This is a genomic window from Streptomyces sp. NPDC087845, assembly GCF_044742755.1.
GTDB lineage: Bacteria > Actinomycetota > Actinomycetes > Streptomycetales > Streptomycetaceae > Streptomyces.
In genome coordinates, this window is sequence record NZ_JBIUVC010000003.1 from 212,667 (window position 1) to 321,431 (window position 108,765).

Sequence of the window (108,765 nt, forward strand, 5' to 3'; positions counted from 1 at the left end):
AGCGGTGAAGGTCAGGCGCGGTCCTCGACCGGAGCGGTGAAGGTCAGGCGCGGTCCTCGACCGGAGCGGTGAAGGTCAGGCGCGGTCCTCGACCGGAGCGGTGAAGGTCAGGCGCGGTCCTCGACCGGGCCCGCACATAGGGGACGCCGTCCCCGACCGGACGGTGGACCTCAGGTGCGGTCCTCGACCGGGTCACCCGGCTTCCAGCCGGCGGCGCTCCACTCCGGAGTCGGCGTCGGGCGGGGCGGTGCGGGCGGCGGGTGGGGGCCCCGGGTGGGGTTCTGCGGAACGGCGGGGGGCTTGTCACGCGATCCGCCGCTGTCCCGTCGCGGAGGTGCGATCGGGGACTTCGGCGGGGCGGCCTTCCGTATCGGCGGCACCGGTACGGAGACGGTGCGCGAAGCGGTCGGGGTCGGGGTCGGGGTCGGGGTCGGCCTCGCCGGTGCGGAAGGCGTCACGGCAGGCGCACCCGCCGAGGTCCGCGACGGCGTCGCGGACGGCTGTGCGGTCGTGGACACCGGGCCCCCGTCCGGGACGGCCGCACCCCGGCCGGTCTCCTGCGCACAACCGGCCGCTCCCAGCGCCAGCGCCGCCATCAGCAGCCCGGCAACCGACAGTGACGCCCGGCCTCCCGCCATTCCCGCCCCCAAGAACGATCATGTGATCAGGGGCGTAGCCTAACCCGCTCCGGATGCGGGGCGGACGGACCGTCCCGGTTCAGTTCTCGGCACCGGCGAAGTGCTCCCGTACGAGCGACCGCACGACGGCCAGGTCCTGGGCGATGAGCGCGTCGAGCAGGGCGGTGTGCTCGGCGGCGTCGGCGAGCAGGTCGGCGCGGCGGGTGACGGGGTTGTTGCCCGGGGGCCACTGCGAGCGGCGGTGCAGGTCGTCGGCGACCATCACCAACTGCTCGTTGCCGCAGAGCGCGAGGACCCCGCCGTGGAAGGCCCGGTCGGACTCGGCGTAGCTCGCCCGGTCGCCCATCGCGGCGGCCGCCACCGTCGCGTCGGCCAGCGGACGCAGGGCGCACCAGCGGGCCGGCGGGACGGTGCGGGCCAGCCGCAGTATGACGGGGACCTCGACCAGGGCCCGTACCTCGGCCAGCTCGGCCAGCTCGCGCGGGCCCCGTTGGGAAACCCGGAATCCGCGGTTCGGTACGACTTCGACGGCGCCCTCGACGGCCAGCTGCTGCATCGCCTCGCGCACCGGCGTCGCGGAGACCCCGAAGCGGGCGCCGAGGGCGGGGGCGGAGTAGACCTGGCCCGGGACCAGTTGACCGTCGACCAGGGCGGCACGGAGGGCGTCGAGGATCTGGCCGCGTACGGAGTACCGCTGCACCCCCGCGCGCGGGGACAGCTGCTCGCCGTGGGTGTGTTCGCCACGCGCCTGTTCCCTGCGTGCCTCTTCGCCACGTGCCTGCTCGCCACGCGCCTGTTCGGGCACCCGTACGGACGTCGAGGGGGGCGCGGACGCGGCGGGCGCGCACGACGGTCGCGCCTGCTCCGGCGCTCTGCCCTGCTCCACTCGGACCTCCTCGGCCTGCCGTGGGCTCGGCTCGCGTGCGCCATGCCCCTCTGCACGATAGGCGGAGCAGGCCCCAGTTCAAACATCGATCTGTTCGGGTAAGGTAAGGCTTACCTGCAAACGATCGCGATTTGGTGGTCCCTGCATGACACTCCCCGCCCTGCTTCCCGACACCACCGCGTCCGCGACGACGGGCGCGTACGCGCGTCTGGCCGAGGTCTTCCCCGGGCTGCGCGTCGAGGTGCTGACGGACGATGACGCCGCTCCGCGCGGCGCCGGCTGGGTGGGCGCGGACGAGCTCGCGGCCGGAGGCGCCGCTCTCGACGCCTTCCTCGCCTGGGACCACGCGCAGGTGCTGCGGGACTACGGGCAGCAGCCCCGGCCCGACGTGGTCGCCAGCTTCGGGCTGCACCGGTACGCCTGGCCGGCCTGCCTGCTGGTGACGGTGCCGTGGTTCCTGCACCGGCGCGTTCCCCGGATCCCCGTCGAGGACGTGGCGTTCCAGCGGGCACTGGGCCATCTGACCGTCCGTATACGGGAATTCGCCTGCCTCCCGGACGATCCGGCGGCGGGACTGCCCGGCGCCCGGGTGGTCCCCGACGAGGCCGCGCTGCGCGCCGAGGTGCTCGCCTCGGTCGCCGACCACATCGGCCCGGTGCTGGACGGCTTCGGACCGCGGATGCGGCGCGGCAGGCGGGCCCTGTGGGGCATGGCGACGGACGAAATCGTCGAGGGGCTCTGGTACATCGCCCATCTGCTGGGCGAGGAGCGGCGGGCGATGACCGAGCTGGAGTCACTCCTGCCCGGGACCACGAAGCCGTACGTCGGCTCGGCCGGGTTCCGTGAACTGACCGGGCCGGACGGCGAGCCGCTGCCCACCCGCGACCGGGCGAGCTGCTGCCTCTTCTACACGCTCCGCCCCGACGACACCTGCGTCACCTGCCCCCGCACCTGCGACGCGGACCGGGTACGGAAACTGACGCTCGCTCACTGAATCCACACCACCCGCACGGGTAGTACTATTCGAACGCAGATCATTGGCCGCGTACGAATATTCGATCAGATCCCGGCTATCCGTATGCGCTGCCAACCCAATGGCGTTCTCTTGCCCCGAAACCCCCTGTGCATGATGGGGTTTCGGCAATCATGGCGCCCGAAATGCCCTACGCGACGCAAGGGACCGCGCATGAGACTGACCGACATATCGCTGAATTGGCTGCTTCCGGGCGCCGTGCTGCTCGTGGGGGTCCTGGCGGCGGTGGCGGTGGTCGCACGCGGCAAGCGCGCCGCTGACGATTCCGCTGCCGACGACAGCTGGGAACGCAGCGAGGAGCGTCGCAGACGCAAGGAGGCGCTGTACGCCACCGCCTCGTACATCCTGCTGTTCTGCTGTGCGGCGGTCGCCGCCGCTCTCTCCTTCCACGGGCTCGTCGGCTTCGGCGAGCAGAACCTCGGCCTCTCCGGGGGCTGGGAATACCTCGTTCCGTTCGGCCTCGACGGGGCCGCGATGTTCTGTTCCGTACTCGCGGTGCGCGAGGCCAGCCACGGTGACGCGGCGCTGGGCTCACGGCTGCTCGTATGGACGTTCGCCGGCGCCGCGGCCTGGTTCAACTGGGTGCACGCGCCGCGCGGAGTGGACCACGCGGGCGCCCCGCAGTTCTTCGCGGGGATGTCGCTCTCGGCGGCCGTGCTCTTCGACCGGGCACTGAAGCAGACCCGCCGGGCCGCGCTGCGCGAACAGGGCCTGGTGCCCCGTCCGCTGCCGCAGATCCGGATCGTACGGTGGCTGCGTGCCCCCCGGGAGACCTTCGGCGCCTGGTCGCTGATGCTGCTGGAGGGCGTGCGCACCCTGGACGAAGCCGTCGAGGAAGTACGTGAGGACCGGCGGGAGAAGGAGCAGAACCGTCTCCGCAGGAAGGACCAGGAGAAGCTGGACCGGGCCCACATCAAGGCGCTGAACCGGCAGAACCGGGCCTGGCGCCGGGTCGGCCGGGGCGGCACCCAGGTGGACATCCAGGCGATCGCCCCGACATCGGCGTCCGCCGTGGAGCCCGCCATATCCGAGCCGGGGCAACTGCCCTTGCGTCCCCGGCCATCCCTGCAAGCCGTGACGGGGCCGAACCCCGGCGCCCCGGAGCGGAACGCGAATGATCCGATCACCGTCGACCTCACCGCCGAGGACGACACCCAGGCACTGCCCCGGCTCGACTCGCTGGAGCGGAAACTGAAGGACCTGGAGCAGCAGTTCGGCTGATCCACTGGTCCACACAGATCCGCGGGCGTTCCGCCGGTCTGCCGCAAGAGGCCCTGATGGCCCGGTCCACTCCGGGTTCTCAGGGCCTTTCGCCGTCCAGTTCGAACCAGACGACCTTGCCCAGCGGGTGGGTGCCGATCCCCCAGGCGTCCGCGAGACTCCGCACCAGGAACAGCCCCCGGCCGTGCGTACCGTCGTCGGCGTCCGGTACGCACGACGGGGGCATCCCGGACGCGAAGTCCCGTACCTCCACCCGTAATTTGGCGGGCGCCACACTCACCGTGACGACCGCGCCGTGCCTCGTGTGGATCAGTGCGTTGGTCACCAGCTCGCTGAGCAGGAGCTCCGCCACCTCGGCCGGCTCGGTCCGCCACCGGTAGCGCAGGAACTCCCGTAACGCGCCCCGCACTTCGCTCACGGCCGCGAGGTCGGTACGGGCCAGTCTGCGATGCAGCCGGACTGGCTGCTGCCCCTGCGCGCCCGGCTCGTGAGCCGTCCCGTCCGCCATGGAATCGGCATCTCCCTGACACTCCATCGTTTCCCCCGCCCGCACAGTGAATCGCCCCCTGCTCGCCGTCTCGTCGAACGCCTTCGAGGAACATCTCCACGGGGATGCATGCCCCGCAGCCCGGCCGTCACGCTTGTCGACACATCAATAAGTGAACAGGCGGGCGGAACGGCCCACGGGTCCTCGGACACATCGGCGACACATTTCCGTCCCCCCGGTTAACTTCCAAAAAATTCACATCGGTTGGCGTTGACGGCACCGTGTCTACGCGCGTCATCATGGTGGTCATGCGAATCCCCCCACGGATCACCACGCTCGGCGGCGCTGCCGCCCTCCTGTCCGTTCTCCTCGTCGGCGGCCCGGTCACCGCGACCGCCACCGCCGCGACCGACCCGGTCGCCACCACCGGTGCCGGCATCACCTCGGTCGGCAGCATCTGCTACTCGGCGCTGCCCGCCCAGGCGCACGACACCCTCGATCTGATCGAGGCAGGCGGCCCGTTCCCGTACTCGCAGGACGGCTCCGTCTTCCAGAACCGTGAAGGCGTCCTGCCCAGCCAGAGCACCGGCTACTACCACGAGTACACGGTCGTCACCCCCGGCTCCCCGACCCGCGGCGCGCGTCGCGTCATCACGGGCGAAGAGGCGCAGGAGGACTACTACACCAGCGACCACTACGCCACCTTCGACCTGATCGACCAGGGCTGCTGAAGCCCGGCCCCTCCGAGCCGATCCGCGCCGTAGACCCCCACCTGCGGCGCGGATCACGGACCGGTGGAGGCAACCGGACTTGTACCCTCCACCCATGACCGTGACCTATGTGATCGACGGCTCCCGGGTCACCGGCCTGGAGCAGTTCTGGAACGTGATCGGCGAGGCGGTGAACGGCCCCGGCGGATACTTCGGACGCAACTTCGACGCCCTCGCGGACTGCCTCAGCGGCGGGATGGGCGGGCCGGACGACGACTTCGTCTTCGAGTGGCGGGACCACGCGCTCTCCGCGCAGGCCCTGGGACATGCGGAGACGGCGCGCTATCTGCGGCAGAGTCTGGACCGGGTGCACCCCACCAACAGACCTGCGGTCCGGCGGCGGCTCGACAACGCCCTGGCGGGGCGGGGGCCGACCCTGTTCGACCTGCTCGTGGAGACCCTGACGGACGGAACGCCGCCCGGCGGGCTGCGGCTGCTGTGAGCCGGTGAGGTTCGGCAGGGCCGGCCCGCGGAGGGAAACCCCCTGCGCGGGCCGGCCGTTGTCATGTGTCCGAAGGCTCTCAGTACTGGTCAGTACTGGGTGGAGACGGTCACACCGTCGAATTTCTCAACGCCGTGCAGGCTGATGTAGCGGTATCCGGGTGCCGGGTTGTCGATGGTCAGCGTGTGCTCGTTCCCGGCGCCGACGGCCCGGCTGGTGTAGCTGTCGGTGGTCGCCCAGCTGTCCGCGCTGTAGTAGAGGTCGGCGTCGCCCGTTCCGCCCGACGCGGTGATCTTCAGCTGAGCGGTGCCCGCCGGAATCAACACGTACAGATAGGCGTAGTCGCCCTTGACGGCCGTCAGCCCGCTGCGCTTGCAGTCCTTGCCCAGCTCCCTGGTGTCGGTCCCGGCGCACTCGGCCCCGGGCTCGGTGGGCGGGTTGGTGCCGGTGCCGCAGCTGCCGGCCGCACAGGCGGTCAGCCAGGTGTTCCAGTCGGCGTCGTAGCGGCTGCCGATGGTCGATGTGAGCAGGGTGCGGGCACCGTCCCAGTCGCCCTTCCGGTAGAGGCCGAGGAGCGTGTCGACGTCCGCGCGGTGGGACTCCAGCATGTAACGGACGGCCAGATAGCCCCAGTTGTAGATACGGGTCTGGTCGGCGTTGTCGTAGGTGGTGTCGAACAGGGTCCGCAGGGTGTAGGTGTGGTTCGCGGCCTGGGCGGCGGCGTCGTCGTAGGTGACCTTGCGGTACGAGTAGGAGACGTACTCCGCGAAGCCCTCGACCCACCAGACGGTCGGAGTGGTCATTCCGGCGCCGAAGTCGCCGTACATGTCGAAGCGGCCGTCGAGGTAGTGCGTGTACTCGTGGTTGAGGTTCCAGATCTGGAACTCGGGGCGGACCCACTCCGCCTCGTACGCGATGAACCGGGGCTGGTTGCCTGCCGCCGCGGGGTCGCCCTCCAGGTACATGCCACCGTTGTTCGTGTCGATGCCGTAGATCGCGCCGGCGTAGGTCTGGTAGTCCTTGCTGGAGTCGAAGACCACGACCTCGATGGTGGTGTTGCGGTCGCCGTCGACCGGACCACTGTCCCGGACGACGTCATGGAAGTAGGCGTCCTGGTTGCGCAGACTGGTGCAGCTCGCGTCGAGGTCCGCGGTGGACATCTGCTGCGCCAGGATGCGGATGCTGTCGCTACAGGTGTAGCTGACGGGGAGAACCGCACTCTTCAGGCGTTGGGCGAGGTCGCAGGTGCCGTAGTACGAGCAGTTCGCCTTGTCGTAGGCCTCGACCATCTGCGCCACGCCGACCCAGAGCGGGGCGGTGGGGCCGGTGATGGAGCTCTGGCCGAGCAGTCCGGCGGCCAACGGGCTTGCCTTGGGGCGCAGGGAGGCCTCCTGAAGGAAGCGGCCGAGCTCAAGTCCCGCGTTGGAGGTCAGGTACGACCGGTCCGTGCCCAGCAGGTCCAGATGGCGCGACGCGAAGTCATGGAGGGCGTCCAGCAGGCTTGGATCAGCCTCCACGGCGGCGACGAACTCCGGCACCTGGTGACCGCGAAATGTCACCGTGTACACGTTGTTCACGGCGTTGAGCATGTACCAGGAGCTGTTGTACGAGGAGTCGTAGTTGGCCAGCAACCGCTTGACGACAGACAGGTAGCGGGCGTTCTCCACGGCACTGTCGATCAATATGACGGCCTCGGACAGGGTCTCCCCGTTGGCGTCGGTGACGTCAAAGGCGTGCGAGGAGGCGAAGAACGCGTCGAGCCCGCCCTGGATCGCCGTACGCAGCTCCGGCCCGTAGCTGCCCACGGTGTCGGGGTCGTAGTACTGCACGTAGTACCCGGCTCGGAGATAGAGGACCAGCTGGGGCATGCCGGTACTGCTGTCGCCGGGGTAGGCGGCGGATCCATCGCGCAGGGCGTTGGCGACGGTGACCATCTGCGCCTCCCGGAAGGCCAGATTGCCGTCGTTGCCCTTGACACGGAACAGCGTGTTGACGCAGTCGGTCGTCGATGACTTGATCTGCTGGACGAGGTCGCTTCCGGTGCGGCTGGTGAAGTCGCTGACATTGCACTCGGCCGCGGTCCGGGCCTTGGAGCCGGCCTTGGCCTTGGCGTCGGCCTTCATCGAAGGCGCCAGGTGGCTCGGGAGCGCGGCGCCGGGGTCGTCGTAGTCCCGCCGCAGTGCGTCCTTGGATGCGGACAACGGCGGGCGGTCGGCGGCCTTGAGGGACTTGCGGCCGACGTGGGTGGCGTCGTCCACAGGTGCGGTCGGGGCCTCGGCGGTGGGGCCGCCCGGCTCTGCGGCGGGCCCACCGCCCGTACGGACCGGACCGGCGTCGCCGGTCCGGCTGTGACCGGTCGCTGTCGATGCGGTGGGGGGTCGCTCGACGGCCTGGCCCGGTGCGGAGAGCAGGCCCACGCCCAGGCATGCCGCCAGGACCGCAGTGGACAGTCCGGTAAATCTTTGTCGAACCGTTCGGTTCTTCACGTGCCGCCTCCCAGCGGAGTGGTGACCGCGCAACAGTGCGCGGCTGTGGGGGATCGCGCGAGGTGGGGCCGGACCGGATCCATCTGAGCTCTATGGCATGGACACGACCTCATCCCGGCTGCGCGCTGTACAATGGCACATGTCACATGTTCTTTGGAAGTCCTCTCGCGCACATTCATCTCCGCGCCAACTCGGCGCCGCAGCAATGGATTTCGGCTGCGCACCGGCAAAGCACCAAGGAGCCATGCCCGTGCCCCATTCCCTCTCCACCCCCCGTACCAGCAGTCATGACCTGCCGGTGTCGCCCGCGCTGGACGCCTTCATGGGCATGGCATGGGCGGACACCCCGCTACCGGCTGACATCCGCGTCCCCCCGTACGACGTCACACCCGCCCGCCGCGCCCGGCTCGCCGCCCGCTTCCCCGGCGAACGCCTGATCATCCCGGCGGGCGTGCTCGCGGTCCGGTCCAACGACACCGACCACCGGTTCCGTCCGCACACCGGCTACGCCTGGCTCACCGGCCTCACCGGCGAGGACCAGGCCGGCCATGTCCTCGTTCTGGAACCCGACGGCGACGAGCGGCACGAAGCGGTGCTGTACCTGCGCCCCCGGTCACCGCGCACCGGCCACGAGTTCTACCGCGACCGCAGATACGGGGAGTTCTGGGTCGGACGCCGGCCCGACCTGGCGGAGGCCACCCGGGTGACCGGCATCCGCTGCGCACACCTGGACGCCTGGGAGAAGCTGCTGACCGGACCGCAGCCGCCCGTACGGGTGCTGGACGGCGTGGACCCCACCGTCGACGAACTGCTGTGCGGCCGAGGTCCGTTCGCACCCGGACGGTCGGCTCCGGCCGGACTGACGGAGGTGCTCAGCGAACTCCGCCTCGTCAAGGACCCGTGGGAGACCGATCAGTTGCAGCATGCCGTCGATGCCACGGTGGCAGGGTTCGAGGATGTCGTGCGAAGCCTCCCGCAGGCGCTGCGGCACCGTCGCGGCGAGCGCTGGATCGAGGGCGTCTTCGATCTGCGGGCCCGGCTCGAGGGCAACGGTCCTGGCTACTCCACGATCGCCGCAGCCGGGGCGCACGCCTGTGTCCTGCACTGGATCCGCAACGACGGTGCACTGGACCGCGACCGGTTGCTGCTCCTGGACGCCGGGGTGGAGACCGATTCGCTGTACACGGCAGACATCACCCGTACCCTGCCGCTGTCCGGCCGCTTCTCCCCCGTCCAGCGCAGCGTGTACGAGTTGGTGCTGGCCGCGCAGGAGGCGGGTATCGCCGCCCTGCGCCCCGGTGCGCGATTCCGTGACTTCCATCTGGCGGCCATGCGGGTCATCGCCGAAGGACTGCACGAATGGGGCGTGTTGCGGATGTCCGCCGATGAGGCGCTCGACGCCGACAACGGCTTCTACCGCCGGTACACACTCTGCAGCAGCGGCCACATGCTCGGAATGGACGTCCACGACTGCGCCCAGGCACGCGCTGACGCCTACCTGGACGGGCGGCTGGAGGTCGGCCAGGTGCTGACCGTGGAGCCGGGGCTCTATCTCCAGCCCGACGACGAGACACTGCCCCCGTCGCTGCGCGGAATCGGGGTGCGGATCGAGGACGACCTCGTGATCACGGCCGACGGCGCCCGCCTCATGTCGTCCGCGCTGCCGCGCACCGCCGACGGAATCGAGGAGTGGATGGCCGCCCTGCTGGACGGCTGAGCAGGAAGCCGGTCCGAACGGCCCACTTCAACGACCTCCCCGGCCCTGCCAGGGCGGCCGGCAGGGGCAAGTGCACCGCGGGGCGGCCGACTGGGGGCAGTGCGCCGCAGGGCGACCGACGGCGGCAGTGCGCCGCGGGGCGGCCGGAATCGGCTGGCGGAAGACGAGACACCCCAGGCGCACCGGGAGCGCCTCTCGGGCGCCGCGGCGCGCCCGGTGGTTCAGGCGTCCCCGACCGGCAGTGTCACCCTTCTGATCCGGAAGCCTCCCGAACCCGTGTCGTCGGCGTCCTCCTCGGCCCAGAGCGACCTGACATGTGACATATGAGCCAGCATGCACCTCTCGGCGCGCTGCGCGTCCCCCGCGATCATGAGGTCGAGCAGCTGGACATGCTCCTCGGCCGATGTGGTCAACTGACCTGTCGAGTCGAGCCGGTTGAGTCCGAAGAGCCGTGAACGCTTGCGCAGGTTGCCAACCTCCTCGACCAGTCTGCGATTGCCCGCCAGTCCGAGCAGTTCCAGATGGAAGCGACGGTCCGCCTCCAGGTAGCCGATGATGTCGTGCTCGGTGGCGGCGGCGACGATCGCCAGAGCGAGCGGCCGTAGCGCCTTCAGCTCCCTCGTCTTGCCCATCCGGGCAATGCGACCGACCGTGGGCACCTCGATCATGGCGCGGAGTTCGGTGAAGTCGTCGAGGTCCTGTTCGGTCAGCTCCGTGACCCGGAAGCCCTTGTTGCGAACCGCTTCGACCAGGCCCTCGCGGGCGAGGTCGAGCATGGCCTCGCGGACCGGGGTGGCGGACACCCCGAACTCTGCGGCCAGCGTGGGAGCGGAGTAGATCACGCCCGGACGGAGGTCCCCGGCGATCAGGGCCGCTCTGAGGGCGTTCGCCACCCGGTCGCGCAAGTGCTCTTGCGCCGAGATGGCGTTGAGCGTCGTCAGGCGGGCCATATGTGTTCCTCCAGCGCCGTACGGGCCCTCAGAATACAATGTCACGTTTCCCGCTCGGGTCCGTCGTTCTGGACCTGTGGACAACTCGCTCAGGGCGCCGAATTCCCGTGCACCGCGGCGGCGACCGCGAGGTCTTCCCAGCCCGCTCCGACGCTCTTGAAGAACTTGGGGCGCTCCTCGGCAACCGGCTTCCCGCCGAGAGCCCGGCCCGCCACCAGGTCGGCGAGGGTGCCGGTGATGTCCTCGGCGCTGAAGGCCCCTTCTGCCATCGGGATCAGCAGGTCCCCCGCTTCCGACAGGGCTGCCGACCTCGATTCGACGAACACGGCGGAGCGCGACACCAGAGCGGTGTCGACCTCCCGGGCATCCGGTGTGTGCGAGCCGACCGCGACGACCGTCGCCCCGTCCGGTACGAGGGTGCCGTCGAACAGCGGGGTCGCGGACGTGGTGCAGCAGAGCACCAGATCGGCCGTGGCGACCGCCTCGGCCCCCTGCTCCTCGGCCGCACGGGCGTCCACGCCGAGCCGGCGGGCGTGCTCCACCAGTGCGTCGACCCGGCGCGGAGTCCGGCCGATCACGGTGACCTGTTCCACGTGCCGTTCCGCGAGCACCGCGGCGAGGTGCCCGTACGCCTGCGGGCCCGTTCCGAAGAGCACCATGTGACGCAGCACGGGTCCGGTGAGGTGCCGGATCGCGAGCGCGGACACGGCCGGTGTGCGCAGCGTGGTGAGCGCGGCTCCGTCGAGCAGGGCGAGCGGCAGCAGGGTGGGACCGTCGAGCAGCAGATAGCTTCCGGTGATCCGGGGCAGGTCGTGCGCCGGATTGCCGGGGGCGACTCCGGCGATCTTCACCCCGGTCACCCGTCGGGTGGTGGCAGGCATGATCAGCAGCTCTCCGCCCGGAACTGTGACATGGTGCCGGGCCGGCGACGTCTCCGGATCGAGTCCCCCGCTCAGCGCCGCCTCCAGGGCGTCCACGGCTCCGGTCGGTCCCAGGGCCTCGATGTCGTCGGCGCCGAGCAGGGGCAGGTTCACAGCAGGAATCCTTCGGGGAAGGGGTCGGACGGGTTCAGGAAGAATTGTGCGGTACCGGTGATCCAGGCGCGGCCCGTGACCGTCGGGACGACGGCGGGCAGCCCGCCCACCGTGGTCTTCTCGATGAGACGCCCGGTGAACGAGGTTCCGAGGAAGGACTCGTTCACGAAGTCGGAATCCAGGGGCAGTTCGCCGCGTGCGTGCAGTTGGGCCATGCGCGCCGAGGTGCCGGTTCCGCAGGGCGACCGGTCGAACCAGCCGGGATGGATCGCCATCGCGTGCCGGGAGTGGCGGGCATCGGAACCGGGCGCAATGAACTGTACGTGTTTGAGGCCGTGAATGTCCGGGTCCTCCGGATGAACGGGCCGGTCGGCCGCGTTGACCGCGTCCATCAGTCCGAGTCCGGCCGCCAGGATGTCACCCTTGCGCTCCCGGTCGAAGGGCAGCCCGAGGTCGGACAGACGCACCATCGCGTAGAAGTTGCCGCCGTAGGCGAGGTCATAGCGGACCGGTCCGTGGCCGGGCACGTCCACCGTCCGGTCGAGCGCGACGCTGAACGCGGGAACGTTGGTCAGCGTGACGGCGGTGGCCGCGCCGTCACGCACCTGTACGTCGACGCTGACGAGTCCGGCCGGGGTGTCCAGCCGCACGGTGGTGACGGGTTCGGTGACCTCGACCATGCCGGTCTCCACCAGAACGGTCGCGACGCCGATGGTGCCGTGCCCGCACATCGGCAGGAACCCGGAGACCTCTATGTAGAGGACGCCGAAGTCCGCGTCGGGCCGGGTGGGCGGTTGAAGGATCGCGCCGCTCATGGCGGCATGGCCGCGCGGTTCGTACATGAGGAGGGTGCGCACGGCGTCCCGGTGCTCCTGGAAGTAGCTGCGCCGTTCGGCCATCGTGGCGCCGGGGATGGTTCCGATGCCGCCGGTGATGACGCGGGTGGGCATGCCCTCGGTATGTGAGTCGACTGCATGGAAAATGTGACGTGTCTGCAAGGCTCCCCCTGGGTTCGTCATGAAGAGGACGAAGAGCGCGAGGCATGGGCTGGATCGGACACCGACCGGACGTACGGTGCCGGAACGGCGCTCAGCCGAGGCCCTCGGCCAGCGCCTTCTCGGTCGCGGCGCGTACGGCGGCCGCGTCGTCGTCGGGCAGGGGAAGCCGCGGCGGGCGAGTACGGCCGCCGTGGCGTCCGGCGACGTCCATGGAAGCCTTGATGGCCTGGACGAACTCCGGTTTCGAGTCCCACCGCAGCAGGGGATGCAGCTCCCGGTACAGAGGCAGCGCGGTTGCCATGTCACCCGTCACAGCCGCCCGGTAGAGCTCGACGCAGCAGGAGGGCAGCATGTTCGGGCAGCCGGCGATCCAGCCGACGGCCCCGGCCAGCGCCAGTTCCAGCAGTACGTCGTCGGCACCCACGAGCAGGTCGAGGCCGGGGGCCTGTTCAGCGATCTCGTAGGCCCTTCGGACATCACCGCTGAACTCCTTGACCGCCACGATGCTGCCCTCCTGATGGAGTGCGGCGAGCAGGCCCGGTGTCAGGTCCACCTTGGTGTCGTACGGGTTGTTGTACGCGACCACCGGAACCCCGACTCGGGCCACATCGGCGTAGTGGGCGCGGACCGCCTCGTCCTCGCAGCGGTAGCCGTTCGGCGGCAGGAGCAGTACGGAGCCGGCGCCCGCCTCCGCGGCCCGTTCCGCCCAGCGCCGTGACTCCGCGCTGCCGTAGGCGGAGACGCCGGGCATGACGCGGCTGCCGTCGCCCGCCGCGTCGACGGCGACCTTGACCACCTGCTCGCGCTCGCTGTCGGTCAGGGTCTGGTACTCCCCCAGCGATCCATTGGGCACCACCCCGTCGCAACCGGCCGCGATGAGCTGTTGGACGTGTGCGCCATAGGCGTCGTAGTCGATCGTGCAGTCGTCGCGCAGGGTGATCGGGGTGGCGACCATGACACCGTGCCAGGGGTGTGTGCGCGGGAGGGTGTTCGTCTGCATCGTGGCTCCTTGAGAGGTGTGACATGTCACAGTGAGGCGAGAGGGAAGCGCGGACAGCGGTGGACGGCACGCGATACCGAAGCGTGTCGGGGCATGGCTGTGGTGGTACCCAGGCAGGTTCTACCCAGGTGATCGTGCCCAGGCGGTTCTGTCCGGGCGGTTGTGTCCGGGGGACTTCTGTCCGAGCGGTTGTGTCCGGGCGGTTGCGCCCGGGGGCTTCTGTCCGAGCGGTTGTGTCCGGGCGGTTGCGCCCGGGGGCTTCTGTCCGAGCGGTTCCGTCCGGGCGGTTGTGTCCGGGGGACTTCTGTCCGAGCGGTTCTGTCCTGGTGGCTCTATCCGGGTGGTCTATCCGGGATCGGCCAGGTCGGCGAGCGTGGACAGCGTCACGGGGCAGGCCAGCGGGCGCCGGTCGGGGCCCTCCGGTGCACCGCCGACTCCGGTGCCGTGTCCGGTGCCGTGTCCGGTGCCATGTCCGTCGCTGTGTCCGGTGCCGTGCGCGCCGGCCAGTTCGCGGACGGCGAATCCGCACGTCCGGCCCTGGCACCAGCCCATGCCCGCCCGGGTGAGAAGTTTGACAGTCCTGGTGTCGGCGGCACCGAGCTCCTCGCACGCGGTACGGATCCGGCCCGCAGTGACCTCTTCGCAACGGCAGACCTCCGTGTCGCTCGTCAGCCAGGCGTTCCACCCCTCCCCCGGCCGGTGCACGGCACCCATCAGCGCGGCAAAGGCCCGCATACGTCGACGAGACCGACGCAGAGCGACCGTTCTGCGCGCCTCTCCCCTCCGCTCCCCGCCCCGCAACTCCCGGATGACCGACAGCGCGGCCAGCTCGCCTTCGCAGAGGGCGAGTTCAACGCCGCCGACGCCGCCGGTCTCCCCCGCGGCCCACACACCCTGCGTGGTGGTCCTCAGCTGCTCGTCCAGGACGACCGCGTGCGTACCGTCGGCGGACACGCACGTAGCGCAGCCCGCGGCCACGGCGAGTTCCAGCTGAGGAACGAGCCCGTGCCCCACGGCGAGCGCGTCGCAGGCGATCTCGCGGCCGGATCCCGGCACGGGACGCCAACGGCGGTCCAACCGGCTGACGGTCACCCCTTCCACCCGGTTGTCCCCGTGTACGTCGGTGACCGCCCGGTGGGTCAGCACGCGGACTCCGGAGCGGGCCAGCGCCGCCGCGTACCGGGCCCCTTCCACCACTTTGCCGGGGTTGGCGGCCAGCACCCGTGGGGCGCGCGCGTAGCCCCCGTATCCGGACGCTTCGACCAGTGCCGGAACGCTCGCACCGGCACGCGCCAGCGACAGCGCGACAGCCTGCAGGAGCGGCCCGCTCCCCGCGACGACCATTCGCCGGCCGGGCAGCACCAGGCCGGACTTGAGCATGGCCTGGGCGCCGGCAGCGCTCACCACGCCCGGAAGTGTCCAGCCGGGGAAAGGCAGTTGGCGTTCGTGGGCACCTGACGCCAGCAGCAGTCGGCCGGCCCGGACCGCGGAGCGGCGTTCCCCCTCGGCTCCGGTGACGGCATGCAGGATCCAGTCGCCGCCGACGCCTCGTTCGACCGTCCACACGTGGTGGTCGGGGAGATGACGGATCGCGCCGGAGTCACGGTGCGCCGCGAGCCGGGAGGAGAGTTCGGCGAAGACGGGCCAGCGGTGGTGGAGGGCGGCGGGCCGGGTGGCGCCGAGCCCGTCGGCCGGGCTGCGGTAGTACTGACCACCGGGCGCGACGGCCGCGTCCAGCAGGACGACGCCGAGCCCGTGGTCGGCCGCTTTCACGGCCGCCGCCAGACCGGCGGGGCCCGCACCCACCACGGCGAGTTCGGCGCGATCCGGGTCCCGTGGCCGGTGATCAGCCGTCGAGTGGGGCATGGCCGTTGCCCTCCTGCGTGGTGATGGCGTCGCCGGGACGCGCGGGCAGCAGGCAGGCGCGCTGGTTGGGACGTCCGTTGACGGTGGCCAGGCAGTCGTAGCAGGCGCCGATGCCGCAGAAGGCTCCCCGTGGCCGGCCGTGGACCCGCGTGGTACGCCAGGTCAGGATGCCCGCCGACCAGAGTACGGCGGCGATGGTCTGGCCCGGCAGCCCGCGGATCGGGTGCCCGTCGAAGGTCAGCCGGAACTCCGGTTCGGGCCGGGCCCGGACGAGTTCGGCGGGGGTACGTGCACGGGTGCGTCTCACAGGTTCCTCTCCTGGGGCACGGGGGTCGCGTCGAACCGGTCGGGCGCGAAGGGGCCGAGATCGAGTACCGGCTGCCGACCGCCGATCGCATCGGCGATCAACCGACCGGTCGCGGGGGCCAGTCCGATCCCGGCTCCTTCATGGCCGCAGGCGTGGAAGAGGCCCGGTACCCGGGGGTCCGGGCCGATCGCGGGCAGATGGTCGGGCAGATAGGGGCGGAACCCGTGGTAGGCGCGCAGCACCCGTACATCCGCCAGTACGGGGAACAGTGCGGCGGCCTGAGTGGCCAGCCGGGCGATCACCGGTACGGACAACGTCCGGTCGAAACCGACCCGTTCGCGGCTGGCCCCGATCAGCACCGGCCCCGCGGGGGTTCCCTCCACCACGGGCGAGGTCTGCAGCGCCGCGGATCCGCTCGACACATCGGCCACGTACTCCGCCGCATAGACCTTGTGCCTGATCAGCCGCGGCAGCGGCTCGGTGACGAGTACGAACCCCCGGCGCGGCAGGACCGGCAGGTCGACCCCGGCCAGCGCGGCCAGCGCGCCGCCCCAGGTGCCGGCCGCGTTGACGACCACGGGGGCACGCAGTTCGCCCCGTGCGGTGCGCACCCCGCGTACCGCACCCTTCGCATCCCTGAGTATCGCGACAACCTCCTCGCCGGAGTGCAGTACCGCTCCCGCGTGCCCGGCTGCCCGCAACAACCCGGCTGCTGCCAGTGCCGGTTGGACCTGGGCATCCTGCGGGTAGTGGCAGCCCCCGGCAAGGCTCGGTGCCAAGTGGGGCTCGACGTCGCGGAGTCGGTCCGATGTGACGTGGTACACCTCGACGCCGGCCTCCCGCTGGCCGGCGGCCGTCGTGGACAGGGTGGCCAAGGACTCCTCGGACGCCGCCACGACCAGGCCGCCCTTGAGCTCGTACTCGATGTCGGCGGGCAGTTCTTCGGACAGTTGGCGCCACAAGTCGGCGGAGTGCAGGGCCAGTTCCAGTTCCGGTCCCGGCACTTTGTCGGAGACCAGGAGGTTGCCCTCCCCGGCTCCAGTGGTGCCTCCGGCGACCGGTCCGCGGTCGACGACGGCGACGGACAGTCCGGACCGGGAGGCGTAGTAGGCGCAGGCGGCACCGACCACTCCGGCCCCGACGATGACGACATCCAGGGGCTGTCTCGTGAGCACGGCAGTAATATGTCACATTGCTTCAGAGGCGCCAAGGGTGTGTGCAGGGCCAGTTGATCAGCCGTCACCCCGCCGACCCGTCACCCCGCCGACCCGTCGCCCCGTCGCCGCGTCACCCCGCCGACCCGTCACCCCGCCGACCCGTCACCCCGTCGTCCCGTCGCCACGTCACCCCGTCGCGCCGTTCGCAGGGGTGCAGGTGGCGTCGCCGGGGAAGTGGAGCCATGGACACCGCCCAGGCGCCGACCCCGAGGAACTGTGATGCACGACGACCGCACCCTGGTGGAGGACCGCCTCGAACGGGCCCTTCACCAGTTCATCCGCCCGGCCCAGTACTCGGCCCGGACCCCGCTCACCCTCTCGGTCCAGCACCTCCCCGGCGAACCCGTGCCGGTGGATCGGGCGCTGGAGGGAACGTACGAACCGTTCAGAGCGGGTACGGAGTGGGGGAGGCCGTGGTCCACCAGCTGGTTCCGGCTGGAGGGAACCGTGCCGGAGGAATGGGCGGGGCGCCGGGTCGAGGTGGTCGTCGACCCCGGGTTCTCCGGTCAGGGGCCCGGTTTCCAGGCCGAGGGAATGCTGTACGACGCGGCGGGCATCCCGCTCAAGGGCATCCATCCGCGCAATCGGCATCTGACGGTCGCCTCTCCGGCGGCGGGCGGCGAACCGGTCTCGCTGCTGCTGGAGGCGGCAGCCAATCCGGCGGTGCTGGAGCACGGCTTCGCCCCGACATCGCTTGGGGACGTGCTGACGGCCGGCGACCGGCCCCTCTACCGGTTCGCCTCCGCCGACCTCGCTGTGCTGGACGAGGCGGTCTGGCACCTCGTCCTGGACATCGAGGTGCTCTCCGAACTGATGCGGGAGCTGCCCGTCGACCGTTCCCGGCGGCACGAGATCCTGCGGGCGCTCGAGCGCATGCTCGACGCGCTGGACCTGCACGATGTGGCACGTACGGCGCGAGCCGGCCGGGACGAACTGGCCGAGGCACTGTCCCGCCCGGCGTCGGCGAGCGCGCACCGGATCTCGGCCACCGGGCACGCACACATCGACTCGGCCTGGCTGTGGCCGCTGCGCGAGACGGTGCGCAAGGCGTCACGCACCTTCGCCAATGTCACCGCGCTGTCCCGGGACTATCCGGAGCTGGTGTTCGCCGCGTCGCAGGCCCAGCAGTACGCCTGGGTGCAGGAGCATCAACCGCACGTCTGGGAGCGGATCAAGCGGGCCGTGGCGGACGGACAGTGGGTGCCCGTGGGATCGATGTGGGTGGAGTCCGACGCCAACATGCCGGGCGGCGAAGCGCTGGCCCGGCAGCTCGTGCACGGCAAGCGGTTCTTCGAGCGGGAGCTGGGAGTGGAGACCGAGGAGATCTGGCTGCCGGACTCCTTCGGCTACACCGCCGCCTTCCCCCAGCTGGCGCGGCTGGCGGGGGTGAAGTGGTTCCTGACCCAGAAGCTCTCCTGGAACCAGAGCAATAAAATGCCACATCACACCTTCTGGTGGGAGGGTATCGACGGGACCAGGGTCTTCACCCACTTCCCGCCCGTGGACACCTACAACGCGCAGTTCCACGGACTCGAACTCGCCCATGCGGAAAGGAACTTCGCGGAGAAGGGGGTGGCGACACGCTCCCTCGTCCCGTTCGGCTGGGGTGACGGCGGAGGTGGCCCCACCCGCGAGATGATGGAGAAGGCACGCAGGCTCCAGGATCTGGAGGGGTCACCACGGGTCGGGATCGAGAGCCCGTCGGCGTTCTTCGCGGCGGCCGAGGAGGAGTACGGCGCACTGGCGCCGGTCTGGTCCGGCGAGCTCTACCTGGAGCTGCACCGGGCCACGTACACCACCCAGGCCAAGACCAAGCAGGGCAACCGGCGCAGCGAACACCTCCTCCGTGAAGCCGAGTTGTGGGCGACCGCGGCGGCCCTGCGAACCTCCGGTCACCCCTACCCGTACGAGCGGCTGGACCGGCTGTGGAAGACGGTGCTGCTGCATCAGTTCCATGACATCCTGCCTGGTTCGTCGATCGCCTGGGTGCACCGGGAGGCACGCGACGCCTACGACCGGGTGCGGGAGGAGCTGGCCGACGTGGTCGCGGACTCGGTGTCCGCGCTGGGCGGACCGGAGGGGCTGGTGGCGCTCAACTCCTCGCCGTACCAGCGCAGTCAGGTCGTCGAGCTGGACGCGGAGGCGAGCGCGGTGCTGCCCTCCGGCGCGCGGGTGCAGTCGCTGGGCGAGGGGCGTACAGCGGTGCTGGCCGAGGCACCCGGGCTGGGCGCGGGCCTGCTGGACGGCTCGGCGGTACCGGAGCACATGGTCACGGCGTTCGGGTACTCGGCGGTACCGGAGCACGCGGTCACGGCGTCCGGGCACTCGGGCGAGCCGCCGACCGGATCCGTGGGTGAATCGACGGGTGACTCTGCAGGCGAATCGGCGAGCGGCTCGGCGGAGGGGCCGGCAGCCGGTTCGGCTCACCAAGGCTTCGTCCTCGACAACGGGCTGTTGCGGGTCGTCATCGACAGCGACGGACTGATCGCCGCCGTCCGTGATCTCGACGCCGGGCGGGACGTCCTCGCCCCCGGCCACCGGGCCAACCTGCTCCAACTGCACCCGGATCACCCCAATCGCTGGGACGCCTGGGACATCGACCGACACTACCGCCGCACCCGTACCGATCTCACCGACGCCGACTCCGTCGAACTGGTCGAGGAGGGGCCGTTGCGGGCCGCCGTCCGTGTCACGCGGTCGTTCGGGGCCTCGCGCGTCGTGCAGAAGATCCGTCTGGCCGCGAACAGCCGGCGGATCGACATCGAGACGGAGGTGGACTGGCAGGAGTCGGAGAAGGTCCTCAAGGCATCGTTTCCACTCGACGTGCACGCCGAACGGTCGACGGCCGAGATCCAGTTCGGGCACATCCACCGTCCCACGCACGACAACACCGGCTGGGACGCCGCCCGTTTCGAGATCTGCGCCCATCGCTGGCTGCGGGTCGCCGAACCGGGGTACGGCGTCGCCCTGCTCAACGACTCGACGTACGGGCACGAGGTGACCCGTACCCCGCACGGCGCGGGCCTCGGCACGACCGTACGGCTGACGCTGCTGCGCGCCCCGCGCAGCCCGGACCCGGAGACCGACCTCGGTACGCACCGGTTCAGGTACGCGCTGGCACCGGGCAGCGAGATCACGGACGCGGTACGGGAAGGGCTGGCGCTCAATCTGCCGCTGCGGGCGGCCGTGGCCCCGGCCCTGCCGTCACTGCTCAGCACCGGCCATCCGGCGGTCACGGTGGAGTCGGTGAAGCTCGCCGAGGACCGCAGCGGCGATGTGATCGTGCGGCTGTACGAGTCCGCGGGCGGGCGTGCCAACACGACACTGCGTGTTGGATTCCCCGTCGTACAGGCCCGGATCACCGACCTCCTGGAACGGCCGCTGCACGAAGCGGACACCGATGAGCACGGTCTCGTACTGTCGCTGCGGCCCTTCCAGATCGTGACGGTTCGGCTGACCCCGGCGTGAGATGACCCCGGCGTGAGGTGGCCCCCGCATGAGGTGACCCCGGCACGACACCTCGCCCGTGCCCCGCCCGTGCCCCGTCCCCCGGGTCCCGTTCAGGGGCGGGGTACGTTCCGCAGATTGGAGCGGGCCATCTGGACCATCCGGCCGACTCCCCCGTCCAGCACGATCTTGCTGGCGGAGAGGGCGAAGCCGGTCACCATCTCCGCGCTGATCTTCGGCGGGATGGAGAGCGCGTTGGGGTCGGTGACGACATCGACGAGCGCCGGGCCCTTGTGCTTGAAGGCATCCTTGAGAGCGCTTTCGAGTTGCTTGGGCTTCTCCACCCGGACGCCGTACGCCCCGGCGGCCCGCGCGATCGCCGCGAAGTCCGGATTCTTGTTGGTCGTACCGAACGATGGCAGACCGGCGACGAGCATCTCCAACTCCACCATGCCGAGCGAGGAGTTGTTGAACACGACGACCTTCACCGGCAGGTCGTACTGCACCAGGGTGAGGAAGTCGCCCATCAGCATGGTGAATCCGCCGTCGCCGGACATCGACACCACCTGCCGGTTCCGGTCGATGAACTGGGCGCCGATGGCCTGCGGCAATGCGTTCGCCATCGAGCCGTGGCTGAACGAACCGATGACGCGGCGCTTGCCGTTGGGGGAGAGGTAGCGGGCCGCCCAGACGTTGCACATGCCGGTGTCGACGGTGAACACGGCGTCGTCGTCGGCCAGTTCGTCCAGCACCGAGGCAACGTACTCGGGGTGGATCGGAATGTGCTTCTCGACCTTGCGGGTGTACGCCTTGACCACGCCCTCCAGCGCGTCGGCGTGCTTCTTCAGCATCCGGTCGAGGAACTTGCGGTCGGTCTTGGGTTTCACCCGCGGCGTCAGGCAGCGAAGCGTCTCGCGGACATCACCCCAGACCGCGAGATCCAGCTTGGAGCGGCGGCCGAGGTGCTCGGGCCGCACATCGACCTGGACGATCTTCACGTCGTCGGGGAGGAAGGCGTTGTACGGGAAGTCGGTGCCGAGCAGGACGAGGAGATCGCACTCGTTGGTCGCCTCGTAGGCGGCGCCGTAGCCGAGCAGCCCGCTCATGCCGACGTCGTACGGGTTGTCGTACTGGATCCATTCCTTGCCGCGCAGCGCGTGCCCGACCGGGGACTTCACCCGCTCGGCGAACTCCATCACCTCGGCGTGGGCGCCGGCCGTGCCGCTGCCGCAGAACAATGTCACACGTTTCGCCGCGTCCACCATCCGGCAGAGCTTCTCGATCTCCTCGTCACCGGGCCGTACCGTCGGCCGCGAGGTGACCAGGGCGTGCTCGATCGACTTCTCCGGAGCGGGCTGCGAGGCAATGTCACCCGGCATCGAGACGACGCTGACCCCGCCTCGGCCGATCGCGTGCTGAATGGCCGTCTGGAGGAGCCGCGGCATCTGCTGCGGGTTGGAGATCATCTCGTTGTAGTGGCTGCACTCCTGGAAGAGCAGCTCCGGATGGGTCTCCTGGAAATAGCCGAGACCGATCTCACTCGACGGGATGTGCGAGGCGAGGGCGAGAACGGGTGCCATGGAGCGGTGGGCGTCGTAGAGGCCGTTGATGAGGTGCAGATTGCCGGGTCCGCAGGATCCGGCGCAGGCCGCCAGGGACCCGGTGATCTGGGCCTCGGCTCCGGCGGCGAACGCGGCGGTCTCCTCGTGCCTGACCTGGATCCAGTCGATGCCCGGATTCCGGCGGATGGCGTCGACGACCGGGTTGAGGCTGTCGCCGACGACCCCGTACATACGCTTGACCCCCGCCCGGACGAGGATGTCGACGAACTGCTCCGACACGTTCTGCTTCGCCATGGGTGCGTACCCTTTCCGCGCTTCGGCCTCCGGACTCCGCATCCATCAACCCATGCCGCGCGCGGTTACGCCTCCCAGACAGCGGCACTCGTGCGGTCGTCGGAGTACCCCTTCACCCTGAGCTGGGAGTCCGTGAGGAAGGCCGCGAGTCCGGGTGCCCGGTCGGGTGTCCAGCGTTCGGCGAGCTCCCGGGCGAGGGCGGGCTCGCCGCGCAGCGGTTCGGCCAGGCCGGTGCTGCACAGCAGCAGCGTGTCCCCCGGCCGGGCCACCGAGGCCCGGAACCGGAACGGCTGAGCCGGCCGGGCGGGCGGGCCCGACGGGCTCCCGGCGGTTGGCGACGGCGATGGCGACAGAGACAGCGACAAGGACGGGGAACGGGAGCCGAATCCGACCACGGCTGCTCCGTCGGCGTCGGCGTCGGCGACACCGGCTTCCGGAGCCTCTGGTTCGAGGTCCTGCCAGACGCCGTCGCGCAGCCGGAAGAGTCCTCCGGGGCCGACGCCGAAGAAGATCCGGGTACGGCAGTCGGGGTCCGCGGGCAGCAGGAGGCAGCGCAGCCCCGCCGTGTACTGCTCCGGTTCGAGACCCAGTTCGGCGGCGCGGGCACGCAGCTTGCCGTAGCTGCGGTCGGTGAGACGGTGCAGTCCTGACTTGAGGTCGCCCCGGCGGCCGGCCCTTATGTCCTCGGAGAGCCTGACATGGCTGCGGCCCACGGCGGCGCCGATCGAGCGGCAGGCGTCGGCCGCCGCCAGATGCGCCCGCTCCGTGGCGCGGGCCCCGGTGGCTACGGCGACCAGGACGAGCGCGCTCCTGTCGGTCCCGAACCGTACGGTGAGCAGCGCATCGCGGCGTGGCTCGCCCCGGAACCGCGCGGAGTCCCCGCGCACGGAAGCGGCGCGCAGGGTGTACGTGCCGTACCGGGCGCCGTCGAGCACGGTGTCGGCGACGAGGCCGTCGAGCTCCTGGGGGACGGTGGCGGGCAGTGCGGTGGGCTCGGCGTCGTAGGTGGGCGGCCGGTCACCCACGTGGCCGATCACGGGGCGCGGGGCGGGGACGGATGCGGGCTCCGGCCCGGGTGCTCGTGCGGCGGCCTCGGCGACGGGGGCTTGCGGGGCGACGGTTCTCCCGGCCACCGGCCGCCTGGGCAGAGGCGGCACCGGCGCGGACGCTCCGGCGGCGACGGACGGCTCCGGCGGCTGCGGCGGCTGCGCTGGCTGCGGCGGCAGGGGCGGTTGATCCGGTGCCGACGGCAGGTCAGCGGCGGCCGGGGGTTCGGCCGGAACCGGTGGCGTGGCGAAGGTGCGCGGCTGCGGCGGTCCGGCCGGGGCCGCCCCCGGGGCGCGTACGCTCACGGCGGGCGGCTCCCACGGGGCCCGCTCCCGCAGCGGCCGGGGCACCACAGGCACAGGCGCGGGCGCCGGAGGCGAAGACGGAGACCCGGCCACTTCGGACGGCGCGACCTCAGAGGGCTGGGGCGGAGGCTCGACCCGCGCACCCGGCGCATCCGACGAAGGCGAAACCGGAGACGTAACCGAAGTCGGAATCGGAGACGGAACCAAAGGCGGAACCCGAGACGGAACCGGAGACGGAACCGCGACCGGTTCCCCAGCCCTCTCCCCCGCCCGGTCGATCCCCCCGCGCCCGTCCGGGCTCACCGCGTCCGATACCGAGTCGAAGCGGTCGTCGAGGCTGTCGGCCGCGTTGGTCGCCCCGGTGTCTCTGGCGGTCTCGTCGTACAGCCTGCGCCACCAGTCGTCCTCGTGGGCGGCGGGCCTCTCCCCCTGCTGACTCATGCCCTTATTTTCGACCGCACGGGCCGTGCGAAAACGGGCCGTACGAAAACGGGTCGTCCGGAGAACGGGCCGTCCGGAGAACGGGTCGTCCGGAAACAACGGCCGTGGAAACAAAGCGTCCGGAAACAGCGGCTGTGGAAAAGATCGCCCGGAAGCAGCGTCCGTGGAAAAGATCCGCCGGGCGGCCCCACCCCCCACGGGAAGGACGCCCGGCGGACCGGTCAGGACGTGATCAGCGCACGGCGTACGCGTCGTTCACGGTCTGGATGACGGAGTTGCCGTTGGCGTCCGTCAGTTCGGTCTTCAGGGTGACCGGCTTGCCGGCCGCGCCCGCGTGGTTCACGGTCGCGGTCCAGTGGCCGCCCTGCTGCGCGGTGGTGGCCCGGGTCCAGGTCTCGCCGCCGTCGTACGAGTACGAGACCTTCGCGGCGGTCAGCTTTCCGGGCGTGTAGCCGGCGTGGCCGGTGACGCTCAGGCCGATCGTCTGACCGTCCTTCGCCGGAAGGGTCTTGAGCCCGTCGGTCATCAGGTCGTAGCCGGGGAAGAGGAGCGGGATCCCCTGCGAGTAGACGTTCTCGTCCCGCTTCGACCGGAACTTCCAGGTGGTCTCCGTGTGGGTGGACCGCTTCCACACGGCGGCGGGCTGGCCGGTCTTGAAGGTTTCCATGGTCAGCTCGTACGCGGCGTCCCCGGCCGGGACGGTGAACACCCCGGACGGCCAGCCGGACTCGCCGAGCACTTCGCCGCCGCTGGTCAGCCGCATGTTGCCCATGTCTCCGAAGGAGCCCTGGAGGCCGGCGTGCTCGGTGTCGCTCCAGAAGCCCGGGGCGACGCCGATCAGGTTGTCCTGTCGCTCCGCGGCGATCAGGGCCTTGCCCTGGGTGTCACGCGGGGCGGCCGGTGCCGGGATGCCCCGGTACCAGTTCTCCGTGCGCTTCGCGCCCGCCTTGTACGTACGGGGCTGGTCGACCATGTACTCGCCCCAGGGGAAGCTGGAGGAGAGGTAGCGCTCCCAGCCGGTGTCGCCCGCCGAGTAGTACTCGGTGCGCGTGCCGGGGACGGCGACGGTGTCGAAGGAGGCGGAGAAGGCCCCGCCGTACGGACGGTTGATGATCATCGTGTCGACGTAGTCGGCCGCGACGCCCATCGCCTCGTAATTGGCGGTGACCTTGCCGAGTTTGCCGTCGCGGACCTTGTAGGTGCGGTCCGAGGTGACCGGGCCGGTCTCGGGGAAGGCGAGGTTGTAGACGAACGGGCTGGCGGCGGTGGCCTTCCAGCGCAGCTTGACCGGGCCGTCGGCCAGGGCGGCCTTCAGGGCGTCGGCCTCACCCGACTCGATGCCGAGTGCGGGCAGCGGTGCCGCGCCGTATCCGACCGACGGCTGCCACGGGCCCGCGGACGGCCGGTGGGCGATGACCGCCTTCGCGCCGGCGGCCTTGGCGTTCCGTGCCTGGGTCACCAGGGAACCGTCGTCGTCGACCGCGACCAGGGCGATCCTGCCCGAGACGCCGGCGGCCTTCAGCTCGTCGGGGGTGCCGGTGCCCGCGTCCACGAGAGCGGCTTCGCCCGTACCGTCGAGGTTGACGGACCCGGTGCTCGCCGCGGTGGCGTGCAGGTCGGCGCCGCCGACGACCGAGAGCTTCTCGATCTGCGGGGCGTACGCGCGCCAGAAGCTGGCGAACTCGAAGTCACCGTCGTGCGCCGTGCCCTGCACGTCGGCCAGGTAGTTCTTGACGGCGCCGGTACCGGTGATGGAGCCCGAGTGCAGCCAGGTGCCGTCCCAGCTGCGACCGAAGGACAGCGTCGTGGAGCGGTTCTCGGACGCCCGGTCCTCCGTCTTCACCTGCACCCGATGGGCCTTGCGGGCGTCCAGCACCAGGGTGGTGTCCTTGGTGACGTTCAGTTGCGGCCTGGCGAGGTAGCCGACGGAGTCGGCCATCCTGCCGGTGGCGTCCTTCGGGTCCGGCGAGGTGATGAAGCTGGAGACGAAGTACGCGCCGGGGCGCACCTGGTACACCTGGTCGGTGGCGCCTTCGTTGAAGCGCCGCTCACCGCTCGCGGTGTCCGTGCCGATGACGTCCAGCGAGGAGGAGCCCGCGGCGGGCTTGCCGGCGCGGTCGACGAGCTTGACGCGCAGGGTGACGGTCTCCGGTCCGACGTACATCGAGAACGGAGTCGAGACCTTCACTCCGCCGGGCCCGGTGGCCAGGACGCGTCCGGTGACGTCGCCGTACTGGGCGGCCTTCAGCTTCGCGGTCGGGTCGATCGTCAGCGGGACCTCGACGGTGGCTCCGGCGGGAACGGTGACGGTGCTCGCGCCGAGCTTCGCGACCGGGGAACGGAGGTCCGAGCCGTCGTTCCCGGTGACGCCCTGGACCTTCAGGGACAGTTTCACCGGCTTGGAGCCGGAGTTGGTGTACGGGACGTCCACCGTGGTGCGGTCGGACTTGTCCTGCGGCCAGTTGAAGGTGCCGGCCTGGACGGCGGGGGCGCCGACGACGGTGGTGTCGATGGCGGCCTTCACATCGAGGCGGCCGCCACCGGTCTCGCGTACGTCACCGGGGATGTCGCTCTTCGCGGACGACACGAGAGCCGCCTTGATCTGCTGGGCGGTCCAGTCCGGGTGACGCTGCTTCACGATGGCTGCGGCGCCCGCGACATGCGGGGTGGCCATCGACGTACCGGACATCGTCTGGTACGCGTACACACCGCGGCCGCCCGCCGCGGCCGCCGAGATGGCGACGCCGGGCGCGGCGATCTCGGGCTTGAGGGTGTGCGAGCCGATCGCGGGTCCGCGGCTGGAGAAGGAGGCCGTGGAGTCGTCGCGGTCGACGGCGCCGACCGTCAGCACGCTGGGGGCGCAGCCGGGCGAGGAGACGGTGTTGAGCGCGGGACCGGAGTTTCCGGCCGCGATCACGAACAACGTGTTCTTGCTCTGGGCCAGTTCCTCGGCTGCGACGCTCATCGGGTCGGTGCAGTCGGTCGGCGTCGGGCTGCCGAGGCTCATGGAGACGACGTCGGCCTTCTGGTCGACGGCCCACTGCATACCGGCGATGATCCAGGACTCGGCGCCGGAGCCGCTGTCGTTGAGGACCTTCCCCGCGAGCAGGTCGGCGCCGGGGGCGACGCCCTTCTTCTTGCCGTCGCTGGCCGCGCCGGAGCCGCCCACGGTGGAGATGGTGTGGGTGCCGTGGCCCTGCCGGTCGTCGGTGGTGTCGGAGTCGGTGAAGTTCTTGGAGGCCGCGATCCGACCCTTGAGGTCGGGGTGTTCGGCGTCGACTCCGGTGTCGAGGACGGCGACCTTGGTGCCCTTGCCGTCGTATCCGGCGGCCCAGGCGAGATCGGCGCCGATCTGCTTGGTGGACCGGTCGAGGGTGGCCTGGACCTTGCGGTCGAGCCAGAGCTTCTTCAGTCCGGAGGCCGAGCGGGATCGGGTGTTGGTGACGTCCGACCAGAAGTCGGCGGCCTTCGCCTTGTCCGCCTTGAGCGCGACGCCGTCGATGGCGTCGAGTGCGAGTCCGCGCTCGGCGCCGCGCGGGGTGGCGGGCGCGGAGCGGGCCACGTCCTTGCCGTAGACGGCGATCAGCGGCAGCGACTTGGTGCTCGCGTCGTCGTAGCCCTGGCGGACGAGTCCGGTGACGTTGAAGAGTTCCTCGTCGACCGTGCCGGCGGCCAGCGCGTCGGTGGCGGTGTCGGGGTAGACGTAGAGGTCCTTGCCGGACTGCCTGGTCTGCACGAGTGGGACGGTTCCGTCCTCGCGCGGCAGTGCGGTGACCGACGCGGCCCCCGAACTGTCCGTGCTCACCAGGACCTTGTCGCCGGTGACCAGGGTGACGGTGACCGGTTTGCCCGCCTTGGCGCCGGCGGCCGCACTCCCGGTGAGTGGTCTCTTCGCGGTCGTGTCGTCCTGCGGCGCTGCCGCGGACGGTGCGATCGCGGTGACGGCCAGGACGGCGGCGGTGGCCGCTCCCAGCGCCGTACGCGATATCGGACGCATCGCTCTCCCCAAGTAAAACCGGAACACCTTTGAACAAAGCGCTGTATTCCGGAGGTTGTCGGTACTGCGGTGGCGCCACATTGGCAGAGCGACGGGCGATAAAGGGATGATGTACACGGCGGGTTTACGCCGTGGCCGCTTTCCGCCACGACCGGGCGCCCGAAGACAGCGGCATCGTGCGGAATCAGTGCGTCCGGGAGGGGTCCGGGGATGTTGGGAGCCATAGGTCTCGATGAGATACAGGAGTCGGCGTACCGCGCGCTCGTGGCGGTGGGAGCCGCGGAGGTCTCCGATCTCGCGCACCGGCTGGCACTTCCCGAGTCGGACACGGAGCGCGCGTTGCGCCGGCTGGAACAGCACGGACTGGCCGCGCAGTCGTCGTCCCGCACGGGCCGTTGGGTTGCGGCGCCGCCCGGGGTGGCGCTGGGGGCGCTGCTGACCCAGCAGCGCCATGAGCTGGAGCAGGCGGAGCTGGCTGCGGCGCTGCTCGCCGAGGAGTACCGGGCGGAGGCCGCCGAGCCGGCCGTGCACGATCTGGTCGAGGTGGTGACGGGCGCGAGCGCGGTGGCGCACCGTTTCCATCAGTTGCAGTTGGGTGCGACGAGCGAGGTGTGCGCCCTGGTCACCGGGAAGCCGATCGCGGTGAGCGGAATGGAGAACGAGTCCGAGGAGCAGGCCGCCACGCGCGGGGTGGTGTTCCGGGTGGTGGTCGAGCGCGAGGTGCTCTCGCTGCCGTCCGGGATTCTGGAGCTGTCGGCCGCGCTGAGCCGCGACGAGCAGTGCCGGGTCGTCGACCGGGTGCCCACCAAGCTGGTCGTCGCCGACGGCGCCCTGGCGATGGTGCCGCTGACCGGTCGGGGCGCCGAGCCCGCGGCCCTGGTGGTTCACGCCTCCGGGCTGCTGGAGTCGCTGATGGGCCTCTTCGAGGCGGTGTGGCGCGACGCGATGCCGCTCAGGCTCGGCGAGAGCGGCCGCATGGAGGAGGAGTCCGCCGGGCCCGATCCGACGGACCTGGAGATCCTGTCCCTGCTGCTGGCCGGGCTGACGGACGCGAGCGTGGCGAAGCAGCTGGAGCTGGGGCTGCGGACCGTGCAGCGGCGGGTGAAGGGCCTGATGGAGCTGACCGGGGTGTCGACCCGGCTGCAGTTGGGCTGGCACGCGTACGAGCGGGGCTGGGTGTCCCGGGCGACGCGGGGCTGAGCGGGCCGGACGACGCGGGGCCGAGCGGGGCCGGAGGCATACCCCGGCACGGTGTTCCAGTCGTGCCGCTACGGCCCTGAGCTGCGTCGACGGCCCCTGCCCGGCGCCGCGCTGACGGGCGGGACCGGCCGGACTCCGGCAGGCTGGTCAGATGGGTGTGTGGCAACTCGTTGCCGTCGGCCTGGTCATGCTCCTCGGCCTGGTCGGCGTGCTGGTGCCGGGGGTGCCGGGGCAGGCGATCGTCTGGGCCGCCGTGCTGTGGTGGGCGCTGGCCGACGTGACTCCGGCCGCCTGGGGCGTACTCATCGGGGCCACCGCCCTTCTCCTGCTGAACCAGGCGCTGAAACCGCTGCTGCCACCTCGCCGCCCCCAAGAGTCGGGGGCGCCGCGCAAGACACTGATGCTCGGTGGGATCGGCGGGATCGTGGGCTTCTTCGTCGTACCGGTGGTGGGCGGGATCGCCGGATACGTGGGGGCGATCTACGGGGCGGAGCGGCTGCGGCTCGGCAGCCGCGGGGCGGGCTGGGCGTCGGTGCGCTCGGTGATGCGGGCGACCGGCTACTCGGTGCTCGTCGAGCTCTTCGCGTGTCTGCTGGTGACGGGGGCCTGGCTGGGCGCGGTGATCTGGAGCTGACCCCGCGCTTCCTGGACAACAAGATGGATGCCATCCAGATATACGGAAACACATCGGATCTCTCTCGCTCCATTGACGCAAGGATGACCCGCGCCTACCTTCCCTGAAGGAATAGCTCGGATGAATCGATGTGTTTGCGTACGAGCCGCCAGGAGACGCCTTGCCCCCAGCATCGGACCCCTCCCGCCTGCCCCGGAACGAAGCCCCGGCCCCTTCCCGGAGAAGCGTTCTCGCCACCGGCACCGCGATGGGCGGCGCACTCGTGGTGGGCGGCGCGGCGGCCCCCGCACAGGCGGCCGCCCCCGCCACCCCCGCCGCCCCGGCACCGGTCACCGTGCACTCCCCCGACGACGCCTGGCGCACGGTCCTGGACGACGCCGACCTGCTCTGGCAGAAGCTGCCGACGACCTGGTACGAGGGGCCGTATCTGGGCAACGGCCGCCTCGGCTCCGGCATCTACGCCGAGCCGGGCGCCACCACCACGGCCATCCGCTTCAACGTCCAGCACTCCGAGGTCCAGGACCACCGCCCCGAGTTCGGCTCCCTCTTCGGTCTCGCCCGCCTCTCGATCGGCCATTTCACCCTGGAACCGGTCGGCACCATCACGGACATCGAGTGGTGGATGCGGCTGCACTCCGCCGAACTCGAAGGCACGGTCACCACCACCGCGGGCACCCTGAAGCTCCGGGCCTTCGTCCACTCCACCAGCGATCTGCTGGCCGTGGAGGTCACCCCGAGCGCGGGCGAGCGGGGCTTTCGCTGGGTCTTCCACCCGGCCGACGCGATCAGCCCGAGGGCCGCTTTCAAGCCTCTCCCGGACGGCTACGCCGGCAACCCGCCCGCGGTGACCGAACAGCACGGCGGGACCACCACCGCCGTCCAGCCGCTGCTCGCGGGCGGCCACCACGTCACCGCCTGGCGGGAGCGCACCAGGGGCGCGGCCCGCACCCTGTACGCCACGGTCGCGCACTCCCATCCGGCGACGACGGCCCGCGCCCGTGCGCTGCGTACCGTCAAGACCGCTTCCGCGCTTCCCTACGGTCTGCTGGCCGCGCCCCATCGCGCCTGGTGGGACCGGTTCTACCGGAAGAGCTTCCTGTCCCTGCCCGATGCCCGGCTGCAGCGCTTCTACTGGATCCAGCTGTACAAGACGGCGTCGGCGGCGCGCAAGGACGCGCCCGTGATGGCCACCTCCGGCCCCTGGCTGGAGCCCACCCCCTGGCCGAACACCTGGTGGAACCTCAACGTCCAGCTGGAGTACTGGCTGATCCACGGCTCCAACCACCTTGAGCTGGACGCCGTCACCCGGGCCCTGAGCGAATTCCGGGACCAGCTCTCCCGCGAGGTCGCCGCCCCCTACCGGGCCGACTCGGCCGGCATCCCCCGCACCACCGACCCCCAGCTGGTCAACGGCGCAGCGGTCACCGACGGCGGCTACGGCGTCGGCATCCCGGGCCAGGACCCGCCCACCCCCGAAGTCGGCAATCTGACCTGGGCACTGCACAACGTATGGCTCTCCTACCGCCACACGATGGACGAGTCGATCCTGCGCGACACGCTCTTCCCGCTGCTGCGCAAGGCCGTCAACTACTACCTGCACTTCCTGGCGCCGGGATCGGACGGCAGGCTGCACCTCCCGGCCACGTTCTCGCCCGAGTACGGGGTCGACGCGCCCGACTGCAACTACGACCTGATGCTGCTGCGCTGGGGCTGCCGCACCCTCGTCGACTCGGCGGAACGGCTCGGCGTCCGGGACCCGCTGACCGCCCGCTGGCAGGAGGTCCTGGCCAGGCTCGCGCCGTACCCGGTCGACGCGAACGGCTTCATGATCGGCGCCGGGGTGCCCTTCGCGAAATCACACCGCCACTACTCGCACATGCTCGCGGTGTACCCGCTGTACGAGCTGACCGGCGCGACGCCCGGCGAACGCGCGCTGATCGAGAGGTCCCTCGCCCACTGGGTGGGCTTCGAAGGCGCCCTGCAGGGCTACACCTTCACCGGCGCCGCGTCGATGTCCGCGCTGCTCGGCAAGGGCGAGGACGCGCTGAAGTACCTCGGGCAGCTGATGAGCCGCTTCATCCAGGCGAACACCATGTACAAGGAGTCGGGCCCGGTCATCGAGACCCCGCTCTCGGCGGCCCAGTCGCTGCACGACATGGTGTGCCAGTCGTGGGGCGGCACCATCAGGGTCTTCCCGGCGTTGCCCGCCGCCTGGCGGGAGACGACCGTCCATGACTTCCGTACGCAGGGCGCTTTCCTGCTCAGCGCGGTACGCGAAGAGGGCCGGACCCGCTGGGTACGGGTGACCAGTGAGGCGGGCGCCCCCTGCGTCGTACGCCACGGCATCGACGGGCCCGTCGAGATCCGCGACCGGCACGGACGACCGCTGAGGCACGAGGAGCAGGCCGACGGCACGGTGCGCATCCACCTCCGCAAGGGCGACTCGGCGCTGATCACGGCCGCGGGCGACCGCCCGGACCTGACCATCCGTCCGGTCGCGGCGAACGGGCCCGCACCACGCTGGGGCCTGCCCGCCTGAACACCGGCCCGAAGTCCTGGGACCATGGTCCGAGCCGTCGGACGGTACGGGTGACGGGTGACGGGTGCGCTGGTGAGGCCGAATCCATGACCGGATCGCCCACTCCGGCGAGGAACTCATCCGCATCCACCCGAAGAAGATCCGCAACTGGGTCCCCGACGAAGGTTCCTAGAGGCTCAGATGGCGTACGGCATACGAACGCCAGGGCCGCCACCGCTCTGCCTCGGGCCTCTTCTCCGGATCCACATCGGGGTCGCCCAGCGCCCGCGTCCGGATGAGCGCTGCGGCTGCCGGGCCGATCCCCGGCAGCCGCAGCAGCGTCTGCTCGGCCTCGTCGCGGTCGGCCCCGGCGTCGAGCCGTACGCCTCCGTCGGCGAGCGCGGCCGCCAGCGCGCGCAGCGCCGGGTCCTCCACCGCACCGGCCAGCACCCCCGGCTCGGGGAACACGTGCGTGAGCCCCCCGCAGGGCACGTCCAGGACCTTCCCGTACATCTCGACGAGCCGCTCGGCCCCGGCCCCGCCCACCAGCGTCCGTACGGCGAACTCCTCCGGGTCCGCGGCACCCGGCGAGCGCAGCCCGGGACGGGCGGCGACGCCCGGTGCCAGGCGCGGGTCGGCGCCGAGCCGCTCGTCGACGGCGTACGGATCGGCGTCCAGGTCGAAGAGGCGCCGCAGCCGCTGTACGGCCGTCGTCAGATCCCGCAGGTCGGTGAGGTGGATCCGGGCGTCCAGCCAGGACCCGGCGGACCGCTCGTCGACGGCGACGATGCCCGTGCCGTACGGCAGCCTCAGGGTGCGCCGGTAGGTGCGGCCACCGGGCTCGCCGGCGACCTCCTCGATCCGGGCGACCGTCTCGCCGGCCAGGAGGTCGAAGGTCTCACGGGCGGCGTACGGCCCCCGGTGGGCGAGCCGCAGCGGGATCCCGGTGGTGCGCGCCTCCCGTACCGCCGCCCCCGACCCCGTCCCGGCCTCGGCCCGCAGAGCGCTGGGTGTACGGGCGTAGATCTGCCGGATCGTGTCGTTGAACTGGCGCACGCTGGCGAAGCCGGACGCGAAGGCGATCTCGGTCACGGGCAGCGCGGTCGTCTGGAGCAGCACGCGTGCGGTATGGGCCCGCTGGGCGCGGGCGAGCGCGACGGGCCCGGCGCCCAGCTCCGCGTTGAGCTGCCGCTGCACCTGGCGTGAGCTGTAGCCGAGCCGGTCGGCGAGACCGGGCACGCCCTCCCGGTCGACCACGCCGTCACCGATCATCCGCATGGCGCGGCCGACGACGTCGGCCCGTACGTTCCAGTCGGCCGAGCCGGGCACAGCGTCCGGGCGGCAGCGCCGGCACGCCCGGAAACCGTTGCCCTGGGCGGCCGCCGCGGTCGGGAAGAAGCGCACGTTCTTCCGCTTGGGGGTGACGGCCGGGCAGCTCGGCCGGCAGTAGATGCCGGTCGTTTCGACGGCGAAGAAGAACTCCCCGTCGAAACGGGCGTCGCGGCTGCTCACCGCCTCGTACCTGGTCTGTTCGTCCATCACACCGTCCAGTGTGCGGCACTTCCCGGTACCGCACTCGCGGTTTTCGGACGTCAACCCGGTCGACAAGGCGGCCGACGGGCTGCGGCTACCGCACCCGGCCCCGCTTCGCGTCCATGGCCGCCCGGCCCTCGGCCCCCTTGCGCTTCCATTCGCGCAGCATTTCGGACCGCACCCGGGCATCGGTCTTGGCGACGATGCGCTGGTTCTCGCGGAGCAGCTTGCGGAAGCTGTCGAGGCGCCGCTCGGGCAGAGAGCCGTCCTCGACCGCGGCGAGTACCGCGCAGCCGGGCTCCGACCGGTGGGCGCAGTCGTGGAACCGGCACCGCTCGGCCAGTTCCTCGATCTCGGAGAAGACCTGGCCGACGCCGGTCTCCGCGTCCCAGAGGCCGACCCCGCGCAGTCCCGGGGTGTCGATCAGCACGCCTCCGGAGGGCAGCACCAGGAGATTGCGGGTCGTGGTGGTGTGCCGGCCCTTGCCGTCGACGTCACGGGCGGCCTGCACCTCCATCACGTCGCGGCCGAGCAGCGTGTTGGCGAGGGTCGACTTTCCGGCACCGGACGCCCCGAGCAGCACACTCGTACCGCCCGAGACGATGGCGGCGAACACATCGAGCCCCTCCCCCGTGGCGGAGCTGACGGGCAGCACCTGCACACCCGGCGCGATGGCCTCGATGTCCTGGACGAGATAGGCCAAGGTGGCGGTGTCCGGCACCAGATCGGCCTTGGTCAGCACCACGATCGGCTCGGCGGCGCCGTCGGCGGCGGCCCCCTCGCGCAGCAGCGCGTCACCGCTGGAGCTCGACATGGCGAGCGCGAGGAAGCGCTCCACCCGCCCCAGGTCGAGCTCCACAGCGAGGGAGACGCAGATGGCGATGTGGTCGATGTTGGTGGCGAGCACCTGCCCTTCGGAACGCTGTGACGACGTCGAGCGGACGAAGGCCGTGCGCCGCGGCAGCAGCGTCCGTACGAATTGCGGATCCCCGTCGGGGTCGACGGCGACCCAGTCGCCCGTGCAGACGATCCGCATCGGATCGCGCGGAACGACGAAGGCGGTGTCGGCCCGGAGCGTGCCGCACGGGGTGATGACATCGCACTGCCCGCGGTCCACCCGCACCACGCGTCCGGGCAGCAGACCCTGCTCGGCGTACGGCGCGAACTCGGCGGCCCAGTCGCCGTCCCAGCCGTACGGGGACAGCGGATGCGGCGCGGTGGAGCCCTGAAGAGAAGAGGAAAGAAACGGAGAAGTCGGGAAAGACAAGGGAAACCCTTCAAAGGGTGGCCCCGGCAACGCGCGTACAGGCGCGCAGAGTTGAGGAGAGGTCAGCCGGCGACCACGGGGGTGGGAACGATGCTCTTCTGGTTGTGGGCAACGCCCATCGCAGCGACAGTCATCAATGTCCTCACCTCCTGGTTCAAGCACGGGGCCGACACCGGCGCTTCTTCTCCGCCGTCCGGAACGCTGCACACGATAGCCCGCTGCCATCGGGTGGCGTCAACACATTTGATTTACGGCGTCCGGCGCCCCGCTTCTGAGAGAGCGCCTGAACCGCATCCGCCGGATATCTCCGCAAATATCCCTCGATCAGGTGATACACATGCACATCGTCCGGTCCCGGGCCGTTATGGTGCCGAGCATGACCTCACCCCAGACCGCCACCGGCACGTTCACACAGGCCCAGTTGGGCACGATCACACTGATCGGATGGAGCGGCGAGCATCCCGACGGCGGCCCAGACGTCGCCTTCCTCCTCGTCTACTCGCTCGGTGACGGGACGGACGGCCCGGCCGCCGGTGAGGCCGCGATGCGCGTGGCCCTGGACCGCAGCGGCCTGCCGGCCGGCGGCGGTCCGGTGTATGCCGCCGAGACTCCGGGGCTCCCGGTGAAGTTGCTGGTCCAGGCCGGTCAGGCCGTACTGACGCTGCCTCACTTCACGGCGCAGTACCCCGCACCGCCCGAGTGGCTGGCCGCCGCCGAGCAGCGGGGTGAGGTGCACACGATGTTCGCCACCCGTCCATGGCCCGAGGGCACGCCGGGCCGACCGGTCGGCGAGGAACTGCTGCGGTCGTTCGCCGCCGACCCGGAGGTCATCATGACCTCTGCGCACTGCGTCCTGCCGGTACGCAGTCTGGGCTGAGCCGCCCCGGTACGCCCGATGCCCACCGCCCCCGTGGAACGGTGGGCATCACCATGCGCGGAGCCCCGGAGTCGCCGACGCACCGGAATGCGGGCGACCACAGGGTGCTCCCCTGCGATCGCCCGCATTCAAGTGGGCGTCAGTGGTTGGCGACACCGTTGCCCGAGAGCACCGGGATGTCGCTCACGAGGTGCGACAGCGCCTCGTCGCCCTTGGCCTGGGTGGAGTTGTCGGCGCACTGCTGGTTCTGCGGCGAGTGCAGGACATTGATGTCCTGGACCGCGACCGGCACGAGCAGGCCGACGAGCGAACCGACGTTGGCCTTGAGCGGCAGACCGACGCAGGCCTTGTTCAGCGTGCCCTGGACGAGCTGGACCTGCGGGCTGCCGTCACCCCGGGTCACGCTGTTGCCGAACGAGTCCACGGCGCCGTTGCCGTTGACCGACGTCGTACCACCGTCGTTGCCGATCGCCATGGCCGCGGGGGCCGCGGCGGCGGACAGGCCGACCAGGGACACGGCCACTGCTGCGCCGGCCATCATCTTCTTCATCACGCTTCACCTTTCGGAGCGTCCCGTTGTGGAACGTACTGATCAACCCGCTACGGAAGCGTCGGTTCTGCACTACCACTCAAATGAGTTCGATCCGGCGTAAGTTCGACGCTCTCCTCTCACCCGTCGAAGGCTTCGCCCGACGTACGGGCGGCGGGAACCCGGCTTCCCGCACAGGGCCTGCCGGGCTGCGCGAGCGGTGCCGGTTCCGGCCCGCCCCGGGCCGCCTGCCATTCGGCGAGCAGCCGGTCGTAGATGGGTGTGACGTCCTGTGCGCGCCGCTGCCGACCGCAGGGGTGCTGGCTGTCGTACTGGTCCATGGTTGGCTCCTACCCGGTGCGGCGGGTGACGCCCGCCGCCACTACGGCAACCGGCCCAGTCCGCCCGCCCCTTCGAGGGGACGACGGAGCCTGCGGGCACACGACGTGGGGCCGGCACATCCGGGCCGCCGAAGAACGGCTGCCGCGTGGATGCGCCGACCCCACGGTGTTTCACGTACTGCGGGCAGGCGGGCTCGAAGCCGCACGTGGTGAGGGACTCGACGAGGCCGAGGAATCAGCGACGCGCGACCGGAGCCTTACGGTTCTAGTTGTTGCCGGCGCCGTTGCCGGACAGGATCGGAATGCCACTCAGGATGTGCGACAGGGCCTCGTCGCCCTTGTCCTGGGTGGAGTTCTCCGTGCACTGCTGGTTCTGCGGCGAGGACAGGACATTGAGGTCCTGGACCGAGATCGGAATGGCACCGAGCACCGAGCCGACATTGGCCTTGGCCGGCAGGGCGATGCAGGGCTTGTTGAGCGAGCCCTGGATGAGCGCGAACTGCGGGCTCCAGTCGCCGTGGGTGGCGGAGTTGCCGTACGACTGCATGGCGCCGTTGCCGTTGACCGACGTCGTACCACCGTCGTTGCCGACGGCCATGGCCTGGGGGGCGATCGCGGCGGAGACACCGACGATCGAAGCAGCGACGGCTGCCGAGGCCATAATCTTCTTGATCATTGAATAGCCCTTCTGGGTTTTCTGTTGCCCGCCTGTCCGGAGCGCACTGACCAACTCACGGCGACGGGGATGGTTGTGCCTATTCACTCGAACGGTATTTCTGCGGTCCGGTCGTTCGCCGCATGCAGAACACCGGAGGGAGGCGCGGCGCCACGAATGAACGGGGAACCGCCGTGGTGTGAGAGTCAGCCGCCGAGCGGCAGGCCGCCCATCAGCGGGGCCGCCCCCTTGGCCGCGCCGGTGGCCTGGTCGGCCAGCTTGGTGACGGTGCCGTTCTTCTGCATCGATTCGGCGGCTCCGCCGACCGTGTCGACGATCGGGTCGACAGCCTGCGGTGCGCTCTCCACCACCTGGTTGACGCCGCCGTTGAGGCTGAAGTTGGGGGCCGTGGTGGTGGTAACGGCGAAGGCAGGAGCAGCCGTTCCCAGAGCAGCCACGGAACCGGCAACGAACGCAGCGGTCTTCGCGTACTTCACTTTCGGGTTCCCTTCTGCAGCGGCATCCGTTTCGGCCGCGTATCCGCGCCGCACCAGCCTTCTTTAGCTGTGACTTCTGCCGCTTTCATCCTGGGTAACGATCCGGCTGCGCCCCGGCAACTGCACGGACCCGCATTTTCTCGGCGCCGCTCGATCGAATATTGGAGAAGGGGGACGGCCCCGGAGCGCATCGGATGCGTTCCGGGGCCGTCCTGTCATGAGCGTTCGGCTGGGCCGACCAGAGGTCAGACGTTGAAGCAGGTGTTGCCGAAGGAGGGGTTGAGCAGACCGATCACGTTGATGGTGTTGCCGCAGACGTTGACCGGAACGTGGACCGGGACCTGGATCGCATTGCCGGACACGACGCCCGGGGAGCCGGCGGCGAGGCCCTCGGCACCGGCGTCGGCGAAGGCGGGCGCGGCCACACCCATCGCCATCAGGGTTCCGGCGGCGACGGCGGCAACCTTGGTGTACTTCACGTTTGTCCCTTTCTTTGACGGAGTCCGGAGCGGTCACGTCTTTCGTGCCGCACGAGCGCGGTCCTGATCACTCGTAACTCCGCCGGTGTAATTCGTAACGATTTAAGACCGCAGACGAAACTCTTCAGGGAGAAGATTCTCGAAAACCGCCCGAATGACGCTGTTTTGATCGCCCGATGCCCTGTGCCGGATCGTCGGACCATCCGATGTACCGATACCCGGAAGGGCAACAGCAGGCCCGGGCCGCACGGAGGAGGAACGCCGGCGGCCCGGGCCTGTCACTGCGGCTGGATCAGCTGTTGCCGGCGCCGTTGCCGGAGAGCACCGGGATGCCGCTCAGGATGTGCGACAGCGGCTCGTCACCCTTGGCCTGGGTGGAGTTCTCGGTGCACTGCTGGTTCTGCGGCGAGGACAGCACGTTGACGTCCTGGACCGCGATCGGGATCAGACCGATGAGCGAGCCGGCGTTGACCTTGGCCGGCAGGCCGATGCAGGGCTTGTTCAGGCTGCCCTGAACCAGGCCGAACTGCGGGCTGCCGTCACCACGGGTCTCGGCGTTGCCGAAGACCTGCGAGGCTCCGTTGCCGTTGACCGAAGTCGTACCGCCGGCGTCGCCGATCGCCATGGCCTGCGTCGCGCCCAGACCGAGGATGGAGGCGGCCACAGCGCCCGTAGCCAGAACCTTCTTGATCACGATTAACCCTTCTCGTACCGGATGCCCCGTACCGGAGCCTCCTGCCCAACTCGCGACCGCACGTTTGGTTCTTTCCATTCACCCGAACGCCGAGAGTGTCCGGACAGGAGTGCGAAAGGGCACCAGAGGTGTTGCAGAAGCGTTTACCCGGTCCGACTGTTCGTTGAGGTGTCAATCATCTGTCTCTCCCGTCCGGTTGACCGCCGAGGCCGCCGGATGACGTCAGAGCGGATCCATACATGTAATCCGTTCGGGTGGTCACGAAATTTCCACGAAGTACGAGTTTCCTCGACAAGTTCTCCTCGTTATGGGTGTCACCAGGCGTGTGGCTTGGGCGTTCACCCGGCAGAAGGTGGATTCCTCTACACAGAAGAATGTTCCGACGTGGTTCCTCCGCTCCGCCGCGACCACCACTTGCCGGATCACGCCGGAAAGCGCCGGGGTTTCGTCCTCGGCCGAAACTGCACCGCCTGATGAATTAACCGCGAGCCCCGTGCTCGCGCGACGTGTCCTAGGAAAGGGCAATCAATGCGAAAAGCCTTGAGTAAGAGCGTGCTGGTGATGGCGGCGGCGTCCGGCATTCTGACCGCCTCCGGCGGGTACGCGTTCGCGGACGCCTCCGCCGAGGGTGCCGCCGTCGGTTCGCCGGGCGTCGGCTCGGGCAATGCCGTCCAGGTGCCGGTGCACGTTCCCGTCAACGTGTGCGGCAACACGGTCAATGTGATCGGCCTGCTGAACCCCGCGTTCGGCAACGAGTGCGAGAACGAGAACGAGGGCGACGGGCGCGGCAGCGGCGTCCAGGGGGCGAGCGCCGAGGGCGCCGCGACCCACTCCCCAGGTGTCCTGTCCGGAAACCTCGTCCAGGTTCCCGTGGACGTTCCGGTCAACGCGTGCGGCAACACCGTCGACGTCGTCGGCCTGCTGAACCCCGCGTTCGGCAACGAGTGCGAGAACGAGTCCCCGGGCACCAGCACTCCGACGCCCGTCCACCCGCCGCACAAGCCGCCGGTCCACCCGCCCCACAAGCCGCCGGTCCACCCCCCGCACAAGCCGCCGACGCACCACAAGCCGCCGCACCACCACCACCCGGACTGCCCGCCGGACCACCACAAGCCGCCGGTCCACCCGCCCCACAAGCCGCCGGTCCACCCCCCGCACAAGCCGCCGACGCACCACAAGCCGCCGCACCACCACAAGCCGGACTGCCCGCCGGACCACCACAAGCCGCATGGGCACCACCACCACCATCACCACAAGCCGCAGCTGGCGCACACCGGTGCGGACGCCAACATGGGTCTGGCCGGCGGGGCCAGCGCCGCGATGGTGCTCGGCGGCGCCCTGCTGATGCGCCGCACCCGCGCCTCGAAGGACTGACCCGCACCACGACGGACAAGAAGCAGGAATCACAGAGGTCCGTCGGTACAGCAGGGGCTGTACCGACGGACCTCTGCGGTTCCGCTCAGCTCCGGGACAGGCCCGCCCGGTCCAGGCAGGCCGCGATCGCGGCGGTCTCGGCCTCGTCGAGTCGTCGCATCGGCGGGCTCATCACATTGGTGGCGACGACCCCGCGCAGCATGAGGGCCGTCTTGAACGCGCCGAGCCCCGCGGCCGTGGCGGACGCCGTACCGGGGCGGGCCGCGCGCACGATGTCGAAGAGCGCGACGAGACGGTCCTGTTCGGCGCGTGCGGTGGTCCAGTCGCCGCGTATCGCGGCCTCGTGGAGGCGTACGTATCCGTGCGGGTCCACATTGCCGAGCCCCGGGACGGACCCGTCGGCACCGCCGAGCATCATCGCGTCGACGACGAGTTCGTGCCCCGTGAGGACGGAGAAGTCCGGCAGCCCACGGGCGCCGACGACCAGGCGGCGGAACGAACCGTCGTCGCCGCTGGAGTCCTTCACCCCGGCCAGCACGCCGTCCGCGGCAAGCGGCAGGAGCAGTTCCGGGTCCAGCTTGCTGTGCACGCAGACCGGCACGTCGTAGGCGAGCACCGGTACGTCGAGGGCGGCGGCGATGTCACGGAAGTGGCGGTCGATCTCGGTGTCGTGGGTGCGGGTGCAGAACGGCGCCGTGACGACGACGACGTCGGCGCCGAGCGCCTCGGCGGCGCGGGCCCGCTCGATCGCGCGGCCGGTGGTGGTCTCGATCGCTCCGACGAGGACGGGTACCTGGCCTGCGGAGGCCGCCGTGACGACCTTGATGACCTCGTCCTGCCGGGCCGGCGTGAGATAGGCCGTCTCGCCGGAGCTGCCGAGGGCGAACAGTCCGCCGGCCCCGCCGTCGAGGAGGTGTTCCACGACCCGTTCCAAGGAGAGCCGGTCGATCTCTCCGTCCGCGGTGAGCGGGGTGACGACGGGCGGGATCACTCCGGAGTAGCGCGGAGTCCGGGCGGTCATGCGGTGCTCCTTGCGGACGGTACGGGCGTCGGGCCCCCGGTGGAGGGCGTGGGGTTCTGGGGATGGACGCAGTGCCACCGGTGCTCGTCCGGGCCCGAGGTCCGGGCGGGAAAGGCCGTGGCGCAGGCGTCGTCCGCCTTCCAGCAGCGGGTGCGGAAGGGGCAGCCGGACGGCGGGTTGGTGGCCGAGGGCACCGGTCCGGTGAGCACGATCCGTTCGGTGGTCTCCAGCAGGCTGGGGGTCGCGGAGAGCAGTGCCTCGGTGTACGGGTGCGCGGGGGCACCGGCGACGTCCTGCGCACACCCCTCTTCGACGATCCGGCCGAGGTAGAGGACGGCGACGCGGTCGGCGAGGTAACGCACGGTCTGGATGTCGTGCGAGATGAACACCACGCCGAGGCCGAGGCGTTCGCGCAGGTCGACGAGGAGGTTGAGGACCTGGGCGCGGACGGAGACGTCGAGGGCCGAGGTCGGTTCGTCGGCGACGATCAGTTCGGGTTCGAGGGTCAGGGCGCGGGCGATGGCGACGCGCTGGCGCTGGCCGCCGGAGAGCTGTCCGGGGAGGGCGGCGAGGGTGTGGCCGGGCAGGCCGACCAGGTCGAGGAGCTCCTCGACACGGGCCTCGCGCGCGTCCCGGGTGCCCTGCCGGTGCACGTCCAGGGGGTCACGGAGGATCTGGCGGACCGTCAGGCGGGGGTTCAGTGCGGTGGACGGGTCCTGGAAGACGACGCCGACGGCCGAGCCGAACTCGTCGCGGCGCCGGGTGCCGGACATGTTCCACAGGTCGTGGCCGTGGAAGAGGACCCGGCCCTCGGTGGGCTTCTGGAGGCCGGTCAGGACCCGGGCGAGGGTGGACTTGCCGCATCCGGACTCGCCGACCAGGCCGACGATCTCGCCGCGCTCGACCTCCAGGGTGGCATCGGTGAGGGCGTGCACCGCGTCCCGGCGGAAGACTCCGCCGCTGCGTGCCTTGTGGCGTACGTGGACGCCGTCGAGCCTGATCACAGGGCGCTCCCTTCCAGCTGTGCGGCCTTCGCCGGGTGGTGGCAGGCGAAGCCGTGGTCGTTCGTGGCACCGCGTGCGGTGAGCGCGGGTGCGGTGGTGCGGCACAGTTCGGTGGCGGCGGCGCAGCGTGAGGCGAACCGGCAGCCCGTGCCGAAGCCCTGGGGTGCGGGGACGATGCCGCGGATCTGGTGCAGCCGGTCGGCGCCTGCTTCCAGGGAGACGACGGAGCCGAGGAGCCCGCGGGTGTAGTGGTGGGTGGGGTCGGTGAGTACGGAGCGGGTGGCTCCGATCTCGGCGAGGCGGCCGGCGTACATCACGGCGACGCGGTGGGAGAGGTCGCCGACGAGCGCGAGGTCGTGCGAGACGAGGACCATCGCGAAGCCGAGTTCGTCGCGCAGTTCGACCAGCAGTTCCACGACCTGGGCCTGGACGGTGACGTCGAGGGCGGTGGTCGGTTCGTCGGCGATGAGCAGGCGGGGGTTGCGGGAGAGCGCCATGGCGCTCAGGACGCGCTGGCGCTGGCCGCCGGACAGCTCGTGGGGGTAGCTGCGCAGGGTGCGTTCGGGTGCGAGGCCGACGAGTTCGAGGAGTTCGGCGGGGGTTCGCGTACCACCGCGCGAGGTGAGCTGCTTCAGTTGGGTGCCGACGAGGACGGATGGGCTGAGGGAGGACAGCGCGTCCTGGTAGACCATCGCGATCTCGGGTCCCATCAGGGCGCGGCGTTCCTTCGGGGAAAGCCCCAGCAGGTTCCGGCCCCGGTACAGGATCTCGCCGCCGACCTCGGCGTTGCGGGCGAGCAGGCCCATGACGGCGAGGCTGGTGATGGACTTGCCGCAGCCGGACTCACCGACCAGGCCGAGGGTTTCGCCCTCGTGGACGGTGAAGTTCAGCGAGTCGACGACGGGGACGTCCCCGTAGCGGTCGGGGAACCGGATGGCGAGGTCGCGTACGACGAGGAGTTCGGCGGCGTCCTCCCGTACCGGAGTGATGGCGGGCCCGGTGGCGTTGATGCGGTGGGCGAGTTCGGTGAGGGCGGCGTCGATGTCCGTGGTGGAGGTGGTCTCGACCGGGGCGGCTGCGGTGGCCGCGGCGGGGTCGGCGGCGGGGCGGGCGCTCTTCGGGGCCGCGGAGGCGTCGGTGAGCCCCTCGGAGAGGATGTTGAGCGCGAGGACGGTGATCAGCAGTGCGAGGCCGGGGAAGAAGGTGGCCCACCAGCCGCCGGCGAGGAGGATCTGCCGGCCGTAGGCGAGGACGCTGCCCCAGCTGGGGTCGGGGTCCTGCACTCCGGCTCCGATGAAGGAGAGGCCGGCCTCGAAGATGATCGCCTCGGCCACCATGACGGTGGCGAACACCATGACGGGGGCCATGCAGTTGACGGCGACGTGGCGGAGCACGATGTAGCCGCGGCGGGCGCCGATGACCTTCTCGGCTGCGACGTAGTCCTCGCCGTACTGGGACAGCACGTTGGCGCGGACGACGCGGGCCAGTGACGGCGTGTAGACGAACGCGATGGCGAAGATGATCACCGGGATGGCGGTGCCGAAGACCGCGACGAGTACGGCGGCCAGCGCGATCGGCGGGAACGACATGACGACGTCGAGGGTCCGCATCACCGACTCGTCGCCGAGCCTGCGCGAGGTGGCGGCGATCGAGCCGAGCAGTGCGCCGGCGGCCAGGGCCACGGCGGTCGCGCCGAGGCCGATGACCAGGGAGTAGCGCGAGCCGTGCACGACCCGGGCGAAGACGTCGCGGCCGGCCCGGTCGGTGCCGAACCAGTGGGCGCCGCTGGGGGCCTGCACCGGGGTGCCGGTGGTCAGCGGGTCCTGCGTGCACCACGGGGCGAGCACGGCACCGAGGACCACGACGACCAGTACGCCGAAGGCGATGCGGGAGGTGACCGGAAGGGCGCGGAAGGCGATGCCCGGTCGGGACAGTTTGTTGGCCAGATGGCCGGTGGCGAACATGTCACACCGTCCTGATGCGCGGGTTGACCAGCAGACAGAGCAGGTCGACGATGACGTTGACCACCAGGAACGCGATGGCGATGGTCAGTACGGTGCCCTGGACCAGGGACATCCCCGCCGGTGACACCTTCGAGGATGAGCTTGCCCATGCCGGGCAGATCGAAGATCGCTTCGACGACGACGGCGCCGCTGAGCATGTAGCCGACCTTGATGCCGAGCACGGTCAGCGGGGTGACGAGCGCGTTGCGCAGCACCGAGCGGACCACCAGCAGCGGCGGGAGTCCGTTGCCGCGGGCGGTGCGCACGTAGTCGCGGTCGAGTTCGGCGACCATCGAGGTCCGTACGAGACGGGCGAGCGAGGCGGAGACCGGGAGCGCGAGCGAGACCGCGGGCAGGGCCATGGTGGTGAGCCAGCCGCCGACGGAGTCGGCGGGGTCGGTGTAGCCGCCGGTCGGGAAGATCCGGGTGTTCAGGGCGAACTGCTGGATGAGCAGCACGCCGAGCCAGAAGGACGGTATGGCGACCCCGGCCATGGAGACGACCCGGAAGAGCTGGTCGGGCCAGCGGTCCCGGTACATCGCGCCGACCACACCGAACAGCACCGCGAGCACGACCGCGAGGATCAGTCCGAGGAACGTCAGCTGGAGGGTGAGCGGAAAGGCTGCCGCGATCCGGTCGGACACGGGCTGGCTCGGCGGGACGGTCGTTCCGAGGTCGAAGTGGAGCAGCTGTCCGAGGAAGTGGAAGTACCGGACCGGGAGCGGGTCGTCGAGGCCGTTGGCCTCGGCGAAGGCCGCACGGGCCTCGGGGGTGGCGCTCTCCCCGAGCGCGTTGAAGGCCGGGTCGACCGGCGAGAACTGCAGCACCACGAAGACGAGCAGCGCGATACCGAGGATCATCACCGGCATCATCGCGACGCGGCGCAGCGCGAGCCGGAGAAAAGCAACCATCGTCGGGTTCCTTGCGGTTGGGCGGGCTGGTGGTCCGGGGCCCCTGGGTCGAGGTGGTGCCCCGGACCGGGCGGGCTGCGCCGGGGCCGGTCAGGCGCGGCCTACGTCCAGGAAGGACAGGCCCGTGGTGGGCAGCGGCTTGAAACCGGGGAGGGCCTTCTCGTTCCAGGCCGAGGGCAGCCTGCGGTGGAGGATCGGGTAGAGCGCGGCCTCGTCGGCGACGAGGTCGGTGACCTCGCCCCACAGTTGCGCCCGCTGCGCCTCGTCGATGGTCCTGGCGGCCTTGTCGAGGGTCTGCTTGACCTTCTTGTACGCGGCAGAACCGCCCCAGCCGTACCGCTTCTCGGGCCAGAAGCCGTAGTAGAACCAGCGCAGCAGGAGGTCGGCGTCGTTGCCGAAGACGGAGGGGTCGCCCGGGGCGACCAGCACCTCGAAGTCGCCCTTGTCGATCTTGGCGTACTGGGCCGGGGACTGCGCGATGTCGAGGGTGACCTTGACGCCCGCCGCCTCCCAGCTCTCCTTGAGCAGGGGGGGGCGATGTCCTTGACCCAGCCGGTGTCGGTGGTCAGGACGGTGAAGGAGAGGTTCTTGATGCCCGCGTCGGCGAGCAGCTGCTTCGCCTTGGCCACGTCGTGGGTGTAGACCGTGGCGGCCTTGTGGTAGTCGGGGTGGCTCGCAGGGACGTACCCGGTGGCGGGTGCGGCGTTGCCGACCATCGCGGTGGAGATGATCTTCTCGGTGTCCAGTGCGTAGTGCAGTGCCTGGCGCACGCGCTTGTCGGCGAACCGCTTGTCGGCGGTGTTGAACATCAGGAAGAGCAGGCCGAAGGACTGCACGGACTCGGTCCTGGCGGAGCCCGCGAGCCGCTCGACGTCGATGTAGGGGACGTCTTCGATGGCCTGGACCCGGCCGGACTCCATGGCGCTGACGCGTGCCGACTGGTCGGACATCAGGCGCCAGATCATCTTCCTGGCCTTGGCGGGGTGCGCACCGTTGTACTTGTCGTACGCCTCGAAGACGATCTTGTCCTCGCGGGTGGCCTCGACGAACCGGTACGGCCCCGAGCCCACCGGCTTGGCGTCGAATGCCTTCGGGTCCGGCTCGACGATCTTCTTCGGGACGATCCGGACCACGGCTATCCGGGACGGGAAGAGCGCGAAGGGGTGCTTGAGCCCGAACTCGACGGTCCCGGCGTCGACTGCCTTCACGGTGTCGATGAAGGGCACGAACTGGGCCATCAGCGAGGCGTTCTTCGGGTCCAGGACGCGTTCGAAGCTGAACACCACGTCGTCGGCGGTGACCGGCGAGCCGTCGTGGAAGGTGGCGCCCTTGCGGAGTGCGGCCCGGTAGGTGGTGGCGTTGATCTTCTTCGGCATCTCGGTGGCGAGCGCGGGGCGGGCCACGAGCGTCGCCGGGTCGAGGTCCACGAGGCCCTCGAAGAGGTGCATGTTGGCGGCGTACGGGGTCGCGCCGGAGGTGATCATGGGGTCGAAGCCGGTCGACAGGGGGTACGAGAGACCGGCTTCGACGAGGCCGTCGCCGCTGCCCCTGCCCGCCGAGCCGCCGGCGGTCGAGGACGGTCCGCCGCAGGCGGAAAGGCTCGCCGTGATGGCGGCTGCCGCACCGGCAGCACTGGCGAAACGCAGGAAGGTGCGGCGCTCGACACCGGCGGGTCTCAGCTCGGGCACGGGTCCTCCAGGGACATCGAAGGTGGAACGCAACGGCGTTGAACGGATCGAGGGAGCGCATCGGGGAACGCGGGGTCGAGAGATGCGCGGGATCCACAAGCCTCAGACATAAGACGTCAGATGTCTGATGCCTTGATAGCGTGGGAACGTAGCTTGACAATTGAGAGGGGTCAAGAGGTGGGGAGTTCACACATGTCCGGTACGAGGCCCGGCCGGCAGCTGCTCCGACAGGAGGTCGTCGAGGGCATCAAGCGCTACATCCTCAAGGAGCGACTCCGCCCCGGGGACCCGCTGCCCACCGAGCCGGCCCTGTGCGAGGCGCTCGGCGCCAGCCGTTCCAGCGTCCGTGAAGCGGTCAAGATCCTCAACGCGCTGGACATCGTCGAGGTGCGCCACGGGCACGGCACCTATGTGGGCAGGCTGAGCCTGTCCGCCCTGGTGGAGAGCCTGACCTTCCGCGGACTGCTCTCCCCCGGCGACGACTTCCAGGTGATGGCCGACCTCGTCGACGTACGCGAACTCTTCGAACGCGGAATGGCCGACCGGATCGTCTCGCTGCTCACCACGGAGCAGCTCGACGCACTGGACGGTCTGGTCACCACCATGCGCGAGACCGGCTCACAGGACGGGCACGGCTTCGTCGAGGCGGACCGGGCATTCCACGCGCTGCTGGTGGCACCCCTGGGCAATGAGCTGATCGGTCAGCTCTCGATGGCCTTCTGGGACGTGTACGCGATCGTCGCCCCGCATCTGGACGGTTTCACGCACGCCGACGAGATGGCCACGATCACGGCGCACCAGAACATCGTGGACACCGCGCGGGCCGGGGACATACCCGGTTTCATGAAGGCGCTGGGCGAGCACTACGCCCCGGTCAGGCGCCGGATCTCCGAGGCGCGCGCCCGCGACGACGGCCGGGACTGACCCACCCGCGGGCCCTCCCGGGACCGATCCGCCCGCGAACCCTCCCGGGGCACCGGATTCCACCCCCTCCGGCATCAGCCTCGTCCCGGCGGGGGCCTTGACGCTCGCCGCGAGCGCTGCCTAGGGTCCGTGTGCCGCCAGGACATCTGACGTCTTCTGTCCTGAGGGTCGGCGTTCAGCATCCCGGTCGCAGCCAGGAGGGCACCTCCATGCCGTTGACGGATCTCCTCGCTCGCGGACTGCCGCGCCTATCGGCCCGATTTGCCGGTTCCAGCCGGCTTCGATGCCTTCTGGTCCGACACTCTGAGCCAGGCCACCGCAGGCACCTCGATCCCAGCCACCGCAGGCGGCCGGGATCCGGTGGAGAAGCCGGTGTACACCCCTGTCGACACCGGACTCCCGCAGATCCGTACGTACGATGTGACATTGCCCGGCTTCGCCGGGCGACCGGTCCGCGGCTGGCTGCGCCTGCCGGCCGCGGCCACCGAACCGCTCGGCTGCGTCGTCGAGTTCCCGGGATACGGGCGCGGACGCGGTCTCGCCCACGAGAACCTGCTCTGGGCGTCCGCCGGCCACGCACACCTGATCATGGACACCCGCGGTCAGGGCTGGTCGGCGGCGGAGGGCGCCACCGCCGACACGGACGCCGGTGCGGCAGGCACCGTCCCCGGCTTCCTCACCCGCGGCATCGAGAGCCCCGAAACGTACTACTACCGGCGGGTGTTCACCGACGCGGTGCGGTGCGTCGAAGCGATGCGCACCCATCCCGAGGTGGATCCGGGCCGGATCGTCGTCACCGGCGTCAGTCAGGGCGGCGGCATCGCACTGGCGGTCTCCGTTCTCGTGCCGGGGCTGGCCGGGGTGATGCCGGACGTGCCGTTCCTCTGCAACTTCCGCCGGGCCGCGGAGATTTCGGGCCTGCCGCCGTATACCGAGATCGCCGATTACCTGAAGCTCCACCGCGACCGCACCGAGACGGTGTTCACCACCCTGTCGCACTTCGATGCCGCGCTGTTCGCCACCCGCGCCACCGCTCCCGCACTGTTCTCGATCGCGATGACGGACGAGGTCTGTCCCCCGTCCACCTGCTTCACCGCCTACAACCACTACGCGGGCCCCAAGGACGTACGGGTCTACCCGTTCAACGGGCACGAGGGCTGCGCGGCGTATCAGCAGCGGGAGCAACTGGCCTGGGTGCGCTCCCTGTTCGCAGGCCCGCCGCCGGTGCGGGCCGGCCACTCCTGACCGGAGGCAATTCCGTGCGCAGACGATCCATGCTTCTCACCGCCGGCGCGGCGGCCCTGAGCACCCGGCTCGGCGGCCGCGCCCTCGCCGCGACTCCGCGCGGCGGCCCGCTCCTGGACCACGACACCCCGGGGGAACTGGACGGCAGCGAGTACGTCGACCTGTCGAACCGGGTCGGCGTGCTCGCCCCGCTCGCCGCGGGGACCATCGTCGTCACCTTCCGCACGACCAGTCACAACGAGGCGATGACCCTGTTCAGCGCCTCCGATCCAACTGCCCCTCGCCGGTTTCGCTGCTCCAGTCGCCCAACCCGGTCGATCCGGCGAAGTGGCCCGGTCGCGTGGGGTCTTCCCGGTACGCACAGGTCATGGGCGCGGTCGCGGCGCAGCAGGACGCCGTATTCGTCGACCACTACGACGACTGGCTGAGCGGCAACGGCGGGCAGGTTCCGCTCTCCCTGCTCAATGAGGGGCTCCACCCCAACGAACGGGTCCATCACCGCCTCGCACCGAAAATGATCAAAGATCTGCGGCTCTTCGACATCGGCAGCCGGGTCTGCGCGCTGCGCGTCCCGTAGCCCCCTGGCCTCCTCTCCGCTACCCGCTCCCGGCTCCCTCCCGGGCTTCTTCTCCGGCTTCTTCTCCGCGACCCGCTTGCGGCTCCCTCCCGGGCTCCTTCCCCACGACCCGCTCCCGGCTCCTTCCCCGGGCTCCTTGCCGGGTCTTTTCCCCGAATCTCCCCCCTTCCGAGAAGCACACCGTCCCTTCCGAGAAGAGAGATCGTCCATGCAGCGAAACGTCTCTGTCGCCCTGCTCTGCGCCGCCCTGCTGGTGGCCACCGCGACCGGCACCGCGCACAGCGCCTCCCCCGCACCCGGCGAGCTGACCTCCCAGGACCTCACCGTCGACGGAGTGGGTTCGCCCCACTGCCGCATCCCGGCACTCACGACCTCGGTCAAGGGCACGGTCCTCGCGGCCTACGACGCCCGCCCGACCCTCGGTGACCTTCCGAGCAACATCTCCGTCATGCTGCGCCGCAGCACTGACGGAGGTGTGACATGGCAGCCGCAGCAGGTGATCCGCAAGGATGCCGCCCCCAAGGGATACGGCGACCCCAGCCTGCTCGTCGACCGCGTGACCGGCCGGATCTTCCTCTTCTACGCGGCCTCCGTGAACCAGGGTTTCTTCGGCTCGGGCACCGGCAACGACGAGGCCGATCCGGACATCATCCAGGCCGACTACAGCTACTCCGACGACGACGGGCTGACCTGGGCCCGTCGCCGTATCACCAAGCAGATCAAGGACCCTGCCTGGGCGGGCATGTTCGCGGCCTCCGGCGAGGGCATCCAGGTGCGGCACGGCGCGTACAGGGGCCGGCTGATCCAGCAGTACGCCGTCCGCATCAACGGCGCCAACTACGCGGCCAGCGCCTACAGCGACGACCACGGCGAGACCTGGAAAATGGGCAACCCGGTCGGTCCCGGCGGCGACGAGAACAAGACCGTGGAGCTCTCGGACGGCAGGGTGATGCTCAACAACCGTTCCAAGCCGTACCGGACGATCGCGTACTCCACCGACGGCGGGGTCGACTACACCCCGTTCGTCCAGGACACGCAACTCACCGACCCGGCGGACAACGCCTCGGTGATGCGGTACAACCCCGATGCCCCGCCGTCGAATCCGCAGTCGTCGTGGCTGCTGTTCAGCAACACCGAGGACCCGGCGGCACGGCGGAACCTCACGGTGAAGATGTCCTGCGACAACGGAAGGACCTGGCCGATCAGGAAGGTCGTCGACCCGGGCACCGCCGCCTACTCGACGCTCACCCGGCTGCCCGACGGGCGCCTCGGACTGCTCTACGAACGTGCCGACTACCAGCACATCACCTACGCGTCCTTCGACCTGAAGTGGCTGGGCGGCACCTGCGCTGACCTCACGATCACCCCGCCCACGGCCCTGAGGGCGGGCACGAGCACGGAGGTGACGGTCCGCGTCGTCAACCGGATGGACGTGCGGCGCGGGCCGGGCACGGTCGATCTGACCGTGCCGGCCGGCTGGACGGCCGAGCAGGTGCCCGTCCCCGCGATGAACCCGGGCCAGGGAGCGAACGTCAAGGTCCCGGTCACCGTGGCGGCCGGAACATCGGGGAACGCCACTCTCACCGCCAGGTACCGGACGGGCGGGCTGCAAGCGTCCGGCAGCAGGACGGTGACCGTGACTCCGTGACCGGCCCGGACCTCCGGGGGTGCCGTGTGCCTCCCGGAGGTGCGGCGCGCCCCGGGAGGCGCCGCGTGCCCCGGGAGCGGAGCGCCTCGTACCCCGGGGAGCGGAGCACGGTGCGTCTCCTTCCGGCACCGGACCGGGTGCCCGGTGCGACGATGAGGACGGTCAGTACCTCCCGGAGCCGAGAACAGGTGGTAGCACCGTGGCAGTGACAGGGTTACGCATCGGGGTGGTCGGCGGCAGCATCGCCGGCTGCGCCGCAGCGATCGCGGGAGCCAGGGCCGGGGCGGACGTCACCGTCCACGAGCGCAGCGGCGCCGCGTTGCAGGACCGGGGGTTCGGCATCGTCATCCCGCCGTCGCTGCACCGGGAACTGGTGACGGGCGGCTACCTGGGGCCGGACATGCCGACCACGCCCGTGGCCACCCGTATCTGGCTCACCCGGGTGTCCGGTGGGCGGTCGTCGCGTGAGCTGGCCCGGCAGGAAGCCCCGGTGACATCGTGCAACTGGGGCCTGTTGTGGCGGGCGTTGCGCGCGAACGTCGGGGAAAGCGTCTACCGCCGCGGGCTGCCCGTCGACTCCGTCGGCCCGACCCCCTCCGGCCGTGCTCTGATCCGTACCGAGGACGGGGAGCAGGAGTACGACATCGTCGTCGGGGCGGACGGGCACCGGTCCGTCACCCGCGGTCTGATCGCACCAAACGTCCGGCCGGTGCCCGCCGGATACCTGGTGTGGCGGGGCACGATTCCGCTGAGCGCGCTCCGCGACCATCCGAAGCCGCTGGAACTCCTGCGGAGTTCCTGGATCACGCTGGGGTTCCCGGGCGGACACGGCGTCTTCTACCTGATTCCGGGGACCGTTCCCGGATCGCGGCTGCTGGCCTACGCCATCTACGGATTTCCCCCGAAGCCGACGGAGTCTCAGGTCCCGGTCTCCACCGCGTATGTGCGGTACATCGCCGAGGAGCACTTCCCGGCGGAGTGGGCCGACATCGTCGCCCGTGGTGAGCACGCCGCCCAGGCGCTCCATCCGGTCGCCGATTTCGTCGTCCCCCGGGCCGCCGAGCCGCCGTTCCTGCTGGCGGGCGACGCGGCGAGCGTCACCAGACCGCACACCGCCAGCGGCGCGGTCAAGGCGCTGGGGGACGCGCTGTGTCTGGAGCGGGCACTGCGCGGCTCCTCGTCGGCGGCCGAGGCGCTGGCCCGGTACGCCGACGAGCGCTCCGCCGAGGGGGCCCGCCTGGTGGAGCTGGGCCGCAGGCTGGGGCGCGAGCTGGTGGAGTGCACGCCCGACTGGCCGGCGATGGGGCCCGCCGACGTGGACGCGTGGAGCCGCGGCACGTTGAACGGCGCCAGGAGCTACCTGTACGGCAGCATGCATCGACGGTGACGGGGCCTGTTGCCTCCTTTCAACGGCCGGTGACGGGGCCTGGCCTGTTGCCCCCTTTCAGTGACCGGTGACGTGTTCCGATACCTCCCTTTAAACGGCCGGTGACGAGTCCCGTCGGCGGCCCTTTCAGTAGCCGGTGACAAGTCCTGTCGGCGGCCCTTTCAGTGGCCGGGCGCGGGCGGAGCAGCGACGGCGGTCAGCCGGGTCGTGTCCACGATCCGGTCGGCAGCCTCCACCACGGCCGGGTCGTGGGTGGCGACGACCGTGACGCAGTTGTCCCGGCGGGTGCGTTCGGCGAGGAGGGCGGCCGGCTCGCCCGCCTGAGAACGGTCGACGGCCACGGTCGGCTCGTCGACCAGCAGGAGTTTCGGGGAGCGGAAGAGCGCGCGGGCCAGGGCGACGCGCTGGCGCTCGCCTCCGGAGAGCTGGTCGGGGCCGGGCAGGACGGGCTGGGGCGGAGCGGGGCAGGACGGGGCGTTGCGGGGCGGGGCGGACCGGGTTGACCGGAGGGCCCGGAGCCCCGGCCCCGCCTCCCCTCAGCCCGTCGCGTGCCCGGTCACAGGGCCGGACCCGGTTCGAGGCGGGTGCGGATGCCGTCGAAGTGGGTACGCATGGCCCGCACCGCGCGGTCTCCGTCGGCGGCCGCGACCGCCTCGACGATCTCGCGGTGCTGGGCGCAGGTCGTCACGGGGTCCTGATGGCCGTCGTCGAGGTCTTCGCGCACCCGGTCCATGGCCGCCCAGAATGCGTCCAGCACCTCGCTGAGCAGGTGGTTGTCGAGCGAGGCGTAGAGCGCGAGATGGAAGGCGCGGTCGGTGCCGCGCACCACACGGCCGCCGTCGCGGGCCTCGGCCTCCATCGTCGCGACGAGGCCGCGCAGCACTTCGAGGTCCTCGTCCGGGATGCCGGCCGTGACGGCGCCGACCAGACCCGCCTCCAGCGCCTCCCGCACCTTCATCAGCTCGAAGAGCCCAGGCTCGCCCTGCCGGTGCCGGACAGCGGCCCGGAAGGCGAGCCCCTCGGCGAAGGGTGACAGGGAGAGCGACCCGACGAAGGTGCCGAAGCCGCGGCGGATCTCCACGACATTGACGGCCTGGAGCGCCTTCAGTGCCTCGCGCACCGACACCCGGCCGACCCCGAAGAGCTCCATCAGCTCCGCCTCGGTGGGCAGCGCGTCACCGGGGGCGAGTCTGCGTTCCAGGATCAGTTCCTTGAGTCGGCGCTCTATGTCCTGAGCCATGGTGGGGCGCGCCACAACGTCCTCCTGAGGTGCCATTGCCCCTTGACCGGTCGCAGGAGCATCTGTTTAAGGTGAGGTCAGACATAGGACATCTTACGTCTCACGTCTTGATCCGTGCAGCCGTCCCAGCGCGCGGATCGGCGCATCAACCAAGCTGGAGCCCTCACCATGCCTCTGACCGCACCGCTGCGCGGCGTCGTCCCGCCGGTCTGCACCCCGCTCGACTCCCAGGGGGAGGTCGACACCCCGTCCCTCACCCGCCTCGTCGAGCACCTCATCGGCGGTGGCGTGCACGGCCTGTTCGCGCTCGGCTCCACCAGCGAGGTCGCGTACCTCACCGACGGGCAGCGCGCCACGGCGCTGGAAACCGTGGTCAATGTGACCGACGGCAGGGTTCCGGTGCTCGCCGGTGTCATCGACACCACCACCGCACGCGTCGTCGAGCACGCCAGGTCCGCCGCCGCACTGGGCGCGGACGCCCTGGTGGCGACCGCGCCGTTCTACACCCGCACCCACGGCAAAGAGATCGCCCAGCACTTCCGGCGGCTGCGCGCGGCGGTCGACCTGCCGCTGTTCGCGTACGACATCCCGGTCGCCGTGCACAGCAAGCTCTCCGCCGCGCTGGTGCGCGAGCTGGCCGAGGACGGCACGCTGGCCGGCCTCAAGGACAGCAGCGGAGACGAGGGCGGACTGCGCCGACTGCTGGTGGAGCTGGGTGGCCGCGAGGGCCGCAAGGCCGGTCCCGCACCGCGGTTCAGCGTGCTCACGGGATCCGAACTCACCGTGGACGCTGCCCTGTTGGCCGGTGTCGACGGTGTCGTACCGGGCATCGGCAACGTCGACCCGGCCGGATATGTCCGGCTGTACGACGCCGCGCGGGCCGGAAACTGGGAGCTGGCCGCGAAGGAGCAGGAGCGGCTCGTCGAGCTGTTCGCCATGGTCGACGTCGGGCCGGAGGCGGACATGGGCCGCAGCTCCTCGGCGCTCGGCTCGTTCAAGGCGGCGCTCCAGCTGCTCGGCGTCATCGATTGCGGTGGCACCGCCTTCCCGCAGATCCAGCTGAGTGCCGAGTCCATCGCCCTGGTTTCCCGGCGCCTGCGCGCCGCCGGTCTGCCGCCCGTCCGATGAACGCCCCCTCGCAGCCGACGGCCGACGGTGCCGGAAGGGAGGCCGGCGTCGCCCCGGTCCATGGCCGACGCGCCCCGGTGACGTGGGTGGACGCCGTCCACGGAGGGCTTCCACGGAGTGCCCGCACCGGCACGGCTGCCGCGGTGATCGGTCTCGATCTCGGCGGTACGAAGATCGCCGCGGCGCTCTTCGACGCCGACGGCACCGTCCTTGCCCGGCACACCCGGCCCACCCCGGCGCTGAACGGCGCGGCCGCCGTGCTGGACGCACTCGCCGAAGCGGCCGCCGCCGTCGATCCGGGGCGGCTGGCCACGGCTCTCGGCATTGCGGCGGCCGGGGTCGTCGATCCCCGTACCGGCATGGTCACCAGCGCCACCGACTCCATCCTGGGCTGGGCCGGCACCGCACTGGGCACCGGCCTCGCGGACCGCACCGGTCTCCCGGTGGCCTGCGACAACGACGTACGGGCCACGGCCGGTCCGGAACTGGCCGCGCTGCGCGCCCCGGAGACGGATCGCGGCTCGGCGGAAGCGGCCGGTCAGGGCCGTGCGGCACCGAGCACACACGGCCCGGCCCCCTCGGTACCGAGCGCGCACGGCCCGGCCTCCTCGACACCGAGACCGAGCACACATGGCCAGGCCCCCTCGACACCGAGCACACACAGTCCGCACTCCTCGACACCGACACCGAGCACACATGGCGAGGCGGGCCGCCACCCCTTTCGCCCGCCAAGTCCGTGACGCGGACGTCACGTTGATCGTGCAGGTCACCGATCTGGACGAGGCCAGGCGTGCGCGTGACGCCGGCGCCGACGTGATCGTCGCCCAGGGCAGCGAGGCGGGCGGACACGGTGGATCGCGCGCCACGCTGCCCTTCGTGCCGGCGGTGGCCGACCTGGTCTCGCCGACCCCGGTGCTTGCCGCGGGGGGTATCTCCGACGGGCGCGGTGTGGCCGCTGCTCTGGCACTGGGGGCAGCCGGCGCCCTGGTGGGTACCCGCTTCCAGGCGAGCCTCGAAGCGCTCGTCCCCGCGCAGGTCGCCAAAGCCCTCGTCGACGGCCGCGGGGGTGACACCGAACGGAGCAGAGTCCTGGACATCGCCCGAGGGGCGCCGTGGCCCCGCCGCTACACCGCCCGAACCCTGCCCAACGCGTTCCTGGACCGCTGGCGCGGCCGCGAGGACGAGCTCGACCACGACACCACGGCCCAGCAGACCTATCGCGACGCCGCCGCCCGCGGTGACCTCGACGCCGTGCCGGTCTGGGCGGGCGAGGGACTGGACCTCATCACCTCGGTCGAGTCGGCCGGTGACATCGTCGCCGCCCTCGCCGCCGGAGCCGAACGCGCACTCGCCGCCGCGGGCAATTCCCACGGGTAGAAGTGCGGCGGCGGCTCCGCCACGCTCGCCGGCTTCCCGCCCCTCCGGTTTCCCGACGCTTCGCGTGCGAAGGTGAACGACCTGCTCCTCTCGACGGCGCCACGCGGCGGGCCGATCAGCAGCCGGGGGACCGGCAGCAGCAGGATCGACGCCGTTCCAGGGCACTCCACCACGCTCTCGCGCAGCACCTCGATCGGCCGGATCAGCGAGGCCCGGACCAGGATGACGGCCGAGCCGGACGACGGCCGCAGCCACGCCGACCGGCCTCGCCTTGCCTCGCCTTGCCTCGCCTTGCCTCGCCAAGCACCATGCGCCGCACCTGCCGGGGCGCGGCACCCGCCAGCCGCAGCAGCGCCGGTTCGCGGCGGCGCTGCTCGGCGGCGAAGGCCAAGAAGTCATCTCATCCCGTGGGGCAAGTCCCTGTTTTCAGCCTCGGTCTCGACACGAGCGCACATGGTCTCGTCCGCCGAGGTTTCCACCGCAATGGTCCTGCTCCGGTTTCACCGACCGCCACTGGTCTCGATATGGAACCTCGTCAGCGCAAACACGATCACGAGGTCGAGTGTCATCATCGGGATGGCCCACGCCGGGTAGTACGGAACGAACATGAACTGGGTGATCAGGCTGATCCCCGCTACTGCTGCGCCGGCCCCGCGACCCCAGCTCTTGTTTGCCAAGACTCCCAGGCCGGCAACAACGAGCGCCACTCCGACCACGAGGTGAATCACGCCCCAAGCGGTGAGGCCGAACCGGTAGGCGTAGTGGGACGAGGAGGAGAACAAGGTGTCCTTTGCGATGCCGGAGGCGCCCATAAGAATGCTGAGTGGCCCGCTGAGCATCAGCGCGGCCCCGGCGAACATGGACGGGCCGCTGACCTTTTCGCTGTCGGGCTCACCGCGCCCCAGCCGTGTCTTGTCCGGCATCGCTGCCATGGCCGTCGCCTTCCTGTACAGCGCGGTCACCGACGCACGCTGCCCGTGCGAGGCCGGCCACGCTCCCCTGCCAGGATCACCGCAATCCTTCGTCGCCGCGACTGCAACCCGCCGCGAGAGGACAGCGGACGGACGGTGGTCGATGGGATTCTCCTCCGGCTGCGGACCGGCGTCCCGTGGCGAGATCCACCCTCACGGTTCGATGCCCTCAAATCACTTCGAGCCGTGGCGACCCGCTTCGACGAGCGGGCCTACGTCTTTCACGGCACTGTGACGATCGCTGCCCTCCGCCTCTGACTGCATCAGTGAGCCGCCAGGCACGCTGCACCGCGGCCAGTGCTGCCGGCGAGCCACGGTGCAGCCGTTCGTGAAACCGCGTTCGGCAAAGAGGCGGAGGGCCATGGGGCGCGAGTGCCCTTGTCGGTCAGGGGGTGCGGTTCAGGAGCACAGGGCCGCTTTCATGGCTTCCTCGCCCCCTTCCCATGGACGAGGTCCGGCAGATAGGTGTCCACCGGGGCGTCCAGGCCGATCTTCCCTTCGCCGACCAGTTGCAGCACGACCACCGCGGTGAACGTCTTGGTGACGCTGCCGATCCGCACCTGACCGTCCCGGGGCACCTTCGCGTGAGTGTCCCGGTCCCCTTCGCCCGCGGTACAGGTACGGAAGTTCCCGTTGCGGTCCATCACGCTCGCCGGCGCACCGGGTGCGCCGGCGGAGCGCAGCAACGTCTCCAGTCCCTGTTGCACGGGATCCGGCCTGGCGGCGGTCGCGGGTGCCGCCAGGCCGGCGGTGACAGCGGTGGCCAGGGCAAGGGCGGTGAGGGCAAGGCGTTTACGCATCGAGGTCCCTCCAGAGCGGCGTTGACGGGCCTTGGTGACACGATCAACTCTGCTGGGAGCAGGCGCGGTTACCCATCCGCAATCACCCTGACCGGCCCCGGTTCGCACCTGGGCGGACCCCGGTTCGCACCTGAGGCACGGCCCGCCCGCAAGACCGGGTTGGATCAGGCGATATCGGCGGCCTTGGCGCCGTGGCGGAAGTCGCGAGCGGTGCACGATCCGGGCAAGGTTCTGCTGGACGTGGCCCTCGCGGTCACGTCGGCGGGGGACTGCCTGGCCGACGTCGGGATGACCTGAGCACGGCCCGGCCCGGCCCACGGAGCCCGGACCGCCCGGTGCCTCTGATCGGCCGGCCGTGCCCGGTCGCACTCCACTCCGTATCCCCGATGTCGGCTCAAAGCCGTTATCCGGAAATCCATTCGTCCGCCAGGACCCGTCCCCGCATCCTGTCCCTGGCAGAAGATCAGAGCGAAGGGGGCAGCAGGTGTGGTCAGTGGTGTCGTCGAGTGCGGTGCCCCAGGAGGAACGCTTCGACTGGTTCGCGGACATGGTGTCGCGTGAGGTGGTACCTACCGCGATCAGGAGTGAATGCCCGTCCGGCGATTACCAGTGGCGGCTGATCGAGACGTTGAGCGGCACATCGCGATGGAAGACGGCCATGGCCCGGCCAGGGCCGTTGTAGTCGTCGACGATCTTCATGTCGAAGCCGAGGCTGCGATGGAAGGCGATTGATCCGGTGTTCTCGATCGACGTGATCGCCTTCAACTGCCGTGCACCGTGACGTTCCACTGCTTCGGCGAACGCCGCATACAGACGACGCCCGAGACCGGTGCCACGGGCGTCGTCCCGCGTGGCGATCAGATGCACGTACCCGGTGCCGTCCGGGGTGACGAACCCGAAGATGTACCCCCTGATTCCATCCTCGGCTCGGGCAACCAAGCAGGTGGAACCGAACTCCTGCACCAGCGCCAGCAGGTGCAGCGACCGGAGGTCGCGTTCGCCCCAGTAACGGGAGTGATCAGTCAGGACTTGGTGGAAGTCTGCCACCGCGGCCGGTGCAATGCGTATCCCCATGACGACGATCATGGCAGGCGTCTCGACCGTGCACGCGAAGGCCCGTACGAGTTGGGCAAGTTACGACACCAGCCCGGGCCGCCCGTACAACCAGTTCCCACCCTTCCCGGGCCGCCCGTACGGCCAGTTTCCACCCTTCCCGGTCCGGGGTCCCAGGTGCCCGGCCCCGGGCTCGGACAGAAGTGGATCGGCCCTCGCCGCGCGCGGCCTCGCTCACGGCCCGCAGGTGATCCCGTACCTGGCGCGGCCAGAGTGCCGGCGGGTTCTTCGCCGACTCCGTGTGCCCCGGCGCGCTCGTCACCGAGGCGGCGTGCGCCGTCGGACCGAGGCGCCGCGCGCGGCGGCGGTGGCCGGCGTGGGCGGCGTTGTGGAAGCGGTCGCCGCAGCACCTCCTCGTTCGAATCAGGGGGCGGCGGGGTACTGCAGTGAGCCGGCGAGCAGCTCGATCATGCGGCTGTACCGGGCGGGGAAATCGACGTGGGCGGCGAGCAGCGCGGGGTCCTCCACGGCCGCGACGACGGTGGGGCCGGGATGGGCCAGCGGCCACAGCCCGGCGATGAGCACGATGGTCGCCGAGGCCAACTCCTTCGCGGCCGCCTGGTCCAGTTCGGGCATGCGGGCGTGGATGATGCCGGCGAGCCGGTCGTTGTTGGCGAGCGCCCGGCGCTTGTAGGCGCGGACCGTCTCCACCGAGACCGCACGTTCCAATACGCCGGCCAGCACGCTCGCCAGCTCGCACATCACCGGCCGGGCGACGAGTGAGGCGGCGTAGGCGTCGGCGAAGTCGCGCACCGGCGACGCCGTCCCCGATCCGTCGTCGTCAGCGGGCGCCAGTTCTGCCGGGAGTGCGTCCAGCCAGGCGCCGTACTCCCGATTGAGGAGTTCCAGGAAGACCGCCTCGCGGTTCTCGAAGTACCGCAGCACGTTCGAGGTGGCGATCCCCGCCTGTCGGCCGACGTCGCGCAGGGTGATGTCGGCGACCTGCGCCTTGTCCAGCAGTCGCTCGGCCGCGTCCAGGATCGACTGCCTGCGCAACTCCCGGTTCTCAGGGCTGCGTGCGCGGATGAACCCTTGCGTGGACTCCTTCATGCCGCTCTCTCCGCCTGCCTCGGTCGCGTCGCTCGCTGTCACGTTCAGTCCAGGATAGCGACCGGCCTACATAAGAGAACAGCATTCTGTTACGGTCGAAGAGGTTAAGAGAACGGCGTTCGGCTAACTGGGCCGGACCGGATTCGGGAGGACATCGTGATCACTTTCGACAAGCTGCTGGTGGGCGGGGTCTGGACTGCCCCCGCCGCCTCCGGCGCTGTGCAGGTCCGCTCCCCGCACGACCAGTCCCTGGTGGGCGTCGTGCCGGAGGCCTCGTTCGCCGACGTCGACCGCGCCGTGGCAGCGGCCCGCGCGGCCTTCGACCACGGCCCCTGGCCGCGGCTGGCGCCCCAGGAGCGTCAGCGGGTGGTCGCGCGGTTCAACGAGCTGCACTCCGCGCGTGCCGACGAGCTGGCCGCACTCATCACCTCGGAGAACGGCTCGGCGATCTGGTTCACCAGCCGGCTGCAGCGCAGCCTGAAATACCAGAGCAACGACTTCATCGACATCGCGGCCGGCTTCGACTGGGAGGCCGAGCTACCCGCACGGGGCGCCCACCGCACCGTGGTGCGCCGCGCCCCCGTCGGGGTCGTCGCCGCGGTGATCCCCTGGAACGCACCGCACCAGTCCGCCCTGGTCAAGATCATTCCCGCGCTGCTGGCAGGCTGCACGGTCATCCTCAAGCCGTCACCCGAGACGGCAGTCGACGGCCTGCGGCTCGCCGAGATCCTGGTCGAGGCGGGCTTCCCCGAGGGCGTGATCAGCGTGCTGCCCGCCGACCGCCGGGTCAGCGAATACCTGATCGCCCATCCCGGCGTCGACAAGGTCTCCTTCACAGGCTCCACCACGGCCGGGCGCCGCATCGCCGCCGTCGCCGGTGAGCAGTTCAAACGCGTCAGCCTGGAACTCGGCGGCAAGTCCGCCTCCATCGTCCTGCCGGACGCGGACGTGCCCCAGGTCGCGGCGGGCCTGAAAGGCCTGTCGCTGGGCAACAACGGCGAGGCATGCATCGCCCACACCCGCATCCTGGCCCCGCGCAGCCGCTACGACGAGGTCGTCGACGCGATCGCCGCCATGATGCAGAGCGTCACCGTGGGCGACCCCTCGGACCCGGCCACCTGGATCGGCCCCATGGTCAAGAAGGCGCAGCAGCAGCGCGTCCATTCCTACATCGAGGCCGGCATCGCCGAAGGCGCCCGCCTGGTGTCCGGCGGCCCCGGCGCACCGGACGCCCCGGGCCTGGAGAAGGGCTTCTACGTACGCCCCACCCTCTTCGCCGACGTCACCAACTCCATGAAGATCGCCCAAGAGGAGATCTTCGGCCCGGTCCTGGCGGTCATCCCGTTCGACACCGAGGACGAGGCCGTCGCCATCGCCAACGACTCCCCCTACGGCCTGTCCGGCGGCGTGTGGACCGCCGACCCGGAGTACGGCCTTGAGGTGGCGCGCCGTATCCGCACCGGCACGTTCACCGTCAACGGCGCGCCCCGCGACATGCGCGCCCCGTTCGGCGGCTTCAAGGCCAGTGGCTTCGGCCGCGAGTACGGTCCGGCCGGCCTGAGCGCCTACACCGAGTACCAGTCCATCGGCGTGTGATCACCTGAGGCGCCAGGCACCCCGAAGCGGCGCGACGACACCGGGCACCGGGGCCCGACCCCGACCAGGCAGTCGCCCCGCTTCGCCTCGACGTCCTCCCGCAGCAGGAGTTGCTCGCGCCAGTCGCCGTACTCCTCGCTTGAGCTCGTGAACGGTGAAGACCACCGGCTTCTCGGGCGCGGCTTCCTTGAACCGGCGGGCCGGCGCGACCGCCTTCCCCAGCTCGGGCCGCACCTTGATGCGGATGCCGATCTGCTCGGAGAGGACCTTGTGGCGCCCCGCGCGGTTGGAGGGCTTCGAATCACGAAGTCTCCTTGCCGCCGCAGCCGATCACACCGGCAGAAGCACTCCACGGCCCGGCCCTCGGATCGATCCCAGTCCCATGGAGCCCGACTGTCAGTGCTGGGTGGAAGACTGCCCGGCATGATCGAACCGAACCCGAAAGCGGACCTTCTCCGCTACCTGCAAGAAGGGCGTGACGCCCTGCTATGGAAGCTCGATGGGCTCTCGGAATACGACATCCGCCGCCCGCTGACCCCCACGGGCACGAACCTGCTGGGGCTGGTCAAACACATCGCAAGCGTGGAGCTGGGGTACTTCGGCGACACGTTCGGGCGGCCGTTCTTCGACGAGGAGCTGCCGCCCTGGTGGTATACGGAGGACCCGGAACCCAACGCGGACATGTGGGCCACCGCAGACGAGTCGCGCGACGACATCGTCGGGCTGTACCACCAGGCGTGGGAGCACTCCAACAACACGATCGCGACACTGCCGCTTGACGCGATCGGTCACGTCCCGTGGTGGCCGGAGGAACGGCGAGAGGTGACACTGCACCACATCCTGGTGCGCGTGATCTCCGATACCCAGCGGCACGCCGGCCACGCCGACATCGTGCGAGAGCTCGTCGACGGATCCGTCGGGTGCCTGGAGGGCAAGGACAGCCTGCCACCAGCAGATCGGGCATGGTGGGAGAAGCACCGGCGCCGACTGGAGCGCGTAGCGCGAGAAGTCAGCAACGGCTGATCCCGCCCTGCTGCCGCCGACCCCGCCAGTTCCGGGGTCGGCCATGCAGCGCCCTTCGGACCCGGTGTTCGGGAAGGTAGGCGGTGGAGAGAGGTTCGTCCCCGAGGACGAACGCCTCGGCTTCGTCAGGCAGTTCGAGCACTCCCACAAGGTCCGTCATTTCGCAGGCCCGGTCGTAGTCGCCCTCCGTTCCCGTCCAGTGCGACAGCGCGGCGTGGGGAACCACGAGGAACAGGCCGCCCTCGGGTCTTTCCCGCGCAACAGCGGGAGCACGACGCCCTGGACGAGGACGTGGCCTCGTGTCTCCCCACTCAAGCACACCAGCCTCAACTGCCCGAGCCGCTGCGCCTTTGCCGCGCGCCCACCGCGCGAGGGGCCGCGGCCCCTGCGCGACCCGGAGTCGGTCGAGCTGGACGATGACGACGACAGCGAGGACGTGCAGTTGTCGTCCGTGCGCCGGTCGTGTCTTCAGTCTTCCCCGTGATCGAGGGCGGCGACCTCGCGCACGGCCTCGGCGATGGCCGGGGACTCCTTCTTCAGGATCGCACCGTGGTTGCCGGCGACCTTCGCGCCGATCCGGATGTTCGCGTTCCGGGCGGTCACCGCGTCGAGACTGGTGCGTATCCGTTCCTGCTCGTCACCGCGGCTCCCGAAGGACGTTCCCGAAGCGACCACATACCGCACCGGGACGGTGATGTTGTCCAGCACGGGGCCCAGCTCGCGCTCGCGGGAGATCACGCCGATCTCGATGTTGCTGTCCGCCTGCTGTTCGGCGGTCATCCGCGGGGCCAGGCCCGTCGGGCGCAGCAGCGGCAGGAACCAGCCCAGCCGTCGGTACAGCTTCCGGATCCGCTGTTCCATGGCCTCGTCGAGCCAGTCGTACGGGAATGCGCCGTCGACCAGGACCGCACCCAAGGCACGGTCCGGATTCCGGCCGGCCCAGTGCGCCGCGACGAACGCTCCGTAGGACCATCCCACCAGCAGCGCCCGGTCTACGCCCCTGGCCGCGAGGACGGCGTCGACGTCCCGGACGGCTGCCTCGAAGGAGTAGTCCGCCGAACGCTTCGATTTGCCGCGGGCCCGCTCGTCGTACGTGATGTGCCGCCACCCCGTCCCCAGTTCGGTGAGGACCCGCCGCCAGTACCCCTGGGTGGCGAACTGGCCATTGAGGTAGACCACGGGGATGCCGGGACCGCCGGTGTCGGTCACGGCCAGGGCCGTATCGTCGACCGGCACCATGCCGGTCCACGTCGAACCGGTCGAGGAAGTGCGCTTCTTCGTCATGTGTTCCACCTGTTCGCGTGAGGCGTGGCCATGTTGGTCCTGGTTCGGTGCCTTCAGAGGCTGCGGGCGGTGATGTCGCCGTGGGAGGTGGTGGCGCGGATGTCGAGTTCGGCGGTGCCGTCGTTCTTGAGGGCGTTGCTGATGCGGCCGTAGTCGGTGCCGGCGTCCAGAGCGGCCGAGACGCCGGCGGCGGCACCGACCGAGATGTCGCCGGACTGGGTGCGGAGCACGACCGTGCCGCGCACGGCCTCGGTGATCCGGATGTCGCCCCTTTCGGTGCTGATCTCCGCGGGGCCGTTGAGCCGGCCTACCTCGACGTCGCCGTCGACCGCAGTCAGGCGGACGCTCTCGGCCTCGTCGATCTTGATCTGGCGGTACGCGCCTTCGAAGGCGACATCGCCGAGGCGGCCGACGCCGCGGAGCTCGGAGCCGGCGGTCCTGGCCTCGATGCGGGAGCCCGCGGGCAGTTGGACGGCGACCTCCAAGGATCCGGAGGGGCCGAAGAGCTGATTCGTGCTTTCGGAGGTGTGGATCCGCAGGACGCCGTCGGCGTAGGCGACGGTGGTCTGCTCAGCGGCCTTGATGTCGTGGCTCTTGGAGGGGTTGGCGGGCAGGACCTCGACGGTGGTGTCCGCACGGTTGGCGGCGATGAACTGGATGCGTCCGGCGGGGATGTCCAGGACTGCGGAGATCGGGGCGGGGGTGTCGAACTTCTGCATCGTGCTCTCCCGTGCTCGTTCACTGTTTCCGACACCAGAAACGCTACGTTGCTTTCCATATCTCGACAACATACTTATTGCATCAAAGTGACATACATGCAGGTGAGAGCAGAGAAACCGTTGCAATAACCTTGAGAATAACGCAACGACGATCTCTCCGATCATTGCAATGGAGTAGGAAGTGAACGCTATGGTGAGAGATCAAGGACCGCTACGAAGGATCACCGAGGAGATCGCGATGCCGGGAGGCAGGCTCACGCAGCAGGAACGTCGGCAGATCGCGCTGGGGCTGGCCGACAGCCTCTCCTACGCCGAGATCGCCCGACGCCTCGACCGTCCGACCTCGACGATCACGCGGGAGGTGCTGCGCAACGGCGGCCCCACCGCCTACCGTGCCGACCTGGCCCACCGCGCCACCGAACGCCGCGCCCAACGGCGCAGGCCCGCCTCTTCCCAAGCGGCAGGGCCGGTTCCCCAGCCGCATGGACGCAACGCCGAGGCCGTGGCCGAGTACGAGGAGACGCTCACCACGGTCCTCATGGCCACGGGCCTGCCCAAGATGATGGCCCGGGTGCTGACCTGCCTGTTCACCAGCGACGCGGGCAGCCTCACCGCGTCCGACCTCGTCCAGCGCCTCCAGGTCAGCCCGGCGTCCATCTCCAAAGCGATCGCCTTCCTGGAGAGCCAGAGCCTCGTCCGCCGAGAACGCGACGAACGGCGCCGCGACCGCTACGTCGTCGACGACGAACTCTTCTACCAGGCGACGATCGCCAGCGCCCGGTCCAACGACCAGCTCGTCGCCACCGCACGCCAGGGCGTCGCCGCCCTCGGCCCCCACACCCCCGCCGCCACCCGCCTGGAGAACGTCGCACGCTTCCTCGACTTCATCAGCGAAAGCATCACCCGCGCCGCCGAACAGGCCCGCGAAGTCCTCCACACCCGACCCGAGGCTTCCCCGAGCGACGCCGAGCGGCGCCCCTGACCGCGCTGCGAGTCCGGCCCCGGCTCGTCGTGCCGCTCGCTGGCCGACGCGTGCGCGACGGCGGTTGCGGTGCCGGCCGGGACCCGGAACGGTCCGATACCGAATTGCCGGTGCGGTGAGACGTCCGGCGCGTCTCACCGCACCCGGCCGCCTCAGGCCGGGATGCGCTCGAAGATCGCGGCGAGCCCCTGCCCGCCACCGATGCACATGGTCTCCAGGCCGTACCGGGCCTCGCGACGGTGCAGCTCGCGGGTGAGCGTGGCGAGGACACGGGCGCCGGTGGCGCCGACCGGGTGGCCGAGGGAGACACCGGAGCCGTTGACGTTGATGCGCTGCTCATGGTCCGTGTCGCCGAGCCCCAACTCCCTGGTGCAGGCGAGTACTTGGGCGGCGAACGCCTCGTTGATCTCGATCAGGTCGAGGTCGGCGAGAGTGAGCCCGGCGCGGTCGAGCGCGGCCAGGGTCGCCGGGACGGGGCCGATCCCCATCGTCGCGGCGGGCACTCCGGCGCGGGCGAAGGAGACCAGCCGGACCAGCGGGGTGAGGCCGAGACGTTCGGCGGTGGCCGCGCTGGTCACCAGGCAGGCCGCGGCCGCGTCGTTCTGACCGCTGGCGTTGCCCGCGGTGACGGTCGCCTCCGGGTCGGACTTCGCCATGATCGGGCGCAGCGCGGCAAGTTGTTCGGCGGTGGTGTCCGGGCGGGGGTGCTCGTCGGCGGTGACGACCGTCTCGCCCTTGCGGGTCCGCACGGTGACGGGGACGATCTCCGCGTCGTACCACCCCTCCGCCGCGGCCCGGCCGGCGCGCTGCTGCGAGCGCAGGGCGAGGGCGTCCTGATCGGCGCGGCTGATGCCGTACGCACGGCGCAGGTTCTCGGCGGTCTCGATCATGCCGCCCGGTACGGGGTGGTTGACACCGCCCGCGGTGACCCTGCCCCGGGCCAGCGCGTCGTGGAGCTGGAGACCCGGGCCCTTGATGCCCCAGCGGCCGTCGTGCGTGTAGTACGGGGCGGCGCTCATCACGTCGACGCCGCCCGCGACGACGACCTCGCTGAAACCGGCCCTGATCTGCATCGCCGCGTCGAGAACGGCTTGGAGGCCGGAGCCGCAGCGCCGGTCGATCTGGGCGCCGGTGACGGTCTCGGGCAACCCGGCGTCGAGGGCGGCGACCCGGCCGATGGCGGGGGCCTCGGCGGACGGGTAGGCGTGTCCGAGGATCACCTCGTCGACCGCGGCGGGGTCGATGCCGGTACGGGCGACGACCTCGGCGATGACGCGTGCGGCGAGCGCGGTCGGCGTCTGCTGTGCGAACACTCCGCCGAAACCGCCGATGGGGGTGCGCAGCGGTTCACAGATGACGACATCGGGCTGCTGGTCGGGCACGGCGTGACCTTTCGGTGGCGAGGGCGTGTGCCGCCGACCCTTGCATCCGGTGACTGAGCCGGTCCAATATCCAGTTCACCCTGGTTCAAGACGCGGCGCGTCTCAATGGTGACTTGCGGTGGTTCGGTCCCCCACCAAGTCCGTCCGCCCCACCGGACCTGATGGACCCCCCGGGCCGGCCGGACCGGCCGGCGGGGTGGGCGGACCCGCCGGGGTGGGCAGGGCTTCCTCCGCCACCGCGAGCACTGCTCGGAGAGCGGCGGAGGGGCTGTCGGCCCGCCAGGCCAGCGCCGCCTGGAGCCGGATGGGCGGCCCTGACAGCGGCCGGTAGACGAGGCCGCTCTGCTGGATGTGCTGGACGGAGGTGACGGTGAGGGTGACACCGACTCCTGCGGCGACGAGCGCCAGGATGGTGTACGAGTCGGGCGCCTCCTGGACCACGCGCGGGTTGAACCCGGCGGCCTCGCAGGCCCCGACCATGGCGTCGCGCACGGTGGAGCCGGTGTTGGCGGGGAAGGAGACGAAGGGCTCCTCCGCCAGGACCCCGATGGGGACACTCTCCAGACGGGCGAGCGGGTGGTCGGAGGGCAGCGCGCACACCAGCTCCTCCTCGTCGATCACCCGGTACGCCACGCCCGGCTGAGTCACCGGCAGTCGGACGAACCCCAGGTCGAGCGAGCCGTCGGCGACCCGGTCGAGGGCGACATTGGCGTACGTCTGCCCCTTCATGACCAGTTCGAGCGCGGGGTGGGCGGCGCGTACGGCGCGGGTGAGAAGCGGCAGCGTCTCGTGGCTGGAGGCGCCCGCGAAGCCGATGGTGACCCGTCCGTACTCACCCCGGCCGGCCGCCTTCGCCGCACGCACCGCGGTGTCGAGGTCGTCGAGCACGGTCCGTACGGGCTGGAGGAAGGACTCGCCCGCGCTGGTGAGCCGCACGGACCGGGTGTTGCGTTCGAAGAGCTGGACGCCCAACTCCTTCTCCAGCTGCCGGATCTGCTGGCTCAGCGGCGGCTGGGCCATCTGCAGCCGTTTCGCGGCCCGCCCGAAGTGCAGTTCCTCCGCCACGGCGACGAACGCGGACAGATGACGCAGCTCCATGCCCGCTCCTCGATTCATTACCGGAACGTCTTGATGTGACCTTAATTTGGTATTGGACAGCAATCAATAGCCGCTGACACGGTGGGGCGACGCGCATGCACAAAGCGCGCGCAGAGCCGGAGGAGCACCGTGGCCACGACGGACCGGAAGGGCAAGACGAGGTCGATGAAGGCGGCGATCGCCGCCTTCGTCCACGACGGTGACACCGTCTGCCTCGAAGGCTTCACCCATCTCGTCCCCACCGCCGCGGGCCACGAGATCATCCGTCAGGGCCGCCGGGATCTCACCGTCGTCCGGATGACCGCGGACATCGTGGTGGACCAGATGGTCGCCGCGGGCTGTGTCTCGCGGCTGGTCTCCTCCTTCGTGGGCAACTCCTCCGCCGGATCGCTCGGCGAGCTGCGGCGCCGCATCGAGAGGGGAGACCCGGCGCCGCTCGCCTTCGAGGAGTACAGCCACTACGGGATGGTCTGCCGCTACCTCGCCGGCGCCCAGCGGCTGCCGTTCCACCCGCTGCGCAGCTACGGCGGCAGCGATCTGCCGTCCGTCAACAGCGCTCTGCGCAAGGTCACTTCGCCGTACCCGGGCCCGGACGGCGAGGCCGAGGAGATCTATGTCGTGCCTCCGGTCAACCCGGACGTGACGATCATCCACGCCCAGCGCGCCGACCGCAGCGGTAACACCCAGATGTGGGGCCTGACCGGCATCCAGGCCGAGGCGGTGTACGCGGCGGACAAGGCGGTCGTCGTCGTGGAGGAGATCGTCGACGACGAGGTGATCCGTTCGGACCCGAACCGCACGCTCGTCCCCGCCCACGCGGTCGACGCGGTCGTCCTCTGCCCGCGCGGCGCCCATCCCTCCTTCGCCCAGGGGTACTACGACCGGGACAACGCCTTCTACCGGGCCTGGTCGCACATCAGCAAGGATCCGCAGCGCCTGCAGGAGTGGCTGGACGAATGGGTGCGCGGGACGGCCGATCACGCCGAGTACGTCGACAGACTCGGCGAGGACTTCTGGGCAGGGCTGGCTGTCGGCGAGGCGCTGAGCCGCCCGGTGAACTACGGACGGCGTCTGTGAGTACGACGCAAGCAAGTACGGCGGACCCCGGCACGAAGGACCCCAGCACGGCAGACCCCGACACGGCAGACCTCGGCACGACGAACCCCGGCACGACGGACCCCGGCACGACGGCTGCGACGACGGAATCGGGACACGCGAAGGAACGGACCATGACCACCACCGCACCGGACACCATCACCTCGTCGGAGCTGCTCTCCGTCGCCGCGTCCCGCGAACTGGCCGCGCACCGGACGGTGTTCGCCGGGATCGGCCTGCCGACCCTCGCTACCGAGCTGGCACACCTGACCGTCGCGCCGGAGATCGAGGTCGTGTACGAGTCCGGGGTCTGCGGCGCCCATCCCTCGCATCTTCCGGAGACCATCGCCGACGCGGTGCTGATCACCGGCGCCGAGGCGGTGCTCTCGATGCCCGCGCTCTTCGGCTGCGTCCTGCAGGGCGGCCACATCGACGTGGGGTTCCTCGGCGCCGCGCAGATCGATCGCTGGGGCAACCTCAACACATCCGTGATCGGCGACTGGGACAGCCCGTCGGTCCGGCTGCCCGGATCCGGCGGCGGCATCGAAGTGATGGCCAACTCCCGCGAGGTCTTCGTGGTGATGCGCCGCCACAATCCGCGCTCCTTCACCGGCACCCTCGACTTCTGCACCACTCCCGGACCCGACCGTGCGCTGGCCGAGGGCATCCGCCCGCTGGGCGCCGGTGTCACCCGGGTCATCACCGAACTGGGCATCCTGGCCCGCGCGGGCGTCGGCGAGGAGCTGCGGCTGGTCGCCGTCCACCCCGGCGTCACCGTCGAACAGGTGCGGGCGGCCACCGGCTGGGACCTGAAGGTCGCCGGCACGGTCGGGACCGTACCGCCGCCGACCGCGGCCGAACTCCGGCTGCTGCGCGAGGACGTGGACCCGGACCGCGTCTATCTTCGCTGAGACGGATCACATGTCACACCCCGAGAGGACCGCAACCGCCATGCGTATCAGGATCGTCGGCGCCGGGGCCATGGGCCGCGGCATCGCCCAGTGGGCGGCAACCGCCGGACACACCGTCGAGCTGTGCGACGTACGTACGGAGGCGGTGACAGCCGCCGTGGAGTTCGTACGGTCCATGCTCGAACGGGCCGTGCAGAAGGGCCGGATGTCCGCCGAGGACTCCACCGCCGCCCTGGATCGGCTGATCCCGCTCGACGACCCGTGGGCGGGGGGACCGGACATCGAACTGGTCATCGAAGCCGTGCGGGAGGACCTCGACACCAAGACGGAGGTCTTCGGCCGGCTGGAGCAGGCGCTGCCCGCGACGGCGGTCTTCGCCACCAACACCTCGTCCCTGTCGGTCACCCGGATCGCCGCGGCGCTGAAGGATCCGACCCGCCTGGCCGGGCTGCACTTCTTCAACCCGGTTCCGCTGATGAAGATCGTCGAGATCGTGCCGGGCGCGGCCACCCGCCCGGAGATCCCGCCGGCCCTCACCGCACTCGTCGAGAGCTGCGGACACCGCGCGGTCACGGTCGCCGACACCCCCGGCTTCCTGGTCAACCACGCAGGCCGCGGTCTGGTCACCGAGGCGTTGGCGCTGCTGGAGGAGACGGTCACCGACCCGGCGGGCATCGACCGGATCGCCCGCGACGTGCTCGGCCTGCGGATGGGACCGTTCGAGCTGATGGACCTCACCGGCCTGGATGTGACGGCCGCGGTGATCGACTCGATCTGGCAGGGATTCCGGTACGCGGACCGGCTCCGCCCCTCCTACCTCACCCCGAACCGGGTGGCCGCCGGGCTGCACGGCCGCAAGACCGGACGAGGCTGGTTCGACCACGGCCCCGAGGCGCCCTCCCCGGACCCGGAACCGCCGGTCACGGGCGACGCGGACCGCCCGGTGTTCGTCCACGGCGCCGCGCCGCAGAACCAGGACGCGGCCGCGCTGCGTGCGGCGCTGACCGCCGCGGGCGCCGTCGTCGAGACCGGTGCGGAGCCATCCGCCGATGCCGTCGTCCTGGTTCCGGTCTGGGGCACCACGGTGGCCTCGGAGGTCGCCGCGCACGGGCTGCCGGCGGGGCGCACCTTCGGCGTGGACCCGCTGCTTCCGGTCGGCCGGCGGCGGGTGCTGGCCGTGACCCCGGCGGCGGACCCGGCCGCCGCGCGCGACGCCCGCGCGGTGCTGGCAAGGGCGGCGGGCGGGGACGGGGACGGGGACGGGCCCTACGCGGTCTCGGTGGTACGTGACACGGCGGGCTCGGTCGCGCAGCGGCTGCTCGCCTCGATCGTGTCGGTCGCGGCATCGATCGCGGAACGTTCCATCGCCACCCCCGCCGATATCGACCTGGCCGTCACGGCCGGGCTCGGCTATCCCGTCGGTCCGCTGGCCTGGGGCGACCGGATCGGCGCCGCGCGGATGCTGGAACTGCACCGGGCGCTGCACCGCACGACGGGCGACCCCCGCCACCGCCCGAGCCGCTGGGTCACCGAACGCGCCCAGCTCGGTCTCCCGCTGACGGCCCCGGGGACATCCCCCGCCGACTGCACGGCCGGCACCGCGCCGTCGTAACAACGAGACGGGGTCTGCCCGGATCCGGCCACAGCCCCGGGCAGACCCCGACAGGTCCGGTCACAGTCCGGGCAGACCCCGACAGGCCCCGGCAGACCCGGCCACAGCCCCAGCAGATCCGGCCACAGCCCGGCAGGTCCCGGAAGGTCCCAGCAGGTCCCGACCGACCGGATCCGACGGGTCCTGCGACCCCGGGCGGCCCTGGGCGGTCCCGGGCAGCCCCGGTGCGTCCGCGGCGGCTCGGAGACCGTGGCCACGTCCGTTTCGTACAAGACCGGGGGCGGCGACCGGCCTACGGTCGGAGCATGACACCACGCATGGACGCGATCGGCATCATCACCGCGGATCTGGCCGCATCGCTCACCTTCTACCGCCGGCTCGGCCTCGACATCCCCGCCGACGCGGAATCCGCACCCCACGTCGAAGTGACCCTCCCGGGCGGGCAACGCCTGCTGTGGGACACCGAAGAGGTCACCCGGTCGTTCGACCCCGAATGGACCCCGCCGCGCGGCGGGGAACGTCTCGGGCTCGCGTTTCTCTGCGACAGCGCGGCAGAGGTGGACGCGGTGTACGACGACCTGACCGGCGCCGGGTACCGGGGACATCTGAAGCCGTGGGACGCGGTGTGGGGGCAGCGTTACGCGGTGGTCCTCGACCCGGACGGCTGCGCGGTGTCGCTGTTCGCAGGCAACGGCGGCTGAGACCGGAGCGCCCGTCCGGCCCGTTACGAGGGCGGCGTGAGGTAGGCGGTCAGGGTGGTCCCGGCCAGGTCGCGCATCTCCCGCGCGAGATGGGCCTGGTCGGTGCAGCCCGCTTCGACCGCCGCCTCGGCGTACGGCTTTCCGGACCGGGCGAGCGCGAGCGCGCGCTGGAGCCGCAGGACCCGGGCGAGCGTCTTGGGCCCGTAGCCGAAGGCCGCCAGTGAGCGGCGGTGCAGCTGGCGGGCGCCGAGGCCGACCGCCAGCGCGGTGTCGGCGACGGACCGGCCACCGCCCAACTGTGCGGCGACGGACCGCATCAGCGGGTCCGGCGGTGCGGTACCCGCTGCCCGCCGCAGGGCGACGGCCTCCAGTGCGGCGGCGGGATCGGGGGCTTCGGCGAGGCGCTCGGTGAGTACGCGGACCAGCGCGCCGGGCCACAGGTCCGCGAGGGCGACCCGGCGGTCGCGCAGTTCGTGCGCCGGGACGCCGAGGAGTGCGGGAGCCGTGCCGGGCGCGAAGCGGATCCCCGCATACTGCCCGCCGGTCCCGACGGCCGACGTCCCGGCGTGGGTGTCGGGGCCCGCGACGAGCAGCCGTCCGTCGATCCAGAGCAGGTCCATGCAACCGTCGGGCAGCACCGGGTGGACCGCCCCTTCCGGCACACTCAGCGTCCACACGGTCGCACCGTCGAAGCGCGACGCCCACTCTTCGTACCTGCCGCCCATGCCCCACACGCTAGTCTCGTCCTCATCTCGTCGGAGAACGGAATCGGCTTCCCGGGGGCGGGTCATGACAGCACTCATGGAGTTCACCACCGACAGCGGCGCGACGGTCACGGTCGAGGTCGACCGTCATACGCCGGGTGCGCATCTGGTCGCGTTGGGCGACGACAACACCCTGGCCAGGGCGGGCCGTACGTTCGACAGCGCTCTCACGGGAATCCGTTCGGCCGCCGAGTCCGCGCTCGCCGTGTTCCGGGACGGCGCTCTCAAACCGGACGGTGTGGAGCTGGAATTCGGGGTGAAGATCACCGCGGAGGCCGGGGCCGTGATCGCCAAGAGCGCGGTCGAGGGCCACCTCGTGGTCAAACTGTCCTGGTCCCCCGGCGCGACACCGGAGACACCAGCTGTACCCGCGCCTCCCGCCCCTCCGGCAGCCGCCCCCGTACCGGCGCCCACGGCCCCACCCGCGCCGACCCCACCCGCCCCGGCCCCGCCGCCCGCCGGGTAGCCGGCGGCATCCTCAGCCCTCGGACGCGTTGTCCGGCCCGCCGGAATCCGGCTTGTCGGAGTCCGGCGGGCCGGAGTCCGGCCTGTCCGACTCCTTCTCCTTGTCGCGGCTCGGCTGCAGCCTGGACTTCACATCGTCCGGAGGCAGGAACCTCGACCAGCGCTCCGGGAACTCGGACGGCATATAGGGACTCTCGCCGCAGTCGTCATCGTCGTCATCATCGTCGTCGTCCCAGTCCCCGTCCCGGTTCTCCGCCTGCGTCCGCGCGACGAACTCCGCGGCCTGGGCCGCCCGTACCCGGTCATTGGCCGCACGCGCCGCGGCCGTCGCCAGCGACGGCCACACCCGGTCGATGGCCGCATTGACCGCCGCTCCCACCAGCACCGCGAACGCGGAGATCCCGATCCACAGCAGGACGGCGATCGGGGCAGCCAACGAGCCGTAGATCGTGGGGCCCTCGACCGTACTGGTGAGATAGATCCGCAGCAGGAAGCTGCCGAGCACCCACATCGCGAGCGCCACCAGCGCCCCCGGCACGTCCTCGATCCACGGCGAACGGACCGGTACGGACACGTGGTAGAGCGTCGTCAGGAACGCGATCGACAGCAGGATCACCAGCGGCCAGTACAGCACGCTTATGAGCTCGGTGCCCCACGGGATGAACTCCACGACCCGGTCCGGGCCGACCACGAGCAGCGGCAGCACCACCGCACCGAGCAGCAGCGCGACGACGTACAGCAGGAAGGAGAGCAGCCGCGTCTTGACGATGCCGCGCTGGCCGTCGAGGCCGTACATCACCGTGATCGTGTCGATGAAGACGTTGACCGCGCGGGAGCCGGACCAGAGCGCGATCGCGAAGCCGATCGAGATGACATCGGGCCGGGCACCGGTGGTGACGTCCGCCAGGAGCGGTTTGGCGAAGTCGTTCACGCCCCGCTCGCTGAGCACCGTCTGTGCGGCGTTGAGGATGTTGCGCTCGATGGAGGCGACCGTGGTGGTGCTGGTCCACTCGTCGACGTATCCGAGCAGCCCGATCAGCCCGAGCAGCAGGGGAGGCAGGGACAGCAGGGTGAAGAACGCCGCCTCGGCCGCGAGTCCCAGAATGCGGTACTCCATGCACGAGTTGACGGTGTCCTTGAGCAACTGCCAGACCATCTGCCGCTTGGACACGTTGCGGTAGAGGACTCTGACCCGGTGGAGCCGCCCCGATGGCCGCTCGGGTGTTTCATTTGCTGCCTGCACATCCTTACCGTATCGGCATGGCAGCCACCACCCACACAGTGTTCAACCAGGTACCGCCGCTGGTCGGCTACGACGTCTTCGCCGCCGACCTCGCGCTCACCGAGGCAGTACGACGTCACCTGCCGGCCGAGCTGCTCGCCGAGGCCCGGGGCGAGCTCGGCGAACTCGGCAGATCCGCGGGCTCCGCGCAGGTGCAGGCCTGGGGCGCGCAGGCGAACGAGAATCCGCCGGTGCTGCGCACTCACGACCGGTACGGGAATCGCATCGACGAGGTGGAGTTCCATCCGGCCTGGCACCGGTTGCTGGGTCACGCGGTCACCGCGGGCCTGACCGGCGCCTGGGGCAGGCCCGGCGGTCATGTGCGGCGGGCGGCCGGCTTCCTGGTGTGGACGCAGGCCGAGGCGGGGCATGGCTGCCCGCTGTCGATGACGCACGCGGCGGTGCCGGCGCTGCGCACCGACCCGGCGCTGGCCGCCGAGTGGGAGCCGCTGCTGACCTCGACGGTGTACGAGCGGGGGCTGCGGCCCGCCGCGCAGAAGGCCGGTGTGCTCTTCGGGATGGGCATGACGGAGAAGCAGGGCGGCACGGACGTACGGTCCAACACGACGCGGGCCGAGCCCCTGTCCGCGGCGGGCGAGTATCTGCTCACCGGCCACAAGTGGTTCTGCTCGGCGCCGATGTCCGACGGGTTCCTGGTGCTGGCGCAGGCGCCCGGCGGGCTGACGTGTTTTCTGCTCCCCCGGGTGCTGCCCGACGGCACCCGCAACCCGTTCGCGATCCAGCGGCTGAAGGACAAGCTGGGCAACCGGTCGAATGCGTCGAGCGAGGTCGAGTTCGACGGGACCTGGGCGCGCCGCGTCGGCGACGAGGGGCGCGGGGTGCGCACCATCATCGAGATGGTGGCGGCGACCCGGGTGGACTGCGTGGTCGGGTCGGCGGCGCTGATGCGGCAGGCGGTGGCGCAGGCGATCCACCACTGCACGTACCGCAGCGCGTTCGGCGGGGTGCTGATCGAGAAGCCGCTGATGCGCAATGTGCTGGCCGACCTGGCGCTGGAGTCGGAGGCGGCGACGGTGCTGGCGCTGCGGCTGGCGGCGGCGTACGACGCGGGTACCGAGAGCGAGCAGGCGTTTCTCCGGATCGCGGTGCCGACGGCGAAGTACTGGGTGACGAAGCGGTGCGCACCGGTGGTGGGTGAGGCGCTGGAGTGCCTCGGCGGCAACGGCTACGTCGAGGAGTCCGGGATGCCGCGGCTGCTGCGGGAGGCTCCGCTCAACTCGATCTGGGAGGGCTCGGGGAATGTGCAGGCGCTGGACGTCCTGCGGGCGCTGCAGCGCGAGCCGGGGGCGCTGGACGCGTTCCTCCGGGAGATCGGCGGGTCGCGCGGCGCCGATCACCGGCTGGACAGGGCGGTCAAGGACATGCTGACGGAGTTCGCGGATCTGACCGGGATCGAGGCACGGGCCCGCAGGCTGGTCGAGCGGATGGCTCTGGTGCTGCAGGGCTCGCTGCTGGTGCGCTGGGCGCCGCCGGAGGTCGCCGACGCGTTCTGTGCGTCGCGTCTGGGCGGGGACTGGGGCGCCGCCTTCGGGACGCTGCCGCACAGCCTCGATCTGGCGTCGGTGGTGGAACGGGCGCGGCCCGTCGAGCGTTAGCTGCCCGTGCAGCGACGGAGGGTGGTGCTGCGCCGACACGGCACCACCCTCCATGCTGTGCACATCGAGCGGCGGGGCACAGGCTCCGCCGTACGGTGTTCCGTCACTCTCGTACGGACCCGCACCCCCTCGCCAGAGTTGCAAAGGGTTGCAACCATTGTGTGGAGTGCGCGCTATCGGCCCCCTCGCAACCGGCAGGATGGGGCCTCGGGCCTTCGAGCCGGCTCTGGCATCTGGGGGGAATGAGTGGAGACAAGCGCCGCCGAGGTGACGCGATCGGCTGTCCCGGAGTCCGTCCGGGCCCTGCGCCTGACCCACCGGGCCAGGGAGGCCAGGCTCGCGGGCGAGCATTCACCGGTCGCCCCGCGCGCGGAGATCAGCGCCTCGTGGGACCGGGCGCTGCGCAGCGGTGTCGATCCGGACCAGTCCACCGAGAGTGTGCTGCTGGAGATGGACGAGATCGAGCACCGGCGCAGGACCTCGACGCTGAGCGAGGTGATGCCGCTGCTGGACGAGTGCCTGGTCTCGCTCGCGGACGCCGCCCAGCAGATCGTGGTGGTCACCGATGTGGAGGGCCGGGTGCTGTGGCGCCGGGGCAACACGGGGGTGCTGCGCCGGGCGGACGGCATCTGCCTGGCGGAGGGCGCGGCCTGGGCGGAGGCGGACACGGGGACGAACGCGATCGGTACGGCGCTCGTCTCGCGCACACCGGTCCAGGTCCATTCGTCGGAGCACTTCGTGCGCAGTCTGCACAACTGGACATGCGCGGCGGCCCCGGTCCGTGATCCGCGGGACAGCCGGCTGATCGGCATCGTCGACATCAGCGGGCCGGCGTCGACGTTCCATCCGACCTCGCTCGCCCTGGTCGGTTCGGTCGCCAAGCTGGCCGAGAGCGAGATCAGGAACCGGCATCTGCAGGCGATCGACCGGCTGCGTGCGGTGGCCGCGCCGCTGCTGTGCCGGCTGGGCGGCCGGGCGCTGGCGGTGGACGCCCACGGCTGGCTCGCCGCGGTGACGGGCATGCCGCCGGTCGACCGGCTGCCGCTGCCGAAGTCGTTGCGGCCGGGCCGGGTGTGGCTGCCGTCGCTCGGCATGTGCCAGGTCGAGCCGCTGCACGGCGGCTGGCTGGTGCGGGTCACCGACGGGCCGGCGGACGGGCCGCAGCGGAGGGTGGTGCTGGATCTGAGCCGACCGCGCGGCCTCACGGTCAATGTGGTGGGCGCGGTGGATACGTGGACGCAGCGGCTCTCGCCGCGCCATGCGGAGCTGCTGTACACCCTGGCGCTGCACCGCGAGGGGCGTACCGCTTCGGAGCTGGCGGAGGACGTCTTCGGCGACGCGACCCGGACGGTGACGGTGCGGGCGGAGATCTCGCGGATTCGCCGCCATCTCGCGGAGGTGCTCGCGCACCGCCCGTACCGTTTCGGCGAGGGGGTCGAGGTCGAGGTGATCCACCCGGAGCACCCGGCCGATCTGCTGCCGCGCTCGACGGCTCCGGCGGTGGCCGAGGCGCGCAGGACCTTTTCCGCTTCCGCGTAGGGCCTTTCCCGCCGCTTGCGAACGGTCCCGCGGCCGCTTGCGGGCGGTCCCGCGGCGGCTTGCGGGCGAAGCCGAGGCCGCTGGTGGGCGGAGCCGGAGCCGCTGGTGGGCGGAGCCGGGACCGCTGGTGGGCGGAGCCGGGACCGCTGGTGGGCGGTCCCGCCCGTCCGGGCCGCGGGACCGGCTTTGGTCCGGGACGTGCGGCATGGTTCCCTGGCACTCATGAGCAACCCCGCACCCGCCGCCGACGCCACCACCGAGGTGACCATCTGGTCCCTGGAACAGACCTCCCCCGACGATCTGCGCCCTGCCGCGGTCCCGGAGGGCGATGTACGGATCGTGCGGGCGGGGGTGCCGCTGCCCGAGTTCAGCCGGTTCCTGTACACGGCGGTCGGCGGTGACATCCGGTGGACCGACCGGCTCCCGATGACGTACGCGCAGTGGCAGGAGGCCCTGGACCGGCCCGGGGCGGAGACCTGGGTGGCGTACGCGAACGGCACCCCGGCCGGATACATCGAGCTGGACCCGCAGGACGACGGCATGGTCGAGATCATGTATTTCGGGCTGATACCGGCCTTCCGGGGGCGCCGGATCGGCGGCCATCTGCTGTCGTACGGGGTCGCCCGCGCCTGGGACCTGGCGGAGCGCTGGCCGGAGCGGACGCCGACGAAGCGGGTGTGGCTGCACACCTGCTCCAAGGACGGTCCGCACGCCATGGACAACTATCTGCGGCGCGGCTTCCGGCTCTTCGACACAAAGGTGGAGCTGGAGCCCAAGGTGGCGACGCCGGGGCCGTGGCCGGGGGCACAGCGGTAGTACGCCGCCGGCGGGGCGGCGCCTTCCGGCGGCAGATGGGGCGATTGCGCCCATTCGGGGCGGCCCGGCCTGGGGGGATGGAGCGCCGGACATCACGTCGTCTCGTATCACGGGACACTCTCGTCCACATCATGGATAGTGGTGGACTGCTCGGAGATTCGCGTGACACGCTTCCGTCATGTCTGGAACTGGAATTGCCTTGGTGAGTCGACGCCACGTCGATCTCGGCCGCATGTCCAGCGCCATCTGTCCGGCGAGCTGAGAGTCCCAGCACCGCCGCGATCCCCCTTTTCTCTGCCATCCCTGCGCACCGCCGCGCCTCAGCGCGAGTGTGCAGCTCAGAGCCGCCCTCCTGCAGTCCCGAAGGACGTACTGTCATGGCCGCTACCCCGGAACAGCCTGCGACCACCACGCCCCGCCGCAAGGCCGGACGCCACCGTGGCGAAGGCCAGTGGGCCGTGGGGCACCACACTCCGCTCAACGGCAATGAGCAGTTCAAGAAGGACGATGACGGTCTCAATGTGCGGACACGCATTGAGACGATCTACGCCAAGCGCGGTTTCGACTCGATCGACCCCAACGACCTTCGCGGACGCATGCGTTGGTGGGGTCTGTACACCCAGCGCAAGCCCGGCATCGACGGCGGCAAGACCGCGGTCCTGGAGCCGGAGGAGCTGGACGACAAGTACTTCATGCTGCGCGTCCGCATCGACGGCGGCCGGCTGACCACCACGCAGCTGCGGGTCATCGGCGAGATCTCGCAGGAGTACGCACGCGGCACCGCGGACATCACCGACCGGCAGAACATCCAGCTGCACTGGATCCGCATCGAGGACGTCCCGGCGATCTGGGAGAAGCTGGAGGCCGTCGGGCTCTCCACCACCGAGGCCTGCGGTGACTGCCCCCGTGTGATCATCGGCTCCCCCGTGGCGGGTATCGCCGCCGACGAGATCATCGACGGCACCCCCGCAGTCGACGAGATCCACGACCGCTACATCGGCAACAAGGAATTCTCCAACCTGCCGCGCAAGTTCAAGACCGCGATCTCCGGCTCGCCGGTGCAGGACGTGGTGCACGAGATCAACGACATCGCGTTCGTCGGCGTGGTCCACCCCGAGCACGGTCCGGGCTTCGACGTCTGGGTCGGAGGCGGTCTCTCCACCAACCCGCGGCTCGCCGAGCGGCTGGGTGCCTGGGTGCCGCTCGACGAGGTCCCGGACGTCTGGGCCGGGGTCGTCGGCATCTTCCGCGACTACGGGTACCGGCGGCTGCGCACCCGCGCCCGTCTGAAGTTCCTGATGGCCGACTGGGGTCCCGCGAAGTTCCGCCAGGTCCTGGAGGACGAGTACCTGAAGCGCCCGCTGGTCGACGGGCCCGCACCCGAGCAGCCCAGCAGCCGCTGGCGCGACCACGTGGGTGTGCACCAGCAGCAGGACGGCCGTTTCTACGTCGGTTTCGCACCCAGGGTCGGCCGCGTGGACGGCTCCACACTCGCCAAGATCGCCGACCTGGCCGCCGCACACGGCTCGGACCGGCTGCGCACCACCGTCGAGCAGAAGATGCTCATCCTCGACGTGGCGCAGGACCGGGTGGACTCCTTGGTCGCCGGGTTGGAGGCGCTCGGCTTCCAGGTGAATCCGTCGCCCTTCCGGCGCGGCACCATGGCCTGCACCGGCATCGAGTTCTGCAAGCTGGCGATCGTCGAGACGAAGGCACGCGGCGCCGCGCTCATCGACGAACTGGAGCGCCGCCTGCCGGACTTCGACGAGCCGCTCACCATCAACATCAACGGCTGCCCCAACGCCTGCGCCCGCATCCAGACCGCCGACATCGGCCTCAAGGGCCAGCTCGTCCTCGACGCCGACGGCAACCAGGTCGAGGGCTATCAGGTGCACCTGGGCGGCGCCCTGGGCCTGGAGGCCGGGTTCGGCCGCAAGGTCCGCGGCCTGAAGGTCACTTCGGCCGAACTGCCCGACTACGTGGAGCGGGTCCTGAGCCGCTTCCAGGAGGAGCGCGAGGACGGCGAGCGGTTCGCGGCCTGGGCGGCGCGGGCCGGTGCGGAGTCGCTGTCATGAGCGAACGCGCCGCACCGTTCTACTGCCCCTACTGCGGCGACGAGGACCTGCGCCCGCACGAGAGCGGCCACGGCGCCTGGGAATGCGCTTCCTGCAACCGCGCGTTCCGGCTCGGGTTCCTGGGCCTGCTGACCCGGGGACTGCAGCGCAACGACGGTGAAAGGGACGGGACATGACGGGCACTCTGCGGGGGGAACCCACGGCGGAGGAGCTTGAGCGGCTGGCCGTGCGGGCGGGCCGGGAGCTGGCGGACGCCTCCGCGCCGGACATCCTGCGGTGGGCGGCCGACACCTTCGGCAGCAGGTTCTGCGTCACCTCGTCCATGGAGGACGCGGTCGTCGCCCACCTCGCCTCGCGCGTCCTTCCCGGCGTCGACGTGGTCTTCCTCGACACCGGCTACCACTTCCCCGAGACGATCGGCACCCGTGACGCGGTCGAAGCCGTGATGGACGTCCATGTCATCACGCTCACCCCGCGCCAGACCGTGGCCGAGCAGGACGCCGCGTACGGGCCGAAGCTGCACGACCGCGACCCCGACCTGTGCTGCAGGCTGCGGAAGGTCGAGCCCCTTGAGGAGGGGCTGACTTCGTACCTGGCCTGGGCGACCGGGCTGCGCCGCGACGAGTCCCCCACCCGGGCGAACACCCCGGTCGTCGGCTGGGACGAGAAGCGGCACAAGATCAAGGTCTCGCCGATCGCCTTCTGGACCCAGGACGACGTCGACGCGTACGTTGCGGAGCACGGCGTCCTCACCAACCCGCTGCTGATGGACGGCTACACCTCGGTGGGCTGCGCGCCCTGCACCCGCCGGGTGCTGGAGGGCGAGGAGGCACGGGCCGGGCGCTGGGCCGGCCGCGGCAAGACCGAGTGTGGGCTGCACAACTGATGACGACTGATCAGGAGACTTCGATGAGCGTGACGGAGACGGGCGCCACCATCTGGCTGACCGGTCTGCCGAGCGCGGGCAAGACCACCCTCGCGTACGAACTCGCCGGGCGGCTGCGCGGCGAGGGCCACCGTGTGGAGGTGCTCGACGGCGACGAGATCCGGGAGTTCCTCTCCGCCGGTCTCGGCTTCTCCCGCGAGGACCGCCACACCAACGTCCAGCGGATCGGCTTCGTCGCCGAGCTGCTGGCGGCGAACGGCGTGAAGGTGCTGGTCCCGGTCATCGCCCCGTACGCGGACAGCCGGGACGCGGTCCGCAAGCGGCACCAGACCGAGGGGACCGCGTATCTGGAAGTGCATGTCGCGACCCCGGTCGAAGTGTGCTCCGAACGCGATGTGAAGGGGCTCTACGCCAAGCAGGCGGCCGGCGAGATCAGCGGGCTCACCGGGGTCGACGACCCGTACGAGGCACCCGAGTCGCCGGATCTGCGGATCGAGTCGCACCGGCAGACCGTGCAGGAGTCCGCGGCGGAGCTGTACGCGCTGCTGAGCGAGAGGGGTGCGGCATGACGACCGTCGCGACCGTGTCGGAAGGCACCGGCAATCCGTACGCACTCAGCCACCTGGACTCCCTGGAGTCCGAGGCCGTGCACATATTCCGGGAGGTGGCGGGCGAGTTCGAGCGGCCGGTGATCCTGTTCTCCGGCGGCAAGGACTCGATCGTGATGCTGCATCTGGCGCTCAAGGCGTTCGCGCCGGCGCCGGTGCCGTTCGCGCTGCTGCACGTCGACACCGGGCACAACTTCCCCGAGGTGCTGGAGTACCGCGACCGCACGGTGGCCCGGCACGGGCTGCGGCTCCATGTCGCCTCCGTACAGGAGTACATCGACGCCGGGAAGCTCCGCGAGCGCCCGGACGGCACCCGCAACCCGCTGCAGACCGTGCCCCTGACCGAGGCTATCCAGGAGCACCGCTTCGACGCCGTGTTCGGCGGCGGACGCCGGGACGAGGAGAAGGCCCGCGCCAAGGAGCGGGTCTTCTCGCTGCGCGACGAGTTCTCCCAGTGGGACCCGCGCCGCCAGCGCCCCGAGCTGTGGCAGCTCTACAACGGCCGGCACGCCCCCGGCGAGCACGTCCGGGTCTTCCCGATCTCCAACTGGACCGAGCTGGACGTCTGGCAGTACATCGCCCGCGAGGGCATCGGACTCCCGGAGATCTACTTCGCCCATGAGCGCGAGGTCTTCAGCCGCTCCGGCATGTGGCTGACCGCGGGCGACTGGGGCGGTCCCAAGGAGGGCGAGCGGGTGGAGACCCGGCAGGTCCGCTACCGCACGGTCGGCGACATGTCGTGCACCGGCGCCGTCGACTCGGACGCGACGACGCTGGACGCCGTGATCACCGAGATCGCCGCCTCCCGGCTCACCGAGCGGGGCGCGACGCGTGCCGACGACAAGATGTCCGAGGCCGCGATGGAAGACCGCAAGCGCGAGGGGTACTTCTGACATGACCGCACCCACCCGGCACCCAGAGCAGTTGTCGACCACCACTCTGCTGCGGTTCGCCACCGCGGGCTCCGTCGACGACGGCAAATCCACCCTCGTGGGACGCCTTCTGCACGACTCCAAGTCGGTCCTCACCGACCAGCTGGAGGCCGTCGAGCACGCCTCGCGCAGCCGGGGCCAGGAGGCGCCCGACCTGGCGCTGCTGACCGACGGGCTGCGGGCCGAGCGCGAGCAGGGCATCACCATCGATGTCGCCTACCGCTACTTCGCCACGTCGCGCCGCCGGTTCATCCTGGCCGACACCCCGGGGCATGTGCAGTACACCCGGAACATGGTGACGGGCGCCTCGACGGCCGAGCTGGCCGTCGTCCTCGTCGACGCCCGCAACGGTGTCGTCGAGCAGACCCGCCGCCATGCCGCCGTCGCCGCGCTGCTGCGGGTGCCGCATGTGGTGCTGGCCATCAACAAGATGGACCTGGTCGACTACGCGGAGCCGGTGTTCGCCGCCATCGCCGAGGAGTTCACCGCGTACGCCGCGTCGCTCGGCGTCCCGGAGATCACCGCGATCCCGATCTCCGCACTGGCCGGTGACAATGTCGTGGAACCCTCCGCGCACATGGACTGGTACGGCGGTCCCACGGTCCTGGAACACCTGGAGACGGTGCCGGTCAGCCACGACCTCACCGGCTGCCACGCCCGCTTCCCCGTCCAGTACGTCATCCGGCCGCAGACCGCCGAGCACCCGGACTACCGGGGCTACGCGGGCCAGATCGCGGCCGGCGTGTTCCGCGTCGGCGAGGCCGTCACCGTGCTGCCCTCGGGCCGTACGTCGACGGTCTCCGCGATCGACGCGCTCGGCGAGAGCGTCGACATCGCGTGGGCGCCCCAGTCCGTGACGATCCGGCTGGCCGACGACATCGACATCTCGCGCGGCGACCTGATCGCACCGTCCGGCGACGCGCCCGCGGTCACCCAGGACGTCGAGGCGACCGTCTGCCACGTCGCCGACCAGCCGCTCACCGTCGGCCAGCGGGTGCTGCTCAAGCACACCACCCGCACCGTCAAGGCGATCGTCAAGGACATCCCCTCGCGCCTCACCCTGGACGATCTCTCCCCGCACCCGGCGCCGGGCACGCTCGTCGCCAACGACATCGGCCGGGTCGTCGTGCGCACCGCGGAGCCGCTCGCGCTCGACGCGTACGCGGACTCCCGGCGCACCGGCTCCTTCCTGCTGATCGACCCGGCGGACGGCACCACGCTGACGGCCGGCATGGCCGGTGCCTCGTTCGCCGCCGCGGCCGGGCCCGAGGCCGCCGCGGCCGACGACGCCGCATGGGACTTCTGATGACCACCGACATCTACTCCACGTTCGCGAAGGAGGGCGGCCGCGTCGGCAGCGGCGCCCTCGGCAGCGGCCAGGGCGGGGTCGCACGATGTGCGCGATGACGTACGCGCACCGCCTGCGCGCCCTCCCGCACCAACCGCACCGCCCGCTCAGCCAGTTCATACGAAGACCTGCCGACTTCCCGGCCGCGTCCCCGTAGTTCCGAAGGACGCGACAACCGGGCCAACGAGAGGAAAGCCTCCCGTGCCTGCCCCCCGTACCACGCTGCGCCGCGGCCTCGCCGCTGCCGCCGCCCTGCCGCTGCTCGCCGTCACCCTCACCGCCTGCGGCTACGGCTCCGAGGCGAAGAAGGACGACGCCGGGACGGCGAACGTCTCCGCCGACGGCAAGAAGCTGTCCGCCGACACCGTGAGGATCGGCTACTTCCCGAACCTCACGCACGCCACCGCTCTGGTCGGTGACCAGGAGGGCCTCTTCCAGAAGGAGCTCGGCGGCACCCGGCTGAAGACCTCGCAGTTCAACGCGGGACCGTCCGAGATCGAGGCGCTGAACGCCAACGCGATCGACATCGGCTTCATCGGGCCTTCGCCCTCCATCAACGGCTACACCAAATCCAAGGGACAGAACCTGCGGATCATCGGCGGCTCGGCCTCCGGCGGGGTGAAGCTGGTCGTCGACCCGAAGAAGATCAAGACCCTGGACGACCTCAAGGGCAAGAAGATCGCCACCCCGCAGCTCGGCAACACCCAGGACGTGGCGTTCCTCAACTGGATCTCCGAGAAGGGCTGGAAGGTCGACGCCCAGAGCGGCAAGGGCGATGTCTCCGTGGTCCGCACGGACAACAAGGTGACCCCGGACGCCTACAGGTCCGGCTCCATCGACGGCGCCTGGGTCCCCGAGCCCACCGCGTCCAAGCTGGTCGCCGAGGGAGCGAAGGAACTGCTCGACGAGTCGACGCTGTGGCCGGACAACAAGTTCGTGATCACGAACATCATCGTGTCGCAGAAGTTCCTCAAGGATCACCCGGACGTGGTCGAGGCGGTGCTGCGCGGCTCGGTGAAGACCAACGAGTGGATCAACGCCAACCCGGACGAGGCGAAGGCCTCCGCCAACGCGGCGCTGAAGAAGCTGACCGGCAAGGCGCTGCCGGCCGAGATCATCGACCCGGCGTGGAAGTCGATCCAGATCATCGACGACCCGCTGGCGGCCACGCTCGACGCGCAGGCCGAGCACGCGGTGAAGGCGGGTCTTCTGGAGAAGCCGGACCTCCAGGGCATCTACGACCTGAAGCCGCTGAACAAGATCCTCAAGGCCGCGGGCAGGCCCGAGGTGGCCGACGCCGGTCTCGGCGTCAAGTAAGCACCCGCTCGCAGACTCCCAGGAGGTGACGACCATGGCGACCACTCTCACCAAGGCCGAGGACCGTGTCTCGGTCGGGCACGCCGCTCGTATCGCGCAGGTCTCGAAGTCCTTCGGCGGGCCGACCGGGCAGCAACTCGTCCTGGACGACATCACGCTCGATGTCGCGCCGGGCGAGTTCGTCACCCTCCTGGGAGCCTCCGGCTGCGGAAAGTCGACGCTGCTCAACCTGGTGGCCGGACTCGACCGCCCGACCGCGGGGTCCATCGAGACCCCCGGCGGGCGGCCCGCCCTGATGTTCCAGGAGCACGCCCTGTTCCCGTGGCTGACCGCGGGCAAGAACATAGAACTCGCCCTGCGCCTGCGCGGCATGCCCAAGTCCGACCGCCGCACGGAGGCGGAGCGGCTGCTCGAACTCGTACGGCTGGGCGGGGCGTACGGGAAGCGGGTGCATGAGCTCTCGGGCGGTATGCGGCAGCGGGTGGCAATGGCCCGGGCCCTCGCCCAGGACAGCCAACTGCTGCTGATGGACGAGCCGTTCGCCGCTCTCGACGCCATCACCCGGGACGTGCTGCACGACGAGCTGACCCGGATCTGGCGCGAGACGAACGTCTCGGTCCTCTTCGTCACGCACAACGTGCGCGAGGCGGTACGGCTCGCCCAGCGCGTCGTCCTGCTGTCGTCCCGGCCCGGCCGGATCGCCCGCGAGTGGACCGTCGGCATCGAACAGCCGCGCCGCATCGAGGACACCGCGGTGGCGGAGCTGTCCCTTGAGATCACCGAACAACTGCGTGGGGAGATCCGCCGTCATGGCCAGCACTGACACCAAGCCCGACGATCTGGCCGGGCTGGAGGCCGGGCTCGACGCGCTGGACACCGTGCAGGTGCACCGCACCCCGGTGCGCGAGGTGCTGCTCCGCAAGGTGCTGCCGCCGCTCCTCGCGGTGGCCCTGGTGGTCGTCGTCTGGCAACTGCTCGTCGAGGCCCGGGTCACCGACGACTACAAGCTGCCCTCTCCGGCGGCGGTGTGGGACAGCGCGGCCGACATGTGGCTCCAGGGAACGCTCCTGGAGGTCGTCTGGACCAGCATCTCGCGCGGGCTGCTCGGCTTCCTCATGGCCGTGGCCATCGGTACGCCGCTGGGCCTGCTGGTCGCCCGGGTGAAGTTCGTACGCGCGGCGATCGGCCCGATCCTGTCCGGACTGCAGTCGCTGCCGTCGGTCGCCTGGGTGGCGCCCGCGGTGATCTGGCTCGGGCTGAACGACAGGATGATGTACGCGGTGATCCTGCTGGGCGCCGTCCCCTCGGTCGCCAACGGGCTGGTCTCCGGCATCGACCAGGTGCCGCCGCTGTTCCTCAGGGCGGGCCGCACGCTCGGCGCGACCGGGCTGCGCGGGACCTGGCACATCGTGCTGCCGGCCGCGCTGCCCGGCTATCTGGCCGGTCTCAAGCAGGGCTGGGCGTTCTCCTGGCGCTCGCTGATGGCCGCCGAGATCATCGCGTCCTCCCCGGACCTCGGGCTCGGGCTCGGCCAGTTGCTGGAGAACGGCCGCAACAACGCCGACATGCCCGGCATCTTCCTGGCCATCATCCTGATCCTGTTCGTCGGCATCGCGATCGATCTGCTGATCTTCAGTCCGCTGGAGCGGTGGGTACTACGCAGCCGCGGTCTCCTCGTCAAGAACTGAGCCACGCCATGTCCGCCCCGGTCCTCCTCCTCATCGCCCACGGCAGCCGCGATCCGCGGCACGCGGCGACCGTGCACGCGCTCACCGCACGGGTGCGGTCGCTGCGGCCGGGCCTGCGCGTGGAGACCGGCTTCCTGGACTTCAACGCGCCGTCGGTACCCAGGGTGCTGGAACGGCTGGCCGCGCAGGACGCGGGGGACGTCATCGCACTCCCCCTCCTCCTCACCCGGGCCTTCCACGCCAAGTCCGACATCCCGACGGTCCTGCATGAGGCCCGGACCAGACTGCACCGGCTGCGCATCCGGCAGGCCGAGGTGCTCGGGCCGTCACCGCTGCTGAACTCGGCGCTGGAGCGGCGGCTGTACGAAGCCGGGATCCGTCCCGGCGACCGGAGTTCGACCGGGCTCGTCCTGGCCTCGGCGGGCTCCACAGACCCGGAGGCGATCGCAGTGATCGCTGAAATCGCGCGGGAGCTGCGGTACACCGGTTGGTGTTCCGTGCGGCCTGCGTTCGCCTCCGCATCCCTCCCCCGGACCGAGGACGCGGTGCGGGCGCTGCGGGCCGAGGGGGTCCGGCGGGTGGCGGTGGCCCCTTATGTCATCGCGCCCGGCCGGCTCCCGGACCGTATCGCGGCAGGAGCGGCCGGCGCGGACGTGCTGGCCGATGTCCTGGGCGCCTCACCGGAGTTGGCGCGGTTGCTGCTGACCCGGTACGACGAGGCCCGCGTCCCGTTCGCCCGGCCGGCGCCGCTCAGCGCGTAGCCCGGCCCCGCTCACCCCACTTCCGGGCGGGGACGGGCCGCTCTCAGGCCCCGGTCCAGTGCGGGTCGCGTCCGCTGTGGGCCAGTGCCCGTTCGAACACGGACGCCGGTCCGGGCACCGTCACCTCGTCGGCGAAGCCGTCGTACTGCCGGTAGAGGGCGGCGTACCTGTCGACGACATCGAGGAGGTAGGCGGACGCGGCGTCGGAGAGCCGGAGCTCCTCACCGACGGCGCGGGCCACGTCCCAGGTGTGCAGGGCCGTCTCCTCGATGAGCATCGCGGCGGTCTCGGAGGCGGGGGTCGTGGAACCCCCGAGGTCGATCTCGCCCTCCCAGACCGCCGGGTCCGACCAGGCGGCGACGGCCCGGTCCAGTTGTGCCACGTACTGCTGCGCCCAGTCGGCGTCGGCGGTGAAGTCGCGGGTGGTGAGCTCCTCGGGGAGATCCTCGCGCAGGGCGCGGTGCTCCAGGCCGTGGGAGGTGTAGAGCACCCAGTGGTTGACGAGCCCGCGCAGGTCCCAGTCGCCGCAGGGCGTGGGCAGGTCGAGCTGTTCGAGGCTGATGGAGCGGGCGATCCGGGCCGCTTCGCCGGCGCATTCGGTCATGTGGGCGTGCTCGTTCTTCATGCGCTCCACGTTAGGACGGGCCACTGACAGCGGTCTTGAAGAAAAGCGACGCGGCCGGTCCGGTCGGTTCAGGAGATGCCGGCGTCGACGAGCGCGACGAGATCGGCCACGGCCATCGAGCCGGGCTCCCGGCCCTCGCGCGCGAACGTGTTCGCGGTGTGGCGGAGTACGTCGTTGACCGGTGTGGGTACGCCGTGGAGGCGGCCGAGCAGCACGATCTCGCCGTTGAGGAAGTCGGCCTCGATCGTGCCGGTGCCCCGGCTGAGGCTCTGCCAGGACGAGCCGCCGCCGTGCGGGGAACCGTCGAACGGTTCGAAGCGGATCCGGCCGGCCCGCGCCTCGGCCTGTTCCTCCTGACCGACGGGGTCGATCCCGGCGGCCGCGAGCACGGCTTGGCCCTCGGCCAGCGCCCGCTCGAACAGGGCGAGCGCGTCCTGTTCGGCGAGCGGGCCGGTGACGGCCTCGATCGCGTTGGCGAGGTTGGCGAGCAGCTTGCCGTACTTCCAGCGCATCACGTCCGGCACGACGGGCGCGAGCAGCTTCGACTTCTCCAGGTCGGCGGCGATCAGCCGGGCCGTCCCGTCGGTTCCGGTGGGGTAGCGGCCCAGGTGCAGGATGCCGGTCAGTGGCGTTCCGGCGGCCGAGACCTCGCCGGGTTCGACGAAGGTGGCGGGCAGCCAGACGCACATGCCGTACACCTGCCGGAAGCGGCGCAGCGCGAGGCGCTCGCTCTCCACCCCGTTCTGCGCGCAGACCAGGGGCAGCCGCTCGCCCGCCGTGGAGCCGCCCTCGACGGGCCGGACGCTCCAGGCGTCGAGCGCGGCGGCGGTGTCCTGCGTCTTCACGGCGAGCACCAGGACGTCGTCCGCGGTCAGGTCGAGCGCCTCGGGACGGTCGACGACGGGGAGCCGGTGGGTGCGCGGCCCGTCGGGTGTGACGAGCCGCAGCCCGCCGGTGCGCAGTGCCTCGTACTGGGCACCGCGGGCGACGAGCACGACGTCGTGGCCGGACTCGGCCAGCCGTCCCCCGATGGCGCCGCCGACGGCACCCGCCCCGACGATGATGTAACGCATCCCGACTCCCGTTCCGCGGCCGCACAGATCAGCACGCCGGTTCCCCGGCGGGCCGGCGGCACCTCAGCCTAAGGGCTGTCCCGTAATCCCTGGCGGGCGTGCGACGACGGCTACGGCACCTCGCGCGTTGCCGGAACGCCCGGATACATCCAGCATTGGGCGTCCCTCCGCCGTGCGATGCACCGCATCCGACGCCGCACGCCAATCCACCAGGGATTACGGGACAGCCCTTGGGGCCAGAGGCCGGGGCGCCGACGGGGACTAGTGTTTCTGTCATGTCTTCCACATCACAGCCGCTCGGCGAGGTGTTCCTGCTCGGTGGCGAGCTGCCCGTACGCCGTCTCGGTTACGGCACCGCCCAGCTGACCGGCCCCGGATACTGGGGCCCGCGCGGGGAGCGGCAGGATGCCGTGGCCGTGCTGCGGGCGGCCGTCGAACAGGGTGTCACGCTCGTCGACACCGCCGACAACTACGGTCCCGGTCTGGCCGAGGAACTGGTCGCCGGGGCCCTTCATCCGTACCGCGAGGACCTGGTGATCGCGACCAAGGGCGGTGTGGTGCGGACCAGCGACAGCGCCTGGCACATCGCCGGCCGTCCCGAGCAGCTGCGGGCGATGTGCGAGGCCAGTCTGCGGCGGCTGCGGACGGACCGGATCGATCTCTACCAGCTGCACCGGCTGGACCCGGAGGTGCCGATGGCCGACCAGCTGGGTGCTCTGGAGACGCTGAGGCAGGAGGGTAAGATCCGGTACATCGGTCTGGACACCCTCACCGCCGACCAGCTGGAGCAGGCTCTCTCCCTGACCGGGATCGCCTCGGTGCAGAACCGCTTCAATCTCCTCGACCGTTCGTCGGATGCGGTGTTGAAGCTGTGCGAGGCCCACGGCCTGGCTTTTCTGCCCTGGTTCCCGCTGGCGAACGGCGCCCTGACCGGCGAGGCAGCTGCGGCGCTCGCCGGTATCGCCGATCGGCACGGTGCCACCCGCGGGCAGATCGCCCTCGCCTGGCTGCTGCACCGCTCCCCCGTGCTGTGCCCGACGCCGGGCACCGGTTCGACCGCCCATCTCGCGGAGAACCTGGGGGCTCGGGAGATCCGGCTGTCCGCCGAGGACATGAGCCGCCTGGAGGCGCTCGCACCCGCATGAAGGAGTGCCCGCATGAAGGAGTACCCGCACGTGACCATGCCTGCCACCACCCCCGTTCCCGCCCCGGCCGGTGCCCCGCGTTCCCCGGCCGCCGTTCCGGTGATCCGGGCCGACGGCGTCTCGCTCGTACGGGACGGCAACGTCCTGCTCGACGCGGTCTCGCTGACCGTCCGCAGCGGTGAGCACTGGGCGCTGCTCGGTGCCAACGGAGCCGGGAAGAGCACGCTGCTGGGGCTGCTCGGCGCGGTCAACCACCCCACCCGGGGCACGGTCGAGGTGCTGGGGCGCACTCTCGGGCGGGTCGATCTCCGGGAGCTGCGGTCGCTGCTCGGGCATGTCAATCCGCGTCATCCGCTGCGTTCCCCGCTGTCGGTGCGCGAGGTGGTGCTGACCGGACTGACCAACTCGGTCGAACCGGTGCCGCGCTGGTCCGCGAGCGACGAGCAGCGGGCGCAGGCGGAGCGGCTGCTGAAGATGCTGGGCATGGGCGGCAAGACGGAATCCCGGTGGCCGGCGCTCTCGCAGGGCGAGCGGGGCCGTACCCTCATCGCCCGCGCCCTGATGCCGCGACCGCGGCTGCTGCTGCTCGACGAACCGGCCACGGGCCTCGACCTCGCCGCCCGTGAGCAGTTGCTCGACAGCCTGGACACGCTGCGCGAGGAGCATCCGGAGCTGGCGACGGTCCTGGTCACGCACCATCTGGAGGAGCTGCCCGCTTCGACCACGCACGCGATGCTGCTGCGGGGCGGCCGCTGCGTGGCATCGGGCCCGGCCGACGGGGTGCTGACCACCGACCGGGTCAGCGACTGCTTCGGACATCCGGTGCGGATCTCCCGTACGGACGGGCGGTGGACGGCGCGGGCGCAACGCGTCGCCCGTCGCTGAACGGGCTCAGCCTCCGTCGCCGGGACAGGGGCTCGTGTCGTGGGCGAAGGGTGTGGCCTGGTGGAAGTAGAGCAGCCAGTCCGTGCCGGTCAGTCGCCACAGCGAACTGCGGTGGGCGAGGTTCCCCTTCGTCTCGGTGTCGTAGGTGAGGTGGACGAGTTGGTCGTCCAGCTGGTCTCCGCGCATGCGGGACGCGGTGAGCGGACCGGGATGCGGGGCGTCGTCCCCGGTGAGCGAGGCGATCATCGTGTCACGGTCCCAGACCCGGCCGGAGGAGTCGATCTCGCGGTATTCGGGGTGCAGCACCTGGGAGAGGAGCTCGGCGGAGGCCCGGACCACCGGGTCCAGGAGGCGGAGCTCTCCTTCCACGGCCGCGGCCACTGCGGGGGACGGTTCGCTCATGTGCGGGCTCCGTCGTGTGCGGTCATCTCCACGAGCTTGGCCACGGTGTTCCAGTTGCGCGAGGTGGCCGTGACGCCCTTGGTGAGGGTGGGCCGGGACAGTGCCCCGGCGAGCTTGGAACGGCCCAGGCCGTCGGGTGCGTAGAGGTAGAGCGCGCGGTCGCCGAGCCGGAACGCCTCGGGGAGGTAGGCCGCCGGGTCGATCCGGGCGAAGCGTTCGGCGTCGACCGGCTGTCCGTAGTAGGTGACGTGCAGCTGCCTGCCTTCGAGTTCGGCGGCCGGGAAGGGACAGGCCGCCGCAACTGCCGCGAGGTAGGCGCCGTCCCGGACCAGGCAGGGGACGGGGAACCCGAACCGTTCCTCGATGGCCTGCTCCAGCTCGGCGGCGAGTGCGTTCTCGTCGTCCGACGCGCTGCTGAAGACGGCGTTGCCGCTCTGCAGGTGGGTTCGGACGCCGCCGTGGCCCAGTTCGGTGAGCAGTGTGCGGAGTTCGGCCATCGGAACCTTCTTGTGGCCGCTCACATTGATTCCGCGCAACAGCGCCGCGTACATCGTCATGGGCACACCATAGGACGGTCTCTTCACGCGGTGCGGCCGCCGCGCCCCGTGGGGGAGGGCGCGGCGGCCGCCGATTCCGTCGCGCCGGGCGTCCGCCGCCCGGTCACGTCTGCCGGCGAGCGGCTACTCGACGATCTTCAGCAGCTTGTTCGGCGTGCCCTCGGTCGCGTTGGAGATCGCGTCGGGGGTGGCACCGTCGGTCAGCGCCGTGGCGACCTCTTCCGGGGTGGCGTCCGGGTGTCCGGAGAGGTAGACGGCGGCGGCACCGACGACGTGCGGGGTCGCCATGGACGTACCGGAGATGGTGTTGGAGCCGTCGTCGCTGTCGTTCCAGGACGAGGTGATGTCCGAGCCGGGGGCGTAGATGTCCACGATCGAGCCGTAGTTGGAGAACGACGACTGCTCGTCGTCCACGGTGGACGAGGCGACCGTGATGGCCTCCGGGACGCGGGCCGGGGAGCTCTCGCTCGCGTCGGCGGAGTCGTTTCCGGCGGCCACCGCGAAGGTGACTCCGGAGGCGATGGCCTTCTGGACCGCGGAGTCGAGCGCCTCGTCCGCGCCGCCGCCGAGGCTCATGTTGGCGACGGAGGGGCCCTCGTGGTGCTCGGTGACCCAGTCGATACCGGCGACGACCTGCTCGGTGGTGCCCGAGCCGGAGTCGTCGAGGACCCGGACGGCGACGATCTTCGCCTTCTTGGCGACCCCGTAGGTCGCGCCGGCGATGGTGCCCGCCACGTGGGTGCCGTGGCCGTTGCCGTCGTCGGCGCTGTCGTCGTTGTCGACGGCGTCGTAGCCCGAGCTGGCCCGGCCCTCGAACTCGTTGTGCGTGGTGCGGACACCGGTGTCGATGACGTACGCGGTGACGCCCTCTCCGGCGCTGTCCGGGTAGGTGTACGCGTTGTCGCCGGCCGTCTCGGTCTGGTCGATCCGGTCCAGCCCCCAGGACGGCGGGTTGTCCTGGGTCGCGTCGATGTGGAACTTCTTGTTCTGGACGACCTTGGAGACGGCCGGGTCGGCCGCCAGGCGCTTGGCCTCGGTCAGCGAAAGACCGCTCGCGGAGAAGCCGTTGATGGCGGAGCTGTAGTTCCGCTTGAGCTTGCCGCCGTACTCCTTGGCGAGCTTCGCCTTGTCGGCCTTGTGGTCCAGCATCACGATGTAGCTGCCCGAGACGGCGTCCGCCGCGTCCGCACCGTAGACGGTGCCCATCGCGGGAGCGGGGGCGGCTCCGGCCAGGGAGCTGCCCATCAGGGTGACTCCGGCGGCTGCGGCCACCGCGGTTATTGCGGCGGTCAGCTTCATTCGGCGTGCGCGCTTGTGAATTGCCATGAAGAGGGGTCTCCTCGTCATTCTTTGTGGGGGGATTGGCCTCCGGCCGGAATATCTCCGGGGGTTGGCTCGAAACCCTCGCTGATTGACGCGCTCAGATCAAGACCTTCATGCAGCTGTGACTTACTCAACAAAGTTTCGTAATAAGAAACCGGCCAGCCGCTCCCAAGTCGGGCACGCCCGTCGCGACGTCCGCCCCAGGTACGGGCCCTGCCGCCCCCGCAGCGACGACCGGCATGGTTCGCAGACGGGAAGACGGAGTGGGGCGGCATCTCCGGGCGGGCGAGGAGTCGGCTTGATTCCACCCCCGCCCGCAACAGGGGAAGTTCACCCCCGATGGGACCGGCGGCCGCCAGCCGGGGAGTTCGGCCCTGACGCGACCTACGACCGACAGCCGGGAAGTTCGGCCCCGACGGGCCCGGCCGCCGTCAGCCGGGGAGTTCGGCCTCGATGAGGTCGGCCGCCCGCATCGTGCCGCCCTCCTCCGCCATCCGTTCCCGCACGGCCGCGGCCCGCTTCGCCACCTCGGGGTCCCCCACCAGCCCGAGCACGGCCGCGCGCAGCGACTCGGGGGTCGCCTCGGCCATCGGGAGATGGCGGGCGACGCCGAGCGCCTGGAGCATGTCGGCGTTGCCGAACTGGTCGACGGCCTGCGGTACGGCGACCATCGGGGTGGCGGTGGCGAGCCCCTCCTGACTGCCCCCGGCACCCGCGTGGGTGATGAAGGCGTCCGCCTGCTTCAGCACGGAGAGCTGCGGCACCCAGGAGTGCACCTCCACCTGGGCCGGTACGTGGCCGAGTTCGGCGGCGTCGACCCGGGCGCCGATCTGGAGCACGACGTGCCAGCCGGGCAGATCGCCGAAGGCCGTGACGCAGTCGCGGTAGAAACCGGGCTGGTCGGTGAAGGTCGAGCCGAGCGAGACCAGCAGCACCTTGTCCGCCTCGGCGGGACGCTGCCACTCCCCCTGATCCGCCCGGTCGCCCTGGCAGGCGCCGACAAAGGTGTGAACCGCCCTGTCGACGCGGTCGGCGTTCGGCTGGAGCACCTCGGGGATCAGGACGATCGACCGCGGCGGCCGGCCGACGAACGGGTCCGGGTGCTGATCGATCCCGTTCGAGGTGAGCCACGCCTGGAAGCGCCGGTAGTACGCCCGCCCGCGCTCGGACCGCTTCAGCTCGGCGGTCATCGGCTCGCCGACCTCCTCCTCGTATCCGTCCCAGGCGACCAGGTTGGGCGAGAGGGAGACGGCGGGAACGTCCCAGCGGTGGGCGAGGACCCGCGCCGGGTAGGAGGTGATGTCGTGCAGGACGAGGTCGGGCTCGTCCCCGTCGAAGGCTCTGATCAGCTGGGGCAGGGCCTGCACGGCGTCGTCGAGGAAGGGTTCGAGGTTGTCGATCAGTTCGGTGCCCCAGGCGTCCGGGGTCTCTTCGGTCGGCAGTACCGAGGTGTAGAGCACCGGTTCGGCGCCGGTGGCGGCGACCTTCTCGGCGAAGGACGCCGGGATGGCGTAACTGACGCGGTGCCCACGGGCGACGAGCTCCCGGACGACTTCCAGGCTCGGGTTCACGTGACCGTGGGCGGCGATGGAGAACATGGCGATATGGGCGCGCGCGGCATTCGGCATGCCCACACCCTAAGCGAGACGAGACGTCTCGTCTATTTTATTTTCGGGCACCTCAGCGCTGATAGCGGGCCAGCACCCGGTTCCCGTCGTCCACCAGACGTCTCCTCAGCTCGTCCGCGCCGATCGCCCCGCTGTAGTACTCCTGGAGGGCGGGCGTGGCGACCTTGTCCTTCCATTCCGGATAGCCGCGGACCGACTGGGCGGGCGCGGGCCGGAGCCCCTTCGCGACCGCTGCGCCGGTCGACCAGCCGTCCTTGTCGGTGTGCAGTGCCGGGTCCGCGAGGGCCGTGGTGCCGGTCGGGAGCATCCAGTCCCCCTTGGCGAGGCGCACCATGTTCCGCGGGTGCAGCAGGAAGTCGATGAACTGTGCGGCTTCCTTCTTGTGCGGGCTGGCCTCCGAGACGGAGAGGGTCTGCGGGCTCACCCCCTGGGCGAGTCCTCCGCTGCCCGCGGGGGCGGGCAGCACCGTCCACTCGAAGCCCTCGGGGGCCTGCTCGACGACCTGCTGGCGGTACGAGAAGCCGAGCGGAACCATCGCGTACTTGCCGCCGAAGAACCCAGGGAGGGTGTCGGAGCCGCCCATGCCGAGCGCGGCGGGGGCGGCGCTGTGGTCGGTGCCGACCTGGTCGTGGATGATGCCGAGGACGACCTGGTCGCCCTCGCCCGCGCGCAGGGTCACCCGGCCGTCGGCGCCGCGGTGGAAGAGCCGGCCGCCGGCGGAGAGCCCGAGGTTGAGGGTGACGGAGACCGGCTCCTTGAGCGGCCAGGCCACGCCGTATCTCCCCCTGCCCGTCAGCTCCTTGGCGACCTGCCGGAATTCGGTCCAGCTCCAGGGGCTGCCGGGGGTCGGGATGCGGACCCCCGACTCCTTGAGGATCTTGGTGTTGGCGAGCAGGACGCGGGGCTCCTGGAGGAACGGCACTCCGTAGACGCCGTCGCCGAAGGTGGTGGTCTGCCAGCTCTGTTGCGGGATGTCGGCGCTCAGCCGGTCCGGAAGGAGCGTCCGCAGGTCGGCGAGGTAGCCGCCGTACGCGAAGTCGGCGAGGTCGTCGGAGGCGTCATGGATGACGTCCGGCGCCTCGTCGCCCTCGAAGGAGGTGAGGAGCTGGTCGTGCACGGTGTCCCAGCTCCCCTGCACATACGTGACATGGATGCCGGGGTGGGTTTCGTTCCACTCCTTCACCAGCTGCTTGTTGGCGTCGACGGACTCCTTCTGCCAGGCCAGCGACTGGAAGCTGAGCTCGATCCGCCCGCCGTCGCCCCTTCCGCTCTCCGTCCCCGTGCAGCCGGTGAGCAGCAGGGCCAGCGCGGTGGCCGCGGCGGCGGCCGCCCTCCGTACCGGTGCGCGCATCAGCTCTTCACCGCCCCGGCCAGCATGGAGCCGGTGATCCGCCGCTGGATGAGCGCGAAGACCACCAGTGAGGGAAGGGTCGCGAGGAACGCGGCGGCGGCGAGCGGTCCGAGATCGGCCGCGCCCTCCGCGCCGAGGAAGTGGGTCAGCACGACCGGCAGGGTCTGCTTGTCCGGTGTCTTGAGCAGGACGAGCGCGAAGAAGAACTCGTTCCAAGCGGTGATGAAGGCGAAGAGCGCGGTGGCGACGATGCCGGGTGCCAGCAGCGGTGCGGTGACCGAGACGAGCGTCCGCAGCCGGCCCGCGCCGTCGACCGAGGCGGCCTCTTCGAGCTCGGCGGGCACGGCCCGTACGTACCCGGTCAGCATCCACAGCGCGAACGGCAGCGCCCAGACCACATACACCATGCCCAGCCCCCACAGGGTGTTGATCAGATGGAGGTTCTTCAGGATCAGGAAGAGCGGGATGATCAGCAGGACGAACGGGAACGCCTGGCTGACCACGACCCAGCCGGTGGTGGCCGTCGAGAGCCTGGAGCGGTGGCGGGCCGTCACATACGCCATGGGCGTGGCGACGAGCACCGCGACGACGGCGGCGCAGGCCGCGACGGTCAGCGAATGGGCGGCGGCCTGCACCAGCGGCTGTTCGTCGAACGCCGCGCGGAAGTTGTCCAGTGTCGGATGCTCGGGGATCCAGGTCGGGTGCAGGGAGCCCAGTTCGCGCGCCGGTTTGAAGGCGGTGGAGATCAGCCACAGGAACGGGAACGCCAGAAAGACGAGATAGCCGAGCAGGGCGGCATACTGTCCGGCGCGCGCGGATCTGCTGGTGCGCAGGCTGCTCACCGGTCCTCCCCTCCCCGGAGCCGGCCGACGAGATGCACCGCGAGGAGCACGGAGATCACCGCGACCATCACACAGCCCATCGCCGCGGCGTAGCCGAACTGTCCGTAACGGAAGGCCTCTTCGTAGGCGAAGAGCATCGGCAGCCGGGTGCGGCCGCCCGGTCCGCCGTTGGTCAGTACGTAGACCAGGGCGAAGGAGTTGAAGTTCCAGATGAAGTTGAGCGCGGTGATGGAGAGCGCGACCGGCCTGAGCGCGGGCCAGGTGACGGTACGGAAGCGGCGCCAGGCGCCCGCTCCGTCGAGCGCGGCGGCCTCGTGGAGTTCGTGCGGGGTGCTCTGCAGTCCGGCCAGCAGGGCGACGGTGGTCTGGGGCATACCGGCCCAGACGCCCACGACGATCACGGCGGGCAGGGCGGTGGCGAGCCCGGTGAGCCAGGCCCGGCCGTCACCGAGGCCGAGGTCGCGGATGGTCTCGTTGAGGACGCCCGCGTCCGGGTTGTAGACGAGCCGCCACATGATGCCGACGACCACTTCGGGCATCGCCCACGGAATGATCGCCAGCGCCCGTGCCAGCCAGCGCATCCGCAGATTCTGGTTGAGCAGCAGGGCGAGACCGAGCGCCAGCACGAACTGCGGCGCGGTGACGCCGACGGCCCACAGCAGGCCGATCCGGAACGACTCCCAGAAGAGGGTGTCGTGGAGCAGGTCCTGGAAATTCAGCCCGCCCACCCACTGGGTGGAGCGGGTGCGGCCGGACTGGGCGTCGGTGAAGGCCAGGGCGATGCCGTAGAGGAGCGGGCCGACGCTGAGGATCAGGATCGGGATCAGCGCCGGCAGCACCAGGAACCAGGTGCCGGCGTTCCGGCCGGCCGGCCGGTTCTGCTTCTCGTGCGGGCCACCGGGCGGACTGTGTGTCCCGGATCGTACGGTCGCACTCGCTAATGTCATAGATGCGCCCCCTTCGCGTCATTCGATCGGTTTCATACCGTTCTGGCCGCTCAGGTTGGCCCTCGTCATCGTGCTGACGGGCCATCTGTTCGTCAAGCCAACCTGCATGGATGCGAAAATCGGAGCCATGAATGAGAAGCGTGCGCGCGAGGTGCTGACCGCTGCCGGACTGTCCGGCGGCGCGGAGCTGCTCGCGCTGGGTGAGAACGCGGTGTTCGCCGTGGACGACCTGGTGGTCAAGGTCGGCCGGGACGCCGTGCGGAACCCGGAACTGCGGGACCGGGCCGAACGCGAGGTGGCCGTCGCCGAATGGCTGGCCGCCTCCGGTGTCCCCGCCGTACGGGCCGCGGAGCCCGGGGCGCGGCTGGTGGAGGGCCACCCGGTGACGCTCTGGCACCGGCTGCCCGCCGCCGTGCGCCCTGCCGAGCCGCAGGATCTGGCACGGCTGCTCACCCTGGTCCACGCGCTGCCCGCCCCGGACGGATTCACCCTTCCGCGCCGTGAGCTGCTGGGCGGCGTCGAGCGCTGGCTGCGGCTCGCGGGCGATGCGATCGACCCGGCCGACGCGGCCTATCTGCGCGAGCGCCGCGACGGCTTCGCGGCGGCCGCGGCCGCACTGGTCCCCCATCTGCCGCCCGGCCCGATCCATGGCGACGCCCTCCCCCGCAACGTCCACATCGGCCCGGACGGACCGGTGCTGGTCGATCTGGAAACCTTCTCCGCCGATCTGCGCGAACACGATCTGGTGGTGCTCGCGCTGTCCCGGGACCGGTACGGGCTGGCCGCCGAGGCGTACGACGCCTTCACCGCCGTGTACGGCTGGGACGTCCGCGAATGGGACGGCTGCGCGGTACTGCGCGGGGCTCGGGAGACGGCCAGCTGTGCCTGGGTCTCCCAGCACGCGCCGACCAATCCGAAGGCGCTCGCGGAGTTCCGCCGCCGGGTGGCGTCCCTGCGCGACGCTGACGCGGCGGTGCGGTGGTATCCGTTCTAGAACGCGGACGGCCGGGTCCGGTACGCGGATGGTTGGGTCCGGTACGCGGACGCCCGGCGCCGCTCGGTGACCACCGCTCCGGCCTCGCACACCGGGCAAGCTCGAACGACGCCCTCGACCACCGGACGAGCTCGAACGACGCCCTCCATCGCCGGACAGGCTCGAACGACGTCCTCGACCACCACACGGGCTCGGTTCTCGCGCAGGCCGGACCGGCTCTCCGGCGTTTTCCCGCTCCGGGCGGGCACGGGATCCACGCACACCGGACGGAGCAGGTTTCCCTCCGCCGGGCCGGCTGATTCCTCAGCCGGTGACCCGGGCCGGCTCCCGCACCGGCCAGTGGCCGTCGATCACCGCGTCCGCCGTGCCCTTGCGGCGCAGGAACTGCTGGAAGTCGGCCGCCCAATGGGCGTACCACTCCACCTGGCGCTCGTGCAGTTCGGCGGCGGTCAGCTCGGCCACCGAGCCGTGCCGCTCGGCTATCGCGTACGCCACCCGGACCGCGGCCAGTGCGTCCGCCGCCGCGTCATGGGCGCCGCCGTGCACCACGCCGTACTCGACGCAGACCGCTTCGAGGGTGCGCTTGCCCTTGCGGTAGCGGTCGACGGCCCGGTCGATGGTGTACGGGTCGACGACCGGCCCGATCCCCGCCCCGTCGAGCCGGTCGCTCAGCGACGGCAGCCCGTGCCGCCGCAACTCCGCCGTCAGCAGCGTCAGATCGAAGGCCGCGTTGTACGCGACGACGGGCACGCCGCGGCGCCAGTACTCCGTGAGTGTCCCGGCGATCTCGTCGGCCACCTCGCGCACCGGCCGGCCCTCCGCCGCCGCCCGCTCGCTGCTGATGCCGTGGATCGCCGAGGCCTGCGCGGGGATCCGGATGCCCGGATCCGCCAGCCAGGTCTCCTGCCGCACCGGCTCCCCGTCCCTGCCGCCGACGCCGACGACCGCGGCTGTCACGATCCTGGCCTCCAGCGGTTCCGTGCCCGTCGTCTCCAGGTCGAAGCCGACCAGCGCCTCCCGGTGCCAGCTCATCCCGTACCTCCTTCGTGGTGCTCTCCCCCAGGTGATGACCACCCTCGCACGCACCACTGACAACGGACGGACAGCCCCTCAGGAAGCAGCCCCTCAGGAAACGGGCCGGGAGTCCGTCCACACGGACTCGAATTCCTCGCGGTACGTCTCGAACAGCCCGCGCTCGTTGTCCTGCCCCGCCCGGACCACCGCGCGCCCGCCGCCCCGCAGCACCAGCACGGGCGCCTCCATGCCGCGTGCGCGCCGCAGATACGTCTGGACGACCCCGACCGCGTCCGTCCCGTCACCGTCCACCAGATAGGCCGTGAAGCGCGGCGTCTCGTCGAAGACGTGGATCTCGAACGCGCCCGGGTCACGGAGCTTGGAGCGGACCCGGCGCATGTGGAGGATGTTCATCTCCACCGACCGGCTCAGCTCGCCCTTCTTGAGGCCCAGCTCCCGCTCGCGGCGCTTGACCGCGCTGCTCGCCGGGTTGATGAAGAGCAGCCGGACCCGGCAGCCCGACTCGGCGAGCCGGATCAGCCTGCGGCCGGAGAAGTTCTGCACCAGCAGATTGAGCCCTATGCCGATCGCGTCGAGCCGGCGCGAACCGCCGAAGAGGTCCTCGGCGGGCAGCTGGCGCTGGAGCCGCACCCGGTCGGAGTGGACGGAGACCACATCCGCGTAGCGGTCGCCGACCAGCTCCTCGACGGCGTCGACCGGGAGCCGGTCGGCCGAGGGGACCGCCGCGCCGTTGCCCAGAATCTCCAGGAGCCGGGCCGAGGCGCGCTCGGCCTGGGCGAGGACCGCCTCGTTCAGTGCCCGGTTGCGGGAGACGACATTGCGGGCGACCTCCAGTTCGTCGAGCGCCAGCTCGACCTCGCGCCGGTCGTCGAAGTACGCCTCGAAGCACGGCCAGTGCTGGACCATCAGCTCGCGCAGCTGCGGCAGCGTGAGGAAGCTGAGCACATTGTCGTCGGCCGGATCCAGCAGATAGCCCTTGCGGCGGGAGACCTCGCGTACCGCGACGGCGCGCTGCACCCACTCCTGCCCGGCGGGCCCCGCGGCGGCCACCACCCAGTCCTCGCCGTGGACCGGCTCATAGATGGGCCGGAGCACCGCGGCGACCACGGCACGCAGCCGCTGCTCCACGAGATTCAGCCAGATGTAGGCACGCCCGGCCCGCTGGGCGCGCGTACGCACCTCGCTCCAGGCGTCCGCCCCCCAGTCCAGCTCCGCGCCGATCTCCATGGGCCGCGCAAGTGAGACCGCCCCGGGCGGGGCATCGGTGGATTCCCCCTCGTGACCTGTGTCACCTGGAGGCAGCTCGAACCCTCCCGAGCTCACCTGCGCACCGCCTTCCACTCCCCCACCAACGATCAAGGAAGGGTACTCCGCGAGCGGGATCCGGTGCAGCCGGATGAGCAGGCTGCTTCGTCAACTCCCCTGTGACGTAGGTATGTTCCCATGGGCAAGATCTGCCGTAGTGAGCGGATTCATAGTGATTGAGCCCCCTGTCCGGGGCTCCGTACCGGGCATGCGACCGGCTCAGGCCGCCGGATTCCTATTCCGGGCGACACGGAGAGGCCCGATGTTGACCGGACCGCGCGACGTCCTAGGTAGCCGCACCTCTTTCGGGGAAGATCTGGCTCAAGCAGCCCGCAAGCCCCCAGACACCCGGATCAGAAGTGGAAGAGTCGAACCTATGCAGGTCTGGCCGGGACAGGCGTATCCCCTCGGTGCCACGTACGACGGCGCCGGGACCAACTTCGCGGTCTTCTCGGAGGCCGCCAACCGAATCGAGTTGTGCCTGCTGCACGACGACGGTTCCGAGACGGCGGTGGAACTCAGGGAGACCGACGCGTTCGTCCGCCATGCCTACCTGCCCGGGGTGATGCCCGGTCAGCGGTACGGATTCAGGGTCCACGGTCCCTGCGAACCGGAGCGCGGTGTCCGCTGCAATTCGGCCAAACTCCTGCTCGATCCGTACGCCAGGGCCGTCGCGGGGCAGATCCGGTGGGGCGAGGCGGTGTACGGCTATCCGTTCGGGCGGCCCGACGCGCGCAACGATCTCGACTCGGCGCCGCACACCATGACCTCCGTCGTGGTCAACCCGTACTTCGACTGGGGCGACGACCGCAGGCCCCGTACGGACTACCACCGCACGGTGATCTACGAGGCCCATGTGAAGGGCCTGACGATGCTCCATCCGGCGCTGCCGAAGGAGCTGCGCGGCACGTACGCGGGGCTGGCCCATCCCGAGGTGATCGCCCATTTGACGGAACTGGGTGTCACGGCGATCGAATTGATGCCGGTGCACCAGTTCGTGCAGGACCACCGGCTGGTGGACGCGGGGCTGGCCAATTACTGGGGTTACAACACCATCGGTTTCTTCGCCCCGCACAACGCGTACGCCTCCTGGGGCGACCGCGGTGAACAGGTGCTGGAGTTCAAGCAGGCTGTGCGGGCGCTGCACCAGGCGGGCATCGAGGTGATCCTCGACGTGGTCTACAACCACACCGCGGAGGGCAACCACCTGGGTCCGACGCTCTCCTTCCGGGGCCTGGACAATGCCTCGTACTACCGGCTCGCGGACGACCAGCGGTACTACATGGACACCACGGGGACCGGGAACTCCCTGCTGATGCGGTCGCCGCACGTGCTCCAGCTGATCATGGACTCCTTGCGGTACTGGGTCACGGACATGCACGTGGACGGCTTCCGCTTCGATCTGGCGGCCACTCTGGCCCGGCAGTTCCACGAGGTCGACCGGCTTTCGTCGTTCTTCGACCTGGTGCAGCAGGACCCGGTGGTCAGCCAGGTGAAGCTGATCGCCGAACCGTGGGACGTGGGCGAGGGCGGCTACCAGGTGGGGAACTTCCCGCCGCTGTGGACCGAGTGGAATGGCAAGTACCGGGACACCGTGCGGGATCTGTGGCGGGGCGAGCCGAGGACCCTCGCCGAGTTCGCCGGGCGGCTGACCGGGTCCTCGGACCTGTACCAGGACGACGGGCGGCGGCCGCTCGCCTCGATCAACTTCACCACCTGCCACGACGGATTTACCCTGCACGACCTGGTCTCGTACAACGACAAGCACAACGAGGCGAACGGCGAGGGCAACCGGGACGGCGAGAGCCACAACCGGTCCTGGAACTGCGGTGCGGAGGGCGAGACCGACCAGCCGGAGGTGCTGGAGCTGCGGATGCGGCAGATGCGGAATTTCATCGCCACGCTGATGGTGTCGCAGGGTGTGCCGATGCTGAGCCACGGAGACGAGTTCGCGCGCACGCAGCGGGGCAACAACAACGCGTACTGCCAGGACAGCGAGTTGTCGTGGGTGCACTGGCCCGACCCCGCCGAGCCCGCGGCGCACGGCGCGGACGACACGGACGAGGACGCTCCGGCCGAGGGGGACGGTCTGGGCAGCAGCCTGCTGGAGTTCACCCGGGCGATGGTCTGGCTCCGCCGTGACCATCCGGTCTTCCGCCGCCGCCGGTTCTTCCACGGGCGGCCGGTCGAGGGCACGCACGACGAGCTCTCGGACATCGCGTGGTTCACACCCGAGGGCCGCGAGATGACGCAGCGGGACTGGCAGGCCGCGCATGCCAAGGCGCTGACGGTCTTCCTCAACGGCCACGCGATCTCCGAACCGGGGCCGCGCGGCGAGCGGATCTCCGACGACTCGTTCCTGCTGATGTTCAACGCGAGCGCCGAGACGCTGGAGTTCTCCGTTCCGGTGAACCACGGGCGGCACTGGCTGGTGGTGGTCGACACGGCCCGCCCCGCCGGGGTCCTGCCCGGCTCCGGGCCGAAGGTGTCGGCAGGCGAACGGGTGACACTGGTCGGGCGGAGCATGGCGGTGCTGCAGCGGCCCGCGTAGCTCCCGGCCGACGGCCGGACCGACGGGCGACGACACCGCCGGTCGAGCCCTTTGCGGCGTTCCGTGACACAGAAGGCCGCGGGCTGGGTACGTAACGGCGCATGACGCCCACCGCCACCTACCGGCTCCAGCTCCAGCCGGACTTCCCGTTCTCGGCCGCCGCGCACGCCGTGCCGTATCTCGCCGGGCTCGGCGTCTCCCATCTGCATCTGTCCCCGGTCCTCGAAGCCGTTCCCGGCTCCAGACACGGGTACGACGTCGTCGACCACGGCCGGGTACGCGCCGAACTCGGCGGGGAGGAGGGACTGCGGGAGCTGGCCCGTACGGCGCGTGAGCACGGGCTCGGGCTGGTCGTGGACATCGTGCCGAACCACATGGCCGCCGTCCCCCGCCTCAACCGCGCGCTGTGGGAGGTGCTGCGCGAGGGCGCCGAGTCCCCGTACGCCCGCTGGTTCGACATCGACTGGGCGGCGGGCGGCGGCAAGGTGCTGCTGCCGGTGCTCGCCGGGCCGGTCGGCGACGAGATCGGCAGGCTCCGGGTCGACGGGGAGGTGCTGCGCCACGGCGAGCAGGAGTTCCCGCTCCGGGCGGGCACCGCACACCTGCCCGTGCCCGAACTGCTGGATGCCCAGCACTACCGGCTCGGCTGGTGGCGGCTGGCGCGTACGGAGCTGAACTACCGCCGGTTCTTCACCATCTCCGAGCTCATCGGGGTGCGGGTGGAGGACCCGGAGGTCTTCGCCGCCACCCACGGCAAGATCCTCGAACTGGTCCGGGACGGGGTCGTCGACGGGCTGCGCGTCGACCACCCCGACGGGCTCGCCGATCCCGCGGCCTATCTGGAGCGGCTCTCGGCGGCGGCCGGCGGGCGGTGGACGGTGGTGGAGAAGATCCTCACCGGTGCCGAACCCCTGCCCGCGGACTGGGCCGTCGCGGGGACGACCGGGTACGACGCGCTGCACCGGATCGACGGCCTCTTCGTCGATCCGATGGGCGCGGCGGAGCTGATCGGCCGTTACCGGGAGTACGCGGGACCGGCCGGGGACCGCGGCGGTGACTGGACGTCGACCGTCCGCCGGGCCGCGTACCGGGTGGTGACGCATGAGCTGGCCGCCGAGACCGCGCTGCTGACCCGGCTCGCCGTACGCATCTGCGCCGGGGACCCCGCGCTGCGCGACCACGCCCCGTGGGCGCTGCACGCCGCCGTGCGCGAACTGCTCGTGCGCGTGCCCGTCTACCGCCCGTATGCGACGGCCGGCGCCCCCTGCACGGAGGCGGCCCGGGAGACACTCCCCGACGCGGTCGTACGGGACGCGAAGGCGGCGTTCTCCGTTCCGGAGGAGGCGTCGGCCGTGGATGTGGTGCGGGACCTGGCACTGGGGCGGCTGGGCGGGGGGCCCGACCGGGCCGCGTTCTGCACCCGGTTCGCCCAGACGGCGTCGGCGTCGCGCGCCAAGTCGGTCGAGGACATGGCGTTCTACCGGTACGTTCCGCTGATCTCGGCGAACGAGGTCGGCGGCGATCCCGGGCATCCGGCGGTGACACCGGACGAGTTCCACGCGTTCTGCACCCGGCTGGCGCGCGACTGGCCTGCCGCGGGCACGGCACTGACCACCCACGACACCAAGCGGAGCGCCGATGTACGGGCCCGCATCGCGGTGCTGACGGAGTGTCCGGAGCAGTGGTCCTGGCTGCTGGTGGAGCTGGAGCGGGTGACTCCCGCGACCGCGCCCGACGCGCAGCTGGCCTGGCACGCCTGGCAGACGGCCTACGGCTGCGCGGAGCTGCCGCCCCGGGAGATGGCGGCGCGGCTGGAGCCCGCGCTGCTGAAGGCGGTCCGCGAGGCGGGGCTCAGCACGAGCTGGACCGAGCCGGATCCGTCGTACGAGCGGGCGGTGACGGACTTCGTCGCCGCGGGACCGGCCGCGAGCAGCGGTCCGGTGCGCGAGGCGCTGGAACGGTTCGCGGGCACGCTCGGCCGGTACGTACGGGCCAATGTGCTCGGTGCGGCGCTGGTGCAGCTGACCATGCCGGGTGTGCCGGATCTGTATCAGGGCACGGAACGGGAGTACGTGGCACTGGTCGACCCGGACAACCGGAGGCCGTTTCGCCACGCACCCGAGAACGGGGCTTCCGGCGAGAAGGGCGAGCTCACGGCGGTGGCGTTGCGGCTGCGGCGCGAACGGCCCGAGGTGTTCGGCGAGTCGGGTACGTACACCCCGCTGAGCGCCCGTGGTCCGGCGGCAGCGCACTGTCTGGCCTTCTGCCGCTCGGGCGAGGTGGTGACCGCGGTGACCAGGCTGTCGCTGCGGCTGGCGGAGTCGGGCGGTTGGCGCGGGACGGAGCTGGCGTTGCCGGACGACGGGCCGTGGACCGATCTGCTGGCGCCCGGCCGGAAGTTCACCGGGGCCACGGTCGCGATGGCCGAACTGTTCGCCGAGAGGCCGGTGGCGCTGCTCAGCCGGGTCGGACGAGAAGGGCCCGCGGCCCGCGCGTGAGCAGCCCGGTGCCGGTGCGGGGCGGCCGGGGCACGTACGGGCGGGCGGGCAGACCGGGCGCGGAACCGGCGGGCAGCCGGCGGCAGAACTCCTCGACGAGGTCGGCCTGTCGGCGGCCTGCGATACGGCGTGCCAGCACGTAGGCGGTCCGCTGGATCCGCTCGGCCATGTGCCGTGGCACCGATCCGGGGCCGGTCATGTGATGTGGCACCGATCCGGGGTTGGACATGTGACGTGGCACCGGCCCGGCATCGGACATGTGACGTGGCACCGG

General features: G+C 70.8%; 91 protein-coding genes and 8 pseudogenes. 48 read left to right on the plus strand and 51 right to left on the minus strand.

What is annotated here, in order from left to right; all coding sequences use genetic code 11:
- Positions 1–300: 300 nt before the first annotated feature.
- Positions 301–681 (plus strand): hypothetical protein, encoded by a 381-nt coding sequence (locus tag ACIOMQ_RS10135; protein WP_401986559.1) that lies wholly within the window; start codon positions 301–303, stop codon positions 679–681.
- 36 nt (positions 682–717) lie between these two features.
- Here the strand turns inward: ACIOMQ_RS10135 and ACIOMQ_RS10140 are convergent, their stop codons facing one another.
- Entirely contained in the window at positions 718–1,524 is an 807-nt protein-coding gene (locus ACIOMQ_RS10140; RefSeq protein WP_402188531.1) for a GntR family transcriptional regulator, read from the minus strand.
- A gap of 145 nt (positions 1,525–1,669) precedes the next feature.
- Between ACIOMQ_RS10140 and ACIOMQ_RS10145 the strand changes: the two genes are divergently transcribed.
- The gene (locus tag ACIOMQ_RS10145) at positions 1,670–2,518 is read left to right on the plus strand and encodes a (2Fe-2S)-binding protein (RefSeq protein WP_401263716.1); all 849 of its coding nucleotides are present in this window, start codon (positions 1,670–1,672) and stop codon (positions 2,516–2,518) included.
- A gap of 192 nt (positions 2,519–2,710) precedes the next feature.
- Positions 2,711–3,778, plus strand: coding sequence for a DUF2637 domain-containing protein (locus ACIOMQ_RS10150; protein ID WP_362197638.1), 1,068 nt, complete (start codon positions 2,711–2,713; stop codon positions 3,776–3,778).
- 79 nt (positions 3,779–3,857) lie between these two features.
- Here ACIOMQ_RS10150 and ACIOMQ_RS10155 read toward each other — a convergent pair whose 3' ends face one another.
- The gene (locus tag ACIOMQ_RS10155; RefSeq protein ID WP_401263781.1) at positions 3,858–4,220 is read right to left on the minus strand and encodes an ATP-binding protein; all 363 of its coding nucleotides are present in this window, start codon (positions 4,218–4,220) and stop codon (positions 3,858–3,860) included.
- Positions 4,221–4,573: 353 nt separating this feature from the next.
- Between ACIOMQ_RS10155 and ACIOMQ_RS10160 the strand changes: the two genes are divergently transcribed.
- Together ACIOMQ_RS10160 and ACIOMQ_RS10165 are read left to right on the plus strand one after the other, a co-directional pair.
- Positions 4,574–4,996, plus strand: a complete 423-nt coding sequence (locus tag ACIOMQ_RS10160) for a ribonuclease domain-containing protein (protein WP_362197641.1) — start codon at positions 4,574–4,576, stop codon at positions 4,994–4,996.
- 94 nt (positions 4,997–5,090) lie between these two features.
- Entirely contained in the window at positions 5,091–5,477 is a 387-nt protein-coding gene (locus tag ACIOMQ_RS10165; protein ID WP_402188533.1) for a barstar family protein, read from the plus strand.
- An 89-nt stretch (positions 5,478–5,566) separates the two neighbouring features.
- On the opposite strand, the gene ACIOMQ_RS10170 is transcribed toward ACIOMQ_RS10165, so the two are convergent.
- On the minus strand, positions 5,567–7,963 hold the full coding sequence (locus ACIOMQ_RS10170; protein WP_401936486.1) for a M9 family metallopeptidase: 2,397 nt from the start codon (positions 7,961–7,963) through the stop codon (positions 5,567–5,569).
- Between the two features lie 250 nt (positions 7,964–8,213).
- Between ACIOMQ_RS10170 and ACIOMQ_RS10175 the strand changes: the two genes are divergently transcribed.
- Positions 8,214–9,680 carry an aminopeptidase P family protein gene (locus tag ACIOMQ_RS10175; RefSeq protein WP_402188535.1) on the plus strand — a complete coding sequence of 489 codons (1,467 nt, stop codon included), beginning with the start codon at positions 8,214–8,216 and terminating at the stop codon, positions 9,678–9,680.
- Positions 9,681–9,901: 221 nt separating this feature from the next.
- Here ACIOMQ_RS10175 and ACIOMQ_RS10180 read toward each other — a convergent pair whose 3' ends face one another.
- The 7 genes from ACIOMQ_RS10180 to ACIOMQ_RS10210 all read right to left on the minus strand — a co-directional run bounded on the left by ACIOMQ_RS10180 (position 9,902) and on the right by ACIOMQ_RS10210 (position 17,010).
- Complete coding sequence (locus ACIOMQ_RS10180; RefSeq protein ID WP_402188537.1) at positions 9,902–10,630, minus strand: GntR family transcriptional regulator; 729 nt, start codon at positions 10,628–10,630, stop codon at positions 9,902–9,904.
- 89 nt (positions 10,631–10,719) lie between these two features.
- The gene (locus ACIOMQ_RS10185) at positions 10,720–11,664 is read right to left on the minus strand and encodes an ornithine cyclodeaminase family protein (protein WP_402188539.1); all 945 of its coding nucleotides are present in this window, start codon (positions 11,662–11,664) and stop codon (positions 10,720–10,722) included.
- Positions 11,661–12,662 carry a proline racemase family protein gene (locus tag ACIOMQ_RS10190; RefSeq protein WP_362197659.1) on the minus strand — a complete coding sequence of 334 codons (1,002 nt, stop codon included), beginning with the start codon at positions 12,660–12,662 and terminating at the stop codon, positions 11,661–11,663. Before ACIOMQ_RS10190 ends, ACIOMQ_RS10185 begins: the two co-directional genes overlap by 4 nt.
- Positions 12,663–12,753: 91 nt before the next feature.
- A complete protein-coding gene (locus ACIOMQ_RS10195) occupies positions 12,754–13,662 on the minus strand; it encodes a dihydrodipicolinate synthase family protein (protein ID WP_402188541.1) in 909 nt (302 codons plus the stop codon).
- Between the two features lie 345 nt (positions 13,663–14,007).
- Positions 14,008–15,528, minus strand: a complete 1,521-nt coding sequence (locus ACIOMQ_RS10200; RefSeq protein ID WP_401263710.1) for an NAD(P)/FAD-dependent oxidoreductase — start codon at positions 15,526–15,528, stop codon at positions 14,008–14,010.
- On the minus strand, positions 15,509–15,835 hold the full coding sequence (locus tag ACIOMQ_RS10205; RefSeq protein ID WP_362197668.1) for a (2Fe-2S)-binding protein: 327 nt from the start codon (positions 15,833–15,835) through the stop codon (positions 15,509–15,511). The genes ACIOMQ_RS10200 and ACIOMQ_RS10205 overlap by 20 nt, the downstream gene beginning before the upstream one ends.
- Positions 15,832–17,010, minus strand: coding sequence for an FAD-binding oxidoreductase (locus ACIOMQ_RS10210; protein ID WP_362197671.1), 1,179 nt, complete (start codon positions 17,008–17,010; stop codon positions 15,832–15,834). Before ACIOMQ_RS10210 ends, ACIOMQ_RS10205 begins: the two co-directional genes overlap by 4 nt.
- Before the next feature lie 261 nt (positions 17,011–17,271).
- Here ACIOMQ_RS10210 and ACIOMQ_RS10215 point away from each other — a divergent pair, with 261 nt between their 5' ends.
- Positions 17,272–20,520 carry an alpha-mannosidase gene (locus tag ACIOMQ_RS10215; RefSeq protein WP_402188543.1) on the plus strand — a complete coding sequence of 1,083 codons (3,249 nt, stop codon included), beginning with the start codon at positions 17,272–17,274 and terminating at the stop codon, positions 20,518–20,520.
- 92 nt (positions 20,521–20,612) lie between these two features.
- Here the strand turns inward: ACIOMQ_RS10215 and ACIOMQ_RS10220 are convergent, their stop codons facing one another.
- From ACIOMQ_RS10220 to ACIOMQ_RS10230, 3 genes are all read right to left on the minus strand, one after another.
- Entirely contained in the window at positions 20,613–22,355 is a 1,743-nt protein-coding gene (locus tag ACIOMQ_RS10220) for a pyruvate dehydrogenase (protein WP_362197677.1), read from the minus strand.
- A gap of 65 nt (positions 22,356–22,420) precedes the next feature.
- Positions 22,421–24,148 carry a protein phosphatase 2C domain-containing protein gene (locus ACIOMQ_RS10225; RefSeq protein WP_402188545.1) on the minus strand — a complete coding sequence of 576 codons (1,728 nt, stop codon included), beginning with the start codon at positions 24,146–24,148 and terminating at the stop codon, positions 22,421–22,423.
- Between the two features lie 232 nt (positions 24,149–24,380).
- Positions 24,381–28,145, minus strand: coding sequence for a S8 family peptidase (locus ACIOMQ_RS10230; RefSeq protein ID WP_402188547.1), 3,765 nt, complete (start codon positions 28,143–28,145; stop codon positions 24,381–24,383).
- Between the two features lie 210 nt (positions 28,146–28,355).
- Here ACIOMQ_RS10230 and ACIOMQ_RS10235 point away from each other — a divergent pair, with 210 nt between their 5' ends.
- The 3 genes from ACIOMQ_RS10235 (at position 28,356) to ACIOMQ_RS10245 (ending at position 32,518) form a co-directional block, all read left to right on the plus strand.
- The gene (locus ACIOMQ_RS10235) at positions 28,356–29,345 is read left to right on the plus strand and encodes a helix-turn-helix transcriptional regulator (protein WP_362197686.1); all 990 of its coding nucleotides are present in this window, start codon (positions 28,356–28,358) and stop codon (positions 29,343–29,345) included.
- 151 nt (positions 29,346–29,496) lie between these two features.
- Positions 29,497–29,979 (plus strand): DUF456 domain-containing protein, encoded by a 483-nt coding sequence (locus tag ACIOMQ_RS10240; RefSeq protein ID WP_362197689.1) that lies wholly within the window; start codon positions 29,497–29,499, stop codon positions 29,977–29,979.
- A 247-nt stretch (positions 29,980–30,226) separates the two neighbouring features.
- Positions 30,227–32,518, plus strand: coding sequence for a glycosyl hydrolase family 95 catalytic domain-containing protein (locus tag ACIOMQ_RS10245; RefSeq protein WP_402188823.1), 2,292 nt, complete (start codon positions 30,227–30,229; stop codon positions 32,516–32,518).
- A 168-nt stretch (positions 32,519–32,686) separates the two neighbouring features.
- On the opposite strand, the gene ACIOMQ_RS10250 is transcribed toward ACIOMQ_RS10245, so the two are convergent.
- Both ACIOMQ_RS10250 and rsgA read right to left on the minus strand, forming a co-directional pair.
- Positions 32,687–34,036: an AlkA N-terminal domain-containing protein gene (locus ACIOMQ_RS10250; protein ID WP_362198066.1), complete on the minus strand. Its 1,350-nt coding sequence runs from the start codon at positions 34,034–34,036 to the stop codon at positions 32,687–32,689.
- Between the two features lie 88 nt (positions 34,037–34,124).
- Entirely contained in the window at positions 34,125–35,297 is a 1,173-nt protein-coding gene (gene rsgA, locus ACIOMQ_RS10255) for a ribosome small subunit-dependent GTPase A (RefSeq protein ID WP_362197692.1), read from the minus strand.
- Positions 35,298–35,673: 376 nt separating this feature from the next.
- On the opposite strand from rsgA, the gene ACIOMQ_RS10260 reads away from it, so the two are divergent.
- A complete protein-coding gene (locus tag ACIOMQ_RS10260; protein ID WP_362197695.1) occupies positions 35,674–36,174 on the plus strand; it encodes a DUF5949 family protein in 501 nt (166 codons plus the stop codon).
- 139 nt (positions 36,175–36,313) lie between these two features.
- Here ACIOMQ_RS10260 and ACIOMQ_RS10265 read toward each other — a convergent pair whose 3' ends face one another.
- The 6 genes from ACIOMQ_RS10265 to ACIOMQ_RS10290 form a co-directional block, all read right to left on the minus strand.
- A complete protein-coding gene (locus tag ACIOMQ_RS10265; protein WP_362197698.1) occupies positions 36,314–36,724 on the minus strand; it encodes a rodlin in 411 nt (136 codons plus the stop codon).
- A gap of 119 nt (positions 36,725–36,843) precedes the next feature.
- Positions 36,844–37,044: a hypothetical protein gene (locus tag ACIOMQ_RS10270; protein ID WP_362197701.1), complete on the minus strand. Its 201-nt coding sequence runs from the start codon at positions 37,042–37,044 to the stop codon at positions 36,844–36,846.
- 265 nt (positions 37,045–37,309) lie between these two features.
- On the minus strand, positions 37,310–37,720 hold the full coding sequence (locus ACIOMQ_RS10275) for a rodlin (RefSeq protein WP_402188550.1): 411 nt from the start codon (positions 37,718–37,720) through the stop codon (positions 37,310–37,312).
- A 185-nt stretch (positions 37,721–37,905) separates the two neighbouring features.
- The gene (locus ACIOMQ_RS10280; protein WP_362197707.1) at positions 37,906–38,196 is read right to left on the minus strand and encodes a hypothetical protein; all 291 of its coding nucleotides are present in this window, start codon (positions 38,194–38,196) and stop codon (positions 37,906–37,908) included.
- A gap of 245 nt (positions 38,197–38,441) precedes the next feature.
- Positions 38,442–38,675 carry a chaplin gene (locus ACIOMQ_RS10285; RefSeq protein WP_362197710.1) on the minus strand — a complete coding sequence of 78 codons (234 nt, stop codon included), beginning with the start codon at positions 38,673–38,675 and terminating at the stop codon, positions 38,442–38,444.
- A 292-nt stretch (positions 38,676–38,967) separates the two neighbouring features.
- Positions 38,968–39,369 (minus strand): rodlin, encoded by a 402-nt coding sequence (locus ACIOMQ_RS10290; protein WP_362197713.1) that lies wholly within the window; start codon positions 39,367–39,369, stop codon positions 38,968–38,970.
- A 528-nt stretch (positions 39,370–39,897) separates the two neighbouring features.
- Here ACIOMQ_RS10290 and ACIOMQ_RS10295 point away from each other — a divergent pair.
- Positions 39,898–40,743: a chaplin gene (locus ACIOMQ_RS10295; protein ID WP_362197716.1), complete on the plus strand. Its 846-nt coding sequence runs from the start codon at positions 39,898–39,900 to the stop codon at positions 40,741–40,743.
- A gap of 85 nt (positions 40,744–40,828) precedes the next feature.
- Here ACIOMQ_RS10295 and ACIOMQ_RS10300 read toward each other — a convergent pair whose 3' ends face one another.
- The 5 genes and pseudogenes from ACIOMQ_RS10300 to ACIOMQ_RS10320 form a co-directional block, all read right to left on the minus strand.
- On the minus strand, positions 40,829–41,764 hold the full coding sequence (locus tag ACIOMQ_RS10300) for a dihydrodipicolinate synthase family protein (RefSeq protein ID WP_402188552.1): 936 nt from the start codon (positions 41,762–41,764) through the stop codon (positions 40,829–40,831).
- The gene (locus tag ACIOMQ_RS10305; RefSeq protein WP_402188554.1) at positions 41,761–42,768 is read right to left on the minus strand and encodes an oligopeptide/dipeptide ABC transporter ATP-binding protein; all 1,008 of its coding nucleotides are present in this window, start codon (positions 42,766–42,768) and stop codon (positions 41,761–41,763) included. The genes ACIOMQ_RS10300 and ACIOMQ_RS10305 overlap by 4 nt, the downstream gene beginning before the upstream one ends.
- A complete protein-coding gene (locus ACIOMQ_RS10310) occupies positions 42,765–44,732 on the minus strand; it encodes a dipeptide/oligopeptide/nickel ABC transporter permease/ATP-binding protein (protein ID WP_402188556.1) in 1,968 nt (655 codons plus the stop codon). Before ACIOMQ_RS10310 ends, ACIOMQ_RS10305 begins: the two co-directional genes overlap by 4 nt.
- 1 nt (position 44,733) lies before the next feature.
- Positions 44,734–45,682 (minus strand): annotated as a pseudogene (locus ACIOMQ_RS10315) (ABC transporter permease).
- A gap of 90 nt (positions 45,683–45,772) precedes the next feature.
- Positions 45,773–47,370: pseudogene (locus tag ACIOMQ_RS10320) on the minus strand (ABC transporter substrate-binding protein).
- Between the two features lie 192 nt (positions 47,371–47,562).
- Between ACIOMQ_RS10320 and ACIOMQ_RS10325 the strand changes: the two are divergent.
- The 5 genes and pseudogenes from ACIOMQ_RS10325 to ACIOMQ_RS10345 all read left to right on the plus strand — a co-directional run bounded on the left by ACIOMQ_RS10325 (position 47,563) and on the right by ACIOMQ_RS10345 (position 53,151).
- Positions 47,563–48,294 (plus strand): FCD domain-containing protein, encoded by a 732-nt coding sequence (locus tag ACIOMQ_RS10325; RefSeq protein ID WP_362197731.1) that lies wholly within the window; start codon positions 47,563–47,565, stop codon positions 48,292–48,294.
- A gap of 209 nt (positions 48,295–48,503) precedes the next feature.
- Positions 48,504–49,539 (plus strand): annotated as a pseudogene (locus ACIOMQ_RS10330) (acetylxylan esterase).
- 367 nt (positions 49,540–49,906) lie between these two features.
- Positions 49,907–50,116 (plus strand): hypothetical protein, encoded by a 210-nt coding sequence (locus ACIOMQ_RS10335; protein ID WP_401263703.1) that lies wholly within the window; start codon positions 49,907–49,909, stop codon positions 50,114–50,116.
- Positions 50,117–50,324: 208 nt separating this feature from the next.
- On the plus strand, positions 50,325–51,764 hold the full coding sequence (locus ACIOMQ_RS10340) for an exo-alpha-sialidase (protein ID WP_402188558.1): 1,440 nt from the start codon (positions 50,325–50,327) through the stop codon (positions 51,762–51,764).
- Positions 51,765–51,969: 205 nt separating this feature from the next.
- Positions 51,970–53,151, plus strand: coding sequence for an FAD-dependent monooxygenase (locus ACIOMQ_RS10345; RefSeq protein ID WP_401986535.1), 1,182 nt, complete (start codon positions 51,970–51,972; stop codon positions 53,149–53,151).
- 161 nt (positions 53,152–53,312) lie between these two features.
- Here ACIOMQ_RS10345 and ACIOMQ_RS10350 read toward each other — a convergent pair.
- Positions 53,313–53,585: pseudogene (locus ACIOMQ_RS10350) on the minus strand (ATP-binding cassette domain-containing protein); the annotation flags it as partial.
- 122 nt (positions 53,586–53,707) lie between these two features.
- The gene (locus ACIOMQ_RS10355) at positions 53,708–54,406 is read right to left on the minus strand and encodes a FadR/GntR family transcriptional regulator (protein ID WP_401263700.1); all 699 of its coding nucleotides are present in this window, start codon (positions 54,404–54,406) and stop codon (positions 53,708–53,710) included.
- 153 nt (positions 54,407–54,559) lie between these two features.
- Between ACIOMQ_RS10355 and ACIOMQ_RS10360 the strand changes: the two genes are divergently transcribed.
- The 3 genes and pseudogenes from ACIOMQ_RS10360 (at position 54,560) to ACIOMQ_RS10370 (ending at position 56,896) form a co-directional block, all read left to right on the plus strand.
- The gene (locus ACIOMQ_RS10360) at positions 54,560–55,519 is read left to right on the plus strand and encodes a dihydrodipicolinate synthase family protein (protein WP_401263699.1); all 960 of its coding nucleotides are present in this window, start codon (positions 54,560–54,562) and stop codon (positions 55,517–55,519) included.
- A gap of 86 nt (positions 55,520–55,605) precedes the next feature.
- Positions 55,606–56,029 (plus strand): annotated as a pseudogene (locus tag ACIOMQ_RS10365) (ROK family protein); the annotation flags it as partial.
- A 120-nt stretch (positions 56,030–56,149) separates the two neighbouring features.
- On the plus strand, positions 56,150–56,896 hold the full coding sequence (locus tag ACIOMQ_RS10370) for an NAD(P)H-dependent flavin oxidoreductase (protein WP_402188561.1): 747 nt from the start codon (positions 56,150–56,152) through the stop codon (positions 56,894–56,896).
- A gap of 500 nt (positions 56,897–57,396) precedes the next feature.
- On the opposite strand, the gene ACIOMQ_RS10375 is transcribed toward ACIOMQ_RS10370, so the two are convergent.
- On the minus strand, positions 57,397–57,858 hold the full coding sequence (locus tag ACIOMQ_RS10375; RefSeq protein WP_362197746.1) for a hypothetical protein: 462 nt from the start codon (positions 57,856–57,858) through the stop codon (positions 57,397–57,399).
- A gap of 428 nt (positions 57,859–58,286) precedes the next feature.
- A complete protein-coding gene (locus ACIOMQ_RS10380; RefSeq protein ID WP_402188563.1) occupies positions 58,287–58,667 on the minus strand; it encodes a serine hydrolase domain-containing protein in 381 nt (126 codons plus the stop codon).
- 144 nt (positions 58,668–58,811) lie between these two features.
- On the opposite strand from ACIOMQ_RS10380, the pseudogene ACIOMQ_RS10385 reads away from it, so the two are divergent.
- Positions 58,812–58,958 (plus strand): annotated as a pseudogene (locus ACIOMQ_RS10385) (IS1380 family transposase); the annotation flags it as partial.
- A gap of 312 nt (positions 58,959–59,270) precedes the next feature.
- Here the strand turns inward: ACIOMQ_RS10385 and ACIOMQ_RS10390 are convergent.
- Together ACIOMQ_RS10390 and ACIOMQ_RS10395 are read right to left on the minus strand one after the other, a co-directional pair.
- Entirely contained in the window at positions 59,271–59,753 is a 483-nt protein-coding gene (locus tag ACIOMQ_RS10390; RefSeq protein ID WP_362197749.1) for a GNAT family N-acetyltransferase, read from the minus strand.
- A gap of 390 nt (positions 59,754–60,143) precedes the next feature.
- Complete coding sequence (locus tag ACIOMQ_RS10395) at positions 60,144–60,872, minus strand: TetR family transcriptional regulator (RefSeq protein ID WP_401936430.1); 729 nt, start codon at positions 60,870–60,872, stop codon at positions 60,144–60,146.
- 114 nt (positions 60,873–60,986) lie between these two features.
- Between ACIOMQ_RS10395 and ACIOMQ_RS10400 the strand changes: the two genes are divergently transcribed.
- The gene (locus tag ACIOMQ_RS10400) at positions 60,987–62,426 is read left to right on the plus strand and encodes an aldehyde dehydrogenase (protein ID WP_402188565.1); all 1,440 of its coding nucleotides are present in this window, start codon (positions 60,987–60,989) and stop codon (positions 62,424–62,426) included.
- Between the two features lie 423 nt (positions 62,427–62,849).
- Positions 62,850–63,449, plus strand: coding sequence for a DinB family protein (locus ACIOMQ_RS10405; protein ID WP_362197758.1), 600 nt, complete (start codon positions 62,850–62,852; stop codon positions 63,447–63,449).
- Here the strand turns inward: ACIOMQ_RS10405 and ACIOMQ_RS10410 are convergent.
- The 3 genes from ACIOMQ_RS10410 to ACIOMQ_RS10420 all read right to left on the minus strand — a co-directional run bounded on the left by ACIOMQ_RS10410 (position 63,436) and on the right by ACIOMQ_RS10420 (position 65,452).
- On the minus strand, positions 63,436–63,768 hold the full coding sequence (locus ACIOMQ_RS10410) for an Imm21 family immunity protein (protein ID WP_402188567.1): 333 nt from the start codon (positions 63,766–63,768) through the stop codon (positions 63,436–63,438). The two genes, ACIOMQ_RS10405 and ACIOMQ_RS10410, sit on opposite strands and share 14 nt — an antisense overlap.
- A 149-nt stretch (positions 63,769–63,917) precedes the next feature.
- Positions 63,918–64,733 (minus strand): alpha/beta fold hydrolase, encoded by an 816-nt coding sequence (locus ACIOMQ_RS10415; protein ID WP_402188570.1) that lies wholly within the window; start codon positions 64,731–64,733, stop codon positions 63,918–63,920.
- A 53-nt stretch (positions 64,734–64,786) separates the two neighbouring features.
- Positions 64,787–65,452, minus strand: coding sequence for a DUF4097 family beta strand repeat-containing protein (locus tag ACIOMQ_RS10420; protein WP_402188572.1), 666 nt, complete (start codon positions 65,450–65,452; stop codon positions 64,787–64,789).
- A gap of 238 nt (positions 65,453–65,690) precedes the next feature.
- On the opposite strand from ACIOMQ_RS10420, the gene ACIOMQ_RS10425 reads away from it, so the two are divergent.
- Positions 65,691–66,434, plus strand: coding sequence for a helix-turn-helix domain-containing protein (locus ACIOMQ_RS10425; RefSeq protein WP_402188825.1), 744 nt, complete (start codon positions 65,691–65,693; stop codon positions 66,432–66,434).
- A gap of 152 nt (positions 66,435–66,586) precedes the next feature.
- Here ACIOMQ_RS10425 and ACIOMQ_RS10430 read toward each other — a convergent pair whose 3' ends face one another.
- Positions 66,587–67,816, minus strand: a complete 1,230-nt coding sequence (locus ACIOMQ_RS10430; RefSeq protein ID WP_402188574.1) for an acetyl-CoA C-acetyltransferase — start codon at positions 67,814–67,816, stop codon at positions 66,587–66,589.
- A 102-nt stretch (positions 67,817–67,918) separates the two neighbouring features.
- Positions 67,919–68,914, minus strand: a complete 996-nt coding sequence (locus ACIOMQ_RS10435) for a LysR family transcriptional regulator (RefSeq protein ID WP_401936422.1) — start codon at positions 68,912–68,914, stop codon at positions 67,919–67,921.
- Between the two features lie 165 nt (positions 68,915–69,079).
- Here ACIOMQ_RS10435 and ACIOMQ_RS10440 point away from each other — a divergent pair, with 165 nt between their 5' ends.
- The 4 genes from ACIOMQ_RS10440 (at position 69,080) to ACIOMQ_RS10455 (ending at position 73,233) form a co-directional block, all read left to right on the plus strand.
- Positions 69,080–69,991 (plus strand): CoA transferase subunit A, encoded by a 912-nt coding sequence (locus ACIOMQ_RS10440; protein WP_401263777.1) that lies wholly within the window; start codon positions 69,080–69,082, stop codon positions 69,989–69,991.
- Positions 69,992–70,143: 152 nt separating this feature from the next.
- On the plus strand, positions 70,144–70,920 hold the full coding sequence (locus ACIOMQ_RS10445; RefSeq protein ID WP_401263690.1) for a CoA-transferase subunit beta: 777 nt from the start codon (positions 70,144–70,146) through the stop codon (positions 70,918–70,920).
- 40 nt (positions 70,921–70,960) lie between these two features.
- Complete coding sequence (locus tag ACIOMQ_RS10450; protein ID WP_402188576.1) at positions 70,961–72,532, plus strand: 3-hydroxyacyl-CoA dehydrogenase; 1,572 nt, start codon at positions 70,961–70,963, stop codon at positions 72,530–72,532.
- A gap of 305 nt (positions 72,533–72,837) precedes the next feature.
- Entirely contained in the window at positions 72,838–73,233 is a 396-nt protein-coding gene (locus ACIOMQ_RS10455; RefSeq protein ID WP_362197779.1) for a VOC family protein, read from the plus strand.
- On the opposite strand, the pseudogene ACIOMQ_RS10460 reads toward ACIOMQ_RS10455, so the two are convergent.
- A pseudogene (locus ACIOMQ_RS10460) lies at positions 73,170–73,958 on the minus strand (DUF6597 domain-containing transcriptional factor). The gene ACIOMQ_RS10455 and the pseudogene ACIOMQ_RS10460 overlap by 64 nt on opposite strands.
- A 64-nt stretch (positions 73,959–74,022) precedes the next feature.
- Between ACIOMQ_RS10460 and ACIOMQ_RS10465 the strand changes: the two are divergent.
- Positions 74,023–74,463 (plus strand): CU044_2847 family protein, encoded by a 441-nt coding sequence (locus tag ACIOMQ_RS10465; RefSeq protein WP_402188578.1) that lies wholly within the window; start codon positions 74,023–74,025, stop codon positions 74,461–74,463.
- A gap of 12 nt (positions 74,464–74,475) precedes the next feature.
- Here ACIOMQ_RS10465 and ACIOMQ_RS10470 read toward each other — a convergent pair whose 3' ends face one another.
- The gene (locus ACIOMQ_RS10470) at positions 74,476–75,705 is read right to left on the minus strand and encodes a YihY/virulence factor BrkB family protein (RefSeq protein WP_401263687.1); all 1,230 of its coding nucleotides are present in this window, start codon (positions 75,703–75,705) and stop codon (positions 74,476–74,478) included.
- Positions 75,706–75,722: 17 nt separating this feature from the next.
- Between ACIOMQ_RS10470 and ACIOMQ_RS10475 the strand changes: the two genes are divergently transcribed.
- The 14 genes from ACIOMQ_RS10475 (at position 75,723) to ACIOMQ_RS10540 (ending at position 89,330) form a co-directional block, all read left to right on the plus strand.
- Positions 75,723–77,360, plus strand: a complete 1,638-nt coding sequence (locus tag ACIOMQ_RS10475) for an acyl-CoA dehydrogenase family protein (protein WP_402188580.1) — start codon at positions 75,723–75,725, stop codon at positions 77,358–77,360.
- 246 nt (positions 77,361–77,606) lie between these two features.
- Entirely contained in the window at positions 77,607–78,899 is a 1,293-nt protein-coding gene (locus ACIOMQ_RS10480; protein WP_362197788.1) for a GAF domain-containing protein, read from the plus strand.
- 222 nt (positions 78,900–79,121) lie between these two features.
- A complete protein-coding gene (locus ACIOMQ_RS10485; RefSeq protein WP_402188582.1) occupies positions 79,122–79,715 on the plus strand; it encodes a GNAT family N-acetyltransferase in 594 nt (197 codons plus the stop codon).
- A 178-nt stretch (positions 79,716–79,893) separates the two neighbouring features.
- Positions 79,894–79,977 carry a putative leader peptide gene (locus tag ACIOMQ_RS10490; protein ID WP_309486338.1) on the plus strand — a complete coding sequence of 28 codons (84 nt, stop codon included), beginning with the start codon at positions 79,894–79,896 and terminating at the stop codon, positions 79,975–79,977.
- A gap of 115 nt (positions 79,978–80,092) precedes the next feature.
- Complete coding sequence (locus ACIOMQ_RS10495; protein ID WP_362197794.1) at positions 80,093–81,790, plus strand: nitrite/sulfite reductase; 1,698 nt, start codon at positions 80,093–80,095, stop codon at positions 81,788–81,790.
- Positions 81,787–81,966 (plus strand): hypothetical protein, encoded by a 180-nt coding sequence (locus ACIOMQ_RS10500; RefSeq protein ID WP_402188584.1) that lies wholly within the window; start codon positions 81,787–81,789, stop codon positions 81,964–81,966. Before ACIOMQ_RS10495 ends, ACIOMQ_RS10500 begins: the two co-directional genes overlap by 4 nt.
- Positions 81,963–82,676 carry a phosphoadenylyl-sulfate reductase gene (locus ACIOMQ_RS10505; protein WP_401263685.1) on the plus strand — a complete coding sequence of 238 codons (714 nt, stop codon included), beginning with the start codon at positions 81,963–81,965 and terminating at the stop codon, positions 82,674–82,676. Before ACIOMQ_RS10500 ends, ACIOMQ_RS10505 begins: the two co-directional genes overlap by 4 nt.
- A 23-nt stretch (positions 82,677–82,699) precedes the next feature.
- Positions 82,700–83,245: an adenylyl-sulfate kinase gene (gene cysC / locus ACIOMQ_RS10510; protein ID WP_389798693.1), complete on the plus strand. Its 546-nt coding sequence runs from the start codon at positions 82,700–82,702 to the stop codon at positions 83,243–83,245.
- On the plus strand, positions 83,242–84,177 hold the full coding sequence (gene cysD / locus ACIOMQ_RS10515; RefSeq protein WP_362197806.1) for a sulfate adenylyltransferase subunit CysD: 936 nt from the start codon (positions 83,242–83,244) through the stop codon (positions 84,175–84,177). Before cysC ends, cysD begins: the two co-directional genes overlap by 4 nt.
- A gap of 1 nt (position 84,178) precedes the next feature.
- A complete protein-coding gene (locus ACIOMQ_RS10520) occupies positions 84,179–85,522 on the plus strand; it encodes a sulfate adenylyltransferase subunit 1 (protein ID WP_402188587.1) in 1,344 nt (447 codons plus the stop codon).
- Between the two features lie 243 nt (positions 85,523–85,765).
- Positions 85,766–86,881, plus strand: a complete 1,116-nt coding sequence (locus ACIOMQ_RS10525; protein WP_402188590.1) for an aliphatic sulfonate ABC transporter substrate-binding protein — start codon at positions 85,766–85,768, stop codon at positions 86,879–86,881.
- Positions 86,882–86,915: 34 nt separating this feature from the next.
- Positions 86,916–87,704, plus strand: coding sequence for an ABC transporter ATP-binding protein (locus ACIOMQ_RS10530; protein WP_362197815.1), 789 nt, complete (start codon positions 86,916–86,918; stop codon positions 87,702–87,704).
- On the plus strand, positions 87,691–88,569 hold the full coding sequence (locus tag ACIOMQ_RS10535) for an ABC transporter permease (protein ID WP_362197818.1): 879 nt from the start codon (positions 87,691–87,693) through the stop codon (positions 88,567–88,569). The genes ACIOMQ_RS10530 and ACIOMQ_RS10535 overlap by 14 nt, the downstream gene beginning before the upstream one ends.
- 8 nt (positions 88,570–88,577) lie before the next feature.
- Complete coding sequence (locus tag ACIOMQ_RS10540; protein WP_402188592.1) at positions 88,578–89,330, plus strand: sirohydrochlorin chelatase; 753 nt, start codon at positions 88,578–88,580, stop codon at positions 89,328–89,330.
- A gap of 43 nt (positions 89,331–89,373) precedes the next feature.
- Here ACIOMQ_RS10540 and ACIOMQ_RS10545 read toward each other — a convergent pair whose 3' ends face one another.
- Positions 89,374–89,955: a TIGR03086 family metal-binding protein gene (locus tag ACIOMQ_RS10545; protein WP_402188594.1), complete on the minus strand. Its 582-nt coding sequence runs from the start codon at positions 89,953–89,955 to the stop codon at positions 89,374–89,376.
- Between the two features lie 68 nt (positions 89,956–90,023).
- Positions 90,024–91,028, minus strand: coding sequence for a ketopantoate reductase family protein (locus ACIOMQ_RS10550; protein ID WP_401755734.1), 1,005 nt, complete (start codon positions 91,026–91,028; stop codon positions 90,024–90,026).
- Between the two features lie 275 nt (positions 91,029–91,303).
- Between ACIOMQ_RS10550 and ACIOMQ_RS10555 the strand changes: the two genes are divergently transcribed.
- Both ACIOMQ_RS10555 and ACIOMQ_RS10560 read left to right on the plus strand, forming a co-directional pair.
- The gene (locus ACIOMQ_RS10555) at positions 91,304–92,173 is read left to right on the plus strand and encodes an aldo/keto reductase (protein ID WP_362197830.1); all 870 of its coding nucleotides are present in this window, start codon (positions 91,304–91,306) and stop codon (positions 92,171–92,173) included.
- Positions 92,174–92,209: 36 nt separating this feature from the next.
- Positions 92,210–93,058 carry an ATP-binding cassette domain-containing protein gene (locus tag ACIOMQ_RS10560; RefSeq protein WP_362198075.1) on the plus strand — a complete coding sequence of 283 codons (849 nt, stop codon included), beginning with the start codon at positions 92,210–92,212 and terminating at the stop codon, positions 93,056–93,058.
- A gap of 6 nt (positions 93,059–93,064) precedes the next feature.
- On the opposite strand, the gene ACIOMQ_RS10565 is transcribed toward ACIOMQ_RS10560, so the two are convergent.
- The 7 genes from ACIOMQ_RS10565 to ACIOMQ_RS10595 all read right to left on the minus strand — a co-directional run bounded on the left by ACIOMQ_RS10565 (position 93,065) and on the right by ACIOMQ_RS10595 (position 100,108).
- A complete protein-coding gene (locus ACIOMQ_RS10565; protein WP_362197833.1) occupies positions 93,065–93,460 on the minus strand; it encodes a nuclear transport factor 2 family protein in 396 nt (131 codons plus the stop codon).
- Entirely contained in the window at positions 93,457–94,017 is a 561-nt protein-coding gene (locus ACIOMQ_RS10570; protein WP_401936400.1) for a DUF1697 domain-containing protein, read from the minus strand. The genes ACIOMQ_RS10565 and ACIOMQ_RS10570 overlap by 4 nt, the downstream gene beginning before the upstream one ends.
- Before the next feature lie 123 nt (positions 94,018–94,140).
- Entirely contained in the window at positions 94,141–95,343 is a 1,203-nt protein-coding gene (locus ACIOMQ_RS10575) for a S8 family serine peptidase (protein WP_401755728.1), read from the minus strand.
- A 428-nt stretch (positions 95,344–95,771) separates the two neighbouring features.
- The gene (gene mgt / locus ACIOMQ_RS10580; RefSeq protein WP_401263678.1) at positions 95,772–96,968 is read right to left on the minus strand and encodes a macrolide-inactivating glycosyltransferase; all 1,197 of its coding nucleotides are present in this window, start codon (positions 96,966–96,968) and stop codon (positions 95,772–95,774) included.
- A 52-nt stretch (positions 96,969–97,020) separates the two neighbouring features.
- Positions 97,021–98,319, minus strand: coding sequence for an ABC transporter substrate-binding protein (locus tag ACIOMQ_RS10585; RefSeq protein WP_401755722.1), 1,299 nt, complete (start codon positions 98,317–98,319; stop codon positions 97,021–97,023).
- Complete coding sequence (locus ACIOMQ_RS10590) at positions 98,319–99,161, minus strand: carbohydrate ABC transporter permease (protein ID WP_362197848.1); 843 nt, start codon at positions 99,159–99,161, stop codon at positions 98,319–98,321. The genes ACIOMQ_RS10585 and ACIOMQ_RS10590 overlap by 1 nt, the downstream gene beginning before the upstream one ends.
- The gene (locus ACIOMQ_RS10595) at positions 99,158–100,108 is read right to left on the minus strand and encodes a sugar ABC transporter permease (RefSeq protein ID WP_362197851.1); all 951 of its coding nucleotides are present in this window, start codon (positions 100,106–100,108) and stop codon (positions 99,158–99,160) included. The genes ACIOMQ_RS10590 and ACIOMQ_RS10595 overlap by 4 nt, the downstream gene beginning before the upstream one ends.
- A gap of 127 nt (positions 100,109–100,235) precedes the next feature.
- Here ACIOMQ_RS10595 and ACIOMQ_RS10600 point away from each other — a divergent pair, with 127 nt between their 5' ends.
- Positions 100,236–101,102 carry an aminoglycoside phosphotransferase family protein gene (locus tag ACIOMQ_RS10600; RefSeq protein ID WP_362197854.1) on the plus strand — a complete coding sequence of 289 codons (867 nt, stop codon included), beginning with the start codon at positions 100,236–100,238 and terminating at the stop codon, positions 101,100–101,102.
- Positions 101,103–101,405: 303 nt separating this feature from the next.
- Here the strand turns inward: ACIOMQ_RS10600 and ACIOMQ_RS10605 are convergent, their stop codons facing one another.
- Both ACIOMQ_RS10605 and ACIOMQ_RS10610 read right to left on the minus strand, forming a co-directional pair.
- Positions 101,406–102,134, minus strand: a complete 729-nt coding sequence (locus ACIOMQ_RS10605) for a 3'-5' exonuclease (protein ID WP_401755717.1) — start codon at positions 102,132–102,134, stop codon at positions 101,406–101,408.
- 93 nt (positions 102,135–102,227) lie between these two features.
- Positions 102,228–103,460 (minus strand): SAV2148 family HEPN domain-containing protein, encoded by a 1,233-nt coding sequence (locus ACIOMQ_RS10610; protein WP_362197860.1) that lies wholly within the window; start codon positions 103,458–103,460, stop codon positions 102,228–102,230.
- A 358-nt stretch (positions 103,461–103,818) separates the two neighbouring features.
- Here ACIOMQ_RS10610 and glgX point away from each other — a divergent pair, with 358 nt between their 5' ends.
- Both glgX and treY read left to right on the plus strand, forming a co-directional pair.
- Positions 103,819–105,993: a glycogen debranching protein GlgX gene (gene glgX, locus ACIOMQ_RS10615; protein WP_362197863.1), complete on the plus strand. Its 2,175-nt coding sequence runs from the start codon at positions 103,819–103,821 to the stop codon at positions 105,991–105,993.
- A 101-nt stretch (positions 105,994–106,094) separates the two neighbouring features.
- On the plus strand, positions 106,095–108,491 hold the full coding sequence (gene treY, locus ACIOMQ_RS10620) for a malto-oligosyltrehalose synthase (protein WP_402188597.1): 2,397 nt from the start codon (positions 106,095–106,097) through the stop codon (positions 108,489–108,491).
- Here treY and ACIOMQ_RS10625 read toward each other — a convergent pair.
- A pseudogene (locus ACIOMQ_RS10625) lies at positions 108,451–108,765 on the minus strand (hypothetical protein); the annotation flags it as partial. The gene treY and the pseudogene ACIOMQ_RS10625 sit on opposite strands and share 41 nt — an antisense overlap.

Excerpts from the sequence above, each read along its gene's own strand:
- ACIOMQ_RS10165 (WP_402188533.1), top strand. The coding sequence starts at position 5,091 with ATGACCGTGACCTATGTGATCGACGGCTCCCGGGTCACCGGCCTGGAG.
- cysD (WP_362197806.1), top strand. The coding sequence starts at position 83,242 with ATGACGACCGTCGCGACCGTGTCGGAAGGCACCGGCAATCCGTACGCA.
- ACIOMQ_RS10250 (WP_362198066.1), bottom strand. The coding sequence starts at position 34,036 with ATGGACGAACAGACCAGGTACGAGGCGGTGAGCAGCCGCGACGCCCGT.
- ACIOMQ_RS10570 (WP_401936400.1), bottom strand. The coding sequence starts at position 94,017 with ATGACGATGTACGCGGCGCTGTTGCGCGGAATCAATGTGAGCGGCCAC.
- ACIOMQ_RS10390 (WP_362197749.1), bottom strand. The coding sequence starts at position 59,753 with ATGATCGTCGTCATGGGGATACGCATTGCACCGGCCGCGGTGGCAGAC.
- ACIOMQ_RS10380 (WP_402188563.1), bottom strand. The coding sequence starts at position 58,667 with ATGCGTAAACGCCTTGCCCTCACCGCCCTTGCCCTGGCCACCGCTGTC.
- ACIOMQ_RS10360 (WP_401263699.1), top strand. The coding sequence starts at position 54,560 with ATGCCTCTGACCGCACCGCTGCGCGGCGTCGTCCCGCCGGTCTGCACC.
- ACIOMQ_RS10245 (WP_402188823.1), top strand. The coding sequence starts at position 30,227 with ATGGGCGGCGCACTCGTGGTGGGCGGCGCGGCGGCCCCCGCACAGGCG.
- ACIOMQ_RS10485 (WP_402188582.1), top strand. The coding sequence starts at position 79,122 with ATGAGCAACCCCGCACCCGCCGCCGACGCCACCACCGAGGTGACCATC.
- ACIOMQ_RS10465 (WP_402188578.1), top strand. The coding sequence starts at position 74,023 with ATGACAGCACTCATGGAGTTCACCACCGACAGCGGCGCGACGGTCACG.
- ACIOMQ_RS10275 (WP_402188550.1), bottom strand. The coding sequence starts at position 37,720 with ATGATCAAGAAGATTATGGCCTCGGCAGCCGTCGCTGCTTCGATCGTC.
- treY (WP_402188597.1), top strand. The coding sequence starts at position 106,095 with ATGACGCCCACCGCCACCTACCGGCTCCAGCTCCAGCCGGACTTCCCG.
- ACIOMQ_RS10490 (WP_309486338.1), top strand. The coding sequence starts at position 79,894 with ATGTCTGGAACTGGAATTGCCTTGGTGAGTCGACGCCACGTCGATCTC.
- ACIOMQ_RS10220 (WP_362197677.1), bottom strand. The coding sequence starts at position 22,355 with ATGGCGAAGCAGAACGTGTCGGAGCAGTTCGTCGACATCCTCGTCCGG.
- ACIOMQ_RS10535 (WP_362197818.1), top strand. The coding sequence starts at position 87,691 with ATGGCCAGCACTGACACCAAGCCCGACGATCTGGCCGGGCTGGAGGCC.
- ACIOMQ_RS10455 (WP_362197779.1), top strand. The coding sequence starts at position 72,838 with ATGACACCACGCATGGACGCGATCGGCATCATCACCGCGGATCTGGCC.
- ACIOMQ_RS10605 (WP_401755717.1), bottom strand. The coding sequence starts at position 102,134 with ATGAGCTGGCACCGGGAGGCGCTGGTCGGCTTCGACCTGGAGACGACG.
- ACIOMQ_RS10150 (WP_362197638.1), top strand. The coding sequence starts at position 2,711 with ATGAGACTGACCGACATATCGCTGAATTGGCTGCTTCCGGGCGCCGTG.
- ACIOMQ_RS10545 (WP_402188594.1), bottom strand. The coding sequence starts at position 89,955 with ATGAAGAACGAGCACGCCCACATGACCGAATGCGCCGGCGAAGCGGCC.
- ACIOMQ_RS10405 (WP_362197758.1), top strand. The coding sequence starts at position 62,850 with ATGATCGAACCGAACCCGAAAGCGGACCTTCTCCGCTACCTGCAAGAA.
- ACIOMQ_RS10450 (WP_402188576.1), top strand. The coding sequence starts at position 70,961 with ATGCGTATCAGGATCGTCGGCGCCGGGGCCATGGGCCGCGGCATCGCC.
- ACIOMQ_RS10550 (WP_401755734.1), bottom strand. The coding sequence starts at position 91,028 with ATGCGTTACATCATCGTCGGGGCGGGTGCCGTCGGCGGCGCCATCGGG.
- ACIOMQ_RS10575 (WP_401755728.1), bottom strand. The coding sequence starts at position 95,343 with ATGGCAATTCACAAGCGCGCACGCCGAATGAAGCTGACCGCCGCAATA.
- ACIOMQ_RS10495 (WP_362197794.1), top strand. The coding sequence starts at position 80,093 with ATGGCCGCTACCCCGGAACAGCCTGCGACCACCACGCCCCGCCGCAAG.
- ACIOMQ_RS10225 (WP_402188545.1), bottom strand. The coding sequence starts at position 24,148 with ATGAGTCAGCAGGGGGAGAGGCCCGCCGCCCACGAGGACGACTGGTGG.
- ACIOMQ_RS10235 (WP_362197686.1), top strand. The coding sequence starts at position 28,356 with ATGTTGGGAGCCATAGGTCTCGATGAGATACAGGAGTCGGCGTACCGC.
- ACIOMQ_RS10595 (WP_362197851.1), bottom strand. The coding sequence starts at position 100,108 with ATGACATTAGCGAGTGCGACCGTACGATCCGGGACACACAGTCCGCCC.
- ACIOMQ_RS10560 (WP_362198075.1), top strand. The coding sequence starts at position 92,210 with ATGCCTGCCACCACCCCCGTTCCCGCCCCGGCCGGTGCCCCGCGTTCC.
- ACIOMQ_RS10475 (WP_402188580.1), top strand. The coding sequence starts at position 75,723 with ATGGCAGCCACCACCCACACAGTGTTCAACCAGGTACCGCCGCTGGTC.
- ACIOMQ_RS10300 (WP_402188552.1), bottom strand. The coding sequence starts at position 41,764 with ATGACCGCCCGGACTCCGCGCTACTCCGGAGTGATCCCGCCCGTCGTC.
- ACIOMQ_RS10425 (WP_402188825.1), top strand. The coding sequence starts at position 65,691 with ATGCCGGGAGGCAGGCTCACGCAGCAGGAACGTCGGCAGATCGCGCTG.
- ACIOMQ_RS10445 (WP_401263690.1), top strand. The coding sequence starts at position 70,144 with ATGACCACCACCGCACCGGACACCATCACCTCGTCGGAGCTGCTCTCC.
- ACIOMQ_RS10230 (WP_402188547.1), bottom strand. The coding sequence starts at position 28,145 with ATGCGTCCGATATCGCGTACGGCGCTGGGAGCGGCCACCGCCGCCGTC.
- ACIOMQ_RS10600 (WP_362197854.1), top strand. The coding sequence starts at position 100,236 with ATGAATGAGAAGCGTGCGCGCGAGGTGCTGACCGCTGCCGGACTGTCC.
- ACIOMQ_RS10420 (WP_402188572.1), bottom strand. The coding sequence starts at position 65,452 with ATGCAGAAGTTCGACACCCCCGCCCCGATCTCCGCAGTCCTGGACATC.
- mgt (WP_401263678.1), bottom strand. The coding sequence starts at position 96,968 with ATGCCGAATGCCGCGCGCGCCCATATCGCCATGTTCTCCATCGCCGCC.
- cysC (WP_389798693.1), top strand. The coding sequence starts at position 82,700 with ATGAGCGTGACGGAGACGGGCGCCACCATCTGGCTGACCGGTCTGCCG.
- ACIOMQ_RS10325 (WP_362197731.1), top strand. The coding sequence starts at position 47,563 with ATGTCCGGTACGAGGCCCGGCCGGCAGCTGCTCCGACAGGAGGTCGTC.
- ACIOMQ_RS10215 (WP_402188543.1), top strand. The coding sequence starts at position 17,272 with ATGCACGACGACCGCACCCTGGTGGAGGACCGCCTCGAACGGGCCCTT.
- ACIOMQ_RS10585 (WP_401755722.1), bottom strand. The coding sequence starts at position 98,319 with ATGCGCGCACCGGTACGGAGGGCGGCCGCCGCCGCGGCCACCGCGCTG.
- ACIOMQ_RS10160 (WP_362197641.1), top strand. The coding sequence starts at position 4,574 with ATGCGAATCCCCCCACGGATCACCACGCTCGGCGGCGCTGCCGCCCTC.
- ACIOMQ_RS10195 (WP_402188541.1), bottom strand. The coding sequence starts at position 13,662 with ATGCAGACGAACACCCTCCCGCGCACACACCCCTGGCACGGTGTCATG.
- ACIOMQ_RS10370 (WP_402188561.1), top strand. The coding sequence starts at position 56,150 with ATGGCCAGGCCCCCTCGACACCGAGCACACACAGTCCGCACTCCTCGA.
- ACIOMQ_RS10145 (WP_401263716.1), top strand. The coding sequence starts at position 1,670 with ATGACACTCCCCGCCCTGCTTCCCGACACCACCGCGTCCGCGACGACG.
- ACIOMQ_RS10415 (WP_402188570.1), bottom strand. The coding sequence starts at position 64,733 with ATGACGAAGAAGCGCACTTCCTCGACCGGTTCGACGTGGACCGGCATG.
- ACIOMQ_RS10270 (WP_362197701.1), bottom strand. The coding sequence starts at position 37,044 with ATGGACCAGTACGACAGCCAGCACCCCTGCGGTCGGCAGCGGCGCGCA.
- ACIOMQ_RS10265 (WP_362197698.1), bottom strand. The coding sequence starts at position 36,724 with ATGAAGAAGATGATGGCCGGCGCAGCAGTGGCCGTGTCCCTGGTCGGC.
- ACIOMQ_RS10200 (WP_401263710.1), bottom strand. The coding sequence starts at position 15,528 with ATGCCCCACTCGACGGCTGATCACCGGCCACGGGACCCGGATCGCGCC.
- ACIOMQ_RS10500 (WP_402188584.1), top strand. The coding sequence starts at position 81,787 with ATGAGCGAACGCGCCGCACCGTTCTACTGCCCCTACTGCGGCGACGAG.
- ACIOMQ_RS10260 (WP_362197695.1), top strand. The coding sequence starts at position 35,674 with ATGACCTCACCCCAGACCGCCACCGGCACGTTCACACAGGCCCAGTTG.
- ACIOMQ_RS10240 (WP_362197689.1), top strand. The coding sequence starts at position 29,497 with ATGGGTGTGTGGCAACTCGTTGCCGTCGGCCTGGTCATGCTCCTCGGC.
- ACIOMQ_RS10565 (WP_362197833.1), bottom strand. The coding sequence starts at position 93,460 with ATGAGCGAACCGTCCCCCGCAGTGGCCGCGGCCGTGGAAGGAGAGCTC.
- ACIOMQ_RS10295 (WP_362197716.1), top strand. The coding sequence starts at position 39,898 with ATGCGAAAAGCCTTGAGTAAGAGCGTGCTGGTGATGGCGGCGGCGTCC.
- ACIOMQ_RS10310 (WP_402188556.1), bottom strand. The coding sequence starts at position 44,732 with ATGTTCGCCACCGGCCATCTGGCCAACAAACTGTCCCGACCGGGCATC.
- glgX (WP_362197863.1), top strand. The coding sequence starts at position 103,819 with ATGCAGGTCTGGCCGGGACAGGCGTATCCCCTCGGTGCCACGTACGAC.
- ACIOMQ_RS10340 (WP_402188558.1), top strand. The coding sequence starts at position 50,325 with ATGCAGCGAAACGTCTCTGTCGCCCTGCTCTGCGCCGCCCTGCTGGTG.
- ACIOMQ_RS10435 (WP_401936422.1), bottom strand. The coding sequence starts at position 68,914 with ATGGAGCTGCGTCATCTGTCCGCGTTCGTCGCCGTGGCGGAGGAACTG.
- ACIOMQ_RS10440 (WP_401263777.1), top strand. The coding sequence starts at position 69,080 with ATGAAGGCGGCGATCGCCGCCTTCGTCCACGACGGTGACACCGTCTGC.
- ACIOMQ_RS10180 (WP_402188537.1), bottom strand. The coding sequence starts at position 10,630 with ATGGCCCGCCTGACGACGCTCAACGCCATCTCGGCGCAAGAGCACTTG.
- ACIOMQ_RS10520 (WP_402188587.1), top strand. The coding sequence starts at position 84,179 with ATGACCGCACCCACCCGGCACCCAGAGCAGTTGTCGACCACCACTCTG.
- ACIOMQ_RS10335 (WP_401263703.1), top strand. The coding sequence starts at position 49,907 with ATGGGCGCGGTCGCGGCGCAGCAGGACGCCGTATTCGTCGACCACTAC.
- ACIOMQ_RS10530 (WP_362197815.1), top strand. The coding sequence starts at position 86,916 with ATGGCGACCACTCTCACCAAGGCCGAGGACCGTGTCTCGGTCGGGCAC.
- ACIOMQ_RS10505 (WP_401263685.1), top strand. The coding sequence starts at position 81,963 with ATGACGGGCACTCTGCGGGGGGAACCCACGGCGGAGGAGCTTGAGCGG.
- ACIOMQ_RS10540 (WP_402188592.1), top strand. The coding sequence starts at position 88,578 with ATGTCCGCCCCGGTCCTCCTCCTCATCGCCCACGGCAGCCGCGATCCG.
- ACIOMQ_RS10555 (WP_362197830.1), top strand. The coding sequence starts at position 91,304 with ATGTCTTCCACATCACAGCCGCTCGGCGAGGTGTTCCTGCTCGGTGGC.